Source organism: Runella sp. MFBS21, from assembly GCF_029433105.1.
Taxonomy (GTDB): domain Bacteria; phylum Bacteroidota; class Bacteroidia; order Cytophagales; family Spirosomataceae; genus Runella.
Window position 1 is genome coordinate 573773 of the sequence record NZ_JARNTW010000002.1, and the last position, 115343, is coordinate 689115.

The window sequence follows — 115343 nt, forward strand, 5'->3', positions numbered from 1 at the left end:
ACGATTCAAAAGTAGCGGCTTACTTAAAAACTGTTGGAGTAACAACTGGTTGCTAACTAGTTGCTAACTGAAAGCCTTAGAAGAAATGATTTTGGAGATAAACGGACCATCCAAACGGAGCAAAGAGAAACTTATTTTTATTCAATTATACCTTATTGATTATATGGCAAACTTGACAATTTACCAACCCGAAATCCTTTTTTTGAGAGCCCAAATATTAACTCGTTATTGTGACACGTTTGGCTATGAATTTGATAGCTATTGCCAACGGCTCACAGGGACCTTAAAGCATTACGAGCACATCTGTGAAGTAATGCAAGAAGAAGTAAATCAACATGAAAAGCTGGTGAGGTACTTAGCTTTAATCCAAAATAAAGCACTTCAAAATAGCCTAAAAAGACAGATAGGAGCAACGGAGACCGAACAAAAACTCTTTTTGCGTAAGCATATTAATTCTCTTTCAGGCTCCGTATTACGTAAACTTATTTTTGAGGGACAAAACGAAACATCGCAGGGCTATAAAGATAGTTTTATACAAATATGCTATCTGTATATTGAAAAAGAGCGAAGCGAATTTCTCGTCAATGATTTCCAAATAGAAAAACAAGACGGTACTATACCTCCTTTCGGATATGCCCCAAAGCCCTTAAGTAATGGTACCGTTCCGGTTTTTCAAAAAGCATCTTCTTTTTCTTTAACCCCTCTAAAATCTACCGAAGATTCGATAGCCGAAGGTAAATCGGCTTTGGTTTTTAAAGGGAATAAAATACAACTCAATCGCGGTAATCTCGACAAAACGAACGCTACCATTACTAGTAAGATACAGGCAGAAATAAGACTAGAAAATGGAGAGTGGGTACTAGTAAATGAAAGCCAATTGCGGACTACTTTTATTCAAGTAAATGGCCCTATTAAAATCAAAAAAGGGGATATTGTTGTGTTTGGCAATCAACGGTTTTTATTTGAAGATTAGCTTCCAATCTCTACTTTAAGGGTCTCCAAAATCCTTATTTTTAAGAGGCCTTTACATCTTTAGATTGTGTTTTGAGATATAGAAAATAGGCTATTATTAGTGCTACTAATAGGAGCTTACCGCCTATTTTATCCCAAAACGAAACTTGAAACTCGGAGGGAAGAGAAATATGGGCAGCAGTGGCTAATTCGTCTAGTTTTTCTTTTGAAAGGTCAATGTACATTTTATCAGAAACGTAGCCACACCATTCTTGGTCATAGTTCCAAACAGGAATAAAGAAAATCGAGATTTGTTTGTATCTCATACCAGCATCTACATAATGCCCTTCTTGATTTTGAAATTCGGGCGTATCGGGAAAATCAGCGATTTTAGCGATAGTTTCTCCACCAAAAGAGAAGAAGATAGGCTTTGCTGCATAGGCACTACTGGCGTAAGCCAGCAGTGCTATCACAATCACAGGAACAGAAAAGTTTTTCATAGTTTTTTAGAAATTATTTAAGGCTTAGCAAATAACCTATTGAAAAATTGGCGTCCCAATCAAAGACAAATTGGGGGGTATTCGTAGCATCTTTGATAGCTTTGTAGAGGTTGAGTCCCGCTTTGTCTTTAGCCTCTTCAAGGGTATATTTATCGGGGGTATTTAAGACCGTAAAACGCTCGTTGTTTTGACGGATTTTTTTTGCTAGTTTAAACGGAACACCTCCGATGATAAAACAAGTTTTACGGTTGAAGGTAGGGATGGCACCGCATTTGTCCTTTACTTCCTGATAGACTTTGCCGTCGTCAGTTTTATCTTGAAAATACTTTGACCCATAGGTTTCAAAAGCATTTATGTTGTTGTCTTTTTTCCAAGAAACTTTAGTATTACTTGACCCCATGTCTACTACAAATGCTTCATTTTCGTAGGCTTTGGGCAATACACAAGCCAAGGCTAAGGCTCCTTCCTGTTCGGGGGTTACGATATTGACTACGTATTTTAAGTTTTTTAGACCGTCTATAATCTTCTGAGTGACAGCTTCTTTGGCTGCTCCCGAACTTACTACAAAGTGAATTTGAGCAGCTTGTACCCCAAAATCAAGCATCGTGCTGATGTATTTTTTCAGACCGTCGCGGATGTCGGTATCAGTGGCCATATTTTCAAGAACCAAGCTATTACCAAAATCCGCTTTTTGTAACTTCCAGTTTTTGTTGGCATCTACATTGACTATGAAAGAGTTAAATCCAGAAGCACCTAGCTCGACAACACCTTTTAGGGTACCGTTGATGGGTTCGGGGGGGGCATAACTAAAACCAGAGGAAGGCGCAGGCTCTACTACGTTAGCTGAGGGGTCTACCACCACAGAGGGAGACTTTTTGCCAAAGAGATATTTGCCGCCAAAAAATAGGCCGACCCCAAGGGTGATGCCAAATAGAATTTTAGCAATGGGAGTGAATTTGGATTGCATAATTGTTTGGTCTTATTAAATGGTTAAAAATTTAGTATTTATCAGAGTTGGTGAGTTCTTTTTCGATTTCGTCGCCACGCATAGCTACTACATCAATGATGTCTTTGAGGGTAGTGCCTTTGGCATCGCTGGCGGTTCTTACCGAAAAATTCAGGAAGTAGGCATTCGTATTATCTTTCCCTATTTGCCATGCACCAAACTTGTAGGTAGCATTTTTGCTCAATGCCATGTAGATATCACTTTCTTTGAGGTCTGATTTGGTGTCATAAATGCGTGCATAAGACCAGATTTCTCGCACTTCAATCCCCTTATAGCTCATAGGCTTGGATTGGATATATACGGCTTGGATGCGGTCATTGTCCACCTTCCTCACAATTTTGAAGTCGCCATTTTTGGTGATGCTGTATTCAATCCCTTGTGTATCAAGTTCTTTTTTGACAAAAGGGTCACACTCTACGGCAGGACTACCGCCTATTTGCCCATAGCTAGTGTACGTTATGAGCAAAAAAAACAATACTTTTTTCATGCGAAAGTTAATTTTAGAGGGTTAGTAGTCGTCTTTTTGGGTGAGTTCTTTTTCCCGTAAATCAGCTTCTTCAGCTAGAAATTCTATTATTTTTTTCAAATCGTGCGAAGCGATAGAAGTAGAAGTCGTGATCGAAATATTGACTAAGTAGGGAGATTTTTCGCCGGCAATTTGCCAAGCACCAAACTTGAGATTCTCGTTACGCTCCAAGAGGAATAGCCCATTGGCAAAACCTAGGTCGCTTTTAGAAGTGATTTTTTTGATAGGCGACCAAATATCAAGCAGTTCCATGTCTTTATAAGTTTGGGTTTTTCCGGTTATGATTATCAATTGTGTTCGGCCATCGTCTCTCTTTACCGTCAAATGATAATCTCCTTTTTCGGTGACTTTATAGGAGAGCCCCGTAGCTTCTATTTTTTGTTTAAAATCTACATTGGAAGTAGAGTTGCTAGAAGTATTATTAGTGGAGGACGTGGTCGTACTCTCTCCTTCCTTAGCATAAATCAGTACACTATACCTTCCTGAGCGGCTATTTTTTTTGTCGCTTATCAATACCAATCGATATTCGCTGTCTGATGCTACGGTAAAATCTTTCAGTATTTCGTAGTCTCCCAGTTCATTGGTAGGGTCATTGGAAATTTTTTTGCGTTTGTTTTCATTCACACTTTTGAGGGTTTCCCACTGTCCGTCGGGTTTTTGCTTTTGGAGATGCAATGTAAAATCTTCAATACGTGCATCTGCATACGCAATAATCACATAGTGCGTGTTGGCCTTGAAAGGTCGATACAAAACATCATAAATGGATTCGGAGCGTTCGGTCATAAAGCCAGACTCATAGCGTATCAAATCGGCACTTGATGGACCGTCCAATTCTTTGGAAAGACTCAAGGCAAGTGAGTTCATAGTATTCATTGAGTTTTTTTGCCCCCAGCTACTCGTAGCTACTGCGAGCAAGAAAAAAAGAACGGGGAATTTCATCTTTATGGTGGTTTAGGGTTATTGTTCTTGATCAATGAGAAGGCCGAAATGAGTATAGTTTTGACCCGTACGGAAAGTGGCCATTACTTCGAGCTTATAAAAAGCAGATTCAGCCGCGGAAAAAGCTGTATTGATTTCTGAATTGCCACTATATGTGCGTACAAAAGACCAAGTGTCGTTTTTGAGTTGGTACAACCGTAGTTGTAAAGCCGATATTTTTTCAGGATCCCCTAAAACAATAATGTTGGATAACTCGCTTTTGGAAAAGAAATGAGTCGTGCTATTGCGGGCGTCACTCATGTCGCGTTGTAGTACATCAAGCAGCGATTTGACTACGTAGCGGTCTTTTTTTTCCAATGCTTTTGTTTTAGTATCCAGCAATGTAATCATTGGAGTCATCGAACTGAATTTTCTTTGACCGAAAGCTAAGCCACTACCTAGTAGTAGCAAAAGCCCCAAAAGTAGATGTCGCATGGTAATGAGAGATAGATGGTTTATGGTAAATGTACGCCTCCAAAATTCCAGTAGGATTGTCCCGGAATACGCTCTTCGGCTTCTCGGATATCCACTATTCTGATATGGCTAGGTATGGGCTCAAATGTGGCGGTAAATGCGTGGTTTTTGCGGCTTCCCCAACTGACCGATTGACCATTGGTGCCTCCCTCTAAGCTTTTTAATTTGTAGATATTTCTTGCGGCATCTCTCACATAAAAAGCGTACTGAGGGTTTTCGGTACCATATATGGCGTAGGAGGAGTTGTCGGTCATATCTTTGGTGCGAGTCATTAAAAAATTGACAGTCAGGGCGTTGGGGGTGCGTTTTATAGAGGTGATGCGAATGTTGGCATTTTGAGGGGGATTATCTACTTGGGGGGCTGAGGAAGCAGGTTTCGGGGGAGGAGGAGCCACGGTTTCTCCTTTTTTTGCAGATAAATCTGCTGTCACAAAAGCGGCATCTTTATTTTCATCCACTTTAGTAGTATCTTTTGGTAGAGGCGTTAGCGTTTGGTTTTTATCAGAATATTTATTCTCCTTTTCTTCGGGTAGTTGGTTTTCTATAACTTCCTCTGGTGGTGTTTGCTTCTCAAGCCAAAATGTATCAACTCCATAAGCTCCTAACATTCCTAAACCAATAATAGCCGCCCATTTGACCCACTCCTTCGCTTGGAAAGGTTGAGAAGGGATAAGAGTAGGAATAGGCTCGGGGGTAATGGGGGGAGGAACGATGGGCTTTTCATGAATGCTCCATTGGCCTGTTTCGATAAAGTTAGTAGCCCATTGTACCAGTTCGGTGGCCTTAGGACGATCCCAAGGGTCTTTTGCCAAACAACGTTTGATGATTTCGTTGAGGTCATTGCTACATTTAAAATCTGTCGGTAAGTTGGGCGGAGTAGGGTCGCTAAGCTGGTTTAGTCCTCCAAACTCCCCAAAGGGGACATCTCCAGTGATGAGTTCGAAGAGTGTAGCTCCCAAAGCCCAAATATCAGTGGCTTTGATAGGAGGTTTATTGACGTTGTCTTTTCCCCACAACTCTGCTGCGCGGTAGGGGGGCGGGGTCATTCCAGATTGGATAGAATTAGTATTGGATTTTTTGGCCTCCGTAAATTTCCGAATAGTAGCGCGTAGTTTGAGACTTAACCCCAAATCAGCCAAAAAGATATATTCTTCACCATCTCGCAAATCAATCAGGATATTGTTGGGCTTGATGTCTTGGTGAACCAACTTTTCTTTGTGTAAGTAAGCCAGCGCCGCACCTACATTTTGCATTACCTTGGCGATTTCGAGTTCGGTATATTTGCCTAGATATTTGCTAGAAGCAGCATTACCTCCCGAACAATAACGCATTACTAAATAGGGACGACCTTCTTCATCTTTGCCAAAATGCCTAACCGTGAGCAAATTGGAGTGCGAAAGGTCTTTTTGCACATCGTATTCTTCTTCGATATTTTTGATGCCTTCTACATCAAGCATTGGATATATTTTGAGAGCCACCGTATGGTTTCTCGTTTCTTTATCTTGGGCTTCCCATACATCGGCAAAGCCTCCATTGTCTATGAGCTTGACAAGATCATAGCGTTTATCAAAGAGTTGGCCAGGTTTGAGCATTGTCATGGTAGGTTATTGGGATTGGGTTTATTGCTAGATTTTTTTGGAGGCAATGATTGGCTCTTATCCGTATTTGGGCTTGTCGCCTCATCTATGATGGCAGCTTCAGTAGGAGTGGGTCTGCGACTGTCATTGGATTTGTCGTCAGATTTTTGGTTTTTATGTTTATTAGAGTCTTCTTTCTCATTATTTTTGGTGCGTTCTAGAGCAGGAGAACCATTAGATGTAGAATTATCATCGGGTTCTGTGTCAGTGGGGGGGGGTGAGGGTTTACTTGTACTGGTGGGGGGTTCTTTGCCTCTAACAGCTGTTTTTTTGTTTTCAGGGCTGATAGGTATAGGCACTTCTGGTATATCATTAGGTGTTACTACAGTATCAGTTCTTTTCGCGGGGGAGGGTGGGGGAGTGTTTATTGGTTTGGTTTCCCATTTTTTTTGTAGCTCAGGATAATACCACACCGCCAATCCGACCGAGGCGAAGGTCATACCCAGCGCTACCCACATGGCAGTACTTGTTTTTTTGCGGGTCTGAAAACGCGGATTGGGCAGCGTGTTGTTACCACCGTTGTCGTTTGATGGAGAAGTATGGCCTTTTACTACTCGATTTACTACTACAGTGATGTTGTCGTTACCACCTGCGTCGTTGGCCGCTTTGATGAGCTTGTCAATACAGAGAGCCAATTCTTTATTTGGGCTTTGTAAGATACTTTCTATGGTATGATCTTCAATCATCGAATTAAGGCCATCACTACATAGCATTACTACATCGTCTTGATAGAGGGTTTCTACCACAATATCAGGGGCAGGGGGGCGTTCGCTATCGCCAAGGCTTTGCAGAATGACGTTGCTCTGAGGGTGATAAAATGCTTGCGTTTTGGTGAGTTTACCTTCATCCAAGAGGGTTTGTACGTAGGAATGATCCTTGGTGAGTTGCAACAATTTCCCTTCTCGTAGGAGATAACAACGGCTGTCGCCACTCCAAGCCACGTAGAGTTGGTCGTTGAGGATATGCGCTATCACTACCGTAGTACCCATGCCTTCTGTTTCGGGATTGAGGCTGGCATATTCCAAAATCTGTTGATGAGCGTATTGAATAGCTGTGACCAGACGTTCGGAGGTGGGGCGCTCTTTGGCGATATTTTCTCGAAAAAAAGCACAAATACTATCTATGGTGATTTTGGAGGCTATTTCGCCTGCGTTGGTTCCTCCCATGCCATCGGCTACTACCATCATAGAGCCATTTGTAGGATTGTAATAGGGGTGAGCAGGCACTACCCAATTGGCCTCTACATCGCTGGTTACGATAAAATTATCCTCGTTGTGTTCTCTTACTTTGCCTACATTGGTTTTGGCTACCATTTGTAGTTGCAATGCGTTTTGCGTCATGTCAGTAGTTATTTGGAGGGAGAGTGGAGTTTCCATTTTGTTTTGTTTCTTTTTTCTTACTCTCTCTTTTTTTGTTTACAGGCTCTTTGTCGGTTGAGATGTCGTTGGTAGGCGAGGGTGGTGAGGTTTCGGTAGCTTTAGGCGGGGCAGCCGGGGGCAGTTTTCCTTTGAGAGGTGTCAATTCATCTGTAAGAGGACTTTCTGGGCGCGTAGGCTGCGGCAACCGAACGATGTACCACTCATTGCCTTTGTTTTTGAGGATACCTGCGGCATGGTACCTTATTACGCCTGATTTAATCGTGGCTACAAAGTAAATTCCTCCAATTACATTGTCTTTGAGAGAGATACGTTTCAGCAAAGTCTCACTTTCGGTGTTTTGAAAGTTAAGATTTGGGGTATAAACGGCCACGTTAAGGGGACTTTTTTCATTGACATTTAGGTCGTCACGCGCCGATACTACCACAAGCCATCCATTTCCTTCTTGGGTGTTGAGAAAACCACCGACCGAAAGGGGGCTTTCTGTACGATAGCTGATGATCCCGCTGCTGTCGTAGGTTTCGATAGGGGAGATTTCCTCTGGTTGATAGTCAGTAGAAAAAATAGGGCGCAAGGCCATAGAAGATAGATGAGGGCGAATGGTATCATTCTTTTTGTATTGCTCAAACGCCTTGTCGCCTATCCAAGGAGTAGCTATACTGGTCAATGCCCATATTTTATGATCAGCTACGACTCCCAGCGTATAGCGCCGTCCAAAGTAACTTTTGCCGGCGCGTCCGTATTCATTGCCACGGGTGCTTTTCATTACATAGTCTTGCCGCACGATACAGATGGAGCTATCCACGGCCATTCGGAAAAGTTTTTTATCATTTGAAAAAAGATTTTCTAAATCCAATTCATTTTGGGCTTGCGCTGCCAAAGAGGTGAGCAGCAACAAAAAAATACATCGTAACATGGTGATGATTGATTTAAGGGTGAACTTATCTGATAGCGGTGATAGGAACGACTAACCCTTGCGCTCCTGCGCCACCTGATACAATCCCTACTACCACATAGCGATTGTTGGTTTTAGCAAACACTGGCCCGCCCGAATTGCCTTGGTCAAAACCACGATTAGAGATATAAATTACGCCGTTGGAAAGGCCATCTCTGGCTACATTACACTCATTATAAAGAGGCTTGATGTCATTGGGGTTGTTAACGCCCATTCCAAACGAATAGCCCAAAATATATAGAGGTGTAGAGGCTGAGAGGGAAGCAGAGAGGCTGGGTGCGAAGTCTAGCCCTCCATTGCGAGAAGTACGACTGACGGCCCAGTCGGTACCGTTGTTGAGGGAGGCGATTCGTAAAATGAAAGACGTTCCGTCGTCGGCGGTGATTTGTTTTGTTTCATCGCCCGATTGATTGAGCATGAAATCCTGACTGCTCATCTGCATCGCAGTTCCAGAAGGAGAGTAGGCTTCTAAAAAGTGAGTTATCTTACCGCCATTGTTGGCCAAGATATTGAGCTTTATGAGCTCTTCTTGTGATTCTTTGGGCGCATTGGCGATGAAGTGCCAAGGCTCTAGCACGTGCCTTGCAGTCACAAAACGCCCATCGCTTAGTAAAAAACCAGTACCCGACCCTCCAAATTCGACCTGTTTTTGGGTCCCACCAATTTCAACTATGATTTTGCTTGTTCGGATATAATAAACGTTTGGATATAACTGCGATAGATGGAGGTTTTCGGTAGTGACTGGTTTATCATTGGAATCGTTATGAGGAGTGATAGGAGTTGAGCCCGAAATTACTTTAATGCGGCGTTCTAAGGACGTAATTGTGTTTTTAAGTTCTTTTTGAGCCTTTTGACTTTTCTCATTACTTATGATAAGTTCTTGTTTTTGTTGCTCATTGATAATTTGGCTGCTTGCATAGAGGTCTTCAAAATTGTTGGCTTTGTTGAAGAAGTAATACCCTCCACTCACCGCTGCCACCAACAGTACTGCCAAAGTTGCCACCGCTGTTTTGTAAGGTTTGATAGCTTCATTGGCCATTGCTTTGAGGCGTATAGTCATGCCCATGCTCTTTACCGAGTTGTTGGGAGGAGTCAGAAAAGATACCCTAGGGCCTTCGTAGGAGAGCTGAATATCGTCACCATTGCGGAGCAATACTTCATCTCTGAGCGATTGGCCGTTGACGAGGGTGGGGTTGGTTTTAGAGAGGCTTTTGATGACCCAGCCTCCTCCTTTACGAATAATGGCGGCATGAGGCCTGCTGACGGTTGTACAGTCGTCGCCAAATCCAACGGCAAAGTTGCTACCTCGTCCCAGCTCTATATAATCACCGATAAACTCGGTGGTTTGACCAGTACGGTATTTTTGGGTAGCTGTTTTGTGTTCCAGAACAAAATAAGTTCTACCAGAAGCACCTACCAAGGATTTAAGAGAGCCTCCCAACGATTTGGAAAACTTTTCGGTTGCGCGGGGTTGAGGAACTGTCGTTGACATAGGTTTGGGTTTGGTTTTGATGAGTCAAAAGTAGAGGTAGAGAATGAGAAGGGTGGTACAGGTACCAGTTACTAACTGGTTATTAACTTATCGAACAGCGACCCTAAGAATCGTGTCACCCAAGGTGATGATATCTCCAGGATGAATGACTATGCCGCTCGCTCCTACCAATTTGGAATTGACGTAGGTTTGGTTGACTGACAGCTGCCACTTACTATCCCAGAACTGCCCATCTCGGATAAGCCATTGTTTAGGGTTTTGCCATTTTTCGAGCGTAGCATGCTTGCGGGAGATGTAAGTCGTACTTACTTCTACAATCTCCACATCATTTTTAATAGAGGCATCTTTACGCCCCAGCGTCAGTATGCCTTCGCTTCTATTGCCCATGAGTTGGGAGAGATTATAGATTTTGCCCATCTCCTCGCCATAAGTGATTTGTAATATCAGTTCATTTTTGAGGGAGTCGTGCTTGGGGTAGTGAATATCAAGAGACTGATACCCTAAGGCATTGATGATGTGTCCAATCGATTGATAACGCTTGTGTTGGTAATCTACTTCGATGCAGGTTTTGATGATTGAGCCCCAATTATTGGGTAATTTATTCCAGTGCTGACGCAAACCTTCGGCATCTCCTTTAGCGGCGTTTTTTATATACTCTACTACATCGCTTTCGCTGGTGAGTTGAAAAGGAGCAAAAGGGTACTGACCCGTAAATATTTCGTACATCATCACGCCGAAAGAATAAATATCGGCTACGGCATCGAGTGCTTTGAAGGCCGTTTTATTGTTTGCTTGCTCAGGGGCAATGTAAGCCCACGTACCAAAAATTTGATGGGCATGACCAAAGATATTGCGGGCCGTCATGCGGGAGTTTTTATGGCCTGCAATTCCAAAGTCGGCTAATTTGGCATTCCCATTGGTATCTATTAATACATTACTAGGCTTGAGATCACGGTGAAAAAAGCCTCTTTGGTGAAGTTCTTGTAGCCCACAGAGCGTCTGATACGCTATTTTGTTGATTTTTTGTGGTTCTATGGTTCTGCCAGTAAATTGAGTTAAGTCACCTTTAGGGCAGAGTTCCATAGTAAAGTAAGGATTCCCTTCTACATTACCACAGTCAAAAGATTGAACTAAATGCGGAGATTTTTGATAGCCAATTTCAAATTCTCGCATGAATCGCTGAAAAATAAGCAAACGCTCTTTCTCATAGGCTATTTCCCAAAGTTTAATCATTTTGAGGGCAAAAGCTTCCTCTTTCCGATTGATTACTTTGTAAACAATGCCAAATGTACCCTCGCCCAACAAGTCAATAATTTGATAATCATCTATCCATTCTCCTATTTTAGGTAAAACCCGGTGAGGAGTTTGGTAAGTGGTGAATTTTTTGTTAAGAATCTCATTCATTGGTGGTTGTAAGTTTTATTGCTGGGGCGGTTATTTGTACGTATAGCCTAGGTTTGTTTCATCTGGCGAAGTTTTTCTTCCGATTCTGTTTTAAAGATGAGCTTTCGGTCCCCCAGCAGTAGTATGTCCCCATCTTTGATTTCTGTTTTTTCGGATACTTGGATGAAGGTGGTTTGCTGTTCGCTACGGTTTATCACAAACCATTTGCCATTCTCGTAGCTCAATTCGGCTTGTGCTTTGCTAGTAATGCTCTGATTGGTAGGGTCAATGTTGTCCCGATTGAGGACAGCACTTTCGTCGTTTGAGAGTTTAAATTCCGACCTCCTGATGTCAATCGTTTCTCCTATTTTGGGGATACGTTGTAGATAACACTTTTCTGTATTGCTCACTCTCATTCGGTAGGGATCAATAGTACCTCCAATGAGAGGCTTTTGGGAGAATGATTCCTCCGACGAATTGGATACTTTGGGTTTGTTCATAGTAAAATCTTGGGGTTGAGGAAGAGAAGGAGCGTTTTTGTGAGGGATAAGTTCACGCTGACATTGAATACAGGTAGTACGGGAGGCAATATTGATAAATCCACAATCGACATCAGGACAGGTAATAGTTGTAATATCTTTTTCCACCGTAGACGGTGGTGATATTGGTGATCCATCATCCAGAACTGTAGGAGGAGATACAGGTAAGGGCGTAGGCATTACAGAATCAGGAGATTCGTATCTAAACGCTTGTTTGCCTGGAATCGTTTTTGAAGGATTTGGAGCAGAAGACGCCCCGGACGGGGTGGAGTGTTCTGTCTTTTTGACATCCATTTTTCCGGATAGCTTTTGGGAGTGCGAATCTTCTAAAGGAGTGTGGCATTTGATACATAAATGCGCACTTGGTAAGTTGTCAAAGCCGCAGTTACTGCAAGTGATTGGCATGATTGAAAAATATTGATTGGTTTATGCAAAATTCAAGCAGCAACCCTTCATATTTGTTACAGCAACTGGTCCATTACCAGTATTCTTCTTTTTAGGATTTACTGTAATATCAATCAGAAAGGTTTGGGTAAGGAATCATGAATTCCTTGTGCAAATCTCCCTAAAGAATGCCTCGTTTGAAATCGAATAAATTCTATAAATGCCTATTTTTTGTCGAAGTTATTCTAGGTAAAATTGTGCGTGTTGATTGTTATTTCGATAGTATGTCAGCCCAAACCCACAGATATTTGCAATCATTTTCAACTCTTATCAATTATGCCCTTCCGTTTTGTTTATGCTATTATTTTATTAAGTATGGTGATGTGGGGTCATTGTGCTTGGTGTCAAGTGTCATTAATAAATGGTATTAATAAGTACACCTTGGGACGAGAAGTGTTTTATGTAGAAGATGCCAAACACTCATTAACTTTTAAAGAAGTATATAAGCAAGAGAAAGGATTTAGTCAGGTTTCATCCATCAATGCCAATTTTGGTTTTACTAATTCTTCTTATTGGTTCAAATGGTCGGTCTTGAATACTTCTGAGGATGTTTTCAAAAATTGGCTCTTAGAAGTGGGGTATTCGGCTTATGCTGAGGTGGATTTGTACGTAATAAATCGACAAGGTAAAGTAGTACATCAAGCAGCGGGAGATTGGCGGGGTAGCCACAGCAGACCTTTATCCTATCACAACTATGTGTTTGGATTGCCTATCTTGCCTTCTCAATCATACGAAATATATCTACGAGTGCGACCACTTGCGGGACAAGTACTGATACCGTTAACTATTTGGGAAGGTAATACTTTTACAAAATACGCCGAAGTTTACAATTTGTTTTGGGGTATTTATATGGGCATGATGTTGATTGTGCTTCTTTATCATGCCATTTTGTGGTTTGTAAATCGAAAGAGCGTTGGGTATGTTGGGTATCTTTATTTGGCTTTGTATCTGGTATTATATCTCATTTTTGAGCTTACTCGGGGAAGTTGTATAGGGGTGAGGTATTTTTGGCCCGAAAACCGTTGGATGGTCAACAACGGTTTTCTTACGCTCTTTTTAATCATGCTTTTACTTTTTTATGCTTTTTATGGCATTATGCTCAACCTGTCTCGCTATACTCCTAAGCTAATGAAAGTCATCAACGTATTATTTATAGTATGGATTGGGGTTGTGTTGAGTATTTATGGAGGATGGATCGAAATCTCCAAAAATGCCTTAACCCTCATCTTTGGGGCGTTGGTAGGGGGATTGATTATTGTGGCTTCTTACGTCAGTTGGCGAGCGCAAAAAGGGTATAAGCCGGGGCTTTATTATTTTTTGGCCGCTACTATGCTTTATTCAGGAGGATTAGTGCTGTTATTGACCCGTTCGGGACTGCTACCGTCTGGAAGTTTCTATGCCATGAATTCTCTAAATCTTGGTTCTCTCATGGAATATCTCATGCTTTCAGTAGGACTTGGTATGCAGATTCAGTGGGAAAGGCAGAAGAATAAACAGCAAATTAAAGACATTCAGCGAGAACAGATTACGATGGTCGAAAACTCCTATTGGCAGGCTCAAGATGAAGAGCGTAAGCAGTTGGCTATGCTTCTTCATGATCAATTTGCCAATGAGGTGCTGATGTTGCGCCAAAATATCCAAAAGCTATATAAAGAGTATATCGGAACTTTGAGCGAGGAGCGTTTCAAAGATGCGCTGAGTATTATCAAAAATATATTGGAAGGAATCCGCACGATAGCCCATCATTATAGGCCTCCTCAGTTTGAAGAAAAAGGCCTTAAATGGGTGCTGGAAGAGCTATTGCAGCGGCTGAATAGTTCTACCAATGTGCATTTTTTGATGCATCTAGGTGGTAAAGAAGAAGAGCTAGTGCCACGGGTACAAGAGCAGTTGTACTATATTATTTTTGAGATTACTTCCAACATCATCAAGCATGCTGAGGCTACGGAGGCAGCTTTGATTTCTTACCGCGAAAGCAATTTTTATGTATTACAAATTAGAGACAATGGTAAAGGTATACCTCAAAATATAATTCACTCTACAGGACAAGGGTTGCAAAATTTGCGCCGTCGGCTAGAGAGTATTGGGGGTATCTATGAGGTTGTATCTTCTCAAGACAGCGGTACGGCGATTCTTATTAAGATGAACCTACTTCACTCATATCCACAAGACCATATTTATACGCAAAAAAAGTAATACCAGCATCGCCTTCAAGGTTGATTTTGCGATAGATATTCTGCTTGTGTGTGGTAAGAGTAGTAGGAGCTATGTTTAGTTTTTTCATGATAGTGGCACTGGAATTTAACTGAGCAATCAATACCATGATTTCTTTTTCTTTTTTGGTAAGGTTGAATGATTCGGGATTTATCTCTTCGTCTTGGGGAAGAAGGGTATGGCGCTCTAAGTTGAGTAAGAGTTGAGGTATGCTCGAACTAAAAAACTTTTTGCCCCGCATTACTTCTCTGATTCCAATCAAGAATACTTCTTCATCGTCGCTTTTAAAAATATAGCCATCTACTCCGGCAGCTATGGCATCGTTGATGAGAGTGGGGTTTTCGTCAAAAGTATAAACAACTATTTTGATGCTAGGCTTGATTTGTTTGAGTTTGATGGCGAGTTCGATGCCCGTTTTTTGACTAGCAAGATGTAAATCTGTGATGACTATATCGACAGCATACTTATTGATAAACAGTAAAGCTTCTTCTACAGTATCACGCTGGGCAATGACTTCGATGCCTTTATTTTGGCTAAGTGAAAGACCGATACCGTTGGAAGTGGCAAAGTGGTCTTCTACAATAAGTAATTGTAATGTGTCGGGAATGGCGTTGAAGTGGGTCATCGGTAGGGAAGGGTTTGGAGAAAACAAAATAACATCTTTTGAAAAAATATACCAAAGCTTTTAAAAAAATATCTGGGTGGTATGAGTTGCTAGAGTCGTCAAAGTATCTATCAGCGATTTTTCTACTTCAATATTTTTGTAGAAAAATCGCTGATAGACAGTCTTTTTAATTAAGAGTAAAAGGTTGTGAAGGGACTAAAAATATTAGAAAAGAAACATCCGAACATAATTTAAAAAGCCAGGTAAGACCTCAAGACGGGTACAGTAATAAATCCATACATGATGAGATGTACCATAAAAATCAACTTCTCCCGAAAATGCCAAGTGCCGAAACACAATCATTTGAATACGGCGAATTTTTTCGTGGGCTGTTCCGCCTAGAAGTATAGGACGACCTGTGAGCATACCGTCTTGTAAGGCAAACCAATAAAGTTGGGCTACCTCAAAACCCCTGGGTTTTTGTTGAGGAGCGCGATTTTTCCAAATACAGCTAATTTCTGCTGTTTTGTGGGGTGGGAGGTATTTGTCTTCAATAGCTTGACGCATATCCCACGGAAGTACATCAAGGTATCTTTTTTGGTTGATACTTATTACATAGCCGCCTAGCCAAATATCGGGGTTTGATTTTCGAGAAAGCACCCTGACTTGGGCTTGTAGGAGATAGTCGAGAGTAACTTCGGCACCGCCATTTTCCAATTGCATAGCGATAAAACGATTAAGTTCTTCGGTAGTTTTAAGGATTTTAGTGATAAGCATGATCGCGAATGTTTTGAGGTTCGCTTCACCATGCTGGTCTTTAAATTTTCCATCACTCAGCCGAAAAAAAAATCGACTATTTTTCAAAAAAAATGCCCAACCTTAAGAGTTGGGCAGTGTTAGCAAAATTTGCTTTAGGGTTGGTAGTACCATTGACGACCGTCGTTGGTTATGAGATAACCCCTACATTTCAATGACAACCCAAACAAAACGGAATTTGGAGGAGAGGAGGGCGGTGCCAATGCCGTCCATTGGAGGGCATACTCCCACATTTGATGAGATGGGGTGTAGGCATAAGTCCGAGATTTGGTACTTAACAAGATGCTGGGTACATCTTTGTTCTTAAACCCTGGAAAAGGAGGGTCTTGAATCCAATTGTTAGTAGTAGGATTATAGCGTATTACTTCATTGTCTAGCGGAAGTACTAAAAGGAGCTTTTGTGTATGAGTAGCTAAAAGGTTTTGTTGTAAGCTAGTATTTGGTAAAACGGGATACGATTTTTTTGAATTCCAATTTTTAGTAGTAGGCGAAAACTCCCAAATATTTATATGACCTTGGTCGGCATACAAAACATAGCCTTTATCATTGACAGAATGACTTATCAAAGGTTTGGAACTAAAAAAAGGGAGGAGGGTATTTATGCGATTCCAGGTATCGGACGTTAAGTCATATTCCCACCATTCATGCTGATGGGTATTGGGAGTAGTAATGGCATAAGCTTTATTGTTGACCCCAAAAATTGTGAAGGGTACTCCCTTAAAATTGGGAGGGGTTTTTGAACTCCACTGAGGAGCAGCAAAAGGATCAAATGCCCACATTTCGCTACCGTTTACAATTACAAAAGCTTTTTCGTAGGTACTGAAGGTTTGATAAGAATGATTAGAACTAGGCTGAAAAGGAATTTTTCCCATTTCTTGCCAGCTGTCACAGTAGGCGCTGTTGTAAAGGCTGTCGATTTTATAACCACTTTGTATATCAATAAGGGGTGCCGGCAAATCTACCATATAAGGATACATGATGGAGCGGGGGTCGTCAGAAACTGGTAAACCTAAAACTACGCCCAATTGGTGAAATAAGATAGCCCCTAATCTATTTTCTGTCCAATCATGCGCTTGATTGAGATACAATATATAAGTGCCATCGTCTTTTCGGTGTACTAGTCCTAGTGATTCTACAGGTGATGCAAACCATCCTCTGCGTACGGTGTCTATTTTGAATTCTACCATTTCTGGACTCACAAACTGAATTGTAAGGTCGGTTTTTTCGCCTGTCTTTCCTTTTGCAAAAGCAAAAGTACCCATGTTGAATGCCCATCCGATGATACCTTGTTCGAGGAGCACCTCTTGAGTCAAAATAGGAATACGGCTAGTATAGTTGGCAAAACTATATGTAAAACAACATACATCAATATTTCGTTTGAGGGATTGATTTTGAAAAGCACTTAATCCACGGATGCTTGGGCGAGTACTTTCGATTTTTTCATAGCACCCCATCATCAAACTCAAACATAGAAGGGTAAGAAAAAGGATATATTTTTTCATGATGTACCTAAAGTAAATTTACCAAAGACTAACTGAAGAATGAATACCCACCTGTGGAACCTTGATGGTAGCAGAGCTTGTAACGATTTTTTGAGATTGAAAACTTAAACCTAGCCGTATGTTTGGAATTTTGGGGTCTCGACTAAGCTGAATGAATCCAATTCCCCATACAAAACTTCCTGAAATACGAGAATCAAGCTTTTGATGTAGATGATTGGTGAGGTAGTTGCTATAAGTCATTTGGAAGGGAACATCTGCCGAAAACCCAGCAGTGGCATAGGCTCCACGGCGACGTTGGTCGTAATTGAAACGACCTGATACAGTATTGAAGTGAACTTGTGGGAGGATTTGTAGGCCTTTCCATTTAAAATCTTCGACGGCTATCTTTAAATTTTCTTGTATTTCATAGGTCGAAAAATCCAGTGATTTGTATTGAATAAGCCCTTCAAACCAAATGGGCTTGTACCAATTGAGGCGCGTTATTTTGATACCTGCTGCATAGTTGAGGCAGGTAAATTGTGCTGGGAGAGCATTGGGGGTATTTTCGAGAGTAGGAGTAGGGAGAGTGAGACCCGGCAATTTGTATAAAAAAGCAGTAAATGTAGGCTCAAAGGTATATTTGTGTGTTTTTTTGATATATTCCCAAAAGTGCTGTTCTTCGGGACTTAATGAATCTCCAAAGGTATTTTGAGCCTGACTTGCTATGAATTGGTGGGTAAGTGATGCACTAATTTTGCGGCTTTCTTTAATTGAACCTCGTGATGGATGGGGCTGCGTTTCTCCCTTCTGGAAAGATTTCCAAAGCATTGTGGCTTGTTTTTGTCGGGTATAAATACTGGGATGTTGGCCGGTCCAAGCATAAGGGCTTTGTTGAGTGATATTGGCATACTGTTTCCATATTTGGTTGAGTTCTTCAAGATTAATTTTTTTTTGATACATTATCCAAGTAGCGGTGGCATCAGCCTGAAACTCTTTCAGATATTGATAAAAGGCCGCTAAATTCACATATTTAGATTTATAGACTTTAATGGTATCGAGCATACCGCCGCGGAGGGTTTTGACACGATAGGTGTAGAATACTTCTCGATCATTTATTTTTTCAACCAATATTTGAGGAAAACGTTGGTCGTTGATATAATTTTTGTTGGCAGTATGCTGATGAAAATGATGGCTTATTTCATGTGCCATAATGAACCGCTCCGCCCAAGGAGACCCCTTGCCCATTTTTTCCATAAAACTATTGCGATAGAGGATATACTTGTTTTTGTCACACATAAGAGCTTTGGCATTGGCTGTGCAACCTACCTCAATCACATTCTGAATTTTTTCACCAACCAACTGCGCTAATTCTGTAACTACTTTAGTGGCTTCTTGCGAACTTCCAAAGGAATTGGAAATGTTGATACATTTACAATCCTCTTGGATTCGGGCTAGCAAGACAGCATTGCGCTCTTGTTCTGTAAGCTGTGACCATCCGACGTTTGGTAAAAGTATCCATACAATAAATAAAGTGCCAAGTATTTTAAGAAATGAGCTTTTCATAGGTTAGGGTTTGAAAGTTGAGTTTGATTTCAGGGAGAAATGCGTTTGAGTTGGCCACGACCAGGTTCTTTTTCAATCCACTTATAGGAAATAGAATCGCAATCGAGCCGATAGCCCGTAGCTAGAGATACTAATTTGATTTTTTTAGCATTCACTATTTCTGGATCAGGATGGTAGATAGTGAGGACCTTGCTTTGATAAGTAAAATTATTAGGTTCGGAGCGAGGAGATTTAAACAATTGTAAGGTAATATTCTCAGAGATAGCCTCTTGGCCCTCGCCAAAGGCATTGTCTTGGTCAGGAATAATCACTTTTTCAATGTTTTTAGTTAAAAGAAGCGTTTCGGTATTTTGGGCATTCCACCATATCCATGTACCAATACCTACCATAATAACTACTGCGATTTGAGCGGCGTATTTGGTGACGAAATCTCGAACTCTTTCTATGGCTTTAACCTTAGTAATGACTGTTTGATGGTTATCAATAAAAGATAGCATTTCAGTCCGCATTTCTATTTCTTGAAAGCGCTGTTCATAGAATTTTTTAAATCCTAATTGATATTGTACCTGTTGATAAAAATTATCATCCACTGCCATTCGATGTTCAATTTGAGCATTTTCGTCGTCAGAAAGTGTGCCGTCTAGGTAAGCTTCTATTAGGTCGATATTATTTGGTTCCATTGAGATTCCTTTTATCGTTAGATTGTTTTTTTTGAATTCTAGCAAGCTCAATTTCTGCTTTCCTTCTGGCGACCTCTTTTTTTATGTATTCTTTTGTAAATAATGGATTTTGAAACCATTGGCTATTTTTGGAGAGTTTTTCTAAATTGTATGCTACAAAATCTCGATAGCATTTTCTAAATTTATTTTCTGAAGATTTAGAGTTTTGATAATTCAAGCTTTCTCCTACTTTATGGATAATGCCAGTTTTTAAATGTAATAAATCTTGTGCATGAATCGGCTCATTACTAACAATAATATTGAAAAGTTTGAAACTGTCACGTAAAAAATCCTCGCATTGTTCACCTTTGGTGTTTTTTAGGGAAGCGTACAAAAAAGAGAAAAAACGACTAAGGTCTGTAGCGTTTACAATTAAGTCCCAACGAAATGCAATGTCATGTGATATTTTTTTTTGATGAGTTTTAGGCTTCCGAATCAATTGTTTTACAACAATTTTAGCAATACCGTCGATGTAAGTTCTGAGCGTAGAATAGAGTCTGAATTGCCGTTTTTTAATATTGTACAAAAAAATATTAAACACTTGCCTTTTTGCATCATCTATCAAGTCGTCCCAACTAGCAAAGTCACCTGGTGAATGACCGTAAGCTTTTTCGAGCTGAGCGTGTATTTCACAGGCTTTATATATATACCTGATAGTCGTACTTAGATGCTCTTCTATGGCCTCTTGCGGTGGCACTGCTTGAAGCTTCCGAAACCTTCTTAGCAAAGCTTGGTCTAGGGTATATTCTTTAATGGCATCCTCTAGCATGTCTTCATTGAAATAAGGATCTTTTTGGGCCCTTAATACCAGTGCAACTAAAGTGTCACGAGTAGCTGCTTTGGCTGTTTTGATAGGGAGATTATGTGCCATAGCATAGGATAAGACGATTTCTTTTTGTAAAGATTTGAATTTTTTTGAGGCTACATAGCCCTCTCTAATGGAGGCCAAAAGGTGGGTAATAGTGACTTGGCTCATAGAATGTGTTGGATAAGAATTGTAGGGAGTTGCAATATCTATAAAAATCTTTTCAGTATATTAGAGGGTCTGAAAAATATACCCAATAAAATATGAAGCAAGTAGCATATCTTCTGGCTTTGATTTTTTTCGTTAGTTCTTGTGATGTCCAAAAAGAAGGCGCGGAACCAATCCCAAAGCCTGTCACACCGCCAATTGTAGGGCAATGGAAAATGAAAAGCTACAAAGTAGACCCTCCTGTTTTGGGGATTATATCGGATTTGACAGGGGTACTCAATCCATGTATTCTGAAAGTTACGTTTCATTTTCGGGAAGACGGTACTACTACGTTACTAAATGTACCCGCCGATTGTGAAGCTGATTTGGTAGGTATTGATTTGGATAAACAAGGAATTTCGAAATGGGAAATCAAAGACAAAAAACTTATTATTTCGAGTGATGATACTGGTCAAAAAAATGAATATGATTTTGTGGTAGAAGGTACAAAAATGACTTGGACCGAAAAACGAGAATTGCCGATTCCAGTAGAGTGGGGCGGAAATCAAAAAGTGAACACTATTCTCACTTTTGAAAAAATATAGGGTTGGTCGGGGATATTGATAAATAAGGCGGAGACCGAAAACTCTATAAATTCCCCTTTTTCAAAACTCAATAAGCACCTCCTTTCAAAGCTCGGAAGCTCAGTCTTCTGAGCTTTTATTATTTTTGTGGCTATGAATTTATCAGCTTACGCTCTTCAATATCGCAAAGACCTTTATCAGCGCTTGCTTCCATTTTGGTTGGAGTTTGGAATAGACCCTGTTTATGGAGGGTATTTTTGTGTAATCTCATCCAAAGGAGAGGTATGTACTTCTGACAAATGGATAGAATGGCACGCCCAGCAAGCATGGGCTTTTGCCAAGCTATATCAACAATCTTCGGACGCTCAATACTTAAAGTGTGCTTCCCAAGGGGCAGATTTTTTGTTGCAATATGGCATGGATGCTAAAGAAAATTGGTGGGCTATAGTCGATTGCATGGGGCATGGAGTGAGTGAAGTTGTAGATGCCAAAGCAGAAGCGGCGGCGGTATCGTGCTGGAGTATATTGTACCAAATCACTCAAGACGAGATATATGCCGAGAGTGCCAAAAAAACGTTGACCAAGGCTTTTCGTAAACGTGAAAAAAGACTCCAAAAACGAGCCGATGATGTGATGGCGGGCAGGTATCTGAAAAATATCAGTGAGTTGAGTGCTTTGGCGAAGGCGCTAGTAGGTGCCAAACAAATCATCGGCGAAAAAATATTTAAAGAAAAAGCCGAGCAGCTATTTCAGGAATTGATGAAGCACTTTTGGGAGCCTCGTGCCGATATTCTTCTCGAAAATGTATTTTCGGAAGGGGGATATTCTGACTGCTTAGAAGGGCGGCATATTCATCCTGGAAGAGTGTTTGAGGCTTTTAATGCCTTTTATGAATTGACCAAAATCACTAACAAAAGACGCATCAGACAACAATTGGCGCAGCATGTGGCCTACCTTGCCGAAACCACTTGGGACGAAGCTTATGGAGGTTATTTTGGTTGGTTGGATGTAAAAAGTATGCCTCCTACGCAGCCCGAGGCGTATTATAAATACGCTTGGGTGCAGTTGGAAGCAACTACGGCTCTACTGCGAGCTTATCAAGTACTTAATGACCGCACACTTCTCAAACATTGGCAGCGTGTCAATGATTATATGTGGCAGCATTTTGCCGACAACTCCAAGGAAGGGGAGTGGGTGGGGGTATTGAGCCGCCACGGTGAGCCGCTTTTTGGGGTGAAAGCTACTTCCGAAAAAAGTGCTTTCTATCCCGTTAAAAATTTGCTCGAAAGTGCTGATTTGTTAGAAATACTTCAGGATGTAAATACTCCGTGATTAAACATATATCCCTAAAAAGTCACTTTGCGCTGAGTGTCTAGAAGCTGACTTTTGCCATTTTTTCGTAATAATACATACATATTGTATTCTCCTGCTGCTACCGATGCCCGATTAAAACCTGCGCTAAAGCCCTTATCCCAATACCATCCTCTTCTGATAAAAGTTTTGAGTGGTAAGGCTTGCTGTATGCCCGCACACATATACGTATGGGTCAATGATGATAAGATAATATAAGCCCCGTCGTCAAAGCCGTGGGTAGGTCTGATGAAATCTTGGGTATAAAGTATCTGTAGATTATTCCCCACAAAATAGACCGAATCAAGCGCAAAAATTTGGTCTTGGACAGGTACCAGCGGAAAGGTGAGTTCTCGCAGGAAAAACAAATCAGGTTGATATAGTTTTTGTAAACGTAAAAAATCTTGACCCGTCAAATCAAACATTTTCAGACCCAGCAAATCCTCATTGTACATAGAATTAAATTCTTGAGCCACAGCTGCACGCCGGTTGTTGACGGCAGGAGCGATAGCGTAGTACAAAACCAACAAGTTGAAAAAAAGGCTCATGGCCACTAAGCTCGGCAATACCCATTTTTTGGGTTTGGACAAATGACTAATCACCAAAAGGAAAGCTGATAAAATACCCCAAGTAGGATACATTCGATAGCGTCCTTTAAACATCCCAATAAGTCCGTCACCTTCCGCTCGCTTATAGACTACCCCCAAGGCAGACAAGCAGACAAACAGAAATAAAAACAAAGCAAATAGCTCTACTTGGTTGAAGGACAGAGGCTTGTTTTTTTTGAATAAGCCTACAATTTTGGGCGTGATAAACCACAGCATTGTGGCTATTAAGACGGCTCCCCAGCCTACCGACAGCCACATTGCAGGTGAAGTAGGAGCATAAGCATCAAAGTTGACAGACGATCCAATAAAAGCCAAAAAGCAACTCAGGGCATGGAGGTAATTGGAGGGTTGGGTGAAGTCCAGGCCACTAGGCGAAGCATGTGCGCGCGTAAGCGCATAAAGGAGCATCGTAAATACAAAACCGCCTAGGGTATAAACCGCTTCGCGCCAGCGCTGAGTAACTAAAAAAAGCAATATGCCAATCAGAAACGTAAGGAGGCCATTGCCATAAGTGAATGTTGCTAAAAATGAGAAAAGTAACGCCCAATAAAGAGACCTTATGGAGGATTTAGCATAAAAATAGCCAGCTGCCATCACAAAAAACAACAATCCAAAATTGCCAAGCGAGCTTGTTCCCCAAAATATATTTTCGAATGAATGTACATTCAATACAATCCAACAGACTGGAATAAAATAAAAAAGTGGTAAGGCGTTTTTATTGAAAATTTGATACACAAACACTAATTGGCCTATCCAAAGTAGGTTGCTAATCATCATCAAAGACTTGAAATTGACAGTACCCGTCAGAAAGTAAGACAGCAAAACTACCGTACGCGTAAATACAATCCGGTGCTCGGGAAAGCCCACCGTGAGCCAATCGAGTTTTTCGCGCCAAGTGATAGCATGTTGCCATTGCTCCACGATTTGCAGCACGTGGATGTCGTCATATGCCACGTAATTGACGTTGAGGGCAATCGACCCAAAAAACAACCCATACAGTACCAAAGGCAATAAACAAAGAGCTATGATAAGGTAGCGGTTTTGGAAGAGACGTTCAAAATAAGCCATATATTAAGTTTCTGACCGCTAAAATTAGTAAGTTAGTGGGCGTTTCTTGGTATTAGCTGCCGTAATTGTTCAATTTTGATTCGTAATTTGTTGACTATCAATAAAATGAAATATCTCTCCTACTTACTTGGATTGCTATCTTTTGTTTCTGTGGCACAAAACCCCTATTTATCTCTTCAAAACGACCAACTAAGCCTCACTCCTCAAGGGGCTTCGTTTTTGGCCAAACTCCCACTTCATTGTATTCAAGTAGAATATCCTAACAAGACAGGACATTCGATAGAAGCCGAAGCAGATGCAAAAATGACGCCCAAAGAATTGCATCCTGCTTTTTATGGGTGTTTGGATTGGCACTCTTCGGTGCACGGACATTGGATGCTGGTGAAGTTGTTGAAAAATTTCAAAAATTTGCCCGAAGAAGCTGAAATTCGGAAGGTTTTGGCCGAAAGTTTTGGGGCCGACAAAATGAAAGCCGAAGCAGCGTATTTTACAAAATACAAGCTCTCGCGTACTTTCGAGCGTACGTATGGCTGGGCGTGGCTGTTGAAATTGGACGAAGAACTTTATACTTGGGATGACCCCCAAGCCCGTGAATGGCATCAAAATTTACGCCCGCTCACGGAGCAAATCGTAAATCTCTGGACGGCATTTTTGCCAAAACAAACCTACCCTAATCGTACAGGGGTGCATCCAAATACTGCCTTTGGGCTGGTGTTTGCGTTGGATTATGCTCGTACGGTCAAAAACACAAATTTTGAAAAACAAATAGTAGAGAAAGCCAAATACTTTTATCTCAACAATACCAACGCCCCTGCTATTCAGGAACCTGATGGCTCAGATTTCTTGTCGCCAAGTTTGGAAGTGGCCGATTTGATGCGGCGCATTTTGCCCCAAGCCGATTTTCTGAAATGGTTCAATGGATTTATGCCAGCGGCAGGTCTCAAAAATATTGCTCAACCGCCCGTGGTGAGCGATCGCAGTGATATGCAGATTATTCACCTCGATGGCTTGTCGCTGAGTAGAGCGTGGTGTATGAAAGGAATTGCGAAAGCATTGCCGCTGAACGACCCGCGTAGAGCACAGTTGCTCAAAAGCGCCCAAAATTTTATCAATCTCACTTTGCCCCAAATTGCCAGTGGCGAATACGGCGGAGAGCATTGGCTAGGCTCATTTGCAGTTTATGCTTTGAGTCAAAACCAATAAGTAGCGCTAATACACAGCTTGGTAGTTTATCTCCAAATCCTGCTTCTCCCATTTGCCTTGGGTGATGTGAATAGGGTTGAGGTTCATGGCATCGTCAAAGAGATTGGCGTACAATCCTTTGTCTTCTTTGACAAATACCGAATAATAACCTGGAGCCAAGCCAACGCAAAAATTTCCCTTCTTATCAGATTTCACTTTTTTGATAAGCTTTGTCTGAATATTCTTATAAAATATCCCTTCTTCGTTTGTCTCGGCTTGTTTAGAAGAGGTAAGTTCATAGACATAAATCTCCCGAATTACGGGTGTGCCTGTCACCCCACGGCTTGGTGCGTCGGGAGAAGGCATGAGATTGCCGGCTTTCCAAATTACTTTTCCTTTCAAACCTTGTTTGAAGCTTTTCTTTTGGGCTTGTGTGTCAATGTCCATACACAACAAGAATCCTAGAACAAGAAAATTGAAAAGCATAGTGTCATATGAGAAGAGAGAAACCCATTTCATAAAGATAGGACAATATATTAGGTCAATTCTATGATTGGTGCGTATTTTACTTTATACTAATGACCCTTGAACATTTATCCCCAAACCAGTTCCAATTGCCGTTCTTGTGGCTTTGTTTTCTGCCCATGATTATGTTGGTCTATTTGGTCTGTGCCAAAGTTGCAAACGAGAGCTTCCACAACTGTACGCCTGTTTTCTATGCTGCCACCGTTGTGATAAAAATGGTCTTTGGTAATAATGTTGAACTTGCTCCAAAACTTATTAATCATTTCATTTTCTCGCCAGTCGTTGTGATGCCACGTTGAGAGAATAAATTTTGCTTTGGTTTCTGAAAGCAAGTTGAACAATAGTTCTTCGTCCTGTTCTGTCCAACCGTTGTAATAGTCAACGTGTCTGCCGTAATAGGGGGGGTCACAATAAATGATGTCGTTTTCTGTCGCCAGCGGAATGATGTCAGCAAACGACTTGTTGTAAAATATCCAATTAGGTTCAGGTTGAATAATTTGAGAAACCGTTGCAACCTGATTAGTAATTTTAGTTATGTATGCCTGTGCAAAACGGTCTGGTTTTTTACAAAAAGGAATATTCCAATTACCCTTGCTGCCAAAACGCATCATCCCATTAAAACCTGCTCGTGATAGAAAAATAAAATCGTAAGGTGAAAATTCCCCACTGTTAAACCGTGAACGAACTTTTAAATAATGTTCATAGCCGTTGTTTTCAGCTTCGCTTAACAGTTTGCCTTCTTGCTCCAAATATTGTTTCATTAAAGGTGCAGAAATAGCTTTGCTCTGTATCCCTTTGTAGAAGTCAACTATATGAGGATTAGTATCATTTAAGATTGCTTTCTTATACCCTGAATTAAATGCAACTACACCAGTTCCTAGAAAAGGTTCTATCCATTTTCCTTTTTGATTAGCTATGTTTACCAAATCCTTTATCCAAGGAACGAGTTTGGTTTTAATACCTTGACTTTTTATAGGTGGAACAATGACTTTCATGGCTTAATCTTTTGAATTTCTTGTTACAATTTTATCCCACAAATCCGTTCTGCCTTTAAATTCTAAGAAGTCTTTGAGGTTGGTGATTTTTGTGGCCTTTCCTTCTTTGACCATTGTTGCAGACCCAAAATTTATCCAATATTCGTCAAACCACTCTTCACCGAGTTGGCGGAATACGCCATTTTCATTTCGCAAGTCGTCAATGCTCAATGTAGAGCCAATGTTTGCAGTGTTACTCGAACCTTGTTTGTCGCTGGCAATTTTCCATTTTTCGGCTGCGAAAAAATCAAAGTCCTTAATTACAGAGGTGATAGACTTTAAGTTCTTGACGGTGGTTACTTCTCGTTCACCAACTTTGCGGTTCGCCGCCCGTGTATTTGGTATTTCATATTCCTCTTGAAGTTCCTGAACTTGATAGATTTCCGTATCAGTAGGGTGGTCAGCATTTATGTCTGTCCTTGTGTAGATAACGCCCAGGCAGTAATGTCCTAAATATTGGTTATAAGGGAATTGAATGTTCTTTTTCTTATCTCGTTCCTTGAAATAGCTACCGTGGCTTCCCAAAGTGAAACTGGAAATACCGTTTTTCTTCCGATAAGTTGTTTTCAAGTCAACAGCAAATTTTACTTCTTCATTTTCCTTACTGATAAATGTTAAGTCAGGATAGTAGTTTTGATGTTCAGTCAGAATGATTTTGTATCCGATTTCGTCAGCAAACTGTAGGATTTGAGGAAATATATGTATTTCAAGAATTTTTGAAACGATTTTGGTGTCAGATGATATGGTATAGATATTCTTGTAAACGTCTATAAAGCCCTTCACCGACCAGTCGCCATTGGCGGTAGAAACGTATTTCTCTAACTTGGTGGTGAAATTGTCAAGTGCTTTTTTAAAGTCTGCTTTATATTTCTCTTTTTCCTTTGCTGTCATTGGCCAAATTTACTAAAAATTTTGGTCTGTTATATGCCTTTATACCATCTCCAAAGCATAAACCTCCGCTACTTCTTCCAAAATGGCGACGATTTTTTCGTAGGTAGGAGCTTCTACCAACCGCATACGGTAGGGTTTGAAATTGTTGAGTCCTTTGAAATAAGTAGCGTAGTGACGGCGCATCTCAAAAATACCCGTTTTATCGCCTTTCCAGCGGATTGAAAAATCAAGGTGTTTGCGACAGACACGTACGCGCTCGGCCGTGGTAGGAGGAGCCAAATGCTCGCCTGTTTTCATAAAATGCTTGATTTCGTTGAAAATCCAAGGATAACCTATACTCGCCCTTCCAATCATGATGCCATCAATGCCAAAGCGGTTACGATATTCCAATGCTTTTTCGGGACTGTCGATATCACCATTTCCAAAAATCGGAATTTGAATGCGCGGATTTTCCTTGATTTTGCCAATCAAAGTCCAATCGGCCTCCCCTTTATACATCTGTACACGGGTGCGCCCATGGACAGTAAGTGCCTTGATACCAATGTCTTGTAGGCGTTCAGCTACTTCTTGGATATTCTTCGTAGACTCATCCCAGCCTAAGCGTGTTTTGACCGTTACGGGCAGGTGCGTCGCTTTTACTACGGCTTCGGTCATTCTGACCATTTTCGGAATATCTTGTAACAAAGCCGCCCCGGCTCCTTTGCAAGCGACTTGTTTGACCGGACAGCCGTAGTTGATATCAATCAAATCAGGACTAGCTTTGGTCGCAATTTTGGTACATTCGCCCATGGTTTCGATGTCACTCCCAAAAAGCTGAATACCAATAGGGCGTTCATACTCAAAAATGTCTAATTTTTGTACACTCTTAGTGGCATCTCGAATCAATCCTTCAGATGATACAAACTCGGTATACATCAAATCGGCACCGCCTTCTTTACATACTGCCCGAAACGGAGGGTCGGATACATCCTCCATAGGAGCAAGAAGCAATGGAAACTCACTCAATTCTATATTTCCTATCTTTATCATATGTTGTCAGTTATTTAGCGGCTATGTGTATAGTAGCTAGTTATTTAGTCAAAAAAATAACGCTTAATGGATAACAATTAACAGATAACTAATCTCTATAATCAATTACAAATTTCGCTCTTTTTTCTTTATCTGTGAAAATAACCTAAATTTGTTCCCTAAAATTCATCCTTCGGAGAATACTTCAAATAATTATACTTTGTAAATCACAAAATAGAATGTCTTATTTATTCACTTCAGAATCTGTATCGGAAGGCCATCCCGACAAAGTAGCTGACCAAATCTCAGACGCTCTCATTGACCACTTCATGGCGTTTGATCCCACCTCAAAAGTAGCATGCGAAACCCTTGTAACGACCGGGCAGGTTGTATTAGCAGGTGAAGTAAATACCAAAACATATCTTGATGTTCAGCAAATAGCCCGCGAAGTAGTGGCTAAGATTGGTTATACCAAAGCTGAGTATATGTTTGAAGCACACTCGTGTGGGGTTCTTTCGGCTATTCATGAGCAATCAGCCGATATCAATCAGGGTGTGGATCGTAAAACCAATGACGATTTTGAAAGTAAAGCCAATGCCCAAGGTGCTGGTGACCAAGGAATGATGTTTGGGTATGCCACTCGCGAAACCGACAACTTCATGCCTTTGGCGCTCGATTTGTCACACAAGATTTTGGAAGAACTTGCGGCTATTCGTCGCGAAAACAAGCGCATTAAATACCTTCGCCCCGACGCTAAGTCGCAGGTAACTATCGAGTACTCTGACACCAATAAGCCTATTCGTATTGATACTATCGTAGTATCGACGCAGCACGATGATTTTGCAGAAGACGAAGCCATGCTTGCTACAATTCGCAAAGATATCATCGGCTATGTAATCCCCCGCGTAAAAGCAAAGTTGAAGCCTTCATTGCGCAAATTGTTTAATGACCAAATCACTTATCATATCAACCCAACTGGCAAATTCGTTATCGGAGGTCCTCACGGAGATACTGGTTTGACAGGCCGTAAAATCATCGTAGATACTTATGGTGGCAAAGGTGCTCACGGTGGTGGTGCTTTCTCGGGTAAAGATCCTTCAAAAGTAGACCGCTCGGCGGCTTATGCTACGCGCCACATCGCCAAAAACTTGGTAGCAGCAGGTGTGTGTGATGAAGTATTGGTACAAGTATCATACGCTATTGGGGTAGCTAAGCCTTGTGGTTTGTACGTAAATACCTACGGAACTGCCAAAGTAAAAGGCGAAAATGGTAAGAAATTGAGCGATGGCGAAATCGCAAAAATCGTAGAGAATGTGTTTGACTTGCGTCCTTATGCGATTGAGCAGCGTCTCAAACTTCGTAATCCCATTTATTCAGAAACAGCCGCTTATGGCCACATGGGGCGTGAGCCAAAAGTGGTAACCAAAGTATTTGAAAACGCTGGGCAACGTGCTGAAGTGGAAGTAGAGCTTTTCACTTGGGAAAAACTTGATTATGTTGACGCCGTAAAAGCTGCGTTTGGCTTGTAATCAGGCTATGTATAACGTATAAATAAAGAAGTCCCCGTTTGTTAGAGCGGGGACTTCTTTATTATATCAACCTACGGATTGGAATCATGCCTCCTTTTTGAAGAGCTTCGCATCGGCCCAAAATGTACCAAAAGGAATCACAGAGGCCAAAAGCGCTAATCCTGTTTTTTTGGCTGACCATTGGTACTCAATTTTACATTGTATCACGGCCAAGACATACAATACAAACAAGACGCCATGTGCCATTCCGATGATTTTGTTGGGCTGTGGCATAGCGGCGTAGTATTTCAACGGCATCGTCACAAAAAGGATTAACAAAAATGAAACCCCTTCTATAAAACCAATAATGCGTAGCCGTCCAATTTGAGTTTTGAGTAAATTCGTCATTTTTAGAATATTGTGGTGAAAACGCCTCCTTTAAAGGCGCTACAAAGAAAATCAATTTAGGCCTTGTTGTGGAGTGTGTTCACCAAAAAATTAGGGCGGGCCAAATAAAATCCCTGCCACTTCGCGCCAGTTTTTGGCTTTTCGCACATCCCTAACGATGTCGCGCCATTCATGAAAATTGAGATAAACCACATTCTTAGAGGTCACAGGTTTTGTAAGTCCATACATGGGTTTTTCGGTTTCTTCTTGAAAAGTCCCAAAAAGCCGATCCCAAATGATAAAAGTCGTTCCGAAATTTTTATCAATATAAGCTGCATTTTTGCCATGATGTACACGGTGATGCGAGGGTGTCACAAAAATATATTCAAACCAGCGTGGTAGTTTGTGAATCACTTCGGTATGTATCCAAAATTGATACAGCAAATCTAGCTGATAGCAAGTAAACGTAATGACAGGATGAATTCCAGAAAGCCAAACGGGTAAGAAAAAAATGATTTTTATGTGCTGTGTCCATGAATTACGGAAAGAGGTGGCTAGATTGAGGTGTTCTGACGAATGATGTGTGACGTGCGTAGCCCACCAAATGCGCTGCTTGTGAGCAATAAAATGCGCAAAATAATTGCAAACGTCAATCCCTAAATAGGCCAATACCCACGCCCACCAAGTATTTGGAATACGCCACGGGACGATTTCATAACAAAACAAACTCAATCCCACAATGAAGGCTTTGAGGAGACCATTGATAATTAAGCTGCCAATCCCAATGCCAACCGAGGCTTTTAGGTCTTCGGTATCGTAGTGGTGGTGGTTGTCGTGCTTTAGGAGCCAATACTCTATCCCTACACATAAAAAAATCAACGGAGCTGCATACAGCAATATCGGCTGCAAATCTTGTTCAAATTGCTGAGGAGTCATGATAAAAAAACAAAAATTTCAGAAAGAAAATGGTTTTGTATGGCTGTTAGAAAATCATAAAAATCCAACTTAAATAAATATCACACATAAATGCGCTCATAAACAGCTTGGTTTTTGACAGAATCGAAGCCAAATAGTTCGATATAATCTACTTTTGGAATCAAAGCTGTGGAGGCTAGTTGTACAAATACCTTTTGTAAAGAAGCCCTACAACCTTTGATTTGGGTAAATGCCGCTAATTTGCCTTGGTGATAATCAAGGGTGATAGGACGATTTTTGAAGGCATTGAGGGTAATCTCTACGGTATTAGAGGCAGGATTGACAGTATGGGTTTTATAACCGTAAGCAAGTTGCCATTGGAGATTGGAAAGATCTTCTTTTTGCCCTTTTTCGGCGTACCTTATCCAATATACGTCAATAGGTTTTTGAAAGTTGATTTTCTTGTCGGCAATGAGGTTGGCATCATAAATCACCGTATTGGCGTTGTTGCTGCGCTGAATATAAAAAAGGCGATTAGCCGACGCAGGTGGTTCGGGAAAGTTGGTTTTGGGCAATCGAGTGTTAAACCCAAAAAATACGAAACTTGTAAGGAGTGTTAAAAAAAATGTTTTCATAGCTGCATGTAAAGTATGGTTTTCATTGATACTTGTGTCTTAATGACAACCCACTTGAGTGTTCCCCCTACTGAAATTAAAAAAATTAGGTCACGTCTTCAAAACAAAAGCAATGAATCTGTTCTTTTATAAAAAAATCAAAGTAGCTTGCTTCCTTTCTGAGGTAGAAGAAGAAAGGGAAAGCTGGCGAAACTAATGACACCTTTTTTGAAAAAAGAATGTTGTGAATAAGTAATGTTGGACACGCATATTAAAAGATGACGATTGAAAATAAACTCACTCAAGTAGCTTTAAGGCCCGAAGCGGGCTGGCAAGCGGCACAAGAGTTAGGGTGGGCGGCGGTTTTGTGGCGGTTGCCTCGAGCCAAAGAAAAACAGCTCATCATCAATTTTAACCCAGAGTTGACCCAAACCAAGATTGTGCTAGAGGATTTACCGGCGGGTTTTGCGGTGAGCCCTTTCCTGAATTTAGAAGGCAATGACTCGTTTTTTATAGAAGCCGATTTGTATTTTCGTTTTGGGGCTTCCAATGAAGTGTTAGCGGAGCAAAGCAATCTTCCTCTTACCGACCCACAGAGGGTAACTTGGGAAAATCGCGCTCATTTGGTTGATTTGACTCCTCATCATGAAGTTCACCCTTTGGTGCATCGTAGCCATAGCGATGTGGCTTCAGCTTCGTATATTAAGTCGGTAGAAGAGGCCGTAGCGGCTATCGAAACGGGCAGTCTCAAAAAAGTGGTTCTTTCTCGTACCAAAGAAATAGAACTTCCTTCGGGGCTTTCGTATGTGCAGTTGTTTGAACGCCTGAATCAAAAATACCCCAATGCTTTTGTATCGTTGGTCTATTTGCCCCACCTCGACCAAGTATGGCTCGGCGCTACGCCCGAAACACTCGTTAGTGTAGACAGAGAGGGTATTTTCCGAACGGTGGCTTTGGCCGGAACTCAGCCAGCTTTTGACGGGAATGGGCAGTTGATGTCGCCCAAAAAAGCACCTTGGACTCAAAAGGAAATCGAAGAACAGGCACTGGTGAGTCGGTACATTATCTCTTGTTTTAAAAAAATCAGGGTGCGAGAATATATAGAAGAAGGCCCCAAAACGGTGATTGCAGGCAATTTGATGCACCTTTGTAGTGAGTATGCCGTAGATACCAAAGAAATCAACTTTCCCGAAATAGGTACCGTCATGCTCGAATTGTTGCATCCGACTTCGGCCGTGTGTGGAATGCCTAAACAAGCCGCCTTGGACTTCATTCAAAAGCACGAAAACTACGATAGGGCTTTTTATAGTGGTTTTTTGGGGCCGGTAAATGTCGAAAAAGAAACGAATCTGTTTGTCAATTTGCGTTGTATGAAAATACAGCAAGGAATTGCCACTTTATACGCGGGAGGAGGAATCACGGAAGACTCCGACCCCCAAAAAGAATGGCAAGAAACCGAGCTCAAATGCCATACCATGCTGTCGGTATTGGCTGAAAGCTAAAACAATCACCGGTTTTTTGGCGTTTAATGAGTAATTTTGCCAAGGAAATTCTGAAACTGTAAACCATCATCTGATTCATGCTAACGCTCAACGACACCGTATCGCTTCAAGACGCGATAAAGTCGTATCAATATGCCAACTCGCTTACAGAGTATTCGCGTCGTAAAACCATCTCGGTCAACATCGGTGGCGTGCCGATGGGGTCTGATTACCCCATACGAGTACAATCCATGACTACCGTTGATACGATGAATACAGAAGGCTCAGTGGAGCAGGTGATTCGGATGGTAGAATCGGGCTGCGAATATGTACGTATCACAGCGCCGAGTGTCAAAGAAGCCCAAAATTTAGAAAATATCCGTAAAGAATTGCGGGTGAGAGGCTATACAGTACCTTTGGTGGCAGATATACACTTTACACCCAACGCTGCCGAATTGGCCGCGCGGATTGTAGAAAAAGTACGTATCAATCCGGGGAACTATGCCGATAAAAAGCGTTTTGAATTAATAGATTATACCGAAGATGAATACCAGCGGGAATTAGAAAGAATCCGTGAAAAATTCATTCCTCTTATCAAAATATGCAAAGAATACGGCACTGCTATGCGGATTGGTACCAATCATGGTTCACTTTCTGACCGTATCATGAGCCGCTACGGCGACTCACCGCTTGGGATGGTGGAGTCGGCATTGGAGTTTTTACGAATTTGTGAAGAATTTAACTATCATGAAGTGGTGCTTTCGATGAAATCAAGCAATCCCGTAGTGATGGTTGAAGCTTATCGATTGCTGGTCAATAGGCTTGATGCTGAAGGGCTTAAGCCTTATCCTTTGCACTTGGGTGTAACCGAGGCCGGAGAAGGCGAAGATGGCCGTATCAAGTCGGCAGTAGGAATCGGTACTTTGCTCGAAGATGGTTTGGGTGATACAGTGCGCGTATCTCTTACCGAAGACCCCGAATTTGAGGCGCCTGTTGCTAAAGCACTTATCGACCGCTATACTCAACGCACGCAACAATCAAAACCAATTCAAGCAGTCGGAGGCTCCCCTATCAATCCTTTTCAGTATAGCCGCCGCAAAACCCACGAAGTATATAATTTGGGCGGTAGCAATGTACCAAGAGTTATTGCAGATTTTTCCCAAATCAATATTGACAAATACGAAGATTTGCGGAGTATAGGGCATTATTATTTGCCTGTACCCGACAAGTGGAAAATGAATGACTTGGGGGTTGATTTTATATATACTGCCCAGCAACCCGTGCCTTTTATGCTTCCAATGGGCCTCAAAGAAATCGTGGATTATGAGGTGTGGCTCACTTTGACAGACCAAGAAAATAAATTCCCTTTGTTGACTTGGGCACAATGGCAAAACAAAACTACGGTAAGTTCGAAACTCAATTTTGTGGCGTTAGATGCGTCCCAATTAGACGACATACAGGGTTTGAAAGTAGAAAATGTAGTGATACTCCTTCGTACCGACAATGCCCACGCTATGCCTGAGTTGAGGCGTTTTATGTTTGAATTGACTACAAAAGGCGTTGATTGCCCCGTGGTGATTCATCGTACCTACGACACAGCCCAAGCCGACGAACTTTCTCTTTTTGCTGCTACTGATTGTGGAGGATTGTTGGTCGATGGTTTTGGGGATGGTATTATGCTATCCGCTCAGGTGGAAGCCTCGCTTGATACAGAAAACAAACTTCAAATCGCTGCTCAACAAAACAGCATCGGCTTCGGTATCTTACAAGCGGCTCGTACACGGATGTCAAAAACCGAGTACATTTCATGCCCTTCGTGTGGACGTACCTTGTTTGATTTGCAAGAAACGACCGCTATGATTCGGAAGCGTACTGACCATCTCAAAGGCGTAAAAATCGGAATCATGGGATGTATTGTGAATGGACCTGGCGAAATGGCTGACGCTGATTATGGTTATGTAGGTATTGGGAAAGACAAAATTTCACTGTATCGCGGTCAACAAGTAGTCAAAAAATCGGTGGCTGCCGACAAAGCCGTAGATGAACTAATCGCTCTTATCAAAGAAGACGATAAGTGGTTTGAGCCCGAAGAAATAGAGGCTTTCTGACGAGAGAGGGAGTTTTTTGAATAAGTAGCAAAGCAACACAAGGCTTCACCGTCTGTCGTTGTTGCGTGCTTTGTGTTGAAGGTGATAAACTTAGGAAGTCTATTTTTTTGCAAAAACTTAAACAACAAAACAATTTTTGTGATGAAACGCTTGATTCAATTTTTTCAACTTAGTGAAGTCTTCGGATATTTTGTCCGGGTATTTCAAAAACCCGACCCTTCGCGGCCAAATACATCCTATTTGAGAATGATGCACGGTATCAACCGTATTTCTATCGTCATGTTTTTGTTTTGTATTGGGGTGATGTTGTACCGCTTTTTTACCCGATAAAAATGAATATTGAAACTTTTCAGACGTATTGTTTGTCCAAAGCAGGAGTGACCGAGGAGTTTCCTTTTGGAGAAGAGACAATGGTCTATAAGGTAATGGGCAAAATATTTGCGCTCACTTCACTTGATACTACTCCCTTTAGTATCAATCTGAAATGTGATCCTGAAAAGGCGCTTCTTCTTCGTGAAGAATATGACTGTGTAAGACCTGGATACCATATGAACAAAAAACATTGGAATACGGTCATCGTGGATGGCGCCGTAAAATCAGGTGTCATTGCCGAATGGATTGACCATTCTTACGAGTTGGTGGTGCTATCGCTCCCCAAAAAAATACGTGAAGAATTGATAAAACAAAAGTAGAAGACGTCAGCTAATGTCCTGATAAATCCTTCTCTTTTCAGAACGGTATGAATGTCAAAACGACCCGCGATTCCCTGCTTTCACAACTAGCACAAATACGTCAAACTTACGATGAGAAGTTGGCTCTTTTGACTGAGCAACAGCTGCTTTGGAAACCTGCTCCTGACCGATGGGGGATTCTGGAATGTTTGGCTCATCTCAACATGGCTAGTCAATACTATGTGAGGCAACTCCACCTAAAATGGGAACAAAATTCCGCCGCTGCGTCTCCTATTAGTGAGTTTGAGATGAGCCTAAATGGAAAGTTGATTTTGCGTTTTTTAGATCCTAAGTCTACCTTAAAGATTCCTGCTCCAAGCATGTTTAAGCCCAAACCTTATCATTTAGATGTGCCTAAAGTGAAGCAGGCATTTGTTGAGATTTTGGAAAGCTTTTCAAAATTTATCGAAAAATCTGACCGTATAGATTGGAACCTTAAGGTACTTTCTCCTTTTAGTACGTGGCTAAAATTTCGCTTAGGAGATGTTTTAATTTTTGTAGTAGCTCATCTTCAACGCCACCTCAATCAAGCTCTAAAAGTCATGCAAGAGCCTGGCTTTGCGAAGGTGTTGTAATAGTCCAAAAAGCCCATTTTTAGGCTGTTATGCCCTTTTTTTTGAAAAATATTAGATTTTTTTTTGAATTCTAAGTCTTTGTTAATTGTCTGAAAATCAGATATTTGTATTTTTTAGTATATTTGTCTTTTATAAAATTGCACTATTTTCATTAATTTTTTACTTTTTTCTGTTGCGTTTAAGTGTAGAATTACTAAATTTCGCCCAAATGACGCTATTTTTGGCGTTTTTGGAAACATTTTAAAAACCAAAATTTGTAAATTATTATGGCAAAATTTGATGAAGTCAAAAACTTGATAATGAGTCTAGAAGGGGACTTTGATAAGTTCTACAATAAAGGCAATCAAGCAGCCGGGACCCGTGTTCGTAAGGGAATGCAAGACCTTAAAAATTTGGCTCAGGCGATTCGTGCAGAAATACAAAATACCAAAAACACTAAAGAATAAGGAATCGGCTTACTGAAAACACCGAACATTAACAAAGAGGGGACCTAACAGCAAGTTAAGTCCCCTCTCGTAGTTTAAGCGCTAAACGTTTGGGCGATTTTCATGGCTACTGCCATATCCCCTTCTATCTTCAATTGACCCGACATAAATGCTGTCATGGGATGAAGCTCACCGCTTAAAAGAGCCAAAGCATCGGCCGTAGAAATATCGAAAGTGCAATCGGCTTCCCCGTCTTGGGTACTTACTACATTTGGTACTTGCTTGGCATCTACTAAAATAACACCATCTTCAGTAACAAATTTGATGGAGGCGTCGAGGCCACTATCCGAGCCTACAAGGGTTGTGATTTTTTCAGTGAGGGATTGGAAGCTCATGCTGAAAGTTGGTTTTTAGATTGAAAAATACGAATTTGGGAGGCAAGTTAGGAGTCTTATTTGTCAATAATTAAAAACCAAAACTATTTTTATGAAAAAAAATATCTTTACTTTATTTTTCCTTTTTAGTACCGTCTTCTGTATCGCTCAAAAGAAAGTCATTCAAACAGAACAAGCACCTGCTCCCATTGGCCCTTATAGCCAAGCGGTAGAGGCCAATGGGATGGTTTTTGTGGCGGGGCAAATTGGCCTCAATCCTCAAACTCGACAGTTAGTAGCGGGTGGAGTAGAGGCCGAAACTGCTCAAATAATGGACAATATCAAAGCCATTTTGAAGGCTGCTAATCTTAGCCTAGCCGATATTGTAAATACTACTATCTATGTCAAAGATTTAACTTACTTTTCTAAAATCAACGAAATTTACGGAAAGTACTTTGAAGGCAATTTTCCTGCTCGTGCTACCGTTGGGGTTAATAATCTGCCAGGAGGGGCTGCCCTCGAAATTGCGGTTGTGGCCGTAAGAGGTCCTCGCAAAAAATAACAAACAAATCTATTATTAAAATTGTTTATTGTAAAGTATTGATAGTCAGCTCATAAAACAGTTGGGTGTCATTATTGTCTTTCTCTAATTTTCCTTTTGTTAAGTTTTTACTAAAAAATTAGTTAAATAACTTGGAAAACTAATATTTTAGTTTTTACTTTGAATCGTATTACTACCTATCACAAACCACTATGAGAGAATTAACAAAAGCCGAAGAAGAAATCATGCAAATCCTGTGGGATTTGGGAAAAGGCGTAGTATGGGATGTCATTGAGCATTTACCCGATCCTAAGCCAGCTTACAATACAGTCTCTACATTCATCAGGATACTAGAGCAAAAAGGGTTTATAGACCACCGAGCGATCAGTGGTAAAACCTACGAATATTTCCCAATTGTGACCAAGGAAGATTATCGTGCGTACGAAGCCAACAAGCTCGTTAACAATTATTTCTCAGGTTCTTTGAAGGAATTGGTTTCGTTTTTTGTACAAGACAACAATTTGAGCCTTAAAGATGCCGACGAGATTATAAAAATGTTACAAAATAAAGATTAACAAAAAATAGCTATGGGCTCCTACCCATAGCTCTCTATACTTCCTAAACCTCCCGACCAATATCCATGGAACACTTAACCTATCTTTTAAAAGTAAGCGGAGGCATGATTGCCCTCTATGCAGTGTATTGGCTTGTATTGCGCAAGCATACTTATTTTAACTTCAATCGATTTTATCTATTAGCAGCCTTGTTATTGTCGTTTGGAGCACCTTGGGTGACATTCACCGAAGAAATAAAAATAAAATCAAGTAGTACACCTATCTATTTAGATCCTGAGCTAATGACCGAAATAGCTCCTCAGGTAGAGCCTGTGGTATCGACCGAGGCAGTGCTGCTGGGGTTGTATGTGATAGGGCTATTAGTGATGTTGGGGCGGCTGGGATACCGATTGTGGCATTTGAGCAGGCTCATCAATGAGGGGTATAAACAACGTATAGGGGGCTATGTACTTGTCAAAAATACCGCGGGAAATGTTTCTTCTTTTTCATTTCTTAACTATTTGGTCATTGCCGAAAATGATTCGTCGGCCTATGCTGATGTGATTTTGAGACATGAGCTAGTACATATCAAACAACGACATAGTTGGGATTTGCTTTTGATAGAAGTTGTACAAGCCCTGTGTTGGTTTAATCCGATATTGATTTATTACAAACGTTCTCTCAAAGAAATTCACGAGTTTATTGCAGATGAGCTCGCTACCGAAGGCGACCGCTTTGGGTATGCAAGGAGGCTGGCAAGTTATGCGCTAGGTGTACCACCTCAAGTATTGACCAACAACTTTTTTGATGTATCACAACTTAAAAATAGAATAGCCATGTTGACCAAAAATCGTAGTTCGAGATGGGTACTAGGAAGGTATCTTCTGGCAGTACCAGTAGCAGGAGTTTTGATTTCAATGGTTGCCGCTCGCTCGGTAGAAGTGATTGAGATTAAGCCAGACGTAGTCGAAATTTCTAACCAAGGGATGATGACGGTCAAAGGGACCGTTGTGGATGCTAGAGATGGCAAAGGCATGCCCGGAGTGAGTGTGATATTGAATGGGAGCCAACGAGGCACCAGCACCGATAGCAAAGGAGCCTTTGTGTTTAGTGATATACCTACTAATGCCGAGCTTTTGGTGGAGTTTATTGGATTTAAAACGCGAGTGATTCCGGTGGCGGGCAAAGCCAATACCACCAAGGTAATGAAGATAGCACTTTATGAAGGCCCCAATTTAAAAAATATGCCTGTCACCAAAAAAGAGGCTACTCTTCCGCCACCACCTGAGCTTTTAAAAAATGGAGACAAGGTGTATAGCGTAGTACAGCAAAGTCCAGAGTTTGTAGGGGGCATGAAAGCCCTAGGCCCATACATCCAAGCTAACATGAAATACCCTGCACCTGCAAAGCGTGCTTATGTAAGTGGAAAAGTATTTATAAGTTTTGTAGTGCTAAAAGACGGGTCATTTACCGATATAAGGGTGATAAAGGGGATTGGATTTGGATGTGACGAAGAGGCGCTGCGTTTGGTAAAAACCATGCCGGCTTGGAAGCCTGGAATGCAAGACGGCAAGCCTGTCAATGTAAGATACAACTTGCCCATTCATTTTGAATTGGATAAGAAATCGGCGCAGAATGAAACAAACGACGAGGCAAACCTTCATGGTAAGGAAGTAAAAATACAATTGGGACATGCATCCAATCCTAATGAAGAACCTTTGATACTGCTAGATGGGGCACCTCTCAAAAAGGGAGTAGAAGCCTTGAATCCAGATGATATAGAATCGATTGAGGTAGTGAAAAACGACGCGGCGGTTCGTATCTATGGCTCAGAGGCAAAAAATGGGGTTGTAAGAATCATTTCTAAAAAAGCGGCCGCCAAAAATGACGACAAGAATTTTACTCTTAGACTTACAGACCCTTCTGCTTCAAATTTTTTAGGTCTTCATACCGATGATTTACCCTATTTTTTGGTAGATGATAAAGAATCTTCGCAAGAAGAGGTTCGCAAAATGGGGCCTAACAAAATAGAAAGTGTCAATGTACTAAAAGGAGAAGGGGCAATAAAAAAATACGGAGATAAAGGTAAAAACGGTGTTTTAGAGATAAAAACCAAGAAGTAAAAGCCTGAAAACATAAATTAATTGTTAGCTTGAGACGAAACCCGAGAGATTTTCAATATCTGACGGGTTTTTTGTTTTATTTTGCGAGATAAAGATTTTCAACATCTGTTAAGACTTGACAAGCTTCAGGGGTATTTGCCTATAACTTGCCAAGTTTCGCAATCTAATTTTGTTTGACCATAAAATGATTGAAACCCGCGCTTACGCCCGTGCAGGGCTATTAGGAAACCCTTCCGACGGTTATTTTGGAAAGACCATCTCTATTTCAGTTCGTAACTTTGGAGCTTCTATTACTTTACACGAATCGCCTGAGCTACAGATTGAGCCACAAGTCCAAGATTCGCACATTTTCAAAAATATATTTCATCTACGCGATACCATCAGCACGCTAGGGTACCACGGTGGAATTCCTCTCATAAAAGCAGCTATTAAGAAATTTGTGGAGTATTGTGAAAAAGAAGGCATTCGGCTTTCCAACCAAAACTTCACGGTGCGCTATCGTACTACGATTCCACGGCAGGTGGGTTTGGCAGGCTCAAGTGCTATTGTGGTAGCTACTTTGCGAGCGCTGATGCAATTTTATAAAGTGGAAATTCCTTTGCCTATTTTGCCGACGCTGGCCTTGAAAGCCGAAGTAGAGGAGTTGGGGATTACGGCCGGGCTTCAAGACAGAGTCATTCAGTGTTATGAAGGCTGTGTGTATATGGATTTTTCGCGCGATTTAATAGAAAGCCAAGGGTATGGACATTATGAGTCCATTGACCCTCGTTTGTTGCCTAAGTTGTATATTGCTTATAAAACCGATTTGAGTAAAGTCTCGGGAAAAGTCCTTAATACCATTCGTCAGCGGTGGGAGCAAGGTGACCCACATGTAGTAGGTACGCTGCAAAACATCGCCAATGTAGCAGGTGAAGGACGTGAGGTTATCAAAAATCAAGATTATGAAAAATTGCATGATTTGGTAAATCAAAACTTCAACTTTAGAGGCCAAATCATGACGATCACGGAGCGAAATCAGGCCATGATTGATACTGCACGTGCTTGTGGAGCGTCGGCTTCATTTACGGGCTCTGGGGGGTCGATTATCGGCACATACCGCGACGAAGAAATGCTCAATCGTCTTTTTGTAGAACTTAAAAAACAAAACGCGCGCGTCATAAAGCCATTTATTGTTTAAACCGTTGGGGGGGAAAAGTTGTTTGTAAGGAGACAAACACTTAGCATTTTTTCCTATGACTAGCCTCCCCACTTCTCGGATTTTTAACGACGATTTTTTATCACCTTATCGCCAACAAGGCGACCCTGTGGCCGATAGGGTGATTGCCCTCTTAGCACAAGACCAAGGTAGAGAAGGATTAGGGCGTTTTATGCGTTATTTGGGCGATTTTCAGGACTTATTGACTAGCCAATTGCCGGCTTATGTAAAGCAGTTTTTTGAGGAGCACCAAAAACTCCCGGCGTTTGCCGACAGTAGGCAAATGCAGCAGGCATTGGCTTTTTTTTGGAAATACAATCAACAAATTGCCCTCCTATTAGGTTGTTATTCTTTGCCGTATTGCTATGCTGCTGCGGAAGGGGCGCAAGTGCTTTGGCTTTCTCAACGTATCAAAAACGACACTTTTAAGCGTCTTGAAGAAACCGGAGAGTTTGTGTTTGGTATCATGCAGGAGCGTGATTGGCCTAATGGCCGTAATCTTACCAAAATCCTCAAGATTCGCTTGATGCACGCGGTGGTACGTTATTTTACGTATCATTCAGGACAATGGGATGATGCTTGGGGTGTGCCTGTGAATCAAGAAGATATGGCTGGTACCAATCTTGCTTTTTCGTACATTGTAATCAAAGGTCTGCGCAAATTAGGGATTTTTGCCCCTGTGGCACAAGAAGAAGCTTATCTTCATTTTTGGAATGTGGTGGGGTATTTGTTAGGATTGGAGGAGAAATTAGTGCCACAGCATTTGAGAGAAGCCTACCATCTCGACCGTGCCATTGCCAAGCGACAGTTTAGGGTTTCGGAAGCAGGAATAGGACTTACCAAAGCATTGATGCAAGTCTTGCGTCAGCAAGCGCCTACGGAAGTTTTAAGCAACTTTCCTGTTGCACAAATGCGATTTTTGCTGGGATCGTCCGTGGCTGATTTACTGGAGGTTCCCTCATTTTCGTGGGAGGGAAAAATGGTACAACTTACTACTATTGTTCCTATTTTTAATAATTTAGTACGTATTAATAAATCACCATCGTCAGTACTTACAAAGTATCAGCGACGATGATTTTGTTTACCAGTCTAGATTGTTTATCTTTGAATAATGGCTAATGGCTATTGATATATTCCAAAAATACATAATCACCACTACCATCATTTGTTTTTATCGTTCCACCAAAAAGCAGTTTACCAGCTTGAGCGGTTGTTAGCCGATACGGTCTAGTTGTTTTCAGTAAACTGACGAAGTTCAAATCTCAAAAAGCTATGAAAATCAGAACAACTTGCTTCCTTGTGTTTGTTTTATTAGCAGATATAGCAATAGCTTCACCTCGCGATTCATTGTGGACAAAAATCTACCGAAAAAGTTTTCCTACTTATGATGAGGAACTGATATTTCATGATAGAAAAAGGCGTTTTGCCACCTTCAGGACTTTCGATAAATCGGGGATGCTGATGACCGAAACCAATTTCAAAGATTACCCAGAAGGCATACGGCAAGGGTTTTCGAAGGGATTTTATCCAAGTGGGCAGCTTTATTGGATTGCCGATTATCGCAACAATGAGCTATTTGGAGAGTTTAGGGTGTATTATGAAGATGGAAGCCTCAAACGTCGCGAAATTCATCGCTCAGGGATGCGAAAAGCGGGGTATTGCTACGACCGTTCAGGAGAAGAAATACCGTTTTTTGAGTTTTTTCGCGAACCTCAGTTTCCTGGAGGCGATTATGCTTTACAATCCTACATTCGTAAGAAACTAAAAGGGGTGAACGTTGGTACCCAAAATGAATTTTATGCCTTGGATTTATTGATTCAAGCAGATAGTGTAGCAGTTCTCAATCGGTTTGGAGGTAATCAACTGCTCTCGGTCAAACACCTTGCTGAGCTGATTCGAGATATGCCCAAGTGGAGTCCTGCGTATTTTGACGAAGTACCGCACGACAAAACATACTCGGTCAATTTGGTGTTTCGTAATGGTGGTATTTACATAGCAAATATACTACCTGATTTGGGTGGGGCTTATCGTAAAAAATTCCATGCGCCAGAAGTTCCCTCAAGCAGTCCACCTGTTTCGGGTCGGCGCCGATAGAAAAAGCCCTCAAGTTTCAATACTTGAGGGCTTTTTCGTATGATTGCTACTGTGATTCGGCACGTTCGGCCAATACTTCGGCTAAAGGACGAAATCCTTCGGGGGCTTGTTGTGCCTCATCTTCCGGCGAATAAGGATATACATCCAAAATAGGCGTAAGATTTACATCCGTAAGCTCATACGGAACAAGCATTGTAGCGAGGCTTTTTTCGATGCGTTCGATAGCTTGTTTGGGGCTATCAGCATTGACAAGCATGTAGCTAACAATTTTTTTCTCTTTGCCTTTGCTTTCGTCGATAGATACATAAAACATCTTACATTTAAACCACTTTTCTCCGCCTTCTTCTTCAAAGTGAAATACATCGGAGAGTTTCATACGAGTAAGGCTACTGATTTGGAAGTCAGGGGTATTGTCGGCTACGATTCGATATAGGCGAGCTTCGGCATCGGTATATGATACAGCGTCGACTAAATAAGCCTCCGAAATGGTTTTGAGAGCGCCGTTTTCTTGTTCTTGTTGATATTTGATTTTTCCTAAGTACCAGCTTGGCATTTTGATAGATGGATTGGGTGACGTAATCTTTTTGAAAGTTGAGCTTGTTTTCTGACTCAAAAGGTGATTGCAAAGATAGAGGAATTTTGGAGCGAGAGTTTCCAAAATAATCGGCTGAGTAGAAGAGTGGCTGAAAATAAGTATTGGATTATTGATTTTTCCACGGTCATTTATTTGCCTTTTGAAAGACCTAGTAGTCTTCCAAAGCCGTGCTTTCCACAATTTTCAGGTGCAATTTATGCCTGTTCGTCGCATCTTGGGGTGATATGCCTATTTCATATACCCAATGATTTTAATTTTGAATGCTCACACACTTACAATCGCGTCCTCAAATAAAGAAAACGAAGTCAAAAGTCTTGGTAATACTTAGTATAATTGCTTAACTAAGTAACCAATAGTCGTTAAAAAGTTGGTATTATTTTTATATTTGATGTAGTTTATTGGGAAAAATTGAAATATTAAAAATTAAATTTTGGCGAAACTTGAAATAAGAAGGATATAATGTAATCTTTAAATATTGTTCGCTTCATCAGCTTACACTTTTCTTAACCTAACTTATATGCACTTCCAACATCTATTTAAACCTTTATTTGTCTCATGTGTTGCGTTGTCGGTAGCTTCTTCTTTGCAGGCGCAAAAAATTGATGAGACCTATAATCAAAAAATCAAAGAGTATACTACCGACACCCGTTTTTTGCCTTCTTCGGTTCTCAATCTTGCCGATGACCCCAAGGTGCCTTCTCCTCTCAAACATTTTGGAACTATTATTGGCGCACCGGGGGTCTTACACCACACCACGGAGATTTATGGCTATTTTCAGAAATTATCGCAAGTTTCACCCTTTGTTAAAATTAGCCCAGTAGGTACGAGCGAAGAAGGCAGACCCATTCAATTGGTGACTATTGGCAACGAGGATGCCATCAAACGAGTGGCGCACTATCAAAAGCAATTGGCTTTGTTGGCCGACCCTCGTAAGATATCGGCTCAAGAGGTAGAAAAAATACTAGGAGATAGCAAGCCAGTATATTATATCAACTGCGGTCTTCACTCTCCTGAAATGGGCTCTCCCGAAATGGTGATGGAATTGGCCTACAGACTCATCACCGGACAATCTGACGAAATCAAAGCCATTCGTAATAATATCATTCTCATTATCAATCCTGTATCAGAACCCGATGGCTGGGACAAACAAGTGGATTGGTACAATAGATACACCAAAAATCGCACCAACTTCGAAGACGGTTTTCCAAGAGTACCGTATTGGGGTAAATACACTTACCACGACAACAACCGCGACGGCTTGCAGATGTCGCAAGCCCTGACCAAAGCCATGTACAAGATTTATTTTGACTGGCATCCTACGGTTATGTTGGACTTACATGAGTCGGTTCCGTTGTTGTATATTTCAACAGGTACGGGGCCTTACAACGAATCTATCGACCCCATAACTATCGGCGAATGGCAAGTTATGGCCAATCACGAAATGACCTCACTCGCTTCGCAGGGATTACCGGGGGTATTTACGTGGGCATTTTATGACGGATGGAATCCCGGTTACGCATTCTGGATTGCCAACAATCACAATTCCGTAGGCCGTTTTTATGAAACTTTTGGCAACGCTGGTGCCACCACTTATGTACGTGATTTATCGACTCAGAAGTACTCAGGTGACCCCGTTACGAGCAAAGAATGGTACCGCCCCAATCCTGCCACCGAAAAAGTAAACTGGTCGTATCGCAACAACATCAATTATATGCAAGCGGGGGTATTGGCAGGATTGTCGTATGCGGCCAATAACAAGAGGGTATTGTTGACAAATTTTTACCAAAAAGGACTCAATGCGCTCAAAAAAGGTAAAGAAGAATCGCCCAAGGCATTTGTGATTCCGCAAAACCAAAACGACCCTGCGATGGCAGCCTATTTGGTGAATCAATTGCGCGGCCAAGGTATCGAAGTTCACAAAGCCGAAAGTGGTAAAAACCAAGGAGATTATGTGGTGATGTTGGAGCAGCCTTATCGCAATTTGGCGGTATCGTTGCTGACCAAACAAAACTACCCTAAAGAAGCCAAATTCCCGCCTTATGATGATATTGCATGGACTTTAGGCTACCTCAATGGCGTAGATGTAAAAGCGCAGGATACCCTTACTTTTTCGGCATCAGATCTTAAACTCCTTACCGAGGATGCCAAATACACAGGAAAAGTGGACGGAGAAGCCACCAACTATGTCATCAATTACAAAGCTCAGAACACCGTTTTACCGGCACTCTATTGGCTCAAAAATCAAGGTAAGTCCACTAAAATCAGCGTTTTGGAAACCAAAACAGCAGTGGCTGGAGTCAAAGATACGTTAGGTGCTGGCTCTATTGTATTACAAGGACTTGCTGCTGAAGATGCCAAGAAAATAGCCTCACAGTTTGGCATAGATTTATGGCCTGTCACCACACTCCCTACTACCAAACAGCATGAATTGACGTTGCCCAAGGTAGCGATTTATCATAGCTGGTTCAATACCCAAGACGAAGGATGGGTAAGATTTACTTTTGAGCAACGTGGCATTCCTTATACTTCTATTCACAAAGACGACCTCAAAGCAGGTAATTTAAAACAAAAATTTGACGTGATTGTCGTACCCAAGATGAGAGGTTCGGCGAGTGATTTTATTCACGAAATTGATAAAAAATTTGGTCCCCTTCCTTACACTAAAACCTCGGAATATCCTTCGCATGGTATTCCTTATGCGACCGACGACATGACAGGCGGTCCGGGCTTTGAGGGGCTTGATAAACTCAAACAATTTGTGGAAGCAGGAGGAGTATTGGTACCTTTGGAAAATTCGGCGACTATGATAGCCGAGACGGGTATCACGCGTGATTTGGAAAAAACCGAAGCGGCGGGATTGTTTCATCCAGGGTCGATTGTGCAGGCCAAAGCCCGCCAAACCGATAGCCCGATTTTGTATGGCTACCCAGAGGTGTTTCCGATTTTTAGAGGTATTGCTCCTATTTTACAAACCAAAAAGCATAATCGTGATATGATGGTGCTTCAGTATGGAACCAAGCCCCTCAAAGATGAAGAAGAATATAAAGGGCCTATCATGGGGCTTCCTGATAAGAAGGTAGAAAAAGAAGCAAAGAAAGCCACTCCAAAAAAAGAAGAATCTTACGTATTGTCGGGAATGGTAAAAAATGAGCAGACCATTGTTGGTCATGGAGGAATTTTCAACGTGCCAGTAGGAGCAGGGCGAATCGTGGCTTTTACCTTCAATCCGCTGCACCGCTACATCAACCATCACGATGCCCCTATGGTATGGAATGTGTTGATGCACTGGAATCATTTGGGAATGGGCACTGCCGAAAAATAAGATAAAAACGCCTCCATTGGTTGCGGCTTGTGGCTCATCAATGGAGGCTTCATTTATAAAATCGTATTCCTATGAAAAAACTCTACTCTGCTCTTACTTTGGGATTGTGTGCCTTGTCGCTGCAAGCTCAGGTGATTGACGAAGCCTACAACCAAAAAATAAAAGAGTTTACGACCGATACCAAATTCTTGCCTTCGTCGGTATTGAATCTCCCTATTGATACAAAAGTGCCTTCTCCGCTCAAGCATTTCGGTACTATCATTGGAGCAGAAGGAGTACTGCATCGTACTTCCGAAATTTATGGGTATTTCCAAAAATTGACCGAAACCTCGCCGCATATTACCATGCAACAAGCAGGTGTAAGTGAAGAAGGACGCCCCATGAATCTGATAGCGATTGGGAGTAAAGAAACCCTCAAAAAACTTGAACATTATAGAAAACAACTAGCACTCTTAGCCGACCCTCGCAAGCTAGCGGGGCAAGATGTCAGTAAGATTTTGGTGGATTCGAAGGTGATTTATTATCTCAACGGAGGAATGCACTCTCCTGAGATGGGCTCTCCTGAAATGCTGATGGAATTGGCATATCGCTTAATAACAAGCCAAGCACCTGATATCAAGGCCATTCGTGAAAATATAATTGTACTCATCAATCCCGTCTCCGAACCCGACGGCTGGGACAAGCAAGTAGATTGGTATTATCGCTATTCTAAGGCTCGTAAGTCTTATGATGATGGCTTCCCAAAATCGCCTCCCTACTGGGGTAAGTATACTTACCACGACAACAACCGCGATGGTCTTCAGATCTCGCAAGCCATTACCAAAACCATTTATAAAATCTACTACGATTGGCATCCGATTGCTATGCTGGACTTGCACGAATCGGTACCTTTGCTGTATATATCCACTGGGACAGGGCCTTACAACGAAACCATCGACCCTATCACTATCGGCGAATGGCAAGTCATGGCCGACCACGATATGACTTCCCTTGCTGCTCAAGGTTTGCCAGGGGCGTTCAATTGGGCATTTTATGACGGATGGTATCCGGGGTATGGTATTTGGGTGGCCAACAATCACAACTCTATCGGGCGTTTTTATGAGACTTTTGGCAATGCAGGTGCCAATACTTATTTGCGCGATTTGTCAAACCAAAAATATGCAGGCGATGCGGTTACGAGCAAAGAATGGTATCGGCCTTATCCAGCTACCGAAAAAGTGAATTGGTCGTTTCGCAACAATATCAATTATATGCAGGCAGGCGTAATAGCTTCCTTGTCTTATGCGGCTACCAATGGTCAGTTGTTGTTGAAAAACTTTTATCAAAAAAGTCTTAACAATATCAAAAAGGGAACAGACGAAACGCCACGGGCTTTTGTAATTCCTAAAAATCAACGCGACCCTGCAATGGCGGCCTATTTGGTAAATCAGCTTCGGGGGCAAGGCATCGAAATTCACAAAGCCGAATCAGGTGCTAATCATGGAGATTATGTGGTTTTGTTGAACCAACCTTACCGCAATTTGGCGGTGTCGTTGTTGACCAAACAAAATTATCCTAAAGAAGCGAAGTTTCCACCGTACGATGATATTGCTTGGATGATGGGGTACTTGTATGGTGTTACGGTAACTCCGCAAGATACCGTAAAGTATCAACTTAGTGACCTTAAAATGGTAGCCAACGACGTGAAATACGTAGGCGAAATCAAAGGAGAAGGAAGCAATTATGTACTTCCCTACAAAGCCCAAAATACAGTATTGCCCGCAATTTATTGGCTTTATTCCCAAAACAAAGACGCTAAAGCGGTGGTTTTAGATGCCAAAACTACCGTCGAAGGCTTGAAGGATACCCTAGCGGCGGGAAGCATCGTATTCAAAGGAATCACGGCCGAGCAAGCCAAGCAGCTGACGACTCAGTTTGGGGTTGATTTACAATCCACCAAAACCCTCCCTAGTGTCAAACAGCACGAAATCGTTACCCCTCGCGTGGCTATTTATCATAGCTGGTACAATACCCAAGATGAAGGCTGGGCGCGTTATACTTTTGAGCAGCGTGGTATTCCTTATACGTCTATTCACAAAGACATGCTGAAAGCGGGTGATTTGAGGAAAAAATTTGACGTTATTTTAATGCCTCGAATGCGGGGCGGAGTGAGTGATTTTATCCACGAAATTGACCCGAAATTTGGTCCTCTTGCTTATACTAAAACCAATGAGTTTCCTTCACATGGCATGCCCGACTCAACGCCTGATATGACAGGTGGGCCGGGGTTTGAAGGGGTAGGGCAACTCAAAAAATTTGTGGAAGCAGGTGGCGTACTTATTACCCTCGACAATACCTCTATGATGATAGCAGAAGCAGGAATAGCGCGCGATTTGAAAGTCTATAATGCGCCTACGCTTTTTCATCCGGGGTCGGTGGTGCAGGTCAAGGCCCGTCAAAAAGAGCATCCGATTCTGTACGGCTACCCTGAGGTATTTTATCTTTTTAAAGGCATGGGGCCTTTGTTGCAAACCGAAAAGCGAGACCGTGACATGATGCTTCTTCAGTATGGTACCAAACTCCTCAAAGAAGACGAAGAGTATAAGGGACCCATCATGGGAATGCCCAACAAAAAAGTAGTGAAAACACTCGACAATCAGCCTCCTAAAAAGGAAGACCTGTATGTACTATCTGGCATGGTACGCAACGAACAAACGATCATCGGGCACGGCGGGATTTTTAACGTGCCGGTAGGGCAAGGTCGTGTGGTTGCATTCACGTTTGACCCTTTACACCGTTTTCTAAATCACCACGATGCGCCGCTGCTTTGGAATGCGATTATCAATTGGAATCATCTTTAATTTTTTCATACACTTCTTTATTTCAACTATGCTTAAAAATTTTCTTCAATCACTTCTTATCATGTTGCTGTTGGGTATTACGGTGGCATGGTCCCAAACGATACCTTCTCCCAAAGAACATTTTGGGTTTAACATTGGTGATGATTATCAACTCTCTAATTATACCCAAACAGAAGCCTATTTTAAAAAATTGGCTGCTTCTGACAGAGCAAAGTTAGTAGATATTGGAATGACCGAAGAAGGTCGTCACCAGTATATGTTGATTGTGTCATCGCCCGAAAACCTCAAAAAGTTGGCTCGTTATCAGGAGATTTCGACCAAAATGGCACGCGCTGAAGGTATCAACGAAGCGCAAGCGCGGGCGTTGGCCAATGAAGGCAAGGCGGTCGTATGGATTGACGGAGGACTTCACTCCACAGAGACGGTAGGTACAATGCAGCTTATCGAAACGGCATGGCAACTCATAAGCCGCAAAGACCCCGAAAATATGCGGATTCTTGACAACGTAGTGGTGCTACTTACCCATGCCAACCCTGACGGGCACGAATTGGTGGGGAATTGGTATATGCGCAATCCTACACCCGAAAAGCGTTCACTTGATCAGTTGCCTCGTTTGTACCAAAAATACGTGGGACACGACAACAACCGTGACTTTTTTATGTTGCACATGAAAGAATCGCAAAATATTGGCCGTCAGTTGTTTGTGGAGTGGATTCCTCAGATTATGTACAACCATCACCAACGTGGCCCTGCGGGCTCGATTTTGGCAGGGCCTCCTTATCGCGACCCTTTCAATTACGTATTTCATCCATTGATGATAACAGGAATTGATGCAGTAGGAGCTGCGATGGTCAATCGTCTTATTTCCGAAGATAAGCCCGGGTTTACCCGCCTTAGTGGTTCGGTTTTTTCTACTTGGTACAATGGAGGTTTGCGTACCACTACGCACTTCCACAATATGATTGGGCTTTTGACCGAAATCATCGGCGGGCCTACTCCCGAAAATGTGCCGCTTGTTCCCAATCGTTTGATTCCGAATGGAGCTACTCCTTTTCCAGTAACTCCCCAAAAATGGCACTTTAAGCAATCAATTGACTATTCTTTGTCGCTCAACTACGCCGTACTGGACTATGCCGCTCGCCACAGCGACGAGTTGTTGTACAATATTTATCACATGGGTAGAAACTCAATCGAGCGTGGTAGCACTGATTACTGGACACTCTCTCCCAAAAAAGTAGATGCCATTACGGCTGCTCAAAAAAGCGATAGAAGTTCTAAGCCTGATTCGACCAATGCCGCCAACGACCCACTTGGGTTTAGAGGCGGAATACCCGTAAAATATTATGATGCGGTATTAAAAGATAAAAATCTTCGTGATGCACGTGGATATATTATTCCTTCTACCCAACGTGACTTTCCTACGGCAGTTAAGTTTGTCAATGCTTTGATTAAAACAGGTATTTTGGTATACAAAGCTACGGCTGAATTTAGTGTAGGTGGCAAAACTTACCCTGCGGGATCGTATGTAGTCAAAACAGCACAAGCGTTTCGGCCACACGTATTGGATATGTTTGAACCACAAGATCACCCCAATGATTTTCCTTATCCGGGTGGGCCTCCTACGCGTCCTTATGATGCTGCTGGATGGACCCTTGCTTATCAAATGGGTGTAGAATTTGACCGTGTTTTAGACGGATTTGAGGGGCCTTTCCAAGCGGTTCCGTACGGAGAAGTACAATCTCCGGCTGGAAAAATAGAGAGTGCAGCGGCAGGTGGATATACCTTGAGTGCCCAATCCAACAATACTTTTATCACGGTCAACGAGTTGTTGAGTGCGGGTGTAGAAGTGTACCGTTTACCACAAGGATTAGCCGGTAAGTCGTCGGTAGAGGCGGGGGCATTTTACGTACCTGCTTCGGCCAAAGCCAAACCTATTTTAGAAAAAGCGGCCAAAGAATTGGGAATCGAAGTAAGTGGAGTTGCCAAACGTCCAACGAGTGGATTGGCCAAAGTAGCACCGCTAAAAATTGCACTTTGGGACAACTACGGAGGCTCTATGCCGTCGGGTTGGGTACGTTGGTTGATGGAGCAGTATAAGTTTCCGATGCAAGTGGTGTACGCACAAGATATCGATGGGGGTGATTTACGCAAAAAATTTGATGTAATCATTTTTGTGACGCGGGCAATTCCTGCCGCAGGAGGTGGCCGCGACAACGATATTTATAGCATTTATTCTAGTCGAGAGCCCAAGACAGAAGACATTCCCGCCGAATATCATCGTTGGCTAGGGCGTATTACTGCCAACAAATCTATTCCGCAGATAAAGAAATTTTTAGAAGAAGGCGGAAAAGTAGTGACCATTGGAAGTAGCACCAATTTGGCATATCATTTGGGCTTGCCCGTAAAAAGTGCTCTCAATGAAATGACCAACGCAGGCTTAGAACGCCCACTGCCAGCCGAAAAATATTATATTCCTGGAAGTGTCTTACGCGTTACGCTCGATTCTACGCAAGCAGCTACGTGGGGAATGTCTGGGCAAACGGATGTTTACTTCGATTCGAGCCCAGTCTTCAAACTTGCACCAGCGGCAGTAGCTAAAGGACAAGTGAAGCCTTTAGCGTGGTTTTCGACCGCCAAACCCCTCCGCAGTGGTTGGGCGTGGGGTCAGGCTTATATTCAGGATGGCGTAGCAGCCTTCGAAGCCCCCGTGGGTGCGGGCAAACTCTACGCTTTTGGACCAGAGATTACGTTCCGAACTCAAGCGCAAGGCACGTTTAAACTGCTCTTTAATCAACTCTATTCGGTAGCCAATTACTAGCGTTACTTTAGCTTATCCTCCATGCCGCACCAAGTAGCATTTGCTGCTTGGTGCGGTGTTTTTTTAGGAGCTTATTCAAAATATTTTTTGTTCGCCCCAAAAGGTTTTCACTCAAGATAGTGATATACCTTCACCTAGCCGTTGACCATTTTTATTCCTATAAAATACCGAGTTACTTGACTTCCTTTTTTGTTATTAATTATCTTTGGAATCCTATATGGTACACTTTTGTTGTCAAAAGAGTTAGTTTTTGCAAAACGAACTCTTTTAAAAATGGATATTTTATAGTACCAAACGTTAAAAAATTCTTACCCTATTGCAATGAAAATACTCTTCTTTGTTGTTTGCTGTTTTTGTTCTTTCATTGCACTTAGCCAAGAGGTTAGCCTCACTCCAAGTACAAAATCAATAAATATCACGGAGAAAATAGCGGTTTTTGAAGATAAAAATGCCTCTCTTTCGTTTCCGCAAGTCCAACAGCAAGTATTCACACCTTTTTCCCAGAGATCAATTCTTATCCCATTTTCTGATGAAGCCTTTTGGGTAAAGTTTAAGGTTAAAAATACACATCCCGCCCAAGACGATTGGATATTGGATTGGAGTAATTTTTTTGCCGAATATGTTTCGTTTTTTGTGCAACAAGACGACGGGGATTTTCAGGAAATAAAGAAAGGGGCACTTGTAGCTCGTGGCAATGCGAAGAGAGACAACCCTTACATAAATTTTAAAATTGGATATCAAGAAGAAAAGGTTTTTTATGTTAAAATATTGAGTCAGAGGGGATTGTATGGAAGATTTACGATTCTGACTCCCGAAGCTATGGCGGAAGAGCAGATTGATGATGCCAAGTCAGAGAGCTTTATCAATGGCCTCATTGTTTTGAGGTTGGTGTATGTGTTGTTGTTGGCGGCATTCGTGGTCAAAGAGCTGGCTTTCAGGCGTTATTCTATTCTGCTTATTATGCGGTCGTTTGCCTATTGGGGGTTTGTGGGAGTTCTGGGAGGCTTTTTTACCAACAATGTCACTACGGCTCTGACCATCAATTTCCTTAGTTATCATGTTTTGCCAATTGGTCAGGTTTTGGCTGCTACGGCTATTTTGCCGATTGCGAGGTTTCCTTCGTTTGTAAGTCATGCTTTCAAAATAGTAGTGGCGCTTACGCTTGTGTTGGCTTTGGGTATCATATTTGATTATCGGTGGTATTGGCTCAAAGCAAGTACTTACTTAATCATCTGTACTCAATTAAGTATTTTTGCATTGTATATTGTGGCCGTATGGCGAAAATACCCCCTTAATTGGTACTATTCGGTACCTTTTTTGTTGGGAATTGGGAGCTATATCTTTATTCAGATGCGGCTCGTGAGTTGGGTCAATTTTGGGTGGATTTTTGCTTTTGCCAACTTCTGTTTTATTTCCGAAATCTTTGTGTTTGGCGTGTTTTTGAGCCGGATTATCCAAAATTATGAAAAGGCATGTTTGGTATCCCAAAAAGAATTGCGCTTCAATCAAGAGCAAGCCTCACGACTCAAAGAACTTGATGAACTCAAGACTAATTTTTTTACTAATATCTCTCACGAGTTTAGGACGCCTCTTACGCTATTGATTGGGCCGCTTGCTGATTTTCAGAAAAAATACCCCGGAGAGAGATTGGTAGAGATAATGCAACGTAATATTATGCGTTTGCAATCATTGATTAATCAACTGCTCGATTTATCAAAACTAGAAGCAGGAAAGCTACAACCTGAAATACAAAAAGGAGATTTAGCACTTCATCTACGGCACTTGTTTGGGTCTTTTGAATCATTGGCTCAAAGTCGGAATATTATTTTTCATTACGAACAAACCTATACCCACGAGGAGGCCTATTTTGATGCGGACAAAATCGAAAAAATCGTTACCAATTTACTTTCCAATGCTTTTAAGTTTACGCCCCAAAATGGTCGTGTTCATGTAAGAGTGCAAACTACCCTAGAAGAACTCAAAATCGTGGTGCATGATTTTGGAATTGGAATTGCACCCGAAAGGCTGCCTCATATTTTTGACCGTTTTTATCAGGTTGACAATTCGGCTGGCCGTCACTATGAAGGAACAGGGATTGGATTGGCTTTGGTCAAAGAGCTCATCGAAGTGCTGAAAGGAAATGTAAATGTAGAAAGTGTAGTAGGCAAAGGAACTATCTTTGCCGTCAATATCCCTATTGGAAGAATGACTTGGGAGGATCAAATCATTGAGCATGATTACTTAGAAATGATACCCCCTCTGCCAGCATTAGTACAAAGTAGCAATGAATCAGAAAGTACCACTGAGGGGCAGTGGCCGATTGTGCTTTTGGTAGAAGACAATCCTGATTTGCGAGTTTATATGCGTGCCATTTTCGAAAATCAATATCAAATCATCGAAGCTATTGACGGACAACAAGGACTCGAAAAGGCCATCGAATATATTCCAGATTTGGTGATTTGTGATTTGATGATGCCGCGTCTCGATGGCTTGGGGCTTTGTAGAGCTATACGCTCTGATATTCGTACTAGTCATATCCCAATTATCATGCTTACGGCCAAATCTACCATGCAAGATCGGCTAGAAGGGCTAGAGTTGGGGGCGGACGATTATCTGACCAAGCCTTTTAATCGTGATGAGATGGAAGTTAGGGTACAAAATCTTATCCGCCAACGCGAGATACTGCGGCAAAAGTATGGACAACAAATAGCCGAAACCATGGCTCAAGTAAGAGAAAAACCGGTATTGTCTCTCAATGAGCAGTTTTTGCAAAAAGCGGTGACAGTAGTCGAAGAACACCTGAGCGATAGCAGTTTTGATGTTGAGCTTTTTTGTAAAGCTATGAATATGAGCCGCAGCAATATGCACCGCAAACTTCGAGCTTTGACCAGCCAATCAGCGACGGAGTTTATCCGTTCGATTCGTTTGGAGCGGGCTGCCGAGCTTCTTAAACGCCGCACCGGAACCGTCTCCGATATTGCTTTTCAGGTGGGTTTTGAGAGTTTGCCTTACTTTTCAAAGAGCTTTCAGGAACAGTTCGGAATACCGCCTTCTGAGTACAGGTAAAGTGTAATGAATCACTTAATATTCATTATAAACAACTTTTGGGTAGGTGTTTATGAAAATATATTTTTACTGTTTGTTGGTTTTTTTGTGGGTTGCTCATCAAGGAGTAGCACAGTTGAGCAATGTCGTGAGTGACCAAGTCTCCCAAATGAATATCTCTGAAAACTCAGAAGTATTTCAGGATGTAAGTAAAATAATGCCTTTTGAAGACGTTGTCAAGCAAAGTTTTGAGCCTCATCACCATAAGCTGTATCAATATTCTTTTTCGTCAAATGTTTTTTGGTTTAGGTTTCGGATAAACAACACAAATAGTCTTGATCACTGGTATTGTTTGTGGAGCGATGCCCTCAATGACCACGTAGATGTATATATTCCTACTGCCAAGGGTACTTATCGAGTTTTGAAAGGAGGCATGCTCGCCCTTCCTTCCGATAAAGCATACAAAGGGCTTTTTCCGTTATTTAATTTAGGTGTTTTGCCCCAAGATAGTGCCCAAGTCTACTATTTAAGACTACAAGCAAGCGAGCCTATCAATGGTCAGTTGACTTTGCTTACGCATCAGGCTTTTATTGACCGTATGCCTACTACGCTAGCTATGGCATGGCTAGTGATAGGGATTCAACTGTTGCGTGTGTTGTACAATATCATTTTGGCTCGTTATATCCGTAATACTTCTTTTAGGTGGTATAGTTTTCACACGATTATCGTAACACTTTCGGTATTAGGCTCTTTTGGGGTGACGGCTAATATTTTTAGTGAAATGCCCCAGCTGGCAGTTTTTCTAAATTCTGCATTTTATCAACTTATGCCCGCTACTTATACTCTTTTTATCTATTCACTGCTCAATGTCCCCCAAAACTATCCAAGACTAAAAGGTGCCTTTTTCTTGCTCGTTGGTTGTAGTATTTTACAAGTGGCGGCGCATTTGGTAATACCAAGGATGTACTTATTGGTTTTCAACAATTACTTGTTTTTATTAACTGAATTTTTCCTGATTAGTATTTCGTTGTATTCACTGGTTAAGCGTTTGCCGGTAAATTTTTACCTTTTGATTCCTTGTTTCTTTACGTTGGTGCCGTTTGTATTTCTCAATCTGCGTGCTTTGGGAGTCATTCATTATGATTGGATTTACCCCATGATATACATCACCAATTTTCTCGAAATATTGGCTTTAGCTTTGGTATTAGGTAAAATTATTGAGGCTACAGACCGCGAAAAACTCAAAACGGAAAAAGCGCTTTTGGCCGAAAAATTAGAAGCTGAAAAATTGCATGAATTAGATGTTTTGAAGAGTCGATTTTTTACTAATATTTCTCACGAATTCCGAACCCCTCTGACGCTTTTGGTGGGACCTCTCAATGATTTTCGTAAAAAATATCCGTCGGAGCGGCTCATCCCTTCTATGCTTCGCAACGTAGAAAGGCTTCAAACCCTTATCAACCAACTGCTAGATTTGGCGAAGCTTGAATCGAAGCAATTGAAAGTAGAAATACAGCAGGGTGACATAAGCTTCTTTTTTCGGTATCTGTTTTCTTCTTTTGAATCCTTGGCCCACAATCGCCAGATTATTTATAATTACCAACAGTCGCACGATAGTTTTGAAGGGTATTTTGATGCTGATAAAGTCGAAAAAATTGTCACCAATTTACTCTCAAACGCCTTTAAATTTACTCCTTCAGGAGGGCGCATTGAGGCTTTTGTAATGTTTGATAATCAGTATTTTGTTTTACAAATTTCAGATAACGGCATCGGAATAGGAGAAGCCCAAATCCCCCGAATTTTTGAAAGATTTTATCAGGCAGAGGAGGGAGCTGGTAGGAAATATGAAGGCTCGGGTGTGGGTTTGGCACTGGTCAAGGAGCAGGTAGAAGTACTCAAGGGCAATATCTCGGTGGTGAGCGAGCTCGGTAAAGGCACTTCTTTCAAAATAACAATACCCATAGATTTTGAAACTTGGAAAAACAATATTGTAGATTCAGAGATACGGCCTGAGCTTATTCTTCGCTCGCGTTTGATAGAAGATAGAGAAGAAACATTTAATCAGCCCAAAGCCAAAGGTAGTACGCTACCGTTGTTGCTGGTAGTAGAAGATAATCCTGATTTGCAGTTATATATATCCTCGATTTTTGAAAAGAAATTTCAGATAGAGGGCATTCTCAACGGGAAAGAGGGGCTCGAAAAGGCCTTTGAAATGATACCTGATTTGGTGATTTGTGATTTGATGATGCCTCACATGGACGGAATTAGTTTTTGTAAAGAACTTAAATCAGATCCTAGAACCAATCATATACCCGTAGTGATGCTTACTGCCAAAGCTACCCTCGAAGACCGCTTGGAAGGGTTTGAATCAGGAGCCGACGAATACCTCACAAAACCATTTAATCGGGAAGAACTGGAGAAAAGAGTCGAAAATTTGGTAAAACAAAGGGTATTGTTGCAGCAAAAGTATAGTCTTCAGTTGGGTAGCGAGACAGCTATCTCGGGGCTACCCTTAAAAGCGACGGTAGAATCACTGTTTTTACAAAAAGCCGTCGAAGTAGTAGAGTATCATTTAGGGGATAGCAAATTTGATGTGGAGCAGTTTTGTAGAGAAATGGGAATGAGCCGTACCAATATGCACCGTAAAATGAAGGCCCTCACTCAGCAATCTACGACGGAATTTATCAGACTCATCAGGCTTAAAAAAGCGGCACAGATTTTTCATGCAAGGGGAGGACGAGTATCGGACGTAGCGATGTTGGTGGGATTTGAAAGTCTGTCTTATTTCTCTAAGTCGTTTCAGGAGCAGTTTGGTATATCTCCTTCTGAGTATATTACTCAGCATCATTCGTGAAAATAAACCCCGGCAACGTTTTGAACGTTGCCGGGGTTAAAGCAGTTCTGTAGGGTCAATCAAACGATGCTTGATAGCAAAGAGTACCAAGCCTGCCGAATTGCGCGCTCCTGTTTTTTCAAGTAGATTGTTGCGATGACCATCTACCGTTCTTACACTTATAAACAATTCATCTGCAATCTCTTGGGCTGTTTTCTGTCTGCAAATTAAGGTCAAAATTTCGGTTTCGCGGGAGGTCAGCGTGGAGGGGAGGTTATCGGTTAGCAATATTTTTTGTCTTTTGCTGTTCATCCGATTTTTCATGGCATTGAGAAAAGCTTCGTTGAAATAAAAGTCTTTTTCGATGACAGTATGAATGGCGCGTTCTACCTCTTCGGGTTCTACGTTTTTGAAAAGATAGGCATTGACTCCCAACTCCATCAAATGCGTCACGAAGCGGTCTTCACCATAGACCGATAAGATAATGATTTTGACGGAAGGGTAGTCAGTATGTAAAATTTTGGTGGTCTCAATGCCATTGAGTTCGGGCATCGATAAGTCGAGCAAAACCACATCGGGTAAGGGAGTACAAGTGGCAAGAGCCTCTATTAAAATTTTGCCATTGTCGGCTTCCAATACCACACTGATATTTTCAAAAGTATTGACAATCGAAGCCATTCCTTTTCTAAAGAGCACTTGGTCGTCGGCGATGGCAACTCGGATAGAAGACATAAAAAATGCGGATTTAAGAAAATGCCAAAGGTACTCGTACTGTCACGCTGGTACCTTGGTTGGGTTGAGTGATGTATTGGAGGGTACCATCAAACATGCGTGTTCGGGTTTCGATATTTTTTAACCCCAAACTTTTTTTCTGATAGGCTTCTTCGTAGTCAAAACCCCTGCCGTTGTCGGTATAGTGCAAGCACAGTTCATGGTCTACTGGTTCTATCACAATCTCGATTTGGGTGGCGTCGGCGTATTTGATGCTATTGTTGAGAAGCTCTTGTACCAGTCTATACATCATGAGGTTGAGTGTAGAGTGCGCTTGGGGAATATCTTTGACGCTCCAGTTGATGTCTGCATCAGTGAGGTCAAGGCTTTTTTCGCACAGACCTTCGATGGCATAGCTAAGTCCAAACTCTTCTAATCCACTGGGGAGAAGATCATTGGAGATTCTTCTGACGTTATCGATGGTGTTGTCGATAAGGCTTTTGTATTTATCGGCGAGGTCTGATATTTCGGGCGCTGACTTAGATTTGAGGTGCATTTGGCCTACCAAAAGCCGCATCGCTGAAAGTGCCGCCCCGATTTCGTCGTGTAGGTCACGCGCTAGTCTTTTTCTTTCTGACTCTATGCCCTCTATCGTGCTGTTGATGAGTTCTTGCTGGTATTTCAATTCCATTTTTTTAAAGGTTAGTTCTTGTCTAAACAATCGTTTTTGGTACAAAATCATGAAAACCACTACGCACCCAACCAACAACAACATCACAAAAGTCCCACCAAAAATAGCAAGGTATAAATCTATTTCAGACGAGGACTGTACCATAAACCAATTCCAATAAAAATATGTAAAAGGGCAAAAACACAAGCATGTAAGCCCCAAGACATGTAATTAAAAGCTTTGTTTTCTTTGAGGATGGCATTGCTTAGAATAAACAGCACGAGACTTCCTGCAAAATAGAACAGAAATCCGGTATTTATCCAAAAAATAGGACATTTTTCTGGTCGTTTGGTATTTAATTCGATGAGCATTTTGTAGAAATACATCATCGAGAAAACAATAACCAAAACACACTCAAGCCCTCTAGCGTAAGTATTGAACTCGGTGAGTTTCTGAAAAAAAATTGAACTGACAACCGCAAAAACCGTAAAAAATACCATCAGCGCAGGAACGAGCCAGCGTGGATAAAACCTTCCAAAGAGTGTATAATAAAACAAAGCAATGATATTGAGTTCAAAAACGGTATAGAAATGTATTAAAATGAGGTTGTTGCCGAGAATTTTTGCCAAAAAATAAGCCAAAATCTGCGCCAACACACTCAGTCCTAAAAACGCAACGATATACCAAAGGGCTTGTTTAAGAAAACGAAACCGTATGAGGGCAATGGTAACAGGCAGCGCTAAGAAAAAAGGACTGTAATACAACATCCACATCAAGAACCCTTCTATCATAGCTTTGTTTTTTGCGGTAAGTTGCAGATTTTTAATTAACTAATTTGTCCTTAAATATTATTTAAGTGGTTGATATACAATGTTATTGTATGGTTATTGGCATGGAATGTCACTGTCGCCTTCAATGAAAAGCGGACTTTTAGGATCGCAAATGGGGGGGCAGGGCCGAGTTACGTCAAATAGTTCGAAATTATATTTTTCCATGCGTTCTTCTTTCCAATTGTATACCTCTTGCTCGCCAATCAAATCCACGATTATATGTTTTTCATCTTCCTTGGCATGAGGGTCAATCGTCCCCTTACGGGCAGCACTTGCAAATACCAAGCAAGCTTCTTGGCCGGTGGGAGATTCTGGATTGGGTTTTATGCCAATGTATACCCGTGCAAACTCTGTATCGGTCTGGGCAAGTAGATCCACAAAGTCGGCGCGACGTACTACAAATGCCCTCATTTCGGCTGGTTTAAATTGCTTTTGTTGGTCTTCTGGAAGATTGATCCACGTACTTACCCAATCTTGAGCATCTGCCAAATCTACCACTACTGATTTCCACTCATCTACTGGGTTTGAAGGTGTGTTTTCTTGTGCCATAATTTCAATAAAAGATTAGAGTTTTTTAAAGTGTTGAAAACTAATATATTAAATATAAAATAGGATAAAGTGTTTCCCATCGCAGCGTAGCTTTTAGGGTAGCTCTATCGAGCTGTAATTTATATATAAATACACAAAGCTAAAGGGCTTAGATAGGATTTTAATAGGTAAAAATGCCTGTTTTTGGATACAGGTAAAAATACGGGTAAAGCCTGCGCATAAGTGCGTGTTTTTTAAAATAGGTATTTAAGCGGGTAGAATTCAACGCCACATTTGACAATTTTGCCCTGCTCAATAAGAGCATTGCTCAACGTTATGAAAATTATTATCTAAACCTCTATCGTAAAATGAGACGGCTTTCAAAGTCGTCTCTTCATTTCATCCAAATAGTACAATACACTCTAAAAGAAGTTTGGCTATGGCCTGATTTTGGGAAATGGAACATTGGGGTTAAAGAATGCAACATGGGCGTTAACGTGGGCACTGCTTGAGACGTAGGTTTGTATCATAATTTTAACTTTAGTTGAAAATGTTATGAAAAGTTTAATGTCAGCAGTTGTTATGAGTTGGCTCGCACCGCCGCCTACTCAAGCGCAAGAGCTTGCTTTGGTGAACAAACCCACCAAACAAGCAAGTGTAGCTCACTACGCCCCTGTAGTGTCTCATGCCCATTCAAATCCCGACTTGTCGTCACAAGCCGCAGGATATACTCCTTGGTTACGAGACTTTTCGGAACACATGGCCAAGTATGTGGTTTATCCTAGCCGCGGACGCGCTTATGACATCAGTGGGAAGATGTATGTCAGAATCGGTATTACGCCGCAAGGGGTAGTCAAAGTAGTAGGTTTTTTAAATTCTTTAGGGACAGATTTTGAGGAGGCAATTAGGGAGGCTATTGCCCAAATCCCCCAAGATATCATAAAACCTTTGGGGTTTAATATGGTCACTTCCTTACGCGTAGTAGTACCAGTGAGTTTTAAAAGTTCTTCCTTCAAGGAATAAGAATATTGTATTATTTCTAGTTGGGAATATAATATAGTTAAGATTTGGAACATTTGAGTAAAGAAATGACACATTAGAGTTAATGTTTTTTAATGTTTGGCACATTAGAGTAAAAGAATGGGACATGCTTGCTAACACTTTTTTTGAGGTGACTGTACTTTTGGGTAGGTTTTGTGCAGGTACTCCAAACACTAAACACAGAGCTTTACTCAACGTTATAAATTCTTTTAAACCCTTTTCGCTATCTTCTAGCAATGATGTATTTATTGATACCAATCACCCTAGTTGGAATTGGCTATTGGGTTGCTACCGCCAAAAGTCCCAACAAAGAAATGTATGCTCCAGAAGAGTACCTCAGAAGACTGAGGAATCCCCCCAAGTCCTAAGTTTTGAAACTTAGTAGGGGGTCGGTAAAATACATTGACCTTTTAATTTTTTCAGAAAATGATCTTTTCTTCTACAAGAATATGTTGCTTGTGGGGGTTGTTGTTTGCAGTAAATTTACTGTATGCTTCTCCCTACAATACAAAGCGCGTAACTAACAAAAAACATGTTGCCGCTTCTGCTGCTGATACCTTATATATATGGACAGGAGCAGTCAATACCGACTGGAACAACCAAAACAACTGGCTCGTAGAGGGTAGCGTTCCCGCCTCGCCTCCGACATTTGGTTCGATTCAAGGGAAATACACTAAAATTCCCGCACTGACTAACAATAACTATCCCGAAATTACGGCCCAATCAGGAGCACGGGCTCTGCTCATAGAGGAGGACGCCAAAGTCACTATCCTTAATGGTGGGGTTTTGAAAATAATAGGTAGTGCTACGGATGGGGTGCGAAACTATGGTACCCTTACCAACAACGGAAACATGGAGGTAGATTCGGCTTACAACGATGGAGTAGTCAACTATGTAGGAGCTTCGATTGTCAACACCGCCACTTTCACCATTAATAACGGTCTGGGCAATCGCCTCGAAAATCATGGATATATCAACAACAGTGGCACTTTTGAGGCCGCAGGTGGAATCGAAGTTTCTTTTATAAATCACCCTAATGCGAGACTTATCAATACCCAAAGCTTTACGGCAATGGGCGGAACAAATGGTGCCCTTGAAAACTCGGGAAAAATTGATAATTACCAGCAATTCAGCTTAGTAGGAGGGTATTTGGGTACTGTATGTATTAGTTTTGACACATTATATAACCATACTGGAGGAACTTTTTCGATAAATGGGGGAAGACAGAGCCTTCTTGATAATGCCAAATATATCAAAAACGAGGGGACGATGAATATTAGCAGAGTAGGAAATTCGGATGCTAATGTGTATGCTATTATCAATAGGGAGGGGGCTAGTATGTATAATGCTCTTGGTGCCACATTAACAAATACTTCCTTTACTAATGCAGGTTTTGAAAACAGTGGTTATATCAAAAATGAAGGTACTTGGACACTTGGAAGTGTAGGTGGGTCGGCTGAATGTTTAAAAAATACTAGCCAAGGAGAAATTCGCAACGAGGGTAGCTGGGATGTTTCAGGTACTAGTGGAAATGGTATTAGAAATGAGGGAAAAATTTCAAATGGACCCTCTTCTAGCCTGTCTTTTGTTGGTATATCAAATAATCAATCTATTCGTAACTATGGTATATTTTTGAGCGAAGCAGGATGTCATTTGAATATATCAAGCACGGGGGGAACATCAATCATAAATTATGAAGGTGCTACTTTTTGTAATGAATGTAGCACAACGGTTGGCCCTCAGGGTGGGGGCTTTGTTGAGAATTATGGTAGAATGGAGCAAAAAGGCAACATATTGATAAAAAATGCACTTCCAACTTTACTTTTTAATGAAGGTTATTGCTATCTCAATTCAGAAATTAGCAAGTCTGACGGAATAGGAATATCTCAGTTAATATCAAATTCTGATTCTCTAATTCTTGGACCTGAGGCATATTTAAATTTGACTAACACTGCACGTATGTCTAAGATATTGGAAAACAAATCCACAGGCTATGTGTACAATGAAGGTCGTATAGAAGGGTTTGAGCAAATGAATATGGCTATTCAAAATCAGGGAAAGATGATTTTGGCAGCATCATCCTACATCAAAACCAAGGGGGTTGGAACACCTATCACCAATGGTGGTGAACTTCTAAATCAAGGAACCATTTTGTTGGATGATGCGATGACTGGATTTTCCAATACAGGCACTTTTACCAACGAAGGGCATATCAACGTTAACCGATTTGGAAATTATTCATTAAACAATACAGGAACTTTTACGAATAAAGGGCATTTCGAAACGGGCAATTCTACTAAAGGTATCTTCAACGACGGCGGAATCATCGAAAACCAAAACGTGATGGAAATAGATTCGGTCTTTGAGAATGCTATTTTCCAACAAGGTGCCACTAGTACTTTTACCAACACGACTACGGGCAAAATTCACATTGATTTTGTATTCCAAAATGGTATCAAAAATGCCGCTGGTTCTTTTGTCAACAATGGCGAAATCTACGTGGCTCAATCAGATACAGTTGCTTTGGCAGGAGTCGAAAACAGTGGGACTTTTGAAAACAATAAACTAATACGTATCGGAGGAAATGGTAAAATAGGAATGGGCATCAAAAACTTGGGCACTTTCAACAACAAAGCCCAAAGTAGTCTTTATCTAAAAAGCGCAACGGGTTTGGGAATAGAAAACCAAGGTGGCACTTTCGACAATCAAGCCTGTGCGTATATAGAATCAGAACAGGCAATCGTCAATACCTCTGGTACTTTCATCAATGGTGGAATCATTCGCAAACTCAATGACGCCATCGTACAAGCTAGTAGCATAGGCACCAATACGGGGAACGTCGTCAATGAAGATTCAGATGCTTTTACATTTGCGGGAAGCAATGCGCCACTACCAGTATCTATCAGCAGTAGCGATGATGCACTGTGTATCAATAGCAGTCGAACACTTACGGCCACTCCATCAGGAGGTAGCTTCAGTATCACAGGTCCTGGCACTTTGGTAGACAACCAACTGACGGCCACAGGAGCAGGAACTATCCAAATCACCTACACCTTTGTAAGTGCCGAAGGATGTCAGTTTCCGCCTATACAGCAAACAATAGAAGTCCCCGCTTCGCCTATTATCACTAATGTAGCAGTCACACAGCCAAATTGTGGCACTATGGGTAGTATTGTGGTCACGGCTACTGGTACAAGTACTATCGAATATAGCAAAGACAACGGAGCTAATTGGCAAGCTTCTTCAACTTTCAGCAATCTCAGCGCAGGAAGTTATCAGGTAAAAGCAAGGTTTGTTGGAGAAGAGGTATGTACTGTAAGCTACGTTAGCAATCCAGTAGTCCTTCAAAATAGTGGTAGTTTGGGCATTTTTAATGTCACAGGCGGAGGGATAATATGTGCTGGAAGTGGAGGGAATGCTCCCGGTGTGGCGGTGGTACTTAGTGGCTCGCAAGTAGGGGTCAATTACCAGCTCAAGCGGGGAGCTAACAACGTCGGAAATGCAGTAGCAGGGACTGGTAATATATTGGTATTTTCTAATCAGACCGTTGCAGGAGAGTACTCGGTAGTAGCTATGAGCCATGGGGGAGAATGTATGGAAACCATGAACAATTCCGTAACTATAGCTACAGGTACTACACCTACTACTTACACCTTAACAGGAGGCGGCAGCTACTGTGCAGGTGGAGCAGGCGTAGCGATAGGTATGAGCAATTCTCAAGCTGGTGTCAACTATCAACTGCGACGTAGCAATGCCAATATTGGGAGTCCTGTAGCAGGGAGTGGCAGTGCTATTTCTTTCGGTAATCAAACCTTGGCTGGGACTTATACCGTAGTAGCAACGCAAGTAAGTTCGGGCTGTACCCGCAATATGAGCGGTTCTAAGAGCGTGATTGTCTCTAATTGTGCCGGGAGGGAAGGGATAGCAGATTGGTCAAATCAAGATAGCTTTTTTGATGGGAAAAATTGGGCAGTGGTGTCTCCCAATCCTGTTGCAAATCAGAATATTGTGCTAGAACTAAGAGGGGTAGCAGGTCAATCGGTGAAATGGCAACTGGTGAGTCTTCAAGGGAATATCCTCAAACAGCACCAAGTGCAAGTACCGTCTAACTTACATCGTCAGGAAATCAATGTCAGTACTTATAAAGTAGGAACTTATGTGTTGAAGGTTGAAAGCGAAACACAAAAGACTACCCTAAAAGTACTCAAAATAGAATAATATGCTTGAGAACCATGATGTAAGCAAAATGGAGGATGTTCATATCCTCCATTTTCTTTCTTAGATTCTCATTGTAAGCTTTTAGGCTCTGATATGGCAATATAGAAAGTACGTGTTTTTTTGAATAACTTATTTAACTCAAGCATGGATAGATACGCACAGCTACAACTTTCGATTTTAGGGACAAAATCTGCTTTTTCTAAGATACAACGGCCTACGCGTTTTGGGGTGTTGATTTGTTGGATAGCGGTTACTTATGCGGGGATTTTATATCCTTTTACGGTAGGAATGTTACTTTTTAGTATTGGTTTTATCAACTATTTATTGCTGTTAAGTTTTAGGATAAACAATAATTTTTTGTTTAAACCAAAAGCCGTTCTAAAGGAGCCTCAGGTAGCTCTTCTGGAATGGCCGAGTTTTTCGATTATTATCCCTTTAAAAAACGAATCAGCAGTAATCGAGGGGACTTTTCGTGCCATTCATGCCTTGGCATATCCCACCCATCTGAAAGAAGTGATTGTAGTGGTAGAAGAGACGGATGCTGTCACCAAAGAAAGCCTACATAAGCTTACTTTGCCGTCCTATTTCCGTGTTTTGTACATTCCAGAGTTACCGCCTTATACCAAAGGGAGGGCTTTGGTACATGCGCTGAAAATAGCCACAGGCGAGTATTTGACGGTCTATGATGCCGAAAGCCGCCCCGAACCTTCACAACTTCAAAAAGCGGCATGTGCTTTTGCTAATACCAACGAAGAACTATGCTTACAAGCTAAAATCCATATATCTAATCCTAATACAAGTTGGGTAAGCCGTCAGTTTGCAGGAGAATACTACGAATGGTATGAGCGCCACATGCAAGAGTTGTCATCGCAAAAGCTGCCGTTTGGATTGGGGGGGAATTCTTTTTTTGTTTCAAAAGCCAATCTTGAAAAAGCCGGTGCTTGGGATCCTTTCAATGTCACAGAAGATGCAGAATTGAGTGTTAGACTTGTACAAAACAACGTGAAAATCACGCTTTTGGAGAGTGTCACCACAGAGTCATGTCCTGATAAAATAAAAGATTGGATTAATCAACGTACACGCTGGAACAAGGGACTCTTTATCACTCAGTTGGTACATCTAAAAAGTAGTTGGCGTCAGGGTGGTTTTGGACTAGAAGGCTGGTTGAGTTTTTGGGTACCTATGATGAGTGCCGCTATGGTGTCATTTTTTAATATTTACATTCCTTTATACTTAGGACTAAGCGATATACCTTACCCATTGCTTATTTTGATGAATGTGAGTTTGTGGATTTTGTTGGCGTTTAGTTTGGGTTGTTCTTGGATTATTAATTTGAAATCGTATCGTCAATTAGGTATTCAAAAATCAAATTTTGGGGTGTTCTTTGATGCTATTCGGTATTTGTTTTTGCATTTTGCGGCTGGTTTTAAATCGTATGTGGAGTACTTTTTTGCCCCTATGCATTGGCATAAAACCATACACAATGAACTAATTCAACCAACACTTCCTGAGGAGAAATCTCTTCCTCAGGAGGAAGTGTTGGTATCCCCTTAAGCAGGTATTTAGGGCAATTTTGGATGCTTTTTATGCCATGTGGTAGCATCTTGATATACCTTGGCTACGCCCAAAAGCTTGGCTTCGGCGTAGAGTTGAGCTGTGAAGGTAATGCTAGTAGGCATTCCGTTTTTATTGAATCCATTAGGCAGACACACACTTGGATGGCCCGATAGATTGGTATAAGTCAAGTTGCCTCCTGCATAAGTTGGAGTGATATACACTTCCACTTTCTCTTTCTTCAAAATTTGGTACAAATCCTGAATCATCTTGGTTCGGACGCGTTGGGCCTGTACGTACTCTACGGCTGGAATAAACCGCGCCGAACGGAACTCATTGGGCCAGGCATTTTTGATTTGACGTACCATTTGGTCGTCTTTGTTGGTGAGGGTAAGTTCGTCAAAAGCAGCTCCTCCTTCTACGCCAATCGCAATCGTCAAATCTCCCAAAGGATAAGAAGGAAGCTCAAAAGCGACCAATTCGGCTCCCAATTCGCGGAGTTTAGATAGGGTTAGAGAATCATTGGCACGGTTGGGGTAATTGGACTCAAACGCTTTTTTAAGATAGCCAATCCGCATTCCTTTGAGGGTTTTGAGAGGTTCATAGTTAAAGGGCAAATCCCTCACCGTAGCATCATATCCATCTGGCCCTTTGATAGCATCAAAAATCAATGCACAGTCTTCGACCGAGCGCGTCATTGGGCCAATTTTGTCCATGCTCCAGCTCAGGGCCATTGCTCCGTAGCGACTTACGCGCCCAAAAGTAGGGCGTAATCCGGTGACACCATTGACGGTAGAAGGAGAGACAATCGACCCTAATGTTTCGGTCCCGATGGCAAAGGGCAAACAGCCCGCTGCCACTGCCGAACCCGACCCCGCTGAAGAGCCGCTAGCGCCGGTTTTAGTATTCCAAGGGTTGCGGGTCATGCCGCCAAACCATACATCACCCCACGCAAACTCCCCAACCGACATTTTGGCCACTAACACCGCTCCTGCTTTTTCGAGCCGCTGAATCACCGTGGCATCATAGGGCAATTGTTGATTTTTGTAAATATTAGAACCCCAAGTAGTAGGATATCCTTTTTGGGCCAGTAAATCTTTGGCGCCGTACGGAATTCCATGCAAGGGACCCCGATATTTCCCCGCTTTGATTTCGGCATCTGCTTGGGTGGCTTGCTGCATGGCGAGGTCTTCGGTCAAAGTGACGACATTGAGCAAGGTAGGGCTATATTTTTTGAGCCTAGCAATAAAAAATTGGGTTAACTCGACCGAGGAAATTTGTTTGGTTCGAATCAGCGCTCCCAATTCGGCAACTGTATAAAAAGCCAAACTATCGCGATTTAGGGGCATCGTTACTTTTCCTAGATGGCTGGCCTGAAAAGGTTTTTTGGTTTTTTCAAATTCAAAACCAACAGGAACGGGGTCAAAAAGCAGCGCGGGGGCAATGTCGTTGGTGAGTGGTATTTTACGAACTCGCTCAAAACCTTTGAGTTGGTCGTTGAGATTGTCGAGCATAGAGTCTCGTTCGGCAGCCGAAAACTCTATCCCAAATACTTTGGAGGCATAATGGGCTATGTCGGAGGTAATGGGGTTTTCGGCTGGTCGATAGGCCGTTCCGAGTAAAAAGCTGCCTGCACAAGCAGCAATAGCTCCTAAGGAAAGTAAAAGTTTTCTCATTGATTTTTAGGTTGATGATAAAGTAGCACTAATAATAGCAACGATTAAAGCTAGAATGGTGTTTGCAATTTAGTACAAATCTGTATATTTGCAGCCCAATTCGCTCAAAATGCACCCGTAGTTCAATGGATAGAATTATGGTTTCCGGTACCATCGATAGGGGTTCGAGTCCCTTCGGGTGCACAATAAGAAATATAACATACAAAAAATGCCTTAGATTCGTGTCTAAGGCATTTTTTGTATTACCATGCACCACGGTAAACCCAAAAATGTTTCAGTAATGACGGTCACTCCTGAACTCAATAACCGCCCTAATAAGGAGAGATTGCATTCCATTCAAATAGGTATTACCCACAATCGTAAATTAAAGCGCATTGCGTTGGAGTATGCCATCCCAATGCAGCCATTAAAATGAAGATGCTGGAAGCGCAACAGGAAGATTTGCGTAGCCAAATTCCGGTCCTCTAAAAGCAATTTGCAATCTACGCTCAAGCAAGTTTAAGGAGTTTTTGAAACAGGAAGATTTGCTTTTTCCTGAACTGGATGATGATCTTATCAAATCCTACCAACGGCATCTGAAGAAAATCGGTAATGCCACCAATATCATTTGTAATGCCATTTCGCTATCATTTTAAAATTGTGCTTTTGCGGCTCCTGTGATGGTCAGCTCAAGGGCCACTTTCATTTAATAGCAAAATTGTTGGGTAGGAAGGTAAGCTTTGCAAATCAAGCTTGGAATTTGCTATCAAATTGACTATAGATATGGTTACCGCTAACGGTTTCGAGCTTGGCGATGTGGCGGATTTTTAGTATCCCGAAGGCTTTCGGGATTTTATAGAAGCATCGCGCCGGTGACCCGGTTCAGACGCCATATTGCCAATAGGATGTTAGTGGCTGTGATTCTCATTCCAATCAAGTTTTGTGATTTTATTTCCGTTTATAATGAGAACCGATATTTCCCTGTCCAAACCTGTTCCATAATGGTCTAAATTCATAAGAGTAAAGTTTCCATATTTGTTTGTAACGGGGTGGTGAGTGTAAAAATCGTCAAAAAATAAAGCATTTACAATTTGAATTTCATTATCCTTAATTTCCGCAAGGAAGGTTAAGTTAAAAAGATGAACCAAATATAAAACTTTGTCTTTGTGGTTGAATGAAGAAAATACCTGTACTCCATATAAATCAAATGTTTTTTTGAAGGCATTTGACTTGTCACTATAACCAATGGCTTGTCCCTTAAATGTTTTTCCAACTTCATTTGGTTGTGCCAAAGTTAGTTTTGTCGGGTCAGGTATGGTTTTTAATTCTGTTGAGCCACCACCGTGTCCTAAATGAGCTAAAACATTATAGCCATTTTCATTTTTAATTATCGAGTTAGCACAAGTTGATTCAGTGAAAAAGGTTTTTAATGTTGATTTTTCAAAAAAGTAAACCGTCCCGCCCCATTCTCCAAAACAGTCGCCAAACACAATAAATCTATTGTCTTCAAATAGTTTTGGGCGATTTTTTAACGGAAATTTATTTTTTGATTTAGTCCATTTATTGCCATTCCAAAGATAAATTGAATTTCCTGAAAGCCCACCTAACTGATTGTTAATTATCCAATGATAATTGAATTGTTTAGTATTTAACTTGTTTTCTAATTTTGTATTTCGTTCAAAATTGTCAAGATTAAAACAAGCAAATTTTCCATTTTCAAAAAGAGAAACGAGTGAATTGTCATAAATAACTGAAAAGGAATTTGGGAAGTTTTTTACATTGTTTTTTTCTTCACCTTCATTTTCATATTTGTCTGTGAAGTATGGATTTTTAATAACAATATGATTTGTATCGAACTCAATGTAGTTGTCGCTTACGGAAACCTTAAATTTCTCTTTGTAAGGACTTAAATATAAAGTGTCTTTTGTTACAGAAACTTTTTTCCAAGTTTGCTTTCGGAAATGGTCAATAAGTTTTTTCTCAAAATTCAGTTGTTTGTTTTGAGCAAACGTTGAAATTGAAAGCCCGAAGCTTAATATTATGTAGAATAGTTTGTTTGTCATAGCCACTAACGTTAAAGCATTGGCGATGGTGGGGTCAGCTCAATCCCGAAAGCTTTCGGGACACATATGCCCAATAGAATTACAAATTCGGACGGCCGATGCCATTGAGTTTACAACTGTCAGCCCCACTATTGCCAATACGATGTTAGCTGTTCGGGCTTTGTTTTATTATCAGTCTAATCAATTTGTCGGTAAATTAACCCTTGACTTGCTAACTCATTTTCCTTAAGTGGACTAATGAATGCAATTCCAAAATCAGCAACATCACCATTTATATCACAAAAATGTCTATCTCCTTCATATCCGCTATTTTTTAGAATATCATTTAGTCCTGCTAGTAAATTCTCAGAGTCCACGTAATCCGAGATTATTCGGACAGAAAAGTTTTCCTTTCTACCGTTCACTACCAACGTAAATTTAAACTCATCGTTATTCTTTTCTCCCACGAAACTGTCAAGAGTTAACAATCCTTGTGAAATTGCAAAAGATTTTTCAATGGTCTCTTTGTAATCATTAGCTTCTGATATGCAATCTGGAAGGTCAATGAAGTGTTCATTGTCTAAAATAATGTCGTTGAAATAATTCATAATATTAAATTTATTAATTGATTTAATTGATTTTGGTCAGTTGTCTGCCTGACAGCTAACGGATAGGGCTTTGCGACGGGCGGGTTTACAAGCACAAATGCCCAAGTTATTACTAAAATTCAATTGAAAAACTAATATTGATTTTTGCACTCAGCCCACCTGACGCAAAACCCGTGTTAGCACTTCGCCCTTCTTTTGTTCTTCTGTTTGTTATTTTTTTAAGTCTATTCATTTTCTCTTTTATAAATTTCTCCATTCAAACTATTTAGAATAGCTGTCTTTAAGTCAAAATTGTCAGAATATGAGTAAACTGCATTAGTTAATTTCATTTCACCAAATTTTGGATGACCATTTCTGTCGTTGCCAATAATTTGTCTATGAGAATGGGCTTGTGTAATGTCACCTTCTGAAATAGTCAGGAAAATCATCAACAAAGTTTCCAGAGGAAGGAAAAACAATGCATGTTTTTTTGTCTTGTCCGAATTAATTAAAAAACCGTCAAGTCTGTCAGAGCTGTCAAATGAAAAGACTAATGAAAAGCTATGAATTATTTGGTTAATAATAAATCTCCAATCTTTTTCTGTTTTTGTTACTTTGTCAAAGTTGTAAAGAGTGTCAATTCTGTGCCAGTTTATATGGTCAACAATTGTTCCCTTGCTTTCGGAAAATTCCAAATTTTCTTTCTTTGTCAAAAAGTCTGGTAGTATTTTCTGTGCATCATCAAGTTTCCTGATTATGTAAGCACCTATCATTAACGCTTTTTCAACTTTTACCTGGGATTGTTCAGTAATTCGTTTTAAATGTCTGAACTTAGCAATTGTCAAAAAGCTATTGTATAATTCCTTTTTCCAAAAATAACTTTCATGTATCATTATTTCTTATTTCTGTGTCCTCTTTCAGGGTGAGTGCTAACGAGCAGGTATTGCTGCAGGTGGGATATTTTATAACGTCCAGCCTGGAACCGATGCCCAATTGAAAATATAATGTTGAAGTTAACAACAAAAAGCCAAATTGAAACTCGTCTGCCCGAACAAAAGTACAGCGATGCAAACAGCCGAAGTTTCAACGTCCAGCCCCACTTGCAGCAATACCAATGTTGGCTGTTCGTTTTTCTTCACAATAATTTTAAGTTCGTTTGTGAATGGTCTCGCTAAAGAATTTCCCACTTGTTGCTACAAAATCATGAGTTACATTTTGAAATGTCATAGTGTCTAACATGTTTTTCCCATCAAGCCATAACTCCTTTAAACTAGGAAACTGGTAGATGTCAATGATTCTAATATTCGTGCCCCTAATGTCAAGTTTTTCAATGTTCGGAAAAGTAATAGCTTTTGGGAATTGAGTTATCGGATTCATTTCAATTATTAAAGTTTTTAGATTAACTAAATTCTCTATTGAATCAGGTATTTCCGTTAATCCTGAATCTGCAATTTGTAAAAATTTTAAGTTCGGCAACATTGAAAGCTTTTCGATTGTGTCAATTATGTCAAGTTTAGGTTGCTTACGAAAATTTGCAACCGTAATATGTTTTAGCCTTCCTATTTTGTCAGAAATCGTTTCAAGCTGAACTTGATAGCAGTCAAAAATATTCTCGATTTCATCTCCGTATCTCATAGAGGCATAAGGAATCATTCCTGTCTTCGGTTTTACAAGGAAATAATTTCTCCTAATTGCTTGAGAAAATACCAAGAATTCCGCTGAAGCAATTGCAGGGTTTTCATATAGAGCCTTATGAATGTACTCTTGGTCCTTCAAGTAACTGTCCTTCCAGTTTTCTTTTACTTGGGATAGTAAATCAGATGGGGCATATTTCTCGAGTTGCTTTTTTGCAGCTTTTCTAACTTTTGAATCTCTGTGAAAACAGCTAAGATTTAAAATGTACGAAAGCGTATAATTATTTATATCACTTTCTATTAGAGCATTAACTGATTGTTGTACTAACAAATCATCTTCACTTATCAAAGTATTAAATATTGTATCTGCTCTCTCTAAAGCAGATAAATCGTTATCAATTAATTTGATGTTTACAGAATGGTGTGCGACAATTGTTGAATCCGTATTCTTATTTTGCTTTTTAGATTCTATTTCCACAGAAATATTTACATCCACTTTTGTTCTTTGAATTGAAACTAATTTGTATCGATGTGCTTTTTCAAATGGCTCAATATTCCAATAAGATTTGCCTAAGACTACATCTAATTGTTTCCAGATTATTTCAGAAGCATCACTTGTATTTTCTTCAACTTTCAATTTTTCTCCTTCATCGGACATAATACTATCATTCATTGCCATGAATGAACGCCTCAATTTGCGTCCCTCACAATAGTTTAAATTAAATGCCATGGATGTCTCTGAAAGAGCGAAAGTTAAGGTGTCGCCATTTTCTATACTCCATGGCTCAACGCACAAATCCATGTTTATAAAAAGCAATGTTCCTTTTTCGCTGAAATAAATATCACATACTTCCTCTTCTTTCCAATTTTCTGATGCCTTTTCAAAATTTATTTCTTCAATAAAGCTTAGTGTTAAACCAAGTTGTTTTTGTAGTTCAATTAAGTTGTTGTTAAAGTTAATATTAGTCGCAATTCCAGATATGTTAAAGCCCATGTCTTGTCTATGTTTGTTAGTAGTAAAGAGTCGGTTTAAAATGACAGCCAACACAATATAGCCGCAACCCTTTCGCCTACACCCCAAATATACCCACTTTCCATAAAATGTACCTAATGATTTCATAGGATGTTATGTAAATTTTTTCCCAAAGTGGGTAAAGGCTAAACAGACATAGTGTTTTTAGTTCAAAATCGCCCATTTTGCTTTCAAAACCAAAAGGCTGCACTCAGTGAAATAGGGCAGCCTTTTGGTTTTTTATAAGGGGGTACTTCTTTTTGTAAATACGATTATATGAATCTACGAAGTTGTTCGGGTGCATAAAAAGAAGTCATACATGACAAAACCCAAAAAGCGTTAGATAAGTCTCTAACGCTTTTTGGGTTTGATTCCTAACTTGAGAATTTAATGGCAAGTAATTAATAGTCCGTTGATATGGCTTAGTATCAATGATAACTTAAGCCTTCTCCAAATTTGAACAATGAATAACCCTTTGGTTCTAGCATACCGGGTACATCTGATTTGTTTTCTTCTACGGCCTGCTGAGAAGTGGGAATGGTAAATGGTAATTTACCTGTTGGGTTAAATTTCCCACTTATAACGTCCAAAAGGGCATCGGTAGTGGTGCCAAAGGTTGCTATGATGGTTTTGGCCGCCTCACTGTTAAGTTCATCTAATACCCATGGACTTGAAAAATTGATGGCTAACACCGTAGGTTTGCTTTTGAGGGTTTCGTTTACGCGGCTTATGTCAATTTTGTTTTTTGATAAACCTAATTCAATGGGCTTATTGGCTGAGGCAAACAAACCTCCAGCACTTGGAACAAGCCACAATACGACTATATCAGCTTCTTCTTTTGTCATTACAAATTCCAAGGCTTGGTGAGGAGAAGTGGGTTTATAAACTGTAATTGGGTTAGCAACTCGACCATTGTCGTAATGGGTTTCAAAATAAACCTTTGTTTTTTGGGCTAATGGAAGAATTTTCGAATCATTTTTTAAGAGAACGATGGATTTACGTAAAGCCAACTCGGCTTTTTCTTGGAAAGCGGTACTGCCCACCGTAGTTTGTGCTTTTTCGGGGTCAACGTAAGGATTCTCAAATAGACCTAATGCAAATTTCTCGGTCAATAAACGTGCGACAGACTCATTGATTCGAGTTTCTGAGACCAGTCCTTGCTTCACTACATCTTTCAAAATAGTGGGGTCTGCGGTACCAGAAAATAAGTCTACTCCTGCTTCCAAGGCTTTTTGGTAGCGTTGAGTCAAAGTGAGCTGTTCGACCCCCCAAGGCATCATTTCAATGGGCCCCGTGTCAGAATTGACGATACCTTTAAATCCCAATTTTTTGCGTAAGAGGTCTTGAATAATGGCTTTGTTATAAGAAAAACCCACTTCTTCAAATCCCTTTCCCTTAGGGCTTGAATAATACGGCATGATAGCCGAGGTACCAGCTTCAATCGCCGCTTTAAAAGGCTTTAGATGATATTCAAACATGCCCCCTGGGTAATGTGCATATTTTCCCCAATCAAAGTGCGAATCCAAGCCTTTTTCTTGAGGCCCACCCCCCGGAAAATGCTTCGTTGTCATCGCTACCGAACTGGGGGATAGATGCGTTCCCTGAAATCCTTTTACAATCTCCCCTATCATGGCGGCACTCCAATCGGCATCTTCTCCAAAAGTTCCTTCGATACGCTGCCAGCGGGGTTCGGTTGCCAAGTCGGCCATGTACATATACCCTTTGCGCAGCCCCACTGCCGTCCATTCTTGACGCGCAATCTCTGCAAACTCTCTTGTAAGTTTTAGATCATGCATGGCCGCGAGTCCTAGCTCTCCGGGCCATTTTGAAAACGCCGTAGTTCCCACACTCAATCCAATGGCGGCATCAATCGTGATGTGATTTCGGGGGTTGGAGGCCACAATCGCCGGAATTCCCAAACGAGTGCTTTCGCACAAATCTTGCAAATGATTAGCCCATTCGGCTATGGTTTTTGCGGGTGGATTGGCACGAAGTATAAAGTGCCGTAAGTGGAATTCTTTTACTCCTTTGGTAGTACCCGCAGCCGACATAATAGGCACCGTGAGGGGCTTTCGAGTAAACATGTTGTTGGGTTGTACCAAATCTTCTTCATTGAACTTGCTGGTGATTTGAGTTCGTGCCCCTCCCTGCTGAAAGGCGTTGTCGCCCGCCATTCGGGTGGTACTAATAAGCATAAAGCCTACCTTTTCTTCTATCGTCATTTGGGAAATCAAATCCTGTACGCGTACCTCTGGCGACAGACGCCAATCTTCGTAAGGATCGAGCTTTTCATTTTTATTGAGATCCTTGAAAGTTAGCCCGTCTTTGAGGATTATTTTTACGGAACGATAGCCTAAGGTAGGTTGCTGGGCTAAGAGGAAGCCTATTGAATAGGGGCCTATCATCCCCATGACTAAAGCTAGAATTTTTTTCAATTGAATCATCAGGTTAAAAGTGCAATGTCTAACAGAACCATACTATTGAGTCTTCTCTATTCGCCAAAACGGACGTTTTTGAGCAATGAATCTTTAATAATATTCCCTCTCTTTCAAGTAGAAAAATAAAAAAGACTCAATGACTAAATCAGGTGTCTGAAGCAACTTTTCTGATGCTCAAAAATATGGGTCATGAACCAAACCCCGTGATTATTTGCCTAGCCACTCCTTAAAATTGGGTACTCGGTCGGCGCTTACGTATATTTCTTGTAGCAAGGTAGGTTCTAATTCTAGTTTAAGTTTACCTCCAAAAAAAGAATGGGCCGTTTGGATAGCAGATAAGGAAACCAACAATGAGCGATTGACCCTGAAAAACAAATAAGGGTCGAGGATTTGTACTAGCCTATCAAGGCTGTAGTCGATAGGCCATCGTTGTCCTTGGCTAGTAATCAAAAGTGTAACCCTATCTTCATAGAGAAAATAAGCAATATCTCTGACGTTGATACTGCGGTATTTTGAACCTAAAGACACCATAAAACGGTCTTTGTAAGCACTATATAGAGGGGGTTTAGTCGGATGCGTAGGCGCAGGTGGTATCAATGCCGATTGAGATGCTCCCCAATACCTTTTAAATTTGTCTAAAGCCTCACCAAGCTCAGTGGCATCAATTGGTTTTAGCAAATAATCAATACTATAGTGTTTAAATGCCTCTAAGGTATATTGGGGATATGCCGTCGTAAAAATGATAGGAATTGAAAGTTTTAATTCCTTGACAATCCGAAATCCTAAATCATCTTCTAAATGAAGGTCAAGAAAAATAAGGTCTGGTTTAGAAAAAGAAGCTTCCCCAAACCATTGGATACTCGTATTGACTGAGCGCAAGTGCGCCAAGACTTCAATTTTTGGATCATAATTATGGAGCAATGTCTGTAGCCGTTGGGCAGTCAAAGTTTCATCTTCTATAATCAATACTTTCATGATAAAATAGGTATTTTAACAACAAAGATATCTTCTGTTTCTTCTATCAATACGGGGCTGTTGGTCAACAATCGGTAGCGATCGATGATATTCTGTAATCCTAACCGCGTGGAGGGTTCGGGGACTTGGCGTCGCCGAATAGTGTTATGAATCATGAGATAGTTTTCGAGCATATCAATCATCACAATCAAAGGCTCTTGCAAAGACATCTGGTTGTGTTTTACCGCATTTTCTACCAACAACTGTAGTGTCAATGGGGCAATGAAATAATTATTGGCCTCTTTTTCGGATATATGAATGTTTACTTGAAACCTTTCTTCAAAACGCATTTTGAGCAAAAAAGTATACGTATTCAGAAAATCTAACTCTTCGTGCAAACTAATACGCTCATGCATGCTTTGCTCCAAAATATAGCGATATGCTTTAGAAAGATGGTGAATAAATTGAACGGATAATTGAGGCTGTGTTTCGACCAATGATGCCAAAATACTGAAATTATTGAACAGAAAATGAGGGCTTACCTGATTTCTGAGCGCAATATTTTGCATTTTAAGGTGTAATTTCTCCATTTGCTCCGCCTTAAACTCCGCATCTTTTAGCCTTAGATAGGCCCTTCGATAAGACGCAAGGTAAAAAGCAGAAAGTAGCGCCATAATAGTTAAAGCATTGAGGGCATTTTTTAGGGGAAGTTGGCGAAAGTTTCGATAACTCACATTCCCTTTTGTTTGTCTCTGTACTATTCCAAATTGAGTTTCGAGTGCCGTTTCAGTCCTAGTCCACAAGAAGCGAAAACCTATATTGAAAATAAGGGCCATGACACACGCAATGATAAAGGTCGCTACTTGAATCGGAATTTTAAACTCCATGAGAAAGGCCGTGCCAAACCAATCAAACAATTGATTTTGGAGCCATTCGATAAAAAAAATCCAAATGAAAAAAAACAAGGCAATAACAATAAACTCCATAGTCCACAGTGGTACACGCTCCCATGATAGCTGCTGACGGATATCAGGGATGAGGGCGTACATCCGTAAGGGCATATAAAGCACTGACATGCTTAGGGCTAGTCGCCCTATTTGGCGGAAAGTTAGATGGTAGGTGGTAGGACTATTCATGGTGCCTAAAAATAACATTTGCTAACGTACGTTGCACCATCAAATGTAGCAGTGAGCTTGTCTATTTACAACTATTGTAGGTGTATGTTTTGCTCTACATCGTAGTTTGGTTCCACGCACTTAATTACAGGAGCTGATTTTAAAACCGAAAAAATCTAAATTCCTCTTTTTCACTTTGATAAAGTTTTGCTGATGAATCACACTGCACCATGGTTTCAGTATAAGAGGAAGACACGGGCTTATAGGTTTACGGATTCAGGAATGTGATGGTACGTGGACTAATGTCTTCAAACTTCCAGCCTTCTGTAAGTTCTGCTTTTACTAAGGCCTCTTTTAGCGGTTCACTCACTATTTTAAATAATTCTCGACTGATGAAATAATCGTAGAACTTATCCAATACAAAATCATGTATATTCAATACAGATTCTCTTTTGAAGTATTTTAGCCTTACGTCATAGTAATCATCTTCATGATTAATTGCTAATTCTAAAGCCGATTGCACAATTCCACTTCCGCGCTCAGAGTAGGTACATTGCTCGTAAACAATTTTTGTTTCTTTCCCCAACTGAAAAAGGTAATAATCTAACTTTTGGCCTTGATACATTAGCTTTGCGGGGTAAAACTTATGCCGAGGAAGTTGGAACTGACTGATGGTTTCTTTGAAACGTTCAGAAACCAAAAAGCCACCTCCAAGTGTAAAGACCCCATACATATCTAACTTTATCCAATCAAATTTTCTACGAGAAGAACCATCCCCTAATAAAAAATAATCAAAAACAGGAGCATTTTCAACAATATGGTAGTCTTGTATTGTTTTTTCAATAGGAATATAATTGGTATCACCTTCTTTGGAGCCGTACGCCATATATTCTAACCCTACCATACCTTTGGTTAAATAGGCACCTGGGAATACTTTTCGTTTGGGATCATTATCTCTACAAATACCATTTATAATTTTAAAGAATTTCATTGGCAATTAATTTTAAGATGGCTCAATTTTTGGTTAGCTTTTATACACCGCGTTCAGTATTCCACGCACCTATTTTCACTAGCTGATTTTAAAACCGGAAAAATCCAAATTCGTCTTTTTTACTTTGATAAAGTTTTGCTGATGAATCACACTACACCGTGGTTTCAGGTTTGTGGAGACACAAATTACGGATTAGGAATGGGATAACCCGCAAGCTATTATGCTTTTGGGTGAATTTCAATTCGATAATTTTTCATTTCAAGACTGCCCTCTTCCCAATAAAACCCAACTCTATTCTCCATAAGTTTTATTTGAGTCAATTTTAAAATATCCCAAGGAGTAAATATTTCATCAGGTTTATCTAAGAAATAGGAGACTTCACAAGGCCAATCCTCATCTTCTATGTCTTCTTTTTTTAAGGCATTTAACCAAATCATTTCTTCTTCAATAGGTTCGCCGTACTCTATAATTTTTCTGATATCATTCTCAGTGTTTAGTTTAAACCGTTTAGTAAAGTTATTGGTAACTACAGAGTACCCTACATAGCAATCGTCGGTATCAATGATTCCTATGATACATTCAGGATTACCAAAATAATCAAATAGCTCTTTTTCTAATGGGGATATCCCCTCTTGAAAAAACAATGAAGATAAGGCATCGTTGAAAATAAGTATCCCTGTGTCGTACCTATCAATAGTCGTATTATGAATATTTCTATCGTAAGTATGCGATGCCTCAATATTGCTATTACTAGCTAGAAAAGTGGCAATTTCATCAAGATTGTAATCTTTTGATTTTGTTGGTATTGCAATACCATATACATTCCAGCCCATTTGAAGATTTTTTTAAGTTAAGTGATAGGTTGGGTACTTCTGTCTGCTAAGAAAGAAGGCTTTCTTTAATAAAGAACTACCAGTTAAGTCAACTACCCAAAAAAATTTCAAGAAGAGTCTTTTGTGTCCCTTCACCCCTGATTTTACCTTGTCTTTTGCATCATCCCATTTTCTACACCATGTTCTGTGTCCCGCAAACCTATTGGCATGGCACTAGCTGATTTTAAAACCGAAAAAATCCAAATTCGTCTCTTTCACTTTGATAAAGTTTTGCTGATAAATCACACTACACCGTGGTTTCAGTTGTGGAGACACATGAGGATAACTGTTTAAAAAGCGTTTAGATAAGATTTTGGATGGATGATTCTTTTTCAAAAATGTGTAAAGTACCACCACTGTCTAAGACATAAAGTCTATCGCCGTCTATTTGTGGGGCTTGGTGAAAACTAACACAAGAATATGCATCTAAACGAGGCATTGTTAGATATTCTAGCCAATCTATAGTAAGCGACAAACGATTGAAAGTTCCTAGGATTTCTATTCCTAATTCGCTACCTGATGCGATAAAATACACATACTCATCCGTGTAGCAACAGTGGGTGATACTATAAGGCTCTTCTGGATTTTTCCATAGTATTTTTACCTCTTGGGAAGCTAAATCTACCTCAAAATAATACAGATATTTAAGCAAATAGAGTTTATGGTTTTGTATATTCCAATAATAAGAACCAGTAAACCATTTTGTAATGTGAAAATAGGGGGCAAAATCAATTTTCCACAATACTTTTCCTGTTGCGACATCTAATCCTAATAATTGCTCACCTGCCATCCAAACCAAAAGTATATTTTCTAATATTCCAATAATTTGCTGAATATGAGCAGGTTTTGGGCCATCAAATTGATACCAAATATAAGAAGATAGGTCAGACTGCCATTGGGATAAACCATTCGTTCTAACTATACTAATAAGGTTAGAACTATTACTGCCTAAATAAACATTATTAGTAGATTGTAACCCTATAGTACCCCAATAATTATTATTAACCCAGCAAAAATTCATTGCATTTAAATCAAATAATCCTATTTCTCTATGTTTATCTTTATTTTTCATTAATGCAACAATCTTACAGTCAATCATATTTATATAAGGATTGATATTTATATATTGATAATTGTTATTCTTGTATTTGTAAAGCTCTTTTTTTTAAAAATTTAAGCCTATTATTTCATTTTCGTCTTCCCAAAATATATTTGTTTTTGAAGTAACCATTAATGAATTGAAATCGTTTTTAAATTCATAGAATGCTTTTGGGTTTTTTGCTTCATATATTTTGTTTTGAGTATGAAAAAAAAAGGTATTACTGATAAGTGCAATACTTTTAATGTTAAGAATTTCACTTACTTTAATCATGTTGTATAGTATTTAATGTTAATAAATCCATATAATCGTTTTTCAAAAGCATTGACTGAATTTTCAAAGTCATCCAGATCGTTAACCGTTAAATCATCTAACTCAGACCAAAATAAAGGTTTAGTTTTTAGAATATTCCCAACTTCGACTCCTTGGCACTGAAACATTGTTTTGAAAATATTTTTTACGTAAGCATCGGGGTCTGGCACACCGTATTTTACTAACTTTTGTTTATCAGAAAAGTATCTTAATTGGCTCAAAGAGTTGATATTTCGTAAATAACATAAAAATTGTCCATAACTGCCATAGTCAATCGAGAAATTGTAGAAAGAAGATTGGGAGCGATCACATTTTAATGGTGAATCTTCTTCATCATTATCACGAGGTGTCCAGCTTTTAAATTCCACAAGACTCTATTATTGAAAATTAACATCTTGTTTTTCAAAAATATGTAATGTTGCCTGATTATCTAAAACATACAGATTATTTGAAGAGACCTCTATTTGCATTAAGATTCCGCTATCATCAAATTCATAAACCCAGTCGATTTTCAGGGTTTGACGATTGAGCGCAGCAATTTGGGCTTTGGAGGCATTGTCTACAATAAAATAGATATGAGTATCATCAAAGCAACTACGAGTAGCCCATGCTTTTAGTTGTACCAAAGAAGTCCCCTGCTTAAAAGGGGTAATGCCTCCATATAGGGCATACTCATCTATCAAATCATAAATTTGGAGTTTTGGGGCTTGTAAATCCACTTCATAATATTGATGATTATGTACGCCAAAGAGTTTTTGGGTGACTTCATCATAAAAAGTATGAGGATGTTCGGGCAAATCGGTTTGGTGATAAAAATCGTATTGTTTGGTTTCGGTATTTTCACCTTCCATTTTGATAATTTCAGCGTCTTTTTCTTTAAAAACATGAAGTGTTTTACCCGTTTGGGTATCTATGCCCATTATCACTCCCTTCGAAATATCTAACCAAAGTACATCATTTACTACGGTTATGGCACGTCTGATAGCATATTCTTCCCTATAAGTTACGCCATGCGTTTGCCTTCTCCATATACCAATATCCGAAATGTCGTTTGTCCATACTGTACCATTTTCAGATAAGCACTTTATCAAATACGATTTTTCTTGAAAAATTATTCTATCTTCATAAAAATAATGTGGATATAAACCTTCTTTTCCAAAACTAAAAGACTTTATTTCTCTGTTGTTAATATAGTCGAATATAATCCAATTGTTAACTACTTTGTTTTCTATATATTTCCAATCTTTTGAAGCCAGACATAATCCTTCTTCTTTTATTATAAATGAACCAAGTAGACATTCTAAGTGTGCTTGTTTTTTTTCAATGTCATATATGATGATTTTTTGATTTGAGTTAATAGCGAGCCTTTTTTCATCCCAAAATGAAACACCAAATGTGGAGAAATTGAAACTTAACAAAGTGTCATTTAGTGATATTTTGTTAAGTTTGAAATGAAAATATACAATATGATTCCTTTTCTTGTTGACATAAGGGAATTCAATATTGTTGATTTTATCTTTAAATTTATACATATCTAATCTACATTTACAACTATAAAAATTTTATTGCCAAGTAACGTAATCCAATCATCATAAATAGCTCTTTGTATAGGTTTTTATAATGATAATAAAAGTGGGTCAATAATTCTAAAAAGATTTTCTCGTAAGTTATTGTTTCTCCAAATTACCTCAAATATTTCATCTTTTTGACTACCTTGCAAGAGTTCCTGCATTTTGGCTTTGCCTTGTATGATATTGGTTTTTCGTTCATTGAACACATAACTACACCATTTTCTGTGTCCCGCAAACCTATTGGCATGGCACTAGCTGATTTTAAAACCGAAAAAATCCAAATTCGTCTTTTTCACTTTGATAAAGTTTTGCGGATGAATCACACTACACCGTGGTTTCAGGGCTGTGGAGACACGGATTGAGGCTGTCATATCATTTCACAAAAATGCCTTAGACGCTAATCTAAGGCATTTTGTAAAATGTCGAACGGAGTCTCTCACATTGTAGCCTGTTGAGGTTACAATACGTCATTCTAGCTATTTACAACTATTATAAGTATAAGTTTTGCTATAAGTGGCAATACCTGAGCCATCCAAAAAGCGCGTGAGAGATTGTTCCGTAAGCGGAAAATCCTGCTCGTTGTAAGTATAAGTATAGGTTGTTTCTCGGGTAGCTTTGCCCGCCACGTATTCTACGCGCTTGGTGTAGTTGCCGCCCGCACCGGCCACAAAAAGCGGTACTTTGATATAATCGCCATAGTAAGTCAAGATACTAAAAGGCCATCCCTCAAAACCATCGTGTACGGTTTTTTTGTTGTCAAAATCGCTCAACACATTGCGATACACTTCCTGATTAGTGGCAGTATTGGTAGTGATGGTTTCGATGATATTGCCTTGGGCGTCGCGCTTGATGGTAGTTTGCAGCCCTTTCGTATCCGTTATTTTAGAGATACGTTTGTTGGCGTCGGTTTCAAAAGTAAGGGTATAATTAATATAGGCTGGCTCTACGGTTTTGTCTACTACGAGACTGCGCAGTGCTCCGTCCGAAGTGTAGGTCAAGGTTTCTTCGACGGCACCATCTATGATTTTTACAAGTCGGTTGTTGGCATACGTATATTGGGCATTGCTCGCAAATTGCAGCTGTCCAGTGGTGTTGTCTTTGAGTGAGACGCGCAGCCCTTCTATCAGTCCGGCATTGTTGTAAGTATATTCTAATTTATAGGCATCATTTACACCAGTTTCGCTGCTTATAGGGCAGAAGTAGGTCGGTACAGGCGCAGGTTCTTCTTTGGGATTGCACGAAAAAACCAAGACAATAGAGAGTAGTAATGCTATTTTGTACATTAGGCGAAATGGTATGTTGATAACTTTAAAAACGAACTAACCTCATTTTTCTTTTGCCCGAAGCTAGGAATAAATCATTATGAATGCGCCACAAGAAAAGTAATTTTAGTTACGTTAAAATTTTATCACCACTAACTTTTCTTAGGAATATGTTTAATATTTTTAAAAATATTGAAGAATATAAAGGGTAGGGTAGTGGCATTATTAGTAGGTATTTTGGAGGTGTATTTGTTTTATTATCAGTGATTTAAGTTTTTTTGACAAAGAAGTTGGAGAGGTTTTTTTAATGTCTATTAGGAGATGGTCGCTCGTAAACGACCTTGTGACACAAAGGAGAAAATGAACGAAAAGGCCTTACTTATTATAAACAATTTTTGAGAAAAATGACCAACCGTTTCGTCTATTTATTTTTGAGCATATTTTTAGGGACAGGGGCAGCGCTATCTGCCCAAGTCGCTGCCAAACACGATTTGGTGTTTGATAAACTTCCTACGCGTTGGGATGAAGCCCTTCCGCTAGGAAATGCTTTTATGGGAGAGCTGATTTGGCAAAAAGGCGATAAACTCCGTTTTTCGCTCGACCACGCCGAACTTTGGGATTTGCGTCCGATGGTAGGAATGCGCAAGCCAGAGTTTACTTATAAGTGGGTACAGTCGCAAATCAAAAAAAACAATTACGCGTTGGTGCAGCAGTATGGGGATATTCCTTACGAACGTGAGCCTGCTCCAAGCAAAATTCCGGGTGCTGCGCTCGAAATCGACTCCAAAGAGTGGGGTGAGGTAACAAGTGCGCGCGTCAATATTGAAAAGGCAACAGCAGAAGTCAAATGGTCCAATGGTGCACAGCTAAATTCTTTTGTACATGCCAATCAGCTTTTGGGGTATTTTCGCTTAAAAGGCGTTAAAACCTTTAATATCAGCCTTATTGCTCCCAAATACGAAGGCGAAGTGGACAAGACCGCCGGCGGCTCGGTAGCAGGTGATGATTTGGCAAGGTTGGGCTATAAGCAAGGAAAAGTAGTAGAGGGGGCCAATTCTTATACCTACCGCCAAGCAGGTTGGGGGGGATTTGAGTATGAAGTAAGTGTACGTTGGAAAAAAACGGCTACCGACACTTGGGAAGGAGCTTGGAGCATCTCGGCTCATTATCCTAATCTGCCTAAAACCGAAGCTAGTAAACAAACTACCACGGCTTTGTCGTTTGACAAAGCGCTGGTGTCGCATCAGGCTTGGTGGAAAAACTTTTGGGCCAAATCTAGCATCAAGATTCCAGACGAAATCTTAGAAAAACAATATTATTTGGAGCAGTACAAATTTGGAAGTACGGCTCGTAAAGGTGCACCTCCGATTTCGCTGCAAGCCGTATGGACCGCCGACAATGGACGCCTGCCGCCTTGGAAGGGTGATTTTCACCACGACCTCAACACGCAATTGAGCTATTGGCCGAGCTATGCCGCCAATCACCTCGACGAAGCGATTGGTTATATTGAGCATTTAGAACAAAACCGAGAAGCCTATCGAGACTATACCAAATGGTTTTATGAAACGGAAGGAATCAATGTGCCAGGCGTAACCACCCTCACAGGCGTAGCTATGGGAGGCTGGATTCAGTACTCATTTTCGCCTACGGTATCGTCGTGGTTGGCGCATCATTATTATCTTCAGTGGCGATATAGCATGGATCGGGAGTTTTTACAGAAAAAAGCGTATCCTTGGTTTAAAGATGTAGCTACATTTTTGGCGGCCAATACCTTTATGAATGAAAAAGGCAAACGCCAACTACCCATCAGCTCAAGTCCCGAAATCAATGACAACAGAGTGACGGCGTGGTTTCATGAAAACACTAATTACGACTTGTCGCTGATGCGCTTTACATTTGAAAAAGCCGCTGAGCTAGCGCAAGAGCTGAATCTATCTCAGGAAGCCGCCTATTGGCGCAGATTTTTGAGCGAATTTGACGGCTACGCCCTTTCTGAGAATAACGAACTCAAGTTTGCACCTTCTTTGCCTTACAATCAGTCACATCGGCATTTTTCGCACTTGATGGCGATTCATCCTTTAGGAGAAATTCGCTGGGAAAATGGTGAAAAAGACCAAACAATTATCAAAAATACCATCAATTTGCTCGAAAAAATAGGCCCTGATTGGTGGTGTGGCTATTCGTATTCTTGGATGGGCAATCTCAAAGCACGTGCCAAAGATGGCGAAGGTGCTGCTAAGTATTTGCGTACTTTTTCGACGGCTTTTTGTTTGCCAAACTCCTTCCATGCCAACGGTGACCAAACCAAGTCGGGCTTGTCTAAGTTTACCTATCGGCCTTTTACTTTGGAAGGCAACTTCGCATTTGCGGCGGGAGTGCAAGAGATGCTTTTGCAAAGCTATGCGGGCTTTATCGAAATTTTTCCTGCTATTCCTTCTTCTTGGCAAGGAGCTTCTTTTACTGATTTGCGTACTGAGGGGGCCTTTTTGGTAAGTGCCGTTCGGGAGGCTGGGCAAGTAGACGCCGTGACTATCAAATCCGAAAAAGGCGGTAAAACACGCCTTAAATTGCCCTTCAAAACCTATTTGATTAAGTCTCAAAAAGGAGCTACTGTCAAGAAAACAGAAGAGGGGTTTGTGGAATTGACCTTAGAGAAAAACGGATTTGTGATCCTCAAAAATGGCTACGAATAATCTTAAAATGAATACCAATTAGATTTGAAAAGATACCGTTTTGATAGAGTAAAGACAAGGTTTATGCCTTAGAGTGGGGCGTAAAAGGCTGTTTTTCTGGATATAGTGAATGTCTCAAAATCATAGATAAAAAATTGATGATTTGTCATTAACTTTGCCAACTTAAAAAAGAACAGCCACTCAATGACGAATTCTAAAAAACCACTTATACTGGTAAGCAACGACGACGGTATTACTGCGTTAGGAATCAGGACTTTAGTAGAGATGATGCAGCCTCTCGGAGAGGTAGTAGTAGTGGCTCCTGACAGTCCTCAGTCGGGCATGGGGCATGCTATTACGATAGGCGAACCTTTGAGACTTCGGGCTACCGACATCTTTGAAGATATAAAAGCGTATGAATGCAGCGGCACACCCGCCGACTGTGTGAAGCTAGGTAAGCATTATGTCTTAAAAGACCGCAAACCCGATTTGGTAGTAAGCGGAGTTAACCATGGCTCTAACAGTTCGATTAGTGTTTTATACTCTGGCACCATGTCGGCGGCGATTGAAGCAGCGATTGAAGGTATCCCGGCGATTGGGTTTTCATTATGTGATTTTGCGCCTAATGCTGATTTTTCACATACCAAGCCTTTTATTTTAGAAATTGCCAAAATGGTGCTTCAAAATGGCTTGCCCAAAGGAGTGGCCTTAAATGTCAATTTTCCTAAAAAATCGGCAGAACCTATCAAAGGGATTCGGATTTGCCACCAGACGGATGGTAAATGGCAAGAGGAGTTTGAAAAACGCAAAGATCCCCACGGGCGTAGCTATTTCTGGATGGCGGGCAACTTTGTTAATTTTGATGAAAACAAAGAAGATTCTGACGAGTGGGCTTTGGCTCACAATTATGTCTCTGTGGTACCATGTCAGTATGATTTGACTGCCTATGAAACGGTCAAACTCATGAAAACGTGGCAATTGGAAGAAGGAGTAAAACAATGATTTGAGGTCTTGTTTGTAGAAGCTATCTGACTATCCTAACTCGATGAAAATTCAACAATCACCCAAAAACCCCGATTAGCATGGCACTTCTTGGAAACTTGTTAAAAGGAGGCATTACGCTTACAACGCGTATTCAGAGCAAAAAAGTGAATTTTGCGAAAGTACAGCGCAAAACCCTAAGTAAACTATTGGCAAAGGCCCGTTATACCCAATTTGGGGAACAATATAATTTTGAAGATATTCTCAATTCTGCCGTTTTTGATGAGGGCAATACCTTCTATGAAAAGTATAAGCAGTATGTGCCCGTTCATAATTATGAGAAAATCTATCGTGAATGGTGGCACAAGGCCCGTGCTGGTGAAAAAAATGTAACTTGGCCGGGAAAAGTTAAATATTTTGCGCTGAGTTCGGGGACTTCGGAGGCTGCCTCTAAGTATATTCCGGTCACCAAAGCAATGACCAAATCCTTTCGTAATACAAGTATTCGGCAGATTTTGTCGCTGGGGCGCTATGAGGATTTGCCAAGCGATTTGTACGAAAAAAATTTCTTGATGATTGGCGGTAGTATCGACCTGACCGCTATCGACGAAGGTCGTTTTGAAGGCGATGTAAGTGGTATCAATGCCAAAAATATTCCCTTTTGGTTTGAGCCTTACTATAAGCCAGGCCGCGAAATAGCCCGCGAACGTGATTGGTCGCGTAAGCTCGAAAAAATCGTGGAAGAAGCCCCTAAATGGGATATTGGTTTTATGGCGGGCGTACCGGCGTGGCTCCAAATCATCATGGAAAAAATCATTGAGCGTTATGAGCTTGACAATATCCACGATATTTGGCCCAACCTGACAATATTTGGTCACGGGGGTGTCTCCTTTGAACCTTATCGGGCAGGTTTTGAAAAGCTTCTTGCGCATCCTCTGATTTACATTGATACTTACTTAGCGTCGGAAGGATTTCTCGCCTTCCAAAACCGTCCCAATGCCGATGGGATGAAACTCGTACTCGACAATGGTATCTTCTATGAATTTATCCCCTTCAATAGCCACAACTTCAACGAGGATGGGGAGATGGTAGAAAACCCCCAAACCCTTATGATTGATGAAGTGGAAGAAGGAGCAGAGTATGCCTTGCTAATTTCTACTTGTTCGGGCGCGTGGCGTTATTTGATTGGTGATACTATCCGATTTGTGAATAAAAAATACGGTGAAATTGTCGTAACAGGCCGTACCAAGCACTACTTGAGCCTGTGTGGCGAACACCTTACGGTCGAAAATATGAACAAAGCCATTGAGCTTACTGCCGAAGAACTTGGGATTACGGTCAAGGAGTTTACGGTAGCAGGGATTCGTTTGGATTCGCTTTTTGCACATCATTGGTACATTGGCACCAACGATCAAGTGGATGCGCAATTGGTGAAAGAAAAAATAGATCATCACCTCAAAGTTCTAAATGATGATTATGTAGTGGAGCGTCGTCATGCCCTCAAAGATGTATTTGTGACGATATTGTCCACCGAAACCTTTTATGGTTGGATGGCCAAAAGAGGTAAGTTGGGCGGACAAAATAAATTCCCAAGGGTATTGAAAAAGAACCTAATTGCTGATTGGCAAGAATATTTGGAAAATCAACCGCTTGTGCAGAGTTGAGCATAAGGGTATTGTGTTTTTGTAAGTGCTTCAATTATTGTAAAGTCGGAGACTTTATACCGTATCGTCCCGACATCATGTCGGGACGAGCCATGATAATACGGCCCTCATTAAGGGTTTCATACCAGACTTTTTTTCTTCTAAATTAGGTCTTTTAAAGTATTGTGTTTTTGTAAGTGCTTCAATTATTGTAAAGTCGGAGACTTTATACCGTATCGTCCCGACATCATGTCGGGACGAGCGATGAAATATTCTATTTAGGAGGTTTTGTATTTTTTTCAAAACCTCCTACTTTTATCGCTTCCGTAAACCCATACTTATGATTCCTACCTTATCTGTAATCAGTGCAGCGCACGAGCGCATCCGTCCTTATATTCATCAAACCCCCGTTCTTACGTGTCAGACTATCAATCGTTTAAGTGGAGCAGAGATTTATTTTAAATGCGAAAACTTTCAGAAAATTGGCGCATTTAAAGCACGTGGAGGGGTAAATGCCGTGCTGTCGTTGTCGGAAGAAGAACTCACCAATGGTGTAACCACACATTCGTCGGGCAACCACGCGCAGGCGATTGCGTATGCGGCAGGTTTGGTAGGAACTAAAGCCTACATTGTAATGCCACGCACTGCGCCGCAAGTCAAAAAAGATGCAGTACGCGGCTATGGCGCAGAGGTGATTGAGTGTGAGCCTACGCTCGAAGCCCGCGAAAGTACTGTGGCGCAGGTTATTGCAGAGCATGGAGCTACTATGATTCACCCCTTCAATGACTACCGAGTGATTGCAGGGCAAGCTACGGCCACCAAAGAACTGATTGAAGAAAAAGGAAATTTTGATGTGATTATGGCCCCTGTTGGCGGTGGAGGATTGTTGAGCGGTACCGCCTTGAGTGCTCATTATCTTTGCCCGAAAGCGGAGGTGATAGCGGGCGAACCCGAAGGCGCTGCCGATGCGGTATTGTCCATCAAAACTGGCAATATTGAAAAAGCCCCTTTTATTAATACGATTGCTGATGGATTATTGACAAACCTTGGTGACAAAACCCTTGAAATCATTCGGGTTCATGTAAAAGATATTTTATTGGTAAGTGACCCCGAAATCATCGAGGCCATGCGCCTGATTTGGGAACGGATGAAAATTGTGATTGAGCCTTCATGTGCCGTACCCTTTGCGGCGCTATTGCGCAACAAAGAAAGGTTTACAGGAAAAAAAGTAGGCATTATTCTTACAGGCGGCAATGTAGATTTGGGCAAATTACCTTTCTAACTTAGAAAGTCTACTTTGCGATTATAATCAGCTTTATGGCTTTTGTGCCAGACTTTCTATATCTCTTACAAAATTAGAAAATCTATTTTGTGCTCTTAGTTAGAATCAGCTCTATGGCTTTTTCCATTTCTATATCTCGTCCCGAAGCTAGGTCTTTGGCCGTATAAACGACAGGGTAGTGAGGCTGTACACCTCTACCGACATTGGGTGCAGGGGTATTGGTTTCAATCCTAAAATGAGGGAAATTTACTATCATTTTGGTTTGTGGGAGTATTACTTTAGAGGTAAGGCCACCGCTACATCCTGCTTCGCCACCCCCCGTCTCTTGACCAATCAAAATGGCATTGGTGTGGGCTTTGAGTAAACTCGCCAAAATCGCACCTGCCGAAAAAGTAAAGCCGCTGGTGAGTACATATATTTGTTCGTTGAAGTGTGCTTTTTTATAAGGTTTTATGATTTCGATGCCGTCGGTCATACGGCGGTATTGGCCGTTGGGAAGTTGCTTCAATTCTTTAGGGTTAAACAAATGGTCTTTGGGAGCGGGAGCGATATGAGCCGTAAAAGATAGCTGATTGACGGGCGCATCGCAGGTTCGAAAATTAGGGATAGATTGGGTGAGGACATACCTCAAAATATCATCACTACTGCCCGTGTCCCCGCCAGGGTTGTTGCGTAAATCAATGATTAGGTTTTTAATTTTTTGTTGCTGTAAAATCCGAAAAACGCTTTTGTGGAATTTTTTATAATCTTCATATCCAAAGCCATTGCAAGTCATAAGAAGAGTGTGTGGTGCTTCCGATAGCACTTTGAAATTGCGTAATTTCTCCAAAGCAGCCTTTGCTTGCTGTTTTTTTTCGGCTTTAGAAGGCTTGGAGGTGGTATTTGAAACCTCTGTACGAGATTGTGTGAAGACAATACTTTCTCTAACGTCGCCTTCAGGGCTTTTGACGAGCATTCGATACGGAGCTTTGATGTTGTAGAGGTCATTGACGGTTTCCTCCAATCGATATAAACTCAAAAAGTAATCTTTAAAAGTTTGGTTATAGCCGTCGGCTTGACAATAATTGCGGGCGGTTTGGATAAATTCAGAAACGGGTCTGTCGTTGATACGCAAGATTTCGGTGCCGCGAACAAGGGTGGTATCAGAGCAGTTTTTACCCAAAATTCGGACAAAAAGCTGCTTGTTGATGACTTGACAATGAAAAGGAAACCAAGAATTGGCGTCTTTTTGGGCATCAAAAGCCTCCGAATTCATCAGATAAGTATGCCCACAATGAATGTTGGCAATGAGAGATGCCCACCTAAAAAACAGCTCTTTTTCGTTCATGGGGCGGTCGAGTTGCTTCAAAGCCTTCTCAAAGGCTCTGTCCATACTATCTTTGGGAGTGTACCAATAAAGGCCCGGATGTGCTTCTTCTAAGATATGACGGAGAAAATATAAATCACTTTTGGATTGTTCGACGCTATAGACTTGAGCGATACTTCGCGAAAAGATGCTTATTAATAAAAAGCTCAAAAGTTGTTTTTTCATGCTGCTTGATGAGAGTTAGGCGAAAATAATACGCTTTTGTGGACTTTTACAAAAACTAAATTTAGATAGGAGGTATCAGATAAGTAGCTTAAGAAGTGCCAATGATTTTAGAATCCTTAATTTTGTAGTCGTAATTAAGTATTTCCAAAATTAGTCTCCAAACAATATGTCTCTGACGACTTTGGGCCTTGAGCTTCCTACTGACCCGCGTTGGGTCAATATCGCCGAAATGCAATTGGAAGAAATTCTGATTGACCATGCCTATTGTGAACAAAAAGCTGCCTCGGCTTGTATTTCGATGATTGTGCATTATCCCGAAAAAGAAAAATTGGTGGAAGTAATGACTCCCGTAGTAGCCGAAGAATGGGCACATTTCAGAATGGTTTTGAAAGAACTCAACAAAAGAGGGTTTAAACTCGGGCGTGCTCGTAAAGATGAATACGTCAATCGTTTGCAAGAAATTATCAAGAAAAAAGGTGACCGCGAAGAAGTTTTTTTAGACCGGTTGCTCTTGTGTGCGCTCATCGAAGCCCGTAGCTGTGAGCGTTTTAAACTCCTTTCTCAGCATATCGCCGACGAAGATTTACGGAAGTTTTATCATGAATTGATGATTTCGGAGGCGGGCCATTATCGTAATTTTATTGAACTAGCCGAAACCTACTTGCCAGCGGAGAAAGTACGGGCGCGTTGGAAAGAATTACTTGCCGCCGAAGCTCATATCATGCAAACTCTTGAAGTAAGAGGCGACCGAATGCACTGAATAATCTATGCCATTTAGATAATTAATGGCGTTTTTGCGATGAAGTTTTGCAAATTAACCCTTAACTTGACCAGCGCGATTAACTATGGACAGTTAACAAAAAGCCATTTCATGAAATATCAATCTTTACTTATCGGTCTATTATTGAGTGTCTGTCAAGTGTTTGGGCAAGCTCGTCCCTATCTTGTCAAAGATATTAATGTAGGAAGTGGGAGTTCTATTCGTTTTGGGGTAACGGGCAATGCCGGAATGTCGCCTTCAGAGCTAAGTCATAATTTTTGCGTTTTTAAAGGCTACTTATACTTCTTTGCTTCGGATGGCTCCAAAATTTCCCTTTGGCGCTCCGATGGTACACGACAAGGAACCTCTATTTTTTTGTCTTTTACTTATGCTACCAGTATTTCGGGTGACGAATTTGGCGGACTCATCGCCAATGACAATTATTTGTTCTTTTTTGCCAATACCACCACTACAGGCACTGAACTGTGGCGTACTGATGGTACTACCGACGGCACAGGACTTGTAAGAGATTTCAATCCTGGTACAGCAAGTGGTATCTTGAGTGCCAACTATCAAGCTGTATTAGGGGCGGAAAATTACATCTATTTTACTGCTAGAAGCTCTGGAAATATAGGTAACTCTTCCAATGAACTTTGGCGTACAGATGGTTCAGGTGCAGGAACGAGTGTCATTCGACCTCGGATTGGTAACAACACCGCTACTACTGTGAGTGCTCTTATGCGGTTTAAAGAAAAAATTTACTTTACTGCCAATTTATCTACCACGGGTTCAGAACTTTGGGTGACAGACGGTACTCAAAACAATACGCAGCTTTTTAAGGAATTTGGCGAAGGAAATATATCTGGACCTGCTTTTTTGGGCCAATACAACTTTGGGAGTGTTGCTACTACCAATCACCTTTATTTTGTGGATACTCGTAGGTTGTATCGTACTGATGGTACACCTGATGGAACGGTATTGGTGAAAGAATTGAGCAGTAATACAGATGTTTTTTCGGCCTCTTCTTCACTAGGGGTACCTAGTAATCTCACTGCAATCGACAATATCGTTTACTTCTTGACGTCAACTCGCCTCACAGGAGTAGGAGGAAATGCCAATGTAGGTGCTATTTGGCGTAGCGATGGCACCGAGGAGGGCACTAGGCTCGTAAGCAATACTTCGGTAGAACGTCCCGAGCGGGTTTTTGGGTTAAAAAATTCCTTTTTGTTATTAGGAAGTTTAAACGGAAACCAAAGCAATCCTGCTATTCAAAGCGGGCTATGGGGCGCATCGGCTTCTCAAGCAGTACCTTTACTCATCACGTCAAGAGTAGGGAGAGCTATCGACGTAGGGCCTGATAATACCTATTTAAATTACAACAACAATGCGGTCTTTATCGCTCAAGGCCCCAATCAAGATTTTTATGGCTGGCGTACAGATGGCACTTCGGGTGAAACCGACACGCTGTTTAGCCTGACCCCAGCTAGTGGGACTTATTTGTGCGGAATCGTAAACGACATTGTATTGTATTACGCCAATTCGACGGATCCTAACGTAGGTTGGGAATTGTTTGCGGCTCCTATTTCTATCAAACCTAGCAACTGTACGGTGTCAGTTACTATCGAAGCTCCAAACTTAAGAATTCCTTGCAATGGCGGTAGTGTAGCGCTAAATGCTGTCGCTGCCAATGGTAGTGGCCCTTTTCTATATCGTTGGAGCAAGGGAGATTCGAGTACTTTTATTGCGACTTCTCAAAGCTTAGTAGCTAAAGAAAGAGGCATATACAAAGTAACGGTAGTAGACGGAAGGGGCTGTACTTCAGCTCCTAGTAGTGTAGAGGTAATTCAGCCCATGATGCCTTCACTACGTATTGGTGGTACGCCTTCGGTATGTAGTAATGTAGGCTCTACGCTTCGAGCCGAAATAGGCGGAGGGAAAGCCCCTTTTACTTACCAGTGGAAGTTGGCTGATGTTGAACTCAGTAGCAAAGTAGACACCCTCAGGATAGTAGCTGGAGGGCAGTATGCTTTGAGTATTGTAGATAGTGAAGGGTGTTTTATTTCTACGATTGCCAATGTTTCAGAAGACAACGTGCGTCCCACTGTTACGGGTACCTTAGGGTTTTGTCCCAATCAAAGTACGACTCTCACCGCTACTGTACAGGGTGGAGTAGCACCTTTGACCTATCAATGGAAAAAAGACACGGTCAACGTAGGTACAAATCTCAATACTTACACAGTGAATACCGCTGGTAATCTAACCGTTGTAGTCAAAGATGCTCGCGGCTGTATTGGTACTTCGCCTGTGGCGAGTATTGAGGCGTTTACGCTTCCTCCTGCTACTATTTCGGCAACCAAGACGCAAATTATGCCTAATGAAACTACTATTCTTACGGCCAATATAGGCACAGGACTTAGCTATCAGTGGCAGCAAAACAATAATTCCATTGCCAATGCTACAACCAATACGTATAGTACTTCACAAGCCGGAACATACCGCGTGCTTGTGACTCGTACAGGGTGTGTAGCTACCTCCAATGAAATCACGGTGGGCATCATTACCTCCATTGAGCCTATTACGGCAGAGATGACTTTGGAGATTTCGCCCAATCCCGTGGCTAATGTATGCCACATTAAGCTTTTGATGCCCCAAGCGGCGGCGGTGTCTTTTCAGTTGACAGATGCTAGTGGAAGAGTTTTGCAAGAATGGAAAGCCCCGCAGCCTAGCAAACTTCATCAAAGCACGCTTTCGGTGGCGTCATTGCGTGCGGGGAGCTATTTTATTCAAGCTCAAACTGGCGAAAAACGATTGGCTAAAAAACTGCTAAAAATAGATTAACTATCCACAAAGAGTAATTTAGGAAAGAGAGCTACTTTGACATACATCACCCTAAAAAATGTTGTGTATGTCGAAGTTTATCGCTGTATTCCTCTGTGCTTTTGGTCTAGTATTGTCATCACTTCAAGCGCAAAACACGCTCACTGCCCAAGAAAAAAAGCAAGGCTGGAAATTACTTTTCAACGGGAAAGATTTGAGTGGATGGCATGCTTATGGAGGGAAGGCAGTAGGAAGTGCGTGGATGATAGAGCAAGGAGCTATCAAATTGCATGTACCCAATAGAGGAGGCAATAAGGCTGTCAATGGAGGAGATATCGTAACCGACGAATCCATCAATGGCGATTTTGAATTTAAGGCCGAATGGAAAGTAAGCTCCCTTGCCAATAGTGGCATTTTCTTTTTTGTGAAAGAAGCATCGCAGTACAAAAACATGCACGATACGGGCTTGGAATTGCAAGTGCTAGACGATAGAATCTACGAAGGTGCTTCTGAAAACAAACACCGTGCAGGCGATTTTTTTGGCGTAGCCAATGCCCGCGTGCGAGAACTCAATCCCGTAGGAGAGTGGAACCAAGTGCATATGATAGTGAAAAACGGAATGCTCACCGTCACTCTCAACGGCTTTACGATTCAAGAACATAACCTTAAAGGCACCGATTGGAAGCAAAGAATAGCCGCAAGTGGTCTCAAAAATGCGCCTATTGCTCAAGGAATATACAGTGGATTGATTGGTTTGCAAGATTGGGGGAGTACCGTATGGTACCGTAATATCAAAATCAAAACGGGTGGAAAGTAAACCAAAGCTTATTTAGCCCAATGCCCTTTGACAATTTTTAAAAAAGTCCCTAAATCTTCGACAAATAAAGTGGGCTTTTCGTAATGAATATTGTGGCCTGTTTGCTCATAAATTTTATGAGTAATGAGATGAGAATGTTGCTTTTGGAGCTTTCTATTTTCAGTTTCGTATGGAAAAAGATCATGATCAGATGTAGGGTCTAAGATAAGCATCGGCACATGTAAATTTCGATATACAATCTTAGGCTCAATAATAGCCATTGATTCCCCAAACAATGTCGATTGGGTAGGTCTTAAAATGTTGTCAATAAACTGAGTTTCATTCTCCATATGGAACAACTTTTCGAGGCCGTTTCCAATACTCCATTTTCCTTGGTCGTCTGCTGTGAGCCAAGCTAAAAGTTCAAACTGAGTACCACCACTGCTGAAATCATAATAAGTTTTATAAGCTTCATATTCGGTATCGAATTTGGCGTATGTCACTCTGTCCTTAAAAATATTTTGGACTTGTTGGCGTAATGTCTGTTCTTCTAATTTATGATAATGAGTGTTGGTCGAAACGGAGCCACCATCTTCTAGAATCAACCCTAGCACTTTGTCGGGATAAGCATCATAAAAAGCCGTAGCGATAAATCCTCCTCTCGACCAGCCGCCAATTATCGCTTTTTTGATTTGTTTTGCTTCCATCAGTGTATGTATGTCATCGGCTACGTGATACAAAGACACCTCATGGGGCGGGATTTTGGTGAGGCCATGCCCATAATAATCAATCGCAATGACGTAATACCCTTGCTTTGCTAAATCTTCGGCAATCCCTAACAATTCATAGCTATTGGTAAAACTGCCATGCGCCCAAATCAGCGGCGTATGCTGAGGATTACCCCAGGTAAGGTAATGAATTTTTGTATTCGATGTTTGGATAAAACTGCCATGATTTTTTTCAAAATGATTGAATTCTATTTTAGCACTATCGTATTTTATTTTTATATCTATAGGAAAAGATGGTTGATTATTTTGAGAAAAACTATAATGGATAAAATTTGTCAAAATAAACAAAAGCGTGTAGGTTTTTATCATGGAATGCTAGGCGTATTTGCGAGGTTTTCAAAATTACTTCATCGTTGGGAAGATAATAGAAAGCTGTTCTAAAACTTTTTTCGGGATACTACCGAACGCTCACAAAAAAGGAATTCTTTCTAAAATATGAGTATATTTAACCAGAAAAACTCCACGGCCTACTTTAGAAAATGATGACTGATAAGGTCTTTATAGAAAAATTAAATAAGCTGATTGACGATAATCTTGACAATCCCTCCCTTACGATTGATAGTATCTGTGAGCAACTTGGGATGAGTCGCTCACGTTTGCATAGATTGCTCAAAGAAGAATCAGAACTTTCGGCAACATTGTATATTCGTCGGCGTAAACTGCTCAAAGCTAGAGATTTGTTGCAAAATACTGACCTCCGTATTTCGGAAATTGGTGACATGGTAGGCTTGGTAAATCCTCAAAATTTTAGTACTTATTTTATCCAAGAGTTCAAACTCAGTCCTTCCGATTTTAGAAAACAGCAAATACAACAGAGTATTCAGGCGGAAGCGCTCAGCCTTCAAGAAGAGGTGCCAACTGTGATTATGGCATCATCCGTACCTAAGAGACTGTTGTTGAGTAGTATATCGCTGAAGCGTAATTGGATATATGTTTTTTTGGGCATTACGTTTTTAACCGCCATAACTGTCCTCTTTTTTTGGATGGGAAGAGAGTCCACCTCTCCACAGCCTGCCAAAAATTCTTTAGCCATTTTGCCTTTTACAAACCTTGGCACGACCGATACTGATCCTGTCTTAGACGGAGTGATGAGCGAACTTCATACTTCACTCTCACTTATTAAAAACCTGAAGGTGATTGCGCGTTCATCTTCTGACCAATATAAAAATACAAAAAAAAGTATTTGGAAAATTGGGGATGAACTTAATGTAGGCAATGTACTAAGAGGAGCTATTTTGAAAACAAATGACCAGATCCAAATCAAACTGGAAATGATTGATACCCAAAATGATATTAGGCTCTGGTCCAAAACGTATAACGGCGCTTACAAGGATATTTTCCAACTGACAGACCAAATTGTAAAGGAAGTGGCTGCTCAACTAAAGCTTACTGTGAATGCTTTGGCTAACGAAAAACATACCCGCAGTCCTGAAGCCTATAATATCATGGTACAAGGACGGCAGCTTTTAGTAAGCCGAATGGATGAAGACCTCTTGGCTAGTATTGTTCGTTTTGACCGCGCCCTCAAAATCGACTCTACTTTTGCAGAAGCCTATGCGCTCAAAGCCTTTGCATATCATTTGCTGCGTGGGTCTAATAAAATGGAAGCTTCCAAACTGGACGAATTGACCAAAAAAAATGCCCTGAAAGCCATCCAGTTTGAGGCCGCCAACAGTTCTGCCTATGGAGTATTGGGAAGTCTTTATTATGCTACTTACCAATGGGACGCTTCCGAAAATGCTTATCAGATAGCCTTACAGCACAATCCCAACAATGCAGACATTTATCATTGGTATGGTTTACTTATGCGCACTACCGGAAAGCTTGATAAGGCGATAGAGTGTAGTTCGCAGGCGATTGCACTTGCACCCCTTCATCCTATCATGTTGAGTGCTCACATTATTAATTGTAGTCTAGCGAGCCGTGGAGAGGAAGCTCAAGTGGGGATTGAAGCAGGGCAGACCCTTTTTGATAAGTCTTTTTCTTTCAAGATGTCGATTGCTTTATATTGGGTAGCTCAGGGCGATTACCCTCAAGCAGTATCTGCTTTTGAAGAAGCAATCCGCTTAAACCCCGATGATAAAGGTCAGATACCTATTTTGATTTACTGTGAAGCCAAACGAGGAAATACTCAAAAAGCCCGCCAATATCTCCAGACATTGGCCGATACTCCCCGGGCTTACTATGAACGGGCGGTGGTATATGCCGGTCTCAATCAGCCCGATAGTAGCCTTATCAATCTCAAAAAAGCCGCTGATGGAGGCTATCTTTATCGCGATACCAAAGTGATGGCCCCTTTTAAACCCTACCGTTCACATCCGATTTTTAAATCTGTGATGCGTCAATTTAACTTACCTCAATAATAACCCCTGCAACAATACACTAAGGTTTGACACAATATACTAAGTTTTTGGCACAATAAGAGAAGCGTTTGTGGCAAAAGAAGGAGAAATTTGTCTCCCTGAGATTTTCTTGGAGGAGTCGTTTTTGAGATTTCAGCGAGGGGGGGAGAGAAGATTTCAAGATAAGAAAATACTGCCGATGGATTATGAAAATCATCTAACTAGGATTGAGCTACAAACATATGAGACTTACTTATCTGCTTCAGTTGATCTTTGCTTTCCATCTGTTAGGGGCTTGTCAATCCTCCGACATGGCACAAAAGCAAACCGATAATATGAATCTTACTAAAAAACTTCACAAACACCTCAATCGTCAAGATTGGCGTTCGGTAGAGGAATTGTGTGCCGAAAAGCTTCATTACCGAGGGCACGCTACTCATTTTGCAGATGTGGAAGAATCTAAAGCGCGATTTGTGCGTCGATACCAAACACTAATGGGCAAGGCCAAATCCTTTGAAGTACGACAACTCTATCCGGCGGGCCGCTACCATGTGATTGTGGAAGGGATTGTAGAAGAGCTGCCCGACAGTTCGTTGGCGGTATGTTTGATTTATACTATCGAAGACAAGCACATTACTCGTTTGTATGCGTATGAATGAACCTAAATGTAGGGTAAGAATTTCATCCTGAAAATGGCATTCTTTATAATATATTTTAATTTTATAAAAACTCTTAACCAAAAACTATGCGCGTCGTTTATTTCTTTTTAGGGCTGTGTTTGCTAGTGGCTTGCCAGCAACCCCAAACTTCTACGTCGGCTACGGTAGCTGATTATTTCTTCTACGGAGATTCGCTCGAATCGGCGGGCGTAAACTTAATCCCCATTAAAACCCCTGTGGGAGACTTTAAGGTTTGGACCAAAAGATTTGGTACCAATCCTAAAATCAAAATACTCCTCTTACACGGTGGCCCTGCCATGACCCACGAGTACATGGAATGCTTTGAGACATTTTTTCAGCGCGAAGCTTTTGAGTTTTATGAATACGACCAATTAGGCTCTTACTACAGCGATCAGCCCAAAGACGACCGCCTCTGGACTACCGAGCGATTTGTGGAAGAGGTAGAGCAAGTGCGTCAAGCTATCGGAGCCGATAGTTCTAATTTTTACATTTTAGGAAACTCTTGGGGTGGAATTTTGGGCATGGAATACGCCCTTAAGTACCAGAAAAACCTCAAAGGCTTGTTGATTGCAAACATGGTAGCAAGTGCTCCCGAATACGGCAAATACGCCCAAGAAGTGCTTGCCAAGCAGATGAAGCCCGAAATTTTGGCCGAAATCAGAGCGCTCGAAGCCAAAAAAGATTTCGCCAATCCTCGCTACATGGAACTACTCATTCCTAGTTTTTACCAAGAGCATATTTGTCGTTTGAAAGAATGGCCCGACGGCCTCAATCGTGCCCTCAAACATGCCAACAATGAAGTATATACCCTTATGCAAGGTCCGAGCGAATTTGGTATCAGTGGACGACTGGCGCAGTGGGACATCAAAAACCGACTCCAAGAAATCACCGTACCTACGCTCATGATTGGGGCCAAACACGACACCATGGATCCCAAAGCCATGGAAGAGCAAAGCAAGATGGTAAAGAAAGGGCGCTATTTGTACTGCCCCAACGGTAGTCATCTAGCCATGTGGGACGACCAAAAGGTATTCATGAGCGGCGTCATCAAGTTTATCCACGATGTGAATGAAGGCAAGTTTTGATGAAGTTCTCCTGCCAACTTTTTGGAACTTTGGCGGGGGATTAGAAAAAGTTCAAATTCTGTCCAGTAGCAACATATGATTGCTGGCAAGAAAAGCCCAGTAATCAGGATGCAAACAATATTGGTCTGCAGAACAATAATGAGTTTATTATTTTTTAAATAAAGTAAAAGGTTGCACTGTTTCTTTTCACCGGATCTAAAAATCCCAACCTTAAACCAACTTGGCCACCTTCTACTACTTCGTATAATAGATAGCAATTTTTAGTGTTTGGGATTGACACACAGCCCAGAAGCATAGGAGGTGGTGGCACTTCGCCAAAATCACAGGAACATTTGTCTATACTACTGACTTTATAGCTTACTGCTTTATGCGAAATTTCTTTAATGGTATTTGTAAAAGTAGTGGCTGTGATTTTAAGACCTTGACTTTTGTTATTTTCTAACATCCATTCACCAATCAGTAGTTTTTTAACTCAGCAACTGATACTTTCTTTTGGTCAAAATATAACTCATCGCCTGGAGGCGGTGGCCCTTGGGCAAAACCAGACTGAAAAATAAATAGGCTAAAAAAGCTAACCAAGAGGACAAAAGGAGTTTTCATGAGGTTTGATTTAGATAACTTTTACTTATTTTTAATTGTGTAGTGTTCAAGATACCGATTAATAACATAAAAGCAAAACGGATTAATGTAAAATTTTTGAAGGTTTTATGCTTTTATGGACTTGTCAGCTGCTGAAGATCATATAAAAATCCAGTGATTTTGGATCAATTACAAAATTTGTGGAGCAACTTAGATTAAGCATATAATTGCGTTAGTCGGTACAGGAAAAATCCTACATTTCTTACCCCTCTGAATTGAGCTCGGAATGCTTTGATTTTAGCACGGTCCGTCGCACGGTTAAAAGACTCGGCAGAAGCATTGGAAAGTAATTAAGGATAGTTTCGTAATGATTTTGGATAGAACGGGCTACGGTATTGAAGGCTTTAAATCCTGACTGACGTACTTTCTCGTGCCATTTGGCCAATCGGGCCAATCCGTACAATTTATCGGTCGTATTCTCGAAAATATGACTCAAAGCCATCGTTAGCTCATAGGCTTTTTTCAAGTCAGCATAGTGCTCAAAGATCAATTCGGCCCTTTGCTTCTGGCTTTCTGTCCAATCAGAGGCTTTTTTGTAGAGCACATACCTGCTGCGAGCCAATAACTGTTTAAGCGTATCGCCATTGGAAAGCACTTCCGGTTGGTATTCTGTTTGAGTGGCTTTGGCTTGCTCAATAGCCTCATTTTCAGTATCTATTGCTTGCCAACGATACTTAATTCTGATTTCCTGTAAGGCTTCCGAAGCCAATTTCTGTACATGGATCGGATCGCCGAAGCGAGCGATTCGTTACCTGTGTAGCCAAAGGGAAGCTTCGCTTAGCGATTAAAGCCATATTGCCAGCCATATCCAACGTAATTTCAGTTACCTTTTTACGCGTTTTCAAGGGAATTTTCCGAAGAATTTCAATCACTGTTTTAGCCTTTGTGCCGGCAATAATGGCTATAATACTCCCGCATGGGCGGTCCCACTTTTTTACCTTTAGCGGCTTTGTTGGTAAGAATTGTATACAACTCCCCATCCGAGAGGGACGTCTCATCAATTGAAAGATGGGTACCCATATTTTGAGCATACAGCAGCCATTGTTTGGCATGTGACTTCTGATTCCATTGCCTAAATCCACGCTGAGATTCTTTGTATTGACGCAATAGTTTTTTTCCATTGACCCCATAAAAACGTCCAATGGTATGGGTATCATTCGGTGTCGTATCGATGAATCTGTTTTCGCTTAGGCGATCCGAAAAAAAGCCGCAAATTCCTGTGTCATTCGCGACTGGGCGTCCCCGTACCTTGAGCTACTTGATTCCAATCCCGTTGTTGAACTTTTCCTGTAATGGTATTTAGCCAGCGACGGCGCTTGATATGAAGAAATACCCGTTTATCTCGAATGGGAAAGTCCTGAATGGTAATTTCAGGCAGAAAACCTTTCGATAATAAGTGCTTCCCGGAAAGCTCTGAGTCTTCATAACTCTTCTCTTGAAGATAAATATGAAGCACATTCGATACAGGTTCAACTTTGAGTAATGCGTAGTAGGATAGGATAAAATCAGGTAAGAGGTACTCTACTAAAGGAAGGTAACTTTCCAAAACCAATAGATTTGATTAAACGCACAAACCTAAAAAAATCCAACCTCCTCCACAACTTTTGAACTTGATCCGTGATTTTTCATAAAAGCGATTTGGAAGCTATCAACTGAATCAACTTGTGTGTCCATCTGAATAGCTATATTGTTGAGTCTTGATTGTTTAGCTAGCTGGGTTTTAAACTCCCTAAGCTATTTATTAGGAATGAAACTTACTACACAAATTTTGGTTTTAATTCCTGAAATGGCTGAAAATTAGTAGTTTGTACAGCCCATAAAAACAAAAAACCCTGCTTTTCAGCAGGGTTTAAGTGGCTTCATCACGTCTTAGTGCGATTCTGTGACCCGTAGGGGAATCGAACCCCTGTTTCAACCGTGAAAGGGTCGTGTCCTAACCGCTAGACGAACGGGCCGGCTGGTTCCATTGTTCGCTGCGTGGGTGAAACGTGGTGCAAAGGTACGTTTATTTTCGTTCGTGTCAATAGCTGAATGATTTTTTTTTGAAAAAAATTTTTTAGTGACTGATTATCAGTACATTTGAAATTAAAATTTTTTTGCATGAATAGTAATACAATCACACAAATACTCAAAGAACTAGATTTTCGGGTTGCTGGTACCCTCTGGATAGAAAGTAAAGAAGGTAGATTTCTGGGGCCGGGTAGGGTAGAGCTCCTCGAACGAATCTCCAGCACAGGCTCTATCAACAAAGCCGCCAAAGAAATGGGCATGTCGTACAAAAAAGCGTGGGAGATGGTAAGCTCGCTCAATGCCCAAGCTCAAAAACCGCTTGTGCTTACTCAAACAGGTGGAGAGAAAGGTGGAGGGGCTGTAGTCACTGAAGAAGCCCAGCAACTGATTGAATATCACCGATTGATGCGCGAACGATTCCGAGCGTTTTTGGAAAAAGAAAGTGCGATGCTTACGCAGCCGTAAATCATTTTGTAGAATAAATCCATTATTTTTACCATGATTTGTTGACTCTATTGAAAAAAAAACTACTTTTGCACCCACGTTCGGGATGTAGCACAGCCAGGTAGTGTACTTGTATGGGGTGCAAGGGGTCGTGAGTTCGAATCTCGCCATCCCGACAATTGAAAAGCCTGTAAGCCAAAAACTTACAGGCTTTATGTTTTTAAAGTGGCAGAATGTGGCAAGCTGGTGGCAGAACTATGCAGCGCTGCAAAATATAGTAGTAAAAATGTCATTCCCTTACAAAGCAGCTTATCTTTCTAAACCCAATGATAATTCACTAGAAAAAAAATGGTTCATCACCTTCTGGGTATGGAATGAAACCAAAGGTGAACTGGAGAGGAAAAGAATTATAGCGATTGGGGATTCTGTGGAGGAAAGAGAAAAATTTGCCAATAGCCTCATATCCGAAATTAATGCAAAATTAGAGAAAGGGATTGTAGTGGCCCCAGTCAAAAGGGCAACGGTTTTGGAAATAGAGCTAAAGCCTAATATGTTACTTACTGACGCTCTCTTATTTTTTACTACTCTCAAAACCGCGACCCTCAAGAAAAAGTCTTCTACCACTTACTCGGATAACAGTAAGAACTTTGAGGAATTCCTTACTAAGAAAGGCCTTTTGGGCATTAAGCTGAATGAGTACACTGCTGCTCAAGCGAGTGAATACACTGATTATATAATTCTTGAGAAGAAGTTGTCTAATAAGTCGCACAACAAATTGAAAGGTTTTGCCAGTTCGGTTTTCAATGAGTTTGTGAGGAGAAAACTTATTCAGGAAAACCCCTTTTCAAATATCACTGGACTTATTGTTACTCAGGGAGGGCATCGGGTTTTTACGCCTGCCCAAATCGCAGAGTTTAAAAACATTGTGCAGCAACATCAACCCGGAATGTGGTTTTTTGCGGCTTTTATTTACTATACGTTTATGCGACCTCATCAGGAGGCTCGACAAATAAAGGTAGGAGATATTGGAGACCGAACGATAAGAGTGCAGGAAACCATTGCCAAAACGAGTGTGATTCGCCATGTTTATATTCCTCCGGGATTAGAGGCTTTGTTACAACAACATGAGATAAGAAGCTATCCTTCTCATTTTTATCTATTTTCTTATAACGCTGTTCCTGGCGCTCAATTGGTGTCAGAAGGGTACTGGTATAAAAAGCACAAAAAGGTACTAATCCAAATGGGTCTATTTAATAAAGGATATGATTTGTATGGATGGAAACATACTGGAGTGTGTGCCTTGTACCGAGCTACGAAAGATATCAAGCTGGTACAAGAGCAGTGTGGTCATAAAGACATAAAACAGACCGTAGACTACTTGAGAGATTTGGGGGTGCTGTTTTATGAAGGGCAAATCAATAAATTCCCTACTATATAACTAGAATGATAGCTATTTAGTTAGAACGAATAATATTTGTGCCCTCATTGAGCTCATCTTCCGTTTCTTGCTTAATTTTTTCAAAATCAAACTTCTGAGAGGTGATGGCATTTTTCATTAAATTAAGTTTGAACAGGGGGACATGTTCACTAAGAATTTTCACAAGTGTATTTTTAAAAAAGACTCCTGAAAACATTGCTTGGCGTATTATATACCTCTCGTTTACTTCTTTAAATTTATCTTGATAAGTAATGTGAGCTATTAAGAAATATTCACTTGGATACCTCATTCGGTGAGGTAACTCAATGCCTATAGCGATTCCTTTACTATAGCTTTTTTCTTCAAAAGGCTTTAGAGGAGGAATAACATCACCCATTTCAGGAAGTGGATAGGAGATTGTTTTATCGCCTATCAGTTTTATGAATAGATAACGTATTTTAAAGTTTTTGGCTGGAGAGTTTCCTGAGTTGGCTATTTTTACATAAGGTTGAAGAGGAAATGTACCTTCTTCTCGTAACGTGTCACTTTTAAAAACTATATCTAAGTCTAAAAAGGGTTTTTCAGCTAATTTCTGATTTTCTACTGAAGCTCTTAGCATTAAGAGCTGTATTGAGTCTCTTAGTCTAGCTTGTTTGGACTGAGCTATTTCATTGTCTAATGTATTTCTCATTATTCTTAGCTGCAGTAAATCTCGGTTTCTCATCTGCAAGGCTTGCGCTTTATCTTGTTCGTTTTTTTGAATTAATAATTGTAATTGTGTAGAATCTCTTTCTCTAATTCTATAAATTTCTTGTTGATTCTCTACTTCCTTTTTTTTTGCATCATAATAGCTTTTAGTTAAAATGCTAATTTGAATAGAATCATTCGTTCGTTTTTGTGCGGCTTCTTTTCGTATTTCTAATTTATCTATGTTTTGCTCCTCTTGCGTTTTAGCATTGTAATAAACCGTGTAGATCAAGGTTAGTGGGGTCGAAAGTGCTATTATTGTATTGAAAAGCTCTTTCTTGTCAATTTTAACTAATTTATTATTACTCCACTTTTTCATAGAGTGAAAGCTCGTGATGAGCCATCTTTTTGACTGAGCAGTGAATTGGTGAATTGCTTTAAGAAATTGTTTTTTTGTCATTGTTATTTTAGGGTAAATACTTAACAAATATAGCTCTACTTCATCCAAAGTTCAAGTTCGGTAGCTCCTTTCAAGGGCAGATTGATACGCTGGTTGCCGATGATGTAATCACGGCCTTGGATGTGGACACACATGGTTTCGCCGGCCCGTTGGTGCATATCAATTTTGGCAATGTCGGTGGCCGTCAAATTCCCGGCTAAAATTCGGCGGGAGGTGCGGCCTCGGAACGTCTCAAACTGCCTCCAGTGCGCATCTACGAGGTTGTTGGTACCATGCCAAGCCAGGCGCGTGGTACCGTAATAATTGGAGGCAAAAGGAATACCCCCCACCATGCCGTGCCATAGAAGCAGGCGCGGCCCAAATTTAGCATTCCGCTGATTGTTGACGGTGGTGATACCGGGTTGCTCCACAAGGGGCAAACCTGTTTCGGTGACGTCGGTGGTACTGAAACGGGTCTTGACGGGAAAAAGTAGTTCGGTACCGTCGGTATTGTATTTTTCGTAATCGAGCGGTTTGACTTTCATCCGGCCGTCGTTAGAATCAACCTCCCAATCTAACTCTAAACGCGTGGCTAACTCCGGGGAGCGGGCGGCGACTTCCCCAAATTTTTGGGACCAATTCAGGGTGGTTGCCTGTTGGAGTAAGTTGTCTACGTAGTGCATCGTCAGGGTACGCGAACGTACATCGAAGAATAAGGCCAAGTTGAAAAGCTTGCGTAGCTCCTTGAGCAAGTCGGGGATGGTCAGCTCAGGCAGGTGATTCCGAAACTCTATGACGGTATCGGTAGGCTCAACGGCAAAGGTATTGTAGAGAACGAGCCGCTTCATGGTGAGGTCGTCGATGAATTGACCCGTGATCGTAAAATTACACAAGTCTTCAATTTGCTCAAGTAACCAACGTAGATAAACCATTGGCACCTTGGGAGCAGTGACCGTGTAAGCCCCGGATGTATATTCATTCATGTATCCGGTGAAGCCCACAGGCGGCGCCGTACCATAGAAGCCGGGATTTTGGACGGTGGGTAGGCAATAGGCGTCGGTGAGGTGATTGGCCGCTGCCGTAAAACCGCCGGGTACGGGAGCCGTACCAAAGTCGATTTGGGGCAGGAGTACCTTTTGATAATCCCCAAAGATTTCGCCTAAGTTTTGGGAATACATGACTTTGTAGCCGTCGTTTCCCACTTCCCTCAAGGTGATGTAGCCGCGCTCGATGAGTTCGCCGTCGGCGTACTGCTCACAGTACAAATCCTCGGTCGGGAAGGCGGCTTGGGGTTTGTAGTACCAGTTAAAGAACTTATTGTTTTTGGGCGAAAAAGGTACCACAAAGTCCAAAACCTTAGAGCCCTGAATGACGTCAAAATCAAAAATAGGATTGTAACGATTGAGGGTAATGGTACGGTCAGGCTTGAGGTCGATGGCCTGCCCTTCGATGCGTATTTGAAAACTTCCCATGCTTATAAATTGGATTTGGCGTTAGCGGCCGCCGCTGCCGAAAATGCCCCTTGGATTTCGTGCAGACTAGGCCCGGTTGGTTTGTTTTTGATGTCGTTCAAAAGTCCGGTGTGGTTCTTCAGCTCAGAGCCATTTTGTCCCATGGCCAAGACGAGCATCGAGAGACGGGTATTGGTTTTTTTCATCTCCTCCAACATCTCCTTTTGGATTTTGGAGTTTTCTTCAATCATGGCCTTGGTCTCGTTTTGGTCGGGTACGCCCTGTACGTCGGCATCGCCCGTGCTACTGCCACCACTGTAGCTATAATCGTCGTTGGATGAACGGCTCTGGTACTCCTCACCGCTGTCTACCCCACCTTCCATAAACATCCGCCCTCCGTTTCGGAAAAAGGGCATTTGGGTAGCGGATACCACCCCGCCGTCACGGAGCGTGATAGGAGCGCCGTTTCGATGCAGCGAGCTGTGCAATAATTTGTCGATGACGGGGCGATTGTTTTTGTAGGTGTTGCGTGAAAGAATCATGAAGGGTTCTCCACCTTCCATTTCGCCGATTTCGCGGCCCGAGCTACGGTCTACGAGCGAGATGCCCGAGTCGCCGTATTTGAGGCCGTGGCGTGGGCCTTGGGGGACGCCCGCGTTGCGTACGTAGCCATTAGCGGCTTGGAACACGCCCCCATTCTCACCGGAAAACTGTTGACGCTTGATGGCGGCAATCTGCAAACCCGTCGCCACGGCGGTAGCAGCGGCAAAAACGAGGTTGACCGGAAAGAAGCCAGAGGCCAACGCTTTCACAAAAGCCATTCCACCGCTGATGAGCGCCATCGCGATTTGCAATTTTTTGTCTCGTTCAAAGGCTTCTTTTTGGGCAGCTTTGAGTTTGTTATCGGCGTTTTTGTTGATGTTGGTAACCCCCTTTTCGTACTCATCCTTGGAAATCAGCCCTTTCTTATACTTCTCTTCCCACGCCTTGAGCTGGGTATCTTTTTCCTTTTTGATGTTGGCTTCCTGCTTCTGTAAGTACTGCTGATTGAGCTTTTGCAGGGCGGCTACACCTTGTTGGGCAATTTGTCCAATCTGCTGGGTAGTTTTGGAAAAATCTTGGAAACGCTCCTTGTTAAAGAGGGTGTCGTTTTTGGTTTTTTGGGCCAAAAACTGAGTGAAGGCCGTGAAGTCGCCCTGCATCATCTGCTTGACGGCGGCAAAAAAGGTAACGTTATCCTGCTTGCGGTCGCCGTTGGCTTTCTGCTCCTCCCGCACCTTATCGCTCAAATACTTCTGGAAACCCGCAAAATCACCGTCTTGGGCTTTTTTGACCCAACCCAAAAACTCCTCATTGTCCTGTTTGCGTTTGGCGGTGGCCTCCTTTTGGAGCTGTACTTTATCGTTCTGAAGCTGCGTTTCGTTTTGCTTGAGCTTGGCAGCCAAGGCCGTGTCAATATCGGTAATGGCCTTGGCGCGTTGGTCGGTATCCTTGATGCTCTCGTTAATCCGGGCTTTTTCCTCCGCCGCTTCATTTTTGAGTTTTTGGGCTCTGAAATTGGCTTCCGCTTGCAGCAAATTGACCTTGGCGTCGTATTGTGCCTGGGCGTTGTTGGTGGTAAGGCTCAGGCTAAGTTTGGCGTTTTCAATTTCGGCCTTGAAACCCGCATCCAATAACAACTGGTCCTCCTTGCGTTTTTTGTCGCGGGCGTCGGCTTCCTCCTTGGCTTTTTTATCGCGCAAGGTTTTTTCTTTTTCGGCTTCGCTATCAAGCAGGGCTTTCTTTTGGTCTGAATACCACTTGTCGAGGTTGGCTTTGAACTTGTCAAACTCACTCTTATCGGTGAATGCCTTCTGAGCGGCGGCCAATTCTTGGTTGTAGAGGTTTTGGATTTTCTTGGATTCCTTATCGTAGCTAGACGTAACCCACCGCTCCAAGAGCTGCTCTTTCTTTTTGGTGGCCTCGTCTTGGAGCCGGCCCACGACAGCCTGATGCGCGGCCTCCAGCGACTCAATCTCCTTGCGTTTTTGGGCTTCGGAGGCTTTGGAGTTTTGGATGCGTTGGAGGGCGGCTTGGTACTTGAGTTCTTCGGCCTTGAGCTGACCTACGATGTCGTCGTCGATGGTTTTGAGGTTGTTTTTTCGGATTTCATCGTTGGATTTTTTATTGGCCGAAATCACCTCCTTGGATACCTTTTGGGCATTGGTGGTTTTGTGTTTGACCACCTCATCGTCGGTTTTCTTGTCAAGGTCACGCAGGTCGTTGCGTAGCTTGAGGGCGTTGGCCCGGACCTGTTTTTCGCGGTCGGCTTCGTCTTTGACGGTGGCCTTGATGTAGTTTTGACGGGCGAGGGCTTCGGCCTTGAGGGCATCGGCTTTGGCCTTGGTCATGGCGGTATTGTGGGTAGTTTCGAGCTTGGCGAGGGCCTGAATCTTCTGATTTTCGTCTTTAATCGTTTTGTTGATGCGGGCTTTCTCGGCGGCGTATTTGGTGTTTTCAGCGGCAACGGCCCGGTCTTGCACGTCACGGATTTTGTTGATTTGGACGTCAGCCACGTTTTTGCTCCAACTAGCGCCAATGGCCTTGAAATTCTTATCGGCATTGCCCAACATATTGTCGAAAGTGGCGTTGGGGTTGATTTTGAAATCACCGCCAAAGAAATTCAAGACCTCTTTGCCTTTATTGACCAAAATCCCCAAGGCATCAACTACGGTACCGACAATCGTGATAATGGCCCGCATCGGGGTGGAGAGGGCATTGAATACCGTCCCAATCGCACTGGCGGCGTCGCGCACGGAAAAAGAGACCTCGTTGAAGTCGATGAATTGGGCCAAAAGGGTACGGAAACTATTCCAGACGGAAAGAACAATGTCGGCGATGTTGTCGAAAACGGTGACGATAGGCTCGGAGTTTTCGACGAAGGCTTTGGCAATTTCGATGCCGGTGTTCATGGCCTCCATGACTCCCAAAAAAACGGGTTTGAGCACGTCGCCGAGCACGATTTTGAGGGCGTCGAAGTTATCGCCGAGGTTGGATAGTTTTCCCTCAAGGGTGCCCGAAATAGCGGCCATGCCGCCCATAACCCCGTCTAATTCCCCAAACGACAACAAAGCTGCCTGAATGGCTTCGGGGGTGTTGGCGATGGTTTTTTGGACGCCTTTGAAACTGAGCTCCACTTCTTCGCCGTTTTTAGAGGCTTGGATACCAAATTCCTTCAGACGCTCAAACTCCCCGGTGGTGGCATCCAGTATGGCTTCGGTGAGCTGGTCAAAGCTTTTGCCTTGGGAGGCGGCGATGTCACCCATTTTGGTCATTTCTGCCATCGTAGGCTGTAAGCCCCGGTTGACATACTTGACGTAGGATTCGGTCAGCTCATCCACGGTAAAAGGCGTGGTAGCGGCCAGCTCCTTGATGTCGTCCATTGCTTTTGTAGCCGCTTCTTGGGTGCCTAGGGCATTTTTCAACACGGCCTCGTATCGCTCAAACTTACCCGCGGTCTCGAAGATTTCTTTGCCAAAATCAATGACGCTTCCAATGGCGGAGGTAATGGCTTCGACGGTGAAAGCGGCGGCAAAATTGGCTTTGAAGGAAGTCCAAAAGCCTTCCTGTTCTTCGCCTTCGTTTTTGATTTTGCGCATTTCTTCGCGCGTGTCGGCGATTTTGGAATCGACCTCGCTGATTTCCTTCAGCTTGGCAATCCACTCCTCGGAGCCTACTTTGAGGTTGCCCAGCTCGCGGTTGAGCTGACGGCTGCGGGAGCTGAGTTCATTCATCGACGCGTCGTTGAGGTCGATGTTGCGGGTCATGTCACGGATTTCTTCGTTGACATCCCGCTGAAGGCGTTT

At 41.4% G+C, this 115343-nt stretch carries 93 protein-coding genes, 3 tRNA genes and 1 pseudogene (1 of these 97 cut by a window edge); 42 read left to right on the plus strand and 55 right to left on the minus strand.

The window, feature by feature from the left end; all coding sequences use genetic code 11:
• Positions 1–163 precede the first annotated feature (163 nt).
• Positions 164–973 (plus strand): FHA domain-containing protein, encoded by an 810-nt coding sequence (locus P1X15_RS06590; RefSeq protein ID WP_277337354.1) that lies wholly within the window; start codon positions 164–166, stop codon positions 971–973.
• Between the two features lie 40 nt (positions 974–1013).
• Here P1X15_RS06590 and P1X15_RS06595 read toward each other — a convergent pair whose 3' ends face one another.
• The 11 genes from P1X15_RS06595 to P1X15_RS06645 form a co-directional block, all read right to left on the minus strand.
• The gene (locus tag P1X15_RS06595) at positions 1014–1451 is read right to left on the minus strand and encodes a hypothetical protein (RefSeq protein ID WP_277337355.1); all 438 of its coding nucleotides are present in this window, start codon (positions 1449–1451) and stop codon (positions 1014–1016) included.
• Between the two features lie 13 nt (positions 1452–1464).
• On the minus strand, positions 1465–2418 hold the full coding sequence (locus P1X15_RS06600; RefSeq protein WP_277337356.1) for a hypothetical protein: 954 nt from the start codon (positions 2416–2418) through the stop codon (positions 1465–1467).
• Positions 2419–2449: 31 nt separating this feature from the next.
• A complete protein-coding gene (locus P1X15_RS06605; RefSeq protein ID WP_277337357.1) occupies positions 2450–2944 on the minus strand; it encodes a hypothetical protein in 495 nt (164 codons plus the stop codon).
• Between the two features lie 21 nt (positions 2945–2965).
• Positions 2966–3847, minus strand: a complete 882-nt coding sequence (locus tag P1X15_RS06610; protein ID WP_277337358.1) for a hypothetical protein — start codon at positions 3845–3847, stop codon at positions 2966–2968.
• Between the two features lie 93 nt (positions 3848–3940).
• Complete coding sequence (locus tag P1X15_RS06615) at positions 3941–4396, minus strand: hypothetical protein (protein ID WP_277337359.1); 456 nt, start codon at positions 4394–4396, stop codon at positions 3941–3943.
• Positions 4397–4416: 20 nt separating this feature from the next.
• Positions 4417–6027 (minus strand): serine/threonine-protein kinase, encoded by a 1611-nt coding sequence (locus P1X15_RS06620; RefSeq protein WP_277337360.1) that lies wholly within the window; start codon positions 6025–6027, stop codon positions 4417–4419.
• Between the two features lie 2 nt (positions 6028–6029).
• A complete protein-coding gene (locus P1X15_RS06625; protein ID WP_277337361.1) occupies positions 6030–7448 on the minus strand; it encodes a Stp1/IreP family PP2C-type Ser/Thr phosphatase in 1419 nt (472 codons plus the stop codon).
• Positions 7414–8364, minus strand: a complete 951-nt coding sequence (locus P1X15_RS06630; protein ID WP_277337362.1) for a hypothetical protein — start codon at positions 8362–8364, stop codon at positions 7414–7416. The genes P1X15_RS06625 and P1X15_RS06630 overlap by 35 nt, the downstream gene beginning before the upstream one ends.
• 25 nt (positions 8365–8389) lie before the next feature.
• The gene (locus P1X15_RS06635; RefSeq protein ID WP_277337363.1) at positions 8390–9895 is read right to left on the minus strand and encodes an FHA domain-containing protein; all 1506 of its coding nucleotides are present in this window, start codon (positions 9893–9895) and stop codon (positions 8390–8392) included.
• Between the two features lie 87 nt (positions 9896–9982).
• Positions 9983–11299 carry an FHA domain-containing serine/threonine-protein kinase gene (locus P1X15_RS06640; protein ID WP_277337364.1) on the minus strand — a complete coding sequence of 439 codons (1317 nt, stop codon included), beginning with the start codon at positions 11297–11299 and terminating at the stop codon, positions 9983–9985.
• Positions 11300–11346: 47 nt separating this feature from the next.
• The gene (locus tag P1X15_RS06645) at positions 11347–12222 is read right to left on the minus strand and encodes a hypothetical protein (RefSeq protein ID WP_277337365.1); all 876 of its coding nucleotides are present in this window, start codon (positions 12220–12222) and stop codon (positions 11347–11349) included.
• A gap of 315 nt (positions 12223–12537) precedes the next feature.
• On the opposite strand from P1X15_RS06645, the gene P1X15_RS06650 reads away from it, so the two are divergent.
• Positions 12538–14457 carry a 7TM-DISM domain-containing protein gene (locus P1X15_RS06650; RefSeq protein WP_277337366.1) on the plus strand — a complete coding sequence of 640 codons (1920 nt, stop codon included), beginning with the start codon at positions 12538–12540 and terminating at the stop codon, positions 14455–14457.
• Here the strand turns inward: P1X15_RS06650 and P1X15_RS06655 are convergent.
• The 6 genes from P1X15_RS06655 to P1X15_RS06680 all read right to left on the minus strand — a co-directional run bounded on the left by P1X15_RS06655 (position 14399) and on the right by P1X15_RS06680 (position 20634).
• On the minus strand, positions 14399–15100 hold the full coding sequence (locus P1X15_RS06655) for a response regulator transcription factor (RefSeq protein WP_277337367.1): 702 nt from the start codon (positions 15098–15100) through the stop codon (positions 14399–14401). The two genes, P1X15_RS06650 and P1X15_RS06655, sit on opposite strands and share 59 nt — an antisense overlap.
• A gap of 204 nt (positions 15101–15304) precedes the next feature.
• Complete coding sequence (locus P1X15_RS06660) at positions 15305–15856, minus strand: hypothetical protein (RefSeq protein WP_277337368.1); 552 nt, start codon at positions 15854–15856, stop codon at positions 15305–15307.
• A gap of 134 nt (positions 15857–15990) precedes the next feature.
• Entirely contained in the window at positions 15991–17397 is a 1407-nt protein-coding gene (locus P1X15_RS06665) for a matrixin family metalloprotease (RefSeq protein WP_277337369.1), read from the minus strand.
• Positions 17398–17415: 18 nt separating this feature from the next.
• A complete protein-coding gene (locus tag P1X15_RS06670; protein WP_277337370.1) occupies positions 17416–18939 on the minus strand; it encodes a M48 family metalloprotease in 1524 nt (507 codons plus the stop codon).
• Between the two features lie 29 nt (positions 18940–18968).
• Positions 18969–19619 (minus strand): zf-HC2 domain-containing protein, encoded by a 651-nt coding sequence (locus P1X15_RS06675; protein ID WP_277337371.1) that lies wholly within the window; start codon positions 19617–19619, stop codon positions 18969–18971.
• Positions 19606–20634, minus strand: coding sequence for a hypothetical protein (locus P1X15_RS06680; protein WP_277337372.1), 1029 nt, complete (start codon positions 20632–20634; stop codon positions 19606–19608). Before P1X15_RS06680 ends, P1X15_RS06675 begins: the two co-directional genes overlap by 14 nt.
• 92 nt (positions 20635–20726) lie before the next feature.
• Here P1X15_RS06680 and P1X15_RS06685 point away from each other — a divergent pair, with 92 nt between their 5' ends.
• Complete coding sequence (locus P1X15_RS06685) at positions 20727–21215, plus strand: lipocalin family protein (protein WP_277337373.1); 489 nt, start codon at positions 20727–20729, stop codon at positions 21213–21215.
• A 132-nt stretch (positions 21216–21347) separates the two neighbouring features.
• Positions 21348–22526, plus strand: a complete 1179-nt coding sequence (locus P1X15_RS06690) for an AGE family epimerase/isomerase (RefSeq protein WP_277337374.1) — start codon at positions 21348–21350, stop codon at positions 22524–22526.
• Positions 22527–22540: 14 nt separating this feature from the next.
• Here P1X15_RS06690 and P1X15_RS06695 read toward each other — a convergent pair whose 3' ends face one another.
• Complete coding sequence (locus tag P1X15_RS06695) at positions 22541–24220, minus strand: hypothetical protein (protein ID WP_277337375.1); 1680 nt, start codon at positions 24218–24220, stop codon at positions 22541–22543.
• Between the two features lie 105 nt (positions 24221–24325).
• On the opposite strand from P1X15_RS06695, the gene P1X15_RS06700 reads away from it, so the two are divergent.
• Positions 24326–25423: a DUF2891 domain-containing protein gene (locus tag P1X15_RS06700; RefSeq protein ID WP_277337376.1), complete on the plus strand. Its 1098-nt coding sequence runs from the start codon at positions 24326–24328 to the stop codon at positions 25421–25423.
• A gap of 6 nt (positions 25424–25429) precedes the next feature.
• On the opposite strand, the gene P1X15_RS06705 is transcribed toward P1X15_RS06700, so the two are convergent.
• From P1X15_RS06705 to dusB, 4 genes are all read right to left on the minus strand, one after another.
• On the minus strand, positions 25430–25849 hold the full coding sequence (locus P1X15_RS06705; protein WP_277337377.1) for a carboxypeptidase regulatory-like domain-containing protein: 420 nt from the start codon (positions 25847–25849) through the stop codon (positions 25430–25432).
• 146 nt (positions 25850–25995) lie between these two features.
• Positions 25996–26922, minus strand: coding sequence for a Dam family site-specific DNA-(adenine-N6)-methyltransferase (locus P1X15_RS06710; RefSeq protein ID WP_277337378.1), 927 nt, complete (start codon positions 26920–26922; stop codon positions 25996–25998).
• 3 nt (positions 26923–26925) lie between these two features.
• A complete protein-coding gene (locus tag P1X15_RS06715; protein ID WP_277337379.1) occupies positions 26926–27852 on the minus strand; it encodes a type II restriction endonuclease in 927 nt (308 codons plus the stop codon).
• Positions 27853–27891: 39 nt separating this feature from the next.
• On the minus strand, positions 27892–28881 hold the full coding sequence (dusB, locus tag P1X15_RS06720) for a tRNA dihydrouridine synthase DusB (protein ID WP_277337380.1): 990 nt from the start codon (positions 28879–28881) through the stop codon (positions 27892–27894).
• A 218-nt stretch (positions 28882–29099) separates the two neighbouring features.
• Between dusB and metK the strand changes: the two genes are divergently transcribed.
• Positions 29100–30389, plus strand: a complete 1290-nt coding sequence (gene metK / locus P1X15_RS06725) for a methionine adenosyltransferase (RefSeq protein WP_277337381.1) — start codon at positions 29100–29102, stop codon at positions 30387–30389.
• An 84-nt stretch (positions 30390–30473) separates the two neighbouring features.
• Here the strand turns inward: metK and P1X15_RS06730 are convergent, their stop codons facing one another.
• The 3 genes from P1X15_RS06730 to P1X15_RS06740 form a co-directional block, all read right to left on the minus strand.
• Entirely contained in the window at positions 30474–30776 is a 303-nt protein-coding gene (locus P1X15_RS06730; RefSeq protein ID WP_277337382.1) for a DUF3817 domain-containing protein, read from the minus strand.
• A 90-nt stretch (positions 30777–30866) separates the two neighbouring features.
• Positions 30867–31691, minus strand: coding sequence for a sterol desaturase family protein (locus P1X15_RS06735; protein ID WP_277337383.1), 825 nt, complete (start codon positions 31689–31691; stop codon positions 30867–30869).
• An 80-nt stretch (positions 31692–31771) separates the two neighbouring features.
• On the minus strand, positions 31772–32305 hold the full coding sequence (locus tag P1X15_RS06740; RefSeq protein WP_277337384.1) for a DUF4833 domain-containing protein: 534 nt from the start codon (positions 32303–32305) through the stop codon (positions 31772–31774).
• Positions 32306–32562: 257 nt separating this feature from the next.
• Here P1X15_RS06740 and P1X15_RS06745 point away from each other — a divergent pair, with 257 nt between their 5' ends.
• The 6 genes from P1X15_RS06745 (at position 32563) to P1X15_RS06770 (ending at position 37625) form a co-directional block, all read left to right on the plus strand.
• Positions 32563–33786, plus strand: a complete 1224-nt coding sequence (locus P1X15_RS06745) for a chorismate-binding protein (protein ID WP_277337385.1) — start codon at positions 32563–32565, stop codon at positions 33784–33786.
• A 77-nt stretch (positions 33787–33863) separates the two neighbouring features.
• Positions 33864–35873, plus strand: coding sequence for a (E)-4-hydroxy-3-methylbut-2-enyl-diphosphate synthase (gene ispG, locus P1X15_RS06750; RefSeq protein WP_277337386.1), 2010 nt, complete (start codon positions 33864–33866; stop codon positions 35871–35873).
• A gap of 141 nt (positions 35874–36014) precedes the next feature.
• Positions 36015–36203: a DUF6728 family protein gene (locus P1X15_RS06755; RefSeq protein WP_277337387.1), complete on the plus strand. Its 189-nt coding sequence runs from the start codon at positions 36015–36017 to the stop codon at positions 36201–36203.
• A gap of 2 nt (positions 36204–36205) precedes the next feature.
• Positions 36206–36565, plus strand: a complete 360-nt coding sequence (locus P1X15_RS06760; RefSeq protein WP_277337388.1) for an MmcQ/YjbR family DNA-binding protein — start codon at positions 36206–36208, stop codon at positions 36563–36565.
• 47 nt (positions 36566–36612) lie between these two features.
• The gene (locus tag P1X15_RS06765) at positions 36613–37179 is read left to right on the plus strand and encodes a DinB family protein (protein WP_277337389.1); all 567 of its coding nucleotides are present in this window, start codon (positions 36613–36615) and stop codon (positions 37177–37179) included.
• A 266-nt stretch (positions 37180–37445) separates the two neighbouring features.
• Positions 37446–37625, plus strand: a complete 180-nt coding sequence (locus tag P1X15_RS06770) for a hypothetical protein (protein WP_028665438.1) — start codon at positions 37446–37448, stop codon at positions 37623–37625.
• Positions 37626–37699: 74 nt separating this feature from the next.
• On the opposite strand, the gene P1X15_RS06775 is transcribed toward P1X15_RS06770, so the two are convergent.
• The gene (locus P1X15_RS06775) at positions 37700–37999 is read right to left on the minus strand and encodes an SCP2 sterol-binding domain-containing protein (RefSeq protein WP_028665439.1); all 300 of its coding nucleotides are present in this window, start codon (positions 37997–37999) and stop codon (positions 37700–37702) included.
• A gap of 91 nt (positions 38000–38090) precedes the next feature.
• Here P1X15_RS06775 and P1X15_RS06780 point away from each other — a divergent pair, with 91 nt between their 5' ends.
• The 6 genes from P1X15_RS06780 (at position 38091) to P1X15_RS06805 (ending at position 44485) form a co-directional block, all read left to right on the plus strand.
• Positions 38091–38540, plus strand: a complete 450-nt coding sequence (locus tag P1X15_RS06780; RefSeq protein ID WP_277337390.1) for a RidA family protein — start codon at positions 38091–38093, stop codon at positions 38538–38540.
• Between the two features lie 191 nt (positions 38541–38731).
• The gene (locus tag P1X15_RS06785; RefSeq protein WP_273210371.1) at positions 38732–39094 is read left to right on the plus strand and encodes a BlaI/MecI/CopY family transcriptional regulator; all 363 of its coding nucleotides are present in this window, start codon (positions 38732–38734) and stop codon (positions 39092–39094) included.
• A gap of 65 nt (positions 39095–39159) precedes the next feature.
• A complete protein-coding gene (locus tag P1X15_RS06790) occupies positions 39160–41196 on the plus strand; it encodes a M56 family peptidase (protein ID WP_277337391.1) in 2037 nt (678 codons plus the stop codon).
• 184 nt (positions 41197–41380) lie between these two features.
• Positions 41381–42373: a mevalonate kinase gene (locus P1X15_RS06795; RefSeq protein ID WP_277337392.1), complete on the plus strand. Its 993-nt coding sequence runs from the start codon at positions 41381–41383 to the stop codon at positions 42371–42373.
• Between the two features lie 55 nt (positions 42374–42428).
• On the plus strand, positions 42429–43466 hold the full coding sequence (locus tag P1X15_RS06800) for an oxygenase MpaB family protein (protein ID WP_277337393.1): 1038 nt from the start codon (positions 42429–42431) through the stop codon (positions 43464–43466).
• Between the two features lie 197 nt (positions 43467–43663).
• Positions 43664–44485 (plus strand): toxin-antitoxin system YwqK family antitoxin, encoded by an 822-nt coding sequence (locus tag P1X15_RS06805; RefSeq protein WP_277337394.1) that lies wholly within the window; start codon positions 43664–43666, stop codon positions 44483–44485.
• A gap of 46 nt (positions 44486–44531) precedes the next feature.
• Here P1X15_RS06805 and P1X15_RS06810 read toward each other — a convergent pair whose 3' ends face one another.
• On the minus strand, positions 44532–45038 hold the full coding sequence (locus P1X15_RS06810) for a DUF4494 domain-containing protein (RefSeq protein ID WP_277337395.1): 507 nt from the start codon (positions 45036–45038) through the stop codon (positions 44532–44534).
• Positions 45039–45597: 559 nt separating this feature from the next.
• Between P1X15_RS06810 and P1X15_RS06815 the strand changes: the two genes are divergently transcribed.
• The 5 genes from P1X15_RS06815 to P1X15_RS06835 all read left to right on the plus strand — a co-directional run bounded on the left by P1X15_RS06815 (position 45598) and on the right by P1X15_RS06835 (position 59959).
• Positions 45598–48402, plus strand: a complete 2805-nt coding sequence (locus tag P1X15_RS06815) for a M14 family zinc carboxypeptidase (RefSeq protein WP_277337396.1) — start codon at positions 45598–45600, stop codon at positions 48400–48402.
• A gap of 71 nt (positions 48403–48473) precedes the next feature.
• Positions 48474–51242, plus strand: coding sequence for a M14 family zinc carboxypeptidase (locus tag P1X15_RS06820; protein WP_277337397.1), 2769 nt, complete (start codon positions 48474–48476; stop codon positions 51240–51242).
• Positions 51243–51303: 61 nt separating this feature from the next.
• Positions 51304–54060, plus strand: coding sequence for a M14 metallopeptidase family protein (locus P1X15_RS06825; RefSeq protein ID WP_409049674.1), 2757 nt, complete (start codon positions 51304–51306; stop codon positions 54058–54060).
• Between the two features lie 321 nt (positions 54061–54381).
• Positions 54382–57126: a response regulator gene (locus P1X15_RS06830; protein WP_277337399.1), complete on the plus strand. Its 2745-nt coding sequence runs from the start codon at positions 54382–54384 to the stop codon at positions 57124–57126.
• A 52-nt stretch (positions 57127–57178) separates the two neighbouring features.
• A complete protein-coding gene (locus P1X15_RS06835; RefSeq protein ID WP_277337400.1) occupies positions 57179–59959 on the plus strand; it encodes a response regulator in 2781 nt (926 codons plus the stop codon).
• A 36-nt stretch (positions 59960–59995) separates the two neighbouring features.
• Here the strand turns inward: P1X15_RS06835 and P1X15_RS06840 are convergent, their stop codons facing one another.
• The 4 genes from P1X15_RS06840 to P1X15_RS06855 all read right to left on the minus strand — a co-directional run bounded on the left by P1X15_RS06840 (position 59996) and on the right by P1X15_RS06855 (position 62698).
• Complete coding sequence (locus P1X15_RS06840) at positions 59996–60670, minus strand: response regulator transcription factor (RefSeq protein WP_277337401.1); 675 nt, start codon at positions 60668–60670, stop codon at positions 59996–59998.
• Positions 60671–60683: 13 nt separating this feature from the next.
• Complete coding sequence (locus tag P1X15_RS06845; protein ID WP_277337402.1) at positions 60684–61340, minus strand: sensor histidine kinase; 657 nt, start codon at positions 61338–61340, stop codon at positions 60684–60686.
• Positions 61341–61459: 119 nt separating this feature from the next.
• On the minus strand, positions 61460–62110 hold the full coding sequence (locus P1X15_RS06850) for a hypothetical protein (protein WP_277337403.1): 651 nt from the start codon (positions 62108–62110) through the stop codon (positions 61460–61462).
• A 93-nt stretch (positions 62111–62203) separates the two neighbouring features.
• Positions 62204–62698, minus strand: coding sequence for a hypothetical protein (locus tag P1X15_RS06855; protein WP_277337404.1), 495 nt, complete (start codon positions 62696–62698; stop codon positions 62204–62206).
• A 546-nt stretch (positions 62699–63244) separates the two neighbouring features.
• Between P1X15_RS06855 and P1X15_RS06860 the strand changes: the two genes are divergently transcribed.
• From P1X15_RS06860 to P1X15_RS06870, 3 genes are all read left to right on the plus strand, one after another.
• Positions 63245–63700 carry a TonB family protein gene (locus tag P1X15_RS06860; protein ID WP_277337405.1) on the plus strand — a complete coding sequence of 152 codons (456 nt, stop codon included), beginning with the start codon at positions 63245–63247 and terminating at the stop codon, positions 63698–63700.
• Between the two features lie 444 nt (positions 63701–64144).
• Complete coding sequence (locus P1X15_RS06865) at positions 64145–67936, plus strand: T9SS type A sorting domain-containing protein (protein ID WP_277337406.1); 3792 nt, start codon at positions 64145–64147, stop codon at positions 67934–67936.
• A 144-nt stretch (positions 67937–68080) separates the two neighbouring features.
• Complete coding sequence (locus P1X15_RS06870; protein WP_277337407.1) at positions 68081–69490, plus strand: glycosyltransferase; 1410 nt, start codon at positions 68081–68083, stop codon at positions 69488–69490.
• An 8-nt stretch (positions 69491–69498) separates the two neighbouring features.
• Here P1X15_RS06870 and P1X15_RS06875 read toward each other — a convergent pair whose 3' ends face one another.
• Complete coding sequence (locus P1X15_RS06875; RefSeq protein ID WP_277337408.1) at positions 69499–71166, minus strand: amidase; 1668 nt, start codon at positions 71164–71166, stop codon at positions 69499–69501.
• Positions 71167–71277: 111 nt separating this feature from the next.
• On the opposite strand from P1X15_RS06875, the gene P1X15_RS06880 reads away from it, so the two are divergent.
• Positions 71278–71349: transfer RNA gene (locus P1X15_RS06880), tRNA-Arg, on the plus strand.
• Between the two features lie 290 nt (positions 71350–71639).
• Entirely contained in the window at positions 71640–71801 is a 162-nt protein-coding gene (locus tag P1X15_RS32570) for a phage integrase SAM-like domain-containing protein (protein ID WP_409049675.1), read from the plus strand.
• A 252-nt stretch (positions 71802–72053) separates the two neighbouring features.
• Here the strand turns inward: P1X15_RS32570 and P1X15_RS06885 are convergent, their stop codons facing one another.
• The 13 genes from P1X15_RS06885 to P1X15_RS06945 form a co-directional block, all read right to left on the minus strand.
• Positions 72054–73208 (minus strand): hypothetical protein, encoded by a 1155-nt coding sequence (locus P1X15_RS06885; protein ID WP_277337409.1) that lies wholly within the window; start codon positions 73206–73208, stop codon positions 72054–72056.
• A 176-nt stretch (positions 73209–73384) separates the two neighbouring features.
• Positions 73385–73795, minus strand: a complete 411-nt coding sequence (locus P1X15_RS06890) for a hypothetical protein (RefSeq protein ID WP_277337410.1) — start codon at positions 73793–73795, stop codon at positions 73385–73387.
• 224 nt (positions 73796–74019) lie between these two features.
• Positions 74020–74667 (minus strand): hypothetical protein, encoded by a 648-nt coding sequence (locus P1X15_RS06895; protein WP_277337411.1) that lies wholly within the window; start codon positions 74665–74667, stop codon positions 74020–74022.
• Between the two features lie 253 nt (positions 74668–74920).
• On the minus strand, positions 74921–76528 hold the full coding sequence (locus P1X15_RS06900) for a leucine-rich repeat domain-containing protein (protein ID WP_277337412.1): 1608 nt from the start codon (positions 76526–76528) through the stop codon (positions 74921–74923).
• Between the two features lie 320 nt (positions 76529–76848).
• Positions 76849–78831, minus strand: coding sequence for a glycoside hydrolase family 3 N-terminal domain-containing protein (locus tag P1X15_RS06905; protein WP_277337507.1), 1983 nt, complete (start codon positions 78829–78831; stop codon positions 76849–76851).
• A 234-nt stretch (positions 78832–79065) separates the two neighbouring features.
• Positions 79066–79833 carry a LytTR family DNA-binding domain-containing protein gene (locus P1X15_RS06910; protein WP_277337413.1) on the minus strand — a complete coding sequence of 256 codons (768 nt, stop codon included), beginning with the start codon at positions 79831–79833 and terminating at the stop codon, positions 79066–79068.
• Positions 79830–80948: a sensor histidine kinase gene (locus tag P1X15_RS06915; RefSeq protein WP_277337414.1), complete on the minus strand. Its 1119-nt coding sequence runs from the start codon at positions 80946–80948 to the stop codon at positions 79830–79832. Before P1X15_RS06915 ends, P1X15_RS06910 begins: the two co-directional genes overlap by 4 nt.
• A gap of 247 nt (positions 80949–81195) precedes the next feature.
• Positions 81196–81918, minus strand: a complete 723-nt coding sequence (locus P1X15_RS06920; RefSeq protein WP_277337415.1) for an imm11 family protein — start codon at positions 81916–81918, stop codon at positions 81196–81198.
• Between the two features lie 218 nt (positions 81919–82136).
• Positions 82137–82751, minus strand: a complete 615-nt coding sequence (locus tag P1X15_RS06925) for a hypothetical protein (RefSeq protein ID WP_277337416.1) — start codon at positions 82749–82751, stop codon at positions 82137–82139.
• Between the two features lie 340 nt (positions 82752–83091).
• Positions 83092–83889 carry a hypothetical protein gene (locus P1X15_RS06930; protein WP_277337417.1) on the minus strand — a complete coding sequence of 266 codons (798 nt, stop codon included), beginning with the start codon at positions 83887–83889 and terminating at the stop codon, positions 83092–83094.
• A 66-nt stretch (positions 83890–83955) separates the two neighbouring features.
• On the minus strand, positions 83956–84162 hold the full coding sequence (locus P1X15_RS06935; RefSeq protein WP_277337418.1) for a hypothetical protein: 207 nt from the start codon (positions 84160–84162) through the stop codon (positions 83956–83958).
• Positions 84159–84569 carry a hypothetical protein gene (locus P1X15_RS06940; RefSeq protein ID WP_277337419.1) on the minus strand — a complete coding sequence of 137 codons (411 nt, stop codon included), beginning with the start codon at positions 84567–84569 and terminating at the stop codon, positions 84159–84161. Before P1X15_RS06940 ends, P1X15_RS06935 begins: the two co-directional genes overlap by 4 nt.
• 9 nt (positions 84570–84578) lie before the next feature.
• Positions 84579–85733, minus strand: a complete 1155-nt coding sequence (locus tag P1X15_RS06945; RefSeq protein WP_277337420.1) for a hypothetical protein — start codon at positions 85731–85733, stop codon at positions 84579–84581.
• 173 nt (positions 85734–85906) lie between these two features.
• Here P1X15_RS06945 and P1X15_RS06950 point away from each other — a divergent pair, with 173 nt between their 5' ends.
• Positions 85907–86134, plus strand: a complete 228-nt coding sequence (locus P1X15_RS06950) for a hypothetical protein (protein ID WP_277337421.1) — start codon at positions 85907–85909, stop codon at positions 86132–86134.
• A 114-nt stretch (positions 86135–86248) separates the two neighbouring features.
• On the opposite strand, the gene P1X15_RS06955 is transcribed toward P1X15_RS06950, so the two are convergent.
• Positions 86249–87055, minus strand: a complete 807-nt coding sequence (locus P1X15_RS06955; protein ID WP_277337422.1) for a hypothetical protein — start codon at positions 87053–87055, stop codon at positions 86249–86251.
• Between the two features lie 383 nt (positions 87056–87438).
• On the opposite strand from P1X15_RS06955, the gene P1X15_RS06960 reads away from it, so the two are divergent.
• From P1X15_RS06960 to P1X15_RS06975, 4 genes are all read left to right on the plus strand, one after another.
• Positions 87439–89727: a glycosyl hydrolase family 95 catalytic domain-containing protein gene (locus tag P1X15_RS06960; protein ID WP_277337423.1), complete on the plus strand. Its 2289-nt coding sequence runs from the start codon at positions 87439–87441 to the stop codon at positions 89725–89727.
• Between the two features lie 183 nt (positions 89728–89910).
• Positions 89911–90708, plus strand: coding sequence for a 5'/3'-nucleotidase SurE (gene surE, locus P1X15_RS06965; protein ID WP_277337424.1), 798 nt, complete (start codon positions 89911–89913; stop codon positions 90706–90708).
• An 80-nt stretch (positions 90709–90788) separates the two neighbouring features.
• Positions 90789–92351 carry a GH3 auxin-responsive promoter family protein gene (locus tag P1X15_RS06970; protein WP_277337425.1) on the plus strand — a complete coding sequence of 521 codons (1563 nt, stop codon included), beginning with the start codon at positions 90789–90791 and terminating at the stop codon, positions 92349–92351.
• A 319-nt stretch (positions 92352–92670) separates the two neighbouring features.
• On the plus strand, positions 92671–93612 hold the full coding sequence (locus P1X15_RS06975; protein WP_277337426.1) for a threonine/serine dehydratase: 942 nt from the start codon (positions 92671–92673) through the stop codon (positions 93610–93612).
• Positions 93613–93694: 82 nt separating this feature from the next.
• On the opposite strand, the gene P1X15_RS06980 is transcribed toward P1X15_RS06975, so the two are convergent.
• On the minus strand, positions 93695–95143 hold the full coding sequence (locus P1X15_RS06980; RefSeq protein WP_277337427.1) for a S41 family peptidase: 1449 nt from the start codon (positions 95141–95143) through the stop codon (positions 93695–93697).
• A 166-nt stretch (positions 95144–95309) separates the two neighbouring features.
• Here P1X15_RS06980 and P1X15_RS06985 point away from each other — a divergent pair, with 166 nt between their 5' ends.
• From P1X15_RS06985 to P1X15_RS06995, 3 genes are all read left to right on the plus strand, one after another.
• Positions 95310–95903: a tRNA-(ms[2]io[6]A)-hydroxylase gene (locus tag P1X15_RS06985; protein ID WP_277337428.1), complete on the plus strand. Its 594-nt coding sequence runs from the start codon at positions 95310–95312 to the stop codon at positions 95901–95903.
• 111 nt (positions 95904–96014) lie between these two features.
• The gene (locus P1X15_RS06990) at positions 96015–98741 is read left to right on the plus strand and encodes a T9SS type A sorting domain-containing protein (protein WP_277337429.1); all 2727 of its coding nucleotides are present in this window, start codon (positions 96015–96017) and stop codon (positions 98739–98741) included.
• 67 nt (positions 98742–98808) lie between these two features.
• Complete coding sequence (locus P1X15_RS06995) at positions 98809–99537, plus strand: DUF1080 domain-containing protein (RefSeq protein ID WP_277337430.1); 729 nt, start codon at positions 98809–98811, stop codon at positions 99535–99537.
• 8 nt (positions 99538–99545) lie between these two features.
• Here the strand turns inward: P1X15_RS06995 and P1X15_RS07000 are convergent, their stop codons facing one another.
• The gene (locus P1X15_RS07000; RefSeq protein ID WP_277337431.1) at positions 99546–100613 is read right to left on the minus strand and encodes an alpha/beta fold hydrolase; all 1068 of its coding nucleotides are present in this window, start codon (positions 100611–100613) and stop codon (positions 99546–99548) included.
• Positions 100614–100783: 170 nt separating this feature from the next.
• Here P1X15_RS07000 and P1X15_RS07005 point away from each other — a divergent pair, with 170 nt between their 5' ends.
• The 3 genes from P1X15_RS07005 to P1X15_RS07015 all read left to right on the plus strand — a co-directional run bounded on the left by P1X15_RS07005 (position 100784) and on the right by P1X15_RS07015 (position 104411).
• Complete coding sequence (locus P1X15_RS07005) at positions 100784–102667, plus strand: helix-turn-helix domain-containing protein (RefSeq protein ID WP_277337432.1); 1884 nt, start codon at positions 100784–100786, stop codon at positions 102665–102667.
• A 221-nt stretch (positions 102668–102888) separates the two neighbouring features.
• Positions 102889–103305 (plus strand): hypothetical protein, encoded by a 417-nt coding sequence (locus P1X15_RS07010; RefSeq protein WP_277337433.1) that lies wholly within the window; start codon positions 102889–102891, stop codon positions 103303–103305.
• 86 nt (positions 103306–103391) lie between these two features.
• On the plus strand, positions 103392–104411 hold the full coding sequence (locus tag P1X15_RS07015) for a proline iminopeptidase-family hydrolase (RefSeq protein ID WP_277337434.1): 1020 nt from the start codon (positions 103392–103394) through the stop codon (positions 104409–104411).
• A gap of 456 nt (positions 104412–104867) precedes the next feature.
• Here P1X15_RS07015 and P1X15_RS07020 read toward each other — a convergent pair whose 3' ends face one another.
• The 4 genes and pseudogenes from P1X15_RS07020 to P1X15_RS07035 form a co-directional block, all read right to left on the minus strand.
• A complete protein-coding gene (locus P1X15_RS07020) occupies positions 104868–105011 on the minus strand; it encodes a hypothetical protein (protein ID WP_277337435.1) in 144 nt (47 codons plus the stop codon).
• A 194-nt stretch (positions 105012–105205) separates the two neighbouring features.
• Positions 105206–106223, minus strand: a pseudogene (locus tag P1X15_RS07025) (transposase).
• Positions 106224–106272: 49 nt separating this feature from the next.
• Positions 106273–106596 (minus strand): transposase, encoded by a 324-nt coding sequence (locus tag P1X15_RS07030; protein WP_277337436.1) that lies wholly within the window; start codon positions 106594–106596, stop codon positions 106273–106275.
• Positions 106597–106933: 337 nt separating this feature from the next.
• Positions 106934–107005 (minus strand) — tRNA-Glu (locus P1X15_RS07035).
• Positions 107006–107150: 145 nt separating this feature from the next.
• On the opposite strand from P1X15_RS07035, the gene P1X15_RS07040 reads away from it, so the two are divergent.
• From P1X15_RS07040 to P1X15_RS07050, 3 genes are all read left to right on the plus strand, one after another.
• Positions 107151–107525: a winged helix-turn-helix domain-containing protein gene (locus P1X15_RS07040; protein WP_277337437.1), complete on the plus strand. Its 375-nt coding sequence runs from the start codon at positions 107151–107153 to the stop codon at positions 107523–107525.
• Positions 107526–107606: 81 nt separating this feature from the next.
• Positions 107607–107680 (plus strand) — tRNA-Pro (locus P1X15_RS07045).
• A 38-nt stretch (positions 107681–107718) separates the two neighbouring features.
• Positions 107719–108942 (plus strand): site-specific integrase, encoded by a 1224-nt coding sequence (locus tag P1X15_RS07050; RefSeq protein ID WP_277337438.1) that lies wholly within the window; start codon positions 107719–107721, stop codon positions 108940–108942.
• A gap of 16 nt (positions 108943–108958) precedes the next feature.
• On the opposite strand, the gene P1X15_RS07055 is transcribed toward P1X15_RS07050, so the two are convergent.
• The 3 genes in view from P1X15_RS07055 to P1X15_RS07065 are tightly spaced (at most 35 nt apart) and all read right to left on the minus strand, a layout consistent with a single transcriptional unit that may run on beyond the window.
• Positions 108959–110068, minus strand: coding sequence for a hypothetical protein (locus P1X15_RS07055; protein WP_277337439.1), 1110 nt, complete (start codon positions 110066–110068; stop codon positions 108959–108961).
• A 35-nt stretch (positions 110069–110103) separates the two neighbouring features.
• On the minus strand, positions 110104–111519 hold the full coding sequence (locus P1X15_RS07060; protein ID WP_277337440.1) for a hypothetical protein: 1416 nt from the start codon (positions 111517–111519) through the stop codon (positions 110104–110106).
• 2 nt (positions 111520–111521) lie between these two features.
• Positions 111522–115343, minus strand: the 3' portion of a protein-coding gene (locus P1X15_RS07065) for a tape measure protein (RefSeq protein WP_277337441.1). It continues 159 nt past the right edge of the window; 3822 of the gene's 3981 nt are visible here — the last part of the coding sequence; its start codon lies off the right edge, out of view — the gene reads right to left on this strand; it ends in the stop codon at positions 111522–111524.

Excerpts from the sequence above, each read along its gene's own strand:
- P1X15_RS06590 (WP_277337354.1), top strand. The coding sequence starts at position 164 with ATGGCAAACTTGACAATTTACCAACCCGAAATCCTTTTTTTGAGAGCC.
- P1X15_RS06595 (WP_277337355.1), bottom strand. The coding sequence starts at position 1,451 with ATGAAAAACTTTTCTGTTCCTGTGATTGTGATAGCACTGCTGGCTTAC.
- P1X15_RS06600 (WP_277337356.1), bottom strand. The coding sequence starts at position 2,418 with ATGCAATCCAAATTCACTCCCATTGCTAAAATTCTATTTGGCATCACC.
- P1X15_RS06605 (WP_277337357.1), bottom strand. The coding sequence starts at position 2,944 with ATGAAAAAAGTATTGTTTTTTTTGCTCATAACGTACACTAGCTATGGG.
- P1X15_RS06610 (WP_277337358.1), bottom strand. The coding sequence starts at position 3,847 with ATGAACTCACTTGCCTTGAGTCTTTCCAAAGAATTGGACGGTCCATCA.
- P1X15_RS06615 (WP_277337359.1), bottom strand. The coding sequence starts at position 4,396 with ATGCGACATCTACTTTTGGGGCTTTTGCTACTACTAGGTAGTGGCTTA.
- P1X15_RS06620 (WP_277337360.1), bottom strand. The coding sequence starts at position 6,027 with ATGCTCAAACCTGGCCAACTCTTTGATAAACGCTATGATCTTGTCAAG.
- P1X15_RS06625 (WP_277337361.1), bottom strand. The coding sequence starts at position 7,448 with ATGGAAACTCCACTCTCCCTCCAAATAACTACTGACATGACGCAAAAC.
- P1X15_RS06630 (WP_277337362.1), bottom strand. The coding sequence starts at position 8,364 with ATGTTACGATGTATTTTTTTGTTGCTGCTCACCTCTTTGGCAGCGCAA.
- P1X15_RS06635 (WP_277337363.1), bottom strand. The coding sequence starts at position 9,895 with ATGTCAACGACAGTTCCTCAACCCCGCGCAACCGAAAAGTTTTCCAAA.
- P1X15_RS06640 (WP_277337364.1), bottom strand. The coding sequence starts at position 11,299 with ATGAATGAGATTCTTAACAAAAAATTCACCACTTACCAAACTCCTCAC.
- P1X15_RS06645 (WP_277337365.1), bottom strand. The coding sequence starts at position 12,222 with ATGCCAATCACTTGCAGTAACTGCGGCTTTGACAACTTACCAAGTGCG.
- P1X15_RS06650 (WP_277337366.1), top strand. The coding sequence starts at position 12,538 with ATGCCCTTCCGTTTTGTTTATGCTATTATTTTATTAAGTATGGTGATG.
- P1X15_RS06655 (WP_277337367.1), bottom strand. The coding sequence starts at position 15,100 with ATGACCCACTTCAACGCCATTCCCGACACATTACAATTACTTATTGTA.
- P1X15_RS06660 (WP_277337368.1), bottom strand. The coding sequence starts at position 15,856 with ATGCTTATCACTAAAATCCTTAAAACTACCGAAGAACTTAATCGTTTT.
- P1X15_RS06665 (WP_277337369.1), bottom strand. The coding sequence starts at position 17,397 with ATGAAAAAATATATCCTTTTTCTTACCCTTCTATGTTTGAGTTTGATG.
- P1X15_RS06670 (WP_277337370.1), bottom strand. The coding sequence starts at position 18,939 with ATGAAAAGCTCATTTCTTAAAATACTTGGCACTTTATTTATTGTATGG.
- P1X15_RS06675 (WP_277337371.1), bottom strand. The coding sequence starts at position 19,619 with ATGGAACCAAATAATATCGACCTAATAGAAGCTTACCTAGACGGCACA.
- P1X15_RS06680 (WP_277337372.1), bottom strand. The coding sequence starts at position 20,634 with ATGAGCCAAGTCACTATTACCCACCTTTTGGCCTCCATTAGAGAGGGC.
- P1X15_RS06685 (WP_277337373.1), top strand. The coding sequence starts at position 20,727 with ATGAAGCAAGTAGCATATCTTCTGGCTTTGATTTTTTTCGTTAGTTCT.
- P1X15_RS06690 (WP_277337374.1), top strand. The coding sequence starts at position 21,348 with ATGAATTTATCAGCTTACGCTCTTCAATATCGCAAAGACCTTTATCAG.
- P1X15_RS06695 (WP_277337375.1), bottom strand. The coding sequence starts at position 24,220 with ATGGCTTATTTTGAACGTCTCTTCCAAAACCGCTACCTTATCATAGCT.
- P1X15_RS06700 (WP_277337376.1), top strand. The coding sequence starts at position 24,326 with ATGAAATATCTCTCCTACTTACTTGGATTGCTATCTTTTGTTTCTGTG.
- P1X15_RS06705 (WP_277337377.1), bottom strand. The coding sequence starts at position 25,849 with ATGGACATTGACACACAAGCCCAAAAGAAAAGCTTCAAACAAGGTTTG.
- P1X15_RS06710 (WP_277337378.1), bottom strand. The coding sequence starts at position 26,922 with ATGAAAGTCATTGTTCCACCTATAAAAAGTCAAGGTATTAAAACCAAA.
- P1X15_RS06715 (WP_277337379.1), bottom strand. The coding sequence starts at position 27,852 with ATGACAGCAAAGGAAAAAGAGAAATATAAAGCAGACTTTAAAAAAGCA.
- dusB (WP_277337380.1), bottom strand. The coding sequence starts at position 28,881 with ATGATAAAGATAGGAAATATAGAATTGAGTGAGTTTCCATTGCTTCTT.
- metK (WP_277337381.1), top strand. The coding sequence starts at position 29,100 with ATGTCTTATTTATTCACTTCAGAATCTGTATCGGAAGGCCATCCCGAC.
- P1X15_RS06730 (WP_277337382.1), bottom strand. The coding sequence starts at position 30,776 with ATGACGAATTTACTCAAAACTCAAATTGGACGGCTACGCATTATTGGT.
- P1X15_RS06735 (WP_277337383.1), bottom strand. The coding sequence starts at position 31,691 with ATGACTCCTCAGCAATTTGAACAAGATTTGCAGCCGATATTGCTGTAT.
- P1X15_RS06740 (WP_277337384.1), bottom strand. The coding sequence starts at position 32,305 with ATGAAAACATTTTTTTTAACACTCCTTACAAGTTTCGTATTTTTTGGG.
- P1X15_RS06745 (WP_277337385.1), top strand. The coding sequence starts at position 32,563 with ATGACGATTGAAAATAAACTCACTCAAGTAGCTTTAAGGCCCGAAGCG.
- ispG (WP_277337386.1), top strand. The coding sequence starts at position 33,864 with ATGCTAACGCTCAACGACACCGTATCGCTTCAAGACGCGATAAAGTCG.
- P1X15_RS06755 (WP_277337387.1), top strand. The coding sequence starts at position 36,015 with ATGAAACGCTTGATTCAATTTTTTCAACTTAGTGAAGTCTTCGGATAT.
- P1X15_RS06760 (WP_277337388.1), top strand. The coding sequence starts at position 36,206 with ATGAATATTGAAACTTTTCAGACGTATTGTTTGTCCAAAGCAGGAGTG.
- P1X15_RS06765 (WP_277337389.1), top strand. The coding sequence starts at position 36,613 with ATGAATGTCAAAACGACCCGCGATTCCCTGCTTTCACAACTAGCACAA.
- P1X15_RS06770 (WP_028665438.1), top strand. The coding sequence starts at position 37,446 with ATGGCAAAATTTGATGAAGTCAAAAACTTGATAATGAGTCTAGAAGGG.
- P1X15_RS06775 (WP_028665439.1), bottom strand. The coding sequence starts at position 37,999 with ATGAGCTTCCAATCCCTCACTGAAAAAATCACAACCCTTGTAGGCTCG.
- P1X15_RS06780 (WP_277337390.1), top strand. The coding sequence starts at position 38,091 with ATGAAAAAAAATATCTTTACTTTATTTTTCCTTTTTAGTACCGTCTTC.
- P1X15_RS06785 (WP_273210371.1), top strand. The coding sequence starts at position 38,732 with ATGAGAGAATTAACAAAAGCCGAAGAAGAAATCATGCAAATCCTGTGG.
- P1X15_RS06790 (WP_277337391.1), top strand. The coding sequence starts at position 39,160 with ATGGAACACTTAACCTATCTTTTAAAAGTAAGCGGAGGCATGATTGCC.
- P1X15_RS06795 (WP_277337392.1), top strand. The coding sequence starts at position 41,381 with ATGATTGAAACCCGCGCTTACGCCCGTGCAGGGCTATTAGGAAACCCT.
- P1X15_RS06800 (WP_277337393.1), top strand. The coding sequence starts at position 42,429 with ATGACTAGCCTCCCCACTTCTCGGATTTTTAACGACGATTTTTTATCA.
- P1X15_RS06805 (WP_277337394.1), top strand. The coding sequence starts at position 43,664 with ATGAAAATCAGAACAACTTGCTTCCTTGTGTTTGTTTTATTAGCAGAT.
- P1X15_RS06810 (WP_277337395.1), bottom strand. The coding sequence starts at position 45,038 with ATGCCAAGCTGGTACTTAGGAAAAATCAAATATCAACAAGAACAAGAA.
- P1X15_RS06815 (WP_277337396.1), top strand. The coding sequence starts at position 45,598 with ATGCACTTCCAACATCTATTTAAACCTTTATTTGTCTCATGTGTTGCG.
- P1X15_RS06820 (WP_277337397.1), top strand. The coding sequence starts at position 48,474 with ATGAAAAAACTCTACTCTGCTCTTACTTTGGGATTGTGTGCCTTGTCG.
- P1X15_RS06825 (WP_409049674.1), top strand. The coding sequence starts at position 51,304 with ATGTTGCTGTTGGGTATTACGGTGGCATGGTCCCAAACGATACCTTCT.
- P1X15_RS06830 (WP_277337399.1), top strand. The coding sequence starts at position 54,382 with ATGAAAATACTCTTCTTTGTTGTTTGCTGTTTTTGTTCTTTCATTGCA.
- P1X15_RS06835 (WP_277337400.1), top strand. The coding sequence starts at position 57,179 with ATGAAAATATATTTTTACTGTTTGTTGGTTTTTTTGTGGGTTGCTCAT.
- P1X15_RS06840 (WP_277337401.1), bottom strand. The coding sequence starts at position 60,670 with ATGTCTTCTATCCGAGTTGCCATCGCCGACGACCAAGTGCTCTTTAGA.
- P1X15_RS06845 (WP_277337402.1), bottom strand. The coding sequence starts at position 61,340 with ATGGAATTGAAATACCAGCAAGAACTCATCAACAGCACGATAGAGGGC.
- P1X15_RS06850 (WP_277337403.1), bottom strand. The coding sequence starts at position 62,110 with ATGATAGAAGGGTTCTTGATGTGGATGTTGTATTACAGTCCTTTTTTC.
- P1X15_RS06855 (WP_277337404.1), bottom strand. The coding sequence starts at position 62,698 with ATGGCACAAGAAAACACACCTTCAAACCCAGTAGATGAGTGGAAATCA.
- P1X15_RS06860 (WP_277337405.1), top strand. The coding sequence starts at position 63,245 with ATGTCAGCAGTTGTTATGAGTTGGCTCGCACCGCCGCCTACTCAAGCG.
- P1X15_RS06865 (WP_277337406.1), top strand. The coding sequence starts at position 64,145 with ATGATCTTTTCTTCTACAAGAATATGTTGCTTGTGGGGGTTGTTGTTT.
- P1X15_RS06870 (WP_277337407.1), top strand. The coding sequence starts at position 68,081 with ATGGATAGATACGCACAGCTACAACTTTCGATTTTAGGGACAAAATCT.
- P1X15_RS06875 (WP_277337408.1), bottom strand. The coding sequence starts at position 71,166 with ATGAGAAAACTTTTACTTTCCTTAGGAGCTATTGCTGCTTGTGCAGGC.
- P1X15_RS06885 (WP_277337409.1), bottom strand. The coding sequence starts at position 73,208 with ATGACAAACAAACTATTCTACATAATATTAAGCTTCGGGCTTTCAATT.
- P1X15_RS06890 (WP_277337410.1), bottom strand. The coding sequence starts at position 73,795 with ATGAATTATTTCAACGACATTATTTTAGACAATGAACACTTCATTGAC.
- P1X15_RS06895 (WP_277337411.1), bottom strand. The coding sequence starts at position 74,667 with ATGATACATGAAAGTTATTTTTGGAAAAAGGAATTATACAATAGCTTT.
- P1X15_RS06900 (WP_277337412.1), bottom strand. The coding sequence starts at position 76,528 with ATGAAATCATTAGGTACATTTTATGGAAAGTGGGTATATTTGGGGTGT.
- P1X15_RS06905 (WP_277337507.1), bottom strand. The coding sequence starts at position 78,831 with ATGGGGATGATAGGCCCCTATTCAATAGGCTTCCTCTTAGCCCAGCAA.
- P1X15_RS06910 (WP_277337413.1), bottom strand. The coding sequence starts at position 79,833 with ATGAAAGTATTGATTATAGAAGATGAAACTTTGACTGCCCAACGGCTA.
- P1X15_RS06915 (WP_277337414.1), bottom strand. The coding sequence starts at position 80,948 with ATGAATAGTCCTACCACCTACCATCTAACTTTCCGCCAAATAGGGCGA.
- P1X15_RS06920 (WP_277337415.1), bottom strand. The coding sequence starts at position 81,918 with ATGAAATTCTTTAAAATTATAAATGGTATTTGTAGAGATAATGATCCC.
- P1X15_RS06925 (WP_277337416.1), bottom strand. The coding sequence starts at position 82,751 with ATGGGCTGGAATGTATATGGTATTGCAATACCAACAAAATCAAAAGAT.
- P1X15_RS06930 (WP_277337417.1), bottom strand. The coding sequence starts at position 83,889 with ATGATTGACTGTAAGATTGTTGCATTAATGAAAAATAAAGATAAACAT.
- P1X15_RS06935 (WP_277337418.1), bottom strand. The coding sequence starts at position 84,162 with ATGATTAAAGTAAGTGAAATTCTTAACATTAAAAGTATTGCACTTATC.
- P1X15_RS06945 (WP_277337420.1), bottom strand. The coding sequence starts at position 85,733 with ATGTATAAATTTAAAGATAAAATCAACAATATTGAATTCCCTTATGTC.
- P1X15_RS06955 (WP_277337422.1), bottom strand. The coding sequence starts at position 87,055 with ATGTACAAAATAGCATTACTACTCTCTATTGTCTTGGTTTTTTCGTGC.
- P1X15_RS06960 (WP_277337423.1), top strand. The coding sequence starts at position 87,439 with ATGACCAACCGTTTCGTCTATTTATTTTTGAGCATATTTTTAGGGACA.
- surE (WP_277337424.1), top strand. The coding sequence starts at position 89,911 with ATGACGAATTCTAAAAAACCACTTATACTGGTAAGCAACGACGACGGT.
- P1X15_RS06970 (WP_277337425.1), top strand. The coding sequence starts at position 90,789 with ATGGCACTTCTTGGAAACTTGTTAAAAGGAGGCATTACGCTTACAACG.
- P1X15_RS06975 (WP_277337426.1), top strand. The coding sequence starts at position 92,671 with ATGATTCCTACCTTATCTGTAATCAGTGCAGCGCACGAGCGCATCCGT.
- P1X15_RS06980 (WP_277337427.1), bottom strand. The coding sequence starts at position 95,143 with ATGAAAAAACAACTTTTGAGCTTTTTATTAATAAGCATCTTTTCGCGA.
- P1X15_RS06985 (WP_277337428.1), top strand. The coding sequence starts at position 95,310 with ATGTCTCTGACGACTTTGGGCCTTGAGCTTCCTACTGACCCGCGTTGG.
- P1X15_RS06990 (WP_277337429.1), top strand. The coding sequence starts at position 96,015 with ATGAAATATCAATCTTTACTTATCGGTCTATTATTGAGTGTCTGTCAA.
- P1X15_RS06995 (WP_277337430.1), top strand. The coding sequence starts at position 98,809 with ATGTCGAAGTTTATCGCTGTATTCCTCTGTGCTTTTGGTCTAGTATTG.
- P1X15_RS07000 (WP_277337431.1), bottom strand. The coding sequence starts at position 100,613 with ATGATAAAAACCTACACGCTTTTGTTTATTTTGACAAATTTTATCCAT.
- P1X15_RS07005 (WP_277337432.1), top strand. The coding sequence starts at position 100,784 with ATGATGACTGATAAGGTCTTTATAGAAAAATTAAATAAGCTGATTGAC.
- P1X15_RS07010 (WP_277337433.1), top strand. The coding sequence starts at position 102,889 with ATGAGACTTACTTATCTGCTTCAGTTGATCTTTGCTTTCCATCTGTTA.
- P1X15_RS07015 (WP_277337434.1), top strand. The coding sequence starts at position 103,392 with ATGCGCGTCGTTTATTTCTTTTTAGGGCTGTGTTTGCTAGTGGCTTGC.
- P1X15_RS07020 (WP_277337435.1), bottom strand. The coding sequence starts at position 105,011 with ATGAAAACTCCTTTTGTCCTCTTGGTTAGCTTTTTTAGCCTATTTATT.
- P1X15_RS07040 (WP_277337437.1), top strand. The coding sequence starts at position 107,151 with ATGAATAGTAATACAATCACACAAATACTCAAAGAACTAGATTTTCGG.
- P1X15_RS07050 (WP_277337438.1), top strand. The coding sequence starts at position 107,719 with ATGTTTTTAAAGTGGCAGAATGTGGCAAGCTGGTGGCAGAACTATGCA.
- P1X15_RS07055 (WP_277337439.1), bottom strand. The coding sequence starts at position 110,068 with ATGACAAAAAAACAATTTCTTAAAGCAATTCACCAATTCACTGCTCAG.
- P1X15_RS07060 (WP_277337440.1), bottom strand. The coding sequence starts at position 111,519 with ATGGGAAGTTTTCAAATACGCATCGAAGGGCAGGCCATCGACCTCAAG.